This window comes from Aminobacter sp. Y103A (assembly GCF_030294925.1).
GTDB lineage: Bacteria > Pseudomonadota > Alphaproteobacteria > Rhizobiales > Rhizobiaceae > Aminobacter > Aminobacter ciceronei.
In genome coordinates this window covers 113640-228982 of the sequence record NZ_AP017987.1, presented here as the reverse complement: position 1 = coordinate 228982, position 115343 = coordinate 113640, and the positions used below count along the sequence as shown (strand labels likewise).

Genomic DNA, 115343 nt, shown 5'->3' with positions numbered 1-115343 from the left:
CATCGTCTGGGTGCTCGCAGACATGCTGCTGGTCTCCGGCGGCATGACGGCGCTCGTCAAGGCGCAAGGGCTCGTCTATCCGGCGTTCCAGCTCGTCTTCATCCGGGCGATGATCGGCTTGCTGTTCATCCTGCCGCTGATCTGGCGCCATCGTCACCACATCCGTCACACCAGGCATCCCTGGCAGAACGTCTCGCGCATCAGCTGCAACGCCATCGCGCTGACCAGCCAGTTCATGGCCTACACGCTGCTGCCGCTGGCGGTGGTCAACGCGCTGAGCTTTTCCAGGCCGCTCGTCACCATGGCCATGGCGGTCGCCTTCCTCGGCGAGACCGTTTCGCGGTTGCGCTGGGTGGGTGCTGCCTTCGCCTTCGCCGGCGTGCTCGTCATGCTGGCGCCGGGCGGCGTCGAGTGGAATCTCGGCTTGCTTGCAGTGTTTGCTACGATCGTCTTCGGCTCGCTCGCCATCATCCAGACACGCATGCTGCGCGATGAAAACACGACCGTGATGATGGTATTCTACACTGTCGGCCTTGCGGTCATCACCGCTGTTCCGGCCATCTTCGTCTGGCAGCCTGTCAAGACCTTCGACTGGGTGCCCCTGCTCGGCATCGGGCTTCTGGCGCAGGCCGGTCAATACTGCTTCCTGCGCGCCTATCGCCTTGCCGATGCCAGCTTGCTCGCGCCGATCGGCTATCTCTCGATCGTCGTCACGACTGCCGCCGGCTATGTCTTCTTCGCCGAAGTGCCCGACCAGCGCATCGTCATCGGCGCAATCGTCATCCTCGCCGCGTTGCAGACGACCGCCTATCTCGAACGCCGCGCCAACAGGAAGAAGTGACCTTCGCCAAATCCGCGAGCGTCCTGTTCCCGGAAGCGGGGGAAATCAATCCCAGGCAGCTCCGTCAAGCGCGTTGAGCGGGAACTTGAGATAGCGCTGGCCATTAGCTTCGGGTTCGGGGAGCCGGCCACCATTGATGTTGATCTGCAGTGCATGCAGGATCAGCTTCGGCATCGGCAACGTGGCGTCGCGCCCATTGCGGAACGCCACGAAATCCTCTTCCCGCTCATAACGCGTCAGGTGAATGTTCTGACTTTTCTGGGCGGCAACGGTGCTTTCCCACAACGGGGTGCGCCCGCCAGGCTGGTAGTCGTGCCCGACGAAAATGCGGGTGTCATCAGGCAGCGCCATGATGTCCTGGATCGTCGACCATAACGCATTGGCGCTGCCGCCGGGGAAATCCGTACGTGCGGTGCCGCTGTCCGGCATGAAGACGGTGTCGTGGACGAAAGCTGAATCGCCGACGACATAGGTGACGGATGCCAGCGTGTGACCGGGCGAGAACATCACACCCGTCCTGATGTCGCCGATCTCGAAGGTGTCGCCCTTGTCGAACAGGTGGTCCCATTGCGAACCGTCGGTGCGGAGCTCAGGCCAGTTGTAGATACCGGCCCAGAGTTTCTGCACGTCGACGATGCGCGCCCCGATCGCCGTCGGCGCACCGGTCTTTGCCTTCAGATAGGACGCCGCCGAGAAGTGGTCGGCATGCGGATGGGTGTCGAGGATCCACTGGATCTCCAGATCCTGTTCGCGAACATGGTCCAGCAGCTTGTCGGCGTTGGCGGTTGCGGTTGCGCCCGATTTCTCGTCGAAATCGAGGACCGGATCGATGATGGCGCATTTTCGGGTTCGCGGGTCGGAGACGACATACTGCACCGACCAGGTGCGTGGGTCGAAAAAGGCGGCGACGTCTGGTCTTGCCATCGCTCAAGCCTCGGCCATTTCGGCAGCGCGCGGATAGAAAATCGCACGGCTGGCATCGAAATCGTAGCGCTCCTGATACTGCACCGCGTCCGAAGCCAGCTTCAGCACCGCATCGAGGATGAACTGCACTTTCTCTTCCGGCAACAGCACGCTGAAATTGAGCCTGACAAAACCCGGCTTGCTGATCTCGTCGCCGGCCAGGATCGCTTGGCGCATGCGCTCAGATTCCGTCTCGCCGATCGACAGCAGGCGATGGACATAAGGCCCGGCACAGGCGCAGCCGCCACGCGCCTGGATGCCGAAACGATCGCTGAGCATGCGGGTCACCAGTTGCTGGTGAACATAGCCGCCCTTGCCGTCCCTGACCCGGAACGAAAAGATCGGCAGCCTTTGAGGCTCCAGCGCACCGAGCAGCTCGATGTTGCCGGCGCCGTTCCAGGCCGACATGGCGCGGCTGGTCAGTTCGGCATTGCGAGCCCGCATCGCGTCCGCGCCGAGCGCTTCCTTGACCAGGAAGGCTAGGGCCGCGCGGATGTCGCCGACCACATTGGGCGTGCCCGCCTCTTCCCGCGCTTCCAGGCTGGTGCTGTAGTCGTGGCCCGAGGGCGAGACGAACTTGACGGTGCCGCCGCCGGGCCATGACGGCTTGTCAGTCGTAACCGCATCGCGGCGGACGATCAGCACGCCCGAAGCGCCCGGACCGCCAAGGAACTTATGCGGCGAGATGACCACGGCATCGATTTCAGCGCCTGATACGGGCGACATGGCGATCGGCATGTAGGGTCCCGCACCGGCGTAGTCCCAGACGATCTTGGCGCCAGCCGCCTTCGCCTGCCTGGTGATGGCAGCGACATCGGTAATGATGCCGGTGACGTTGGAGGCAGCCGAAAACGCGCAGACGGTGAGGTCAGCCTCCCATTGCAGCACTTCGTCCAGTGCGACGAGATCAGGTCCACCGGCAGCGCATTCGGCGATCTCGATCACCTCCGCCCCGCTTTCGCGCCAGGGCAGGATGTTGGAATGGTGCTCGTAGGGGCCGATGATGACACGGACCTGCTTGCCGGCTGCAACCGCATCGGTAACACCCAGAAGCTTGACCAGCCGATTGATGCCGGCCGTCGCGCCCGATCCGGCGAAGATGACCGCATGCCTGTCGCTCGCGCCGCAGCACGCGGCGATCGCCGCGCGCGCCTCGCGGCGCAGGCGGGTCATCATGCCGCCGCAGTAGGAAGCCTCGGTGTGGCTGTTGGCATAATAGGGCAAGACTTCCTCGAGCACGAAGCGCTCGATCTGCATCAGCGCCCGACCTGATGCGACATAGTCGGCATAGACCATGGGCTTGAGACCGAACGGACCGTCGATCTTCGCGTCCTTGCCGACAAGGCCGCTGCGCAGCTCCGCGACGACGTCACGTACGGCAAGGCACTCCTTGAACTTGTCCAGCAAGCCGGTGCCGCCAGGATTTTCGCAGCGCTCGGTCTTCATCGAATCTCTCCCGCAACCAACTCAAGGCGATTCTAATCGGATGTGGGAGATGAAACCTCATCGTTTTCGCACGACTTTGGCGCCAACTTGGGTCATATGATCTGAATCATGGAAAAAATCGACGAAATCGACAACAAGATTCTGGCGTGCCTGCAAAAGGACGGTGCGATCTCGCAGCGCGACCTGGCCGAGCGTGTCGGGCTGTCGCAAAACGCCTGCTGGCGCCGCCTCCAACGGCTCAACGCATCAGGCTTGATCCGCGGCACCCATGCCGACATCGACCTTGCGGCACTCGGCTACGACCTGACCGTGTTCGTCATGATCCGCACCCGCCACCACTCCAAGGAATGGGCGGACAATTTCCGCAAGCATGTCGAACGCATGCCCGAGGTGACCGACTTCTACCGCATCGGCGGCGACTGGGACTATCTGATCAAGGTGGTGACCAGGGGCATGTCGGGCTACGACGGCTTCTACCAGAAACTGATCACCAACTTCGACCTGGCGACGGTGACCGGTTTCTTTTCCATGGAAGCGATCATCGAGAACCGCGCCGCGGACCTCGCCCGGCTACGCTAAATCCGATCAAGCCAGCGCGTCGATCATCGTCTCCTGGCCGCCCGAGAGCCAGAAGGCCGCAGTTTGTGGCTCGCAATAGGCGAGAATGTCCTCAGGCGCCGCGCCTGTGTAGACCCCGCGCAGCGCCCGCAGGCTGACACTGTGGGCGACCACGACATGCGGCGTCGAGCGGTCGAGACCGACGAGCCAGGACCGCATGCGTGCCATCAGTTCGACATGGCTCTCGCCACCAGGCATCGCATACCCCCAGGGATCGGCGCGGTCGGCCTCGAACTGCTCGGGAAACGCCTGTTCGATTTCTTCGGCTGAGCGTCCCTCCCAGACGCCGAAAGCACGCTCGACAAGCGACGTCTGGTCGACGAAGCAGTCGAAGGAGACACCCCAGACATCGGCGAGTATCGACGCCGTCTGGCGGGCGCGGCCGAGCGGGCTGACCCAGAATCTGGCGTCCTTGCAAGCGGCGACCCGCACCGCGAGATGTGTGCCCACCTCAAGTGTCCGCCGCACGCCATTGGCTGTCAGCGGCGTGTCCTTGTGACCCTGCAGGCGGCCGGCGACATTCCACTGGGTTTCACCGTGGCGGATGACGAGCATATCGGGAAAATGAAAAGGCATGAATTTCTGCGTGCTGAAAATGGGAGGGATGGGCCGCCGAGCGATGCCGGCGGCCATGATGTCATTCGGCGAGCCATTGCGCCGACGAGGGCTGCAGCCCGACCGACGTCCGGGCGCCCGTTTCGAGCAATGCGTCACCGGAATGGAAGGGCACGTCCACCAACACCGATGCGGTGCCAACCTGCACCCCGTAGCGCACGGTTGCGCCGAGAAACTCTCGATGTGTGATGGTTCCTGCCAGCGCCACGGCGTCTGATGCAACGGTGCCGATGGTTGCGTATTGCGGCCGGAAGACGAGCTTGGCGCCGCGTGGCACGGTGGTCCCTGCCGGGATAGGAATACTGCCCGCACCCGGCACTTCGAACAGGCGATCCGCACCGCTTCCGACGACATGGCCGTCAAGGATGTTCGCCGTGCCGAGGAAGTTGGCGACGAACAGGTTCGCCGGCTTCTCATACAGCCCCATCGGCGTGCCGACCTGCTGGATTCGGCCTTCGTTGAACACGGCGATGCGGTCGCAGACGGTGTTGGCCTCTTCCTGGTCGTGGGTAACGAAGATGGTCGTCAGCTGCAGCCGCTGCTGCAATTCACGCAGTTCGCGCCGCACCTCGACACGCATCTTGGCGTCGAGGTTCGACAACGGCTCGTCGAGCAGCAGCACCTTGGGCTCGATGGCGATGGTGCGGGCGAGCGCGACGCGCTGCTGCTGTCCGCCCGACAGCTGGGCGGGACACCGCCCGGCCAGATGCTTGAGCCCAACCAGGTTGAGCGCGGCATCGACACGGCGCTCGACCTCGGCCCGCGGCAACCGGCGCTCTTCCAGTCCGAAGGCGACGTTGCGGGCCACCGTCATGTGCGGCCACAACGCATAGGACTGGAACACCATGCCGATGTCACGTTTCCAGGGCGGCATGTCGAGTACGTCGACGCCGCCGACGACCACGCTGCCCTGGCGGGCGGTGTTGAAGCCGGCGATCAGCCTGAGCAAGGTGGTCTTGCCGCAGCCCGAAGGTCCGAGAAAGGCAAAGAATTCGCCCGGCTGGATTTCAAGATTGATGTCCTTCAGCACCTGCAGGTCGCCGTAGAACAGGTTGACGTCGCGAATGCTGATCGCCTTGGCGGGGCTTGGCGCAAGGCCGGTGGTGCTAGCGTTCATGTTCATTGTTCTCTCCCCAAGTTCCTATTTGGCCGATCCGATGGCCTTTTGCCGGCGTTCGATGACGTAGTGCGAAAGCAAGGTGCAGAGCGCCACCATGATGACGGCGATGACCCCGAGCGCGGCACCGGGCCCACGCCCTGCCGGCGACTGCATGAAGACGTAGATGCCGTAGGCGATCGGTGCGTCCGAGTTGCTCTGGATCAGCATCAGCGTCGCCGAGAGCTCAACCGCCGCTGTCGAGAAGCTGGTGACGAAGCCGGCGAGCAAACCGCCGGTCATCAGCGGCAGCACGATCCGGCGGATCGTACGCTGCTTTGTGGCACCGAGATTTTCGGCAGCCTCCTCGAGCGATTCCGACACCTGCTGCAAGGCGGCGTAGCAGGCGCGCAAGGCATATGGCAGGCGGCGGATCGCCAGCGCCAGAACGACCATCACCCACAACGTCGCCAGTGGCGTGCCATCAGGCAACGTCACGCCATAAAAGGTGCGGAGATAACCAATGCCGAGGACGACGCCGGGAATCGCCAGGGCTGAGGTTGCCGCCCAGTCGAGCCAGCGGCGGCCGACGACCTTGGTGCGCAGCACGAGATAGGCGATGGCGCCACCGATGACGACGTCGATCAGCCCGGCAAGCGAGGCATAGATCAGCGTGTTCTTGATGTAGACAGAGCTTTCGTCGAACACCCTGGCGTAGTGAACCATGGTGAAATCGTCAGGCAGCGGGCTGTAGGACCAGACGGTCGCAAAAGACAGCAGCAGCAGGCCGATATGCGGCGACAGGACGAGCAGCAGGATGAAGCCGACGACGCCATAGGCGACGATGCTCTCGCCACGGCTCAGGCTCCGGCGCATCAGGCCGCCGCCGCCGCGCTGCACGGTCGAATAATCCTTGCCGCGCATCGCAACGGCCGACAGCCACATGGCGAAGATCGAAACGATGATCAGGATCACCGAGATGACGTAGCCCATGGGATCGGTCAGACCGACTGAGGTGACGCGCAGATAGGCCTGCGGCGCCAGCATGTCCTTGACGTTGAGCAGCAGCGGCGTGGCGAGGTCGTCGAAAACCTTGACGAACACCAGAGAAGCGCCGGCCAGATAGCCCGGCATCGACAGTGGAAACACGATGCGGCGGAACAGGCGGAAGCCGGACGAGCCGAGGGTCTGGGCTGCCTCTTCCATCGACCGGTCGATGTTGCGCAGGCTGGTCGAGAGATTGATCAGGATGAACGGAAAATAGTGCAGCGACTGAACGAAGATGACGCCGTTCAACCCTTCCATGAAGGGGATGCGGACGCCGAACCAGTCATTGAGCAGCAGGTTGACGGTGCCGTTGCGGCCGAACAGCAGTTGCATCGCCACCGCGCCGACGAAGGGCGGCATGATCAGCGGCACGAAGCCCAATGTCTGGATGACCATCGAACCGCGAAAATCGAAGCGCGTCGTCAACACGGCGAGCGGCAGCGCAATCAGCGTCGCCCACACGACCGACATGCCGGCGACATAGACCGAGTTGAAGAACGAACGGCGGAACAGGTCGGTGGCGAAGAAATCCAGAAAGTTGACGAAGGTCAGGGCGCCGGTGCCCTTCTCGGTGAAGGCCGTGTAGATCACGGTTCCCGCGGGAATGATCAGGAAGATCGCCAGGAACAGGCCGATCAACGCCACCGCGGCGATCTGGCCGGGCTTGGCGGTAACCCGCCGCGGCGGGAACGAAGTAACAAAAGCCATGAGGCAGACTCCGAAATGATATCGGCTGGCCCGGCCGCATCGATGCGCCAGGATCGCCTGCTATCAAGGATGTGAAGAGGTTGGCCGCCCGCGCCAGGCAGGCGGCCGCTGTTGCCCTGACGTCTCAGTCGACGAGGGACAGTGCCTTCTCCGCCTTGGCCTGGGCCTCGGCGTAGTTCTTGGTCGCAAATGCCGCCCACTGCTGCTCGAGCTCGGCCTGGCGCGCGGTCTTCTGCTCGCCACCGGTGAAGGCGTCGCGGATCTGCGGGCTGGCGGCCTCGTCGGCCGTGACGGGCATTGCCGAGATCAGGGCACGCGCTTCGTCGACCAGCGTGCGCGCTTCCGCCACGTCCTTGGCGGCAAGCGCCTTTTCGGCGGCGTAGATCGCCTTGGTCGCGCCCTTCAGCGGATCGAGCTGGAACGAGATCAACTGGTCGAACAGCGTGTCGACGACATCCGTGCGCTTTTTCGACACATCGGCATCGAAGGTGATCATCGACTGGAAGCGCGGATCCTTGAACGGATTCGGGAAGCCTTCAGGCGCGTTCGCATAGAGCGCGGGGTTGATCGGCAAGCGGCGGATCGACGGCTCGAGCAGGACTGACTGACCCTTCTCCGAGAGCAGGTAGTTGACGAAGGTTTCGGCGCCCTTCTGGTTCGGGGCGTTGGCGACGATGCCGATGTTCGCCGGCACCACCGTCGTCACCGACGGGTAGACGAAGCTGACCGGGAAGCCACCGGCCTGCGCCGAGAAGGCAAAGAAGTCGATGACGATGCCGATGCCGGCCTGGCCAGAGTTGACTGCATCCGGAACGCCGAAGGAGCGCTCGGTCACCTGCTGCAGGTTGCCGCCGATGCCCTTCAGCGTGCCCCAGCCCTTGTCCCAGCCTTCGCCCTGCAGCACGGTCTCGATGGTCAGGTGCGTCGTGCCCGAACGCGAGGGTGCTGCGATGGCGACGTGGTCGTGGAATTCAGGCTTGGTCAGGTCGCTCCACTCAGCCGGCTTGGGCAGGTTGTTGGCCTCGAGATAGCGGTCGTTCCACATGATGCCGTAACCGGACGCGGCGAAGCCGAAGTAGAAGCCGTCCGGATCGTTCACAGGATAGGAGCCGACTTTTTCCGGCAACCCGGTCACCGATGGCGCGAACTTGGCCAGCAGGCTTTTGCCCTTGAGGCTGTCGAAGGCGTCGGGCGCCGATGCCCAGAACAGGTCGACCTGGTTGTTGGCCTTGATTTCATCGAGATACTTCACGCCCGAGCTTGTGCTCTTGTTCTGGACGTCGAGCGTGAAGCCCGGATTGGCCGCCTCGAAGCTGGCCTTGAACGGGTCGGTCACATCCTTGGAAAAGGAGGTGACGACGGTCACCTTGCCGCCATCCTGGGCGTAGGCGGTCGAAATGGCGGCGGCCGAAACCAGCATCGCCGCGGCAATGGTCTTCAACATAGGTACTCCTCCCAATGACACCGCCAAATGCCGGCGGCCACTTCATGGACAGCAAGGCGCGTGCCAATTGGCGAAAGCCCTGATTTCCTGACTTTCGAAATGCGACATGGGAAATAGCGGTAACATCTGATCTGCCCGGCATGGGTCAGACGGGTAACATCGCAAGCGTCGGCTAGTGGACGCCGCAGTCGTGTTGCCAAGGTGGTCTAGAATGAATTCGCCGCTGAAGTCGCGCGTCTTTTCATTTTTCGGGGGGATTCCGCTCAGGCATGTGATGCCCGCCCGACGTTGCGATGATAAACGCCCAAGCGGCTCTGCAACTAAACCAGTAGCTATGCTACATGGCGCATTGGCGTTTCCGCGCGCCTGCGACGTAGGGCGTCTGCCACGAATATCCGTGACATGGCATGATAGAGGGGCTCGCGAGATACCAGTCGGGCTGTCCCGTAACCGAGCATCGAGGTCAACATCAGCGGAATGACATTGTCGTGGTTGCCTGTCATTTCAAGAATGATAACAAATGCGGTCATAGGCGCCTGCACCACGCCGGCGAAATAACCAGCCATTCCAAGCAATGCTGCAAGTCCCACATTGGCACCCAAGAGCACCCCGAGACTGCTGCCCAGTCCAGCGCCAACCGACAGAGACGGGGCAAATATGCCACCGGGAATTCCTGACAACATCGAAAACAAGCCAGTGAGTAGCTTTTCCGCGAAATAAAATGTCGGAAGCGGCACACCTTCGACTGCGCTACGGGCCTGATCATATCCGGTACCGAAGGTCAGCCCGTCTGATGAAATTCCAATCAATGCGACACATAGACCACAAGCCCCTGAAAGGATGAGCGAGCGGCCTAGTGGGTGGGGAGCTAGCCATCGGCGCAATCGCCGGGAAATCCTTAGTGCGGCAAGGCTAAAGCATGCGCCAAGCCCTCCACCGACAATCCCGCAAGCAACAATCAGCGGCCAATCTCCTGGAAAGGCGACTGTGGCGTGGGTTATGCCAAAGTAGGTGTAGTTGCCGAGGACACCAAGCGAAGCCAAGCCGGCAAGGATAACAGCGGCCAATACGACGCCGTTGGTCCGTGCCTGATAGCTGCGCCCCATTTCCTCGATGGCAAAAACGATCCCTGCCAACGGTGTGTTGAAGGCTGCAGCGATACCGGCAGCTGAGCCTGCGAGAATAAGGCCGCGTGCCTGTGCCATCCCGCCCCAGCGTGCAACTTGCAGCATTATTGATGCGCCGACCTGAACCGTTGGGCCTTCGCGGCCGATTGAGGCTCCGACGAAGAGTCCGGCAATAGTCAGAGCGACCTTGCCAACAACCAGGCGCAAAGACAAAAGCCGAGCTCGTTCTTGCCCGTCGCGCAGATGTCGAGCCGCGAGGGCCTGTGGAATGCCGCTCCCCTGCGACCCAGGGAAAAACTTGCCAGCGACATAGGCACAAAAAACAAAACCCGCTGGAGTGACGAACAAAGGCAGCCAAGATCTTCCATTGTCAGAGAAGAATTGCCGAACAGGAATTGCGCCTGATCGGCCATCTTGGCAAAAAGAACACTAATCAGACCAATTGCGATTGCTCCCACCCAGAAGACAACACGGGGGCGCCAAAGGCGCGGCGAAACCCACATTGCGCGCGAGCGCCGAAGCATCGGCACCCTACGAGGCTGCTTGGCAAATCTGGTCATGGATGACTTGTAGGCAAATTGTTTCAATCACGAAAGCTAAGCATGCTCATTGGGTGAAAAACCCGCGCCGCATATACCCTTGCTGCCGCAATTCCGAAGGCAGTGCATGGAATGAAGGTGGAAAATGCAAGGTCCGCGAGGTGCTCCCTGGGCACCGGCTTGCGACCTCATGTCAGTCAAGCTCAATCAGAGGCTTTCCATCCAGCACAGCCGCCACGTCCTGATCATGATTTCCCATCATTGCGGCTACGCGCTCCAGAGAGGCTGTCAACATCGCCTGCTCCCAATCGACCAACTTGTTGAACTCGTTCTGAAACCGCGCCTGAACGCCATCGGGTGAGGCAGCCAGCAAACTACGGCCGGCCTCAGTCAATGAAAGCCAAGATTGACGCCGGTCCTGATCGCCCTTGCGGCGCTTTATCATCCCATGGGATTCGAGCTTCTGGATGAGCGCGGTCGTGGTCGCCTGGGTGATACCCATTCGTCCCGCGACATAACCTGCCGTTTGCTCGTTGGCCTCCTCGAGTAACTGCATGAAGACCAACTGGGAAGGGGTCAGCCCGGTCGCGCGCATCACTGCCCTACCGTTGAGTTCCGTGGTGCGCAGAATCTTGCGCATGGCAGTCAATGCCCGCTTGGTCCGGTCTTCCAACTGTCGCAGCCCGTTCTATTTCTCGGTCGCATTCTAACTTCTGATTACTGCAAACCCAACAGCTGTCCACTGCGTTTGCCGGTATCGTAAATAATTTCGCAAAAGCTAACTAATTTCACGTCCTTCTATCAGAACCAAATTCTGATCATCGAAGTGCCTACGAATTTGCGTCATATAATATGTTGTTTTTATTAGCTAATTTGCGCGGCCCTGCGCCTGAGCAGGAGCTTTCCATCAATTTAAGCGGTTGACATTTATTTCGATCAACCTAAGCTTATGACGTTGTCGAGCAGGGATAATTCCGGCATCAGAAAATTTTGGTGGTAGGTTTGTTGAATGAAATAGGGGCCAGTAAGGCGGGCGGCGCTCCTCTCCCGATCAAGGCGACTCGCGGTCCGGCTTCCATTCGCAAGCCACACAAAGGCGACGGCGTGCGCGTGTGGCAGATGATCCGCCAAACACCAGGGCTGGACGACAACTCGCTCTACTGCAATTTGTTGCAATGCAGCCATTTCGCATCCACCTGCGCCATCGCTGAAAGCGACGACCAGATCCTTGGCTGGATGTCCGGCTACATCCCCCCTCACCAGCAATCCACCTTGTTTGTCTGGCAGATATGCGTGAGCGTTGCGGGGCAGCGACAGGGGTTGGCTAGGAAGCTCATTGCCGATGTTTTGACCAGGCAAGCCAGCAGCCAGATCAAGCATATCGAATGCACCATCACCGAGAGCAATGCCGCGTCGTGGGCCCTCTTCAGATCCATCGCCCGCAAGCTCGACGCGCCGATAGCCCAGCGCATTCATTTCGCGCGGGATAGCCATTTCGAACACCTGCATGACAGCGAATTTGCCGTCACCATCGGCCCGTTTCACCGGGAAAGTGCGGCACGTCTCACCGCCTGACGCTTCTGGCAAGAACGGCATTCAAGCTCGAACTCCCAGGGAGACTACCAATGCCCACCACTGGAACCATCGCCGCAACGACCACTTTCGAGCGGGTCGAAAGTCGCGTTCGATCCTATTCGCGCAACTTTCCCAGACTGTTCGACAAGGCGGTAGGCGCGACTTTGTACGACACCGCAGGCAATACCTATCTCGACTTTCTCAGCGGCTGCTCATCGCTCAATTATGGCCACAACGACCCAGACCTCAAACGGGCGCTCGTCGAATACCTGTCGGCGAACGGCATCACCCACGGGCTGGACATGTTTACCGACGCGAAGCAGAGATTTTTGGCGAGCTTCGAGCGCATCGTACTGAAGCCACGGGCAATGGATCATCGCCTGCAGTTTACCGGACCAACAGGCGCCAATGCTGTCGAAGCGGCGATCAAGCTGGCGCGTAAGGTAACCGGCCGCCATAACGTCGTGGCCTTCACCAATGGCTTTCACGGCGTCACGATGGGCGCGTTGGCTGCGACCGGCAATTCCAAGCATCGGGCCGGTGCCGGCACACCCTTGTCGGGCGTCACGCGCGCCGCATTCGAAGGCTACTTTGGGCCTGACATCGATACCGCCAAAATGCTGGAGCGCCAGCTTACCGATCCATCGAGCGGTATTGATGCGCCCGCCGCGATCATTGTGGAAACAGTGCAGGGAGAAGGCGGTCTCAATGTCGCCTCGCCCGAGTGGCTACGCAAGATCGAGGCCATAGCACGCCAGCATGGCGCGCTCTTCATCATCGATGACATCCAGGCCGGTTGCGGTCGAACAGGCGGGTTCTTTTCGTTCGACGGCATGGGGTTGTCACCCGACATCGTCACGATGGCCAAGTCGCTCTCGGGCCTGGGACTGCCACTGGCGTTGACGCTCATCAAGCCTGAGCACGACATCTGGAAGCCAGCCGAGCACAACGGCACCTTCCGCGGCAACAATCATGCTTTCGTCACCGCAACGGCAGCGCTGGAGAAATTCTGGAACGACGATAGGTTCAAAAATGAGGTCGCCGACAAGGCCGCCTATCTCGCCAAACGCCTCGACGCTGTAGCCGAAACCTATGGCCTGTCCATCAAGGGCCGCGGCATGATGATGGGGATCGACGCTGGCTCCGGCAAAACCGCCGCCACCGTCTGCAAGGCATGTTTTGAGCGTGGGCTGATTATCGAAACCTCGGGAAGCCACGACGAAATTGTCAAAGTCCTGGCCCCGTTGACCATTTCCAACCAGCAATTTGCAGCGGGCCTGGACACGCTGGAAACGGCGTTCGCCGTAACCATGGGCACCATGCGCGCCGCTGCCGAATAGGAGTCACACCATGATAGTCAGACAGTTGGAACAAGCGCGTCAGACAGATCGCCTGGTCAACGCCGACGGCTGGGACAGCACACGCCTGCTGCTGGCCGGCGACGGCATGGGCTTCAGCTTCCACATCACCCGCATCCACGCCAACACGAGCCATGTGTTCCACTACAAGCACCATTTCGAGAGCGTCTACTGTCTCTCTGGTGAGGGAACAATCGAGGATCTGGCCACTGGCCAGGTCCATCAGATTCGGCCCGGTACCGTCTACGCACTCAACCTGCATGACCGGCACCGGCTCACCGCCAACAGCGAGTTGGTCATGGCGTGCTGCTTCAATCCGCCGGTCATCGGACAAGAGGTGCACCGCGAAGACGGCTCGTATGAGCCCATTGCCCAGCTTGCGATTGCTGACTGACCTCACTCAGAAATGAAAGGCTAAGCCATGGCATTACATGCAACCTCCGTCGCCAGCCCCGACGACTACCCCACTCGTCGACCCGGAGAACGCTGGCTCGAACGCAAGGATCCTACCGTATGGGGCCAATGGTCACCGGACGCGCCGCTGACCCATGATCAGGCCCGCGCGTTCGAGCAGGACGGATATCTCGTGCTCGACGACGTATTTTCGGAGTCAGAGATTGCTGCCTTGCAAGGCGAATCTTCGCGGATGCGGTCCGGCGACGCCGAACTTGATCCCAATAACATCATCACCGAACCGGGTTCGAAAGAGGTGCGGACGGTGTTTCGTCTGGACCAGCAGAACGCGCTGTTTGACCGCCTGGCGCGCGACGAACGTATCGCTGGGCGTGCCGGGTTTCTGCTGAACGACGAGGTGTACCTGCATCAGTCGCGGCTGAACTACAAGCCGGGCTTCACCGGAAAGGAATTCTACTGGCATTCCGATTTTGAGACATGGCACGCGGAGGACGGTATGCCGCGGATGCGGGCCATCTCGGCTTCGGTCCTACTGACTGACAACGATGCGCTCAACGGCGCACTGATGCTCATACCCGGCTCGCACAAGACGTTCGTCTCCTGCGCAGGAGTAACGCCTGACAACAACCATGCGACCTCGCTGCAGAAGCAAGAGGTGGGCGTGCCTTCGCAGCAGACCCTGTCGAGAATGGCCGAAGCGTTCGGCATCGAATGTGTTCCCGGCAAGGCCGGCACCGTCATCCTGTTCGACTGCAATACTCTGCATGGATCGAATGGAAATATCACACCATTCCCGCGTTCCAACGCGTTTTTTGTCTACAACGCCTGGAGCAATCGCGTCGGAGCGCCTTTCGCGGCCAAGGCGCCGCGACCCGACTTTCTGAGCTCGCGCAACCCTTCGGGCCCGATAAAGGTCGAGCGCGGCCGGCTGGGATGATCCGCGCCCTCAGACGTGTCCAGACATACGACGCTCCGCCAGATCATGGGGCGTCCGGAGAAATCATGACCACGACCAAATCCCACACGGCAGAAAAGATCGGCGGCACATCGATGTCCCGCTCGAAGGAACTGCTCGATACAGTCCTGATAGGCGACCGCAGCGAAGACACCCTCTACAACCGCATTCTAGTGGTCTCGGCCTATGCAGGGGTGACCGACAGCCTGCTCGAGCACAAGAAGACCGGCGAGCCGGGTGTCTATACGCTGTTTGCCGGCGCTGAAGGCGGCTGGATCTGGGGCGATGCGCTCAATGCGGCAGCCGAGAGGATGCAGACGCACAACGCCACTGTCTTCGCCGCCGACGACAGTGCACGCCAGACCGCCGATCGATTTGTGCGTGAACGCATAGAGGGCGTCCGATCGTGCATGATCGATCTGGCGCGCCTTTGTTCCTTCGGCCACTTCCAGCTCGAACACCACCTGCTGACGGTACGTGAAATGCTGTGTTCGCTGGGCGAGGCTCAGTCGGCCTTTAATACAGTGCTGCTGCTCAACCTGCACGGCGTCAATGCCCGGCTTATCGATCTGACCGGCTGGCGCGAAGGGGTCCAGCACGATCTTGACGAATGTATCCGCCGTGCGTTCGCCGATGTCGACCTGAGCCGAGAACTACCGATCGTGACCGGGTATGCCCAGTGCACCGAAGCGCTTATGCGCAGCTACGACCGCGGCTACAGCGAGGTCACACTGTCGCGCGTGGCCGTGGTAACCCAGGCCAGCGAAGCCATTATTCACAAGGAATTCCACCTGTCATCCGCCGATCCGCGCATCGTTGGGACCGGCGCTGTCCGTGTGATCGGGGCAACCAACTACGACGTTGCCGATCAGTTGTCGAACATGGGCATGGAAGCGATCCATCCGCGCGCCGCCAAGAGCCTGCGCCAGGCCGGCATTCCGTTGCGGGTGCGCAACGCCTTCGAGCCGGACCATGAGGGTACGCTGATACGAGCCGACCTTGCAGCTCAGTCTGCTCAGGTCGAGATCGTCACCGGGTTGAAGAATGTGTTTGCCTTCGAGTTCTACGACCAGAACATGGTTGGGGTTAAGGGCTATGACGCCGAGATACTGGAAGCGCTGACGCGCCATAAGGTCTGGATCCTGTCGAAGACCTCCAACGCCAACACGATCACCCACTTCCTCAAGGGTTCGATGAAGGCAATCAAGAGGGTCGAGTCGGACCTGTCCAAGGCCTACCCTAACGCGGAGATCACACTGCGAAAGGTCGCGCTGATCTCGGCCATCGGGCGCAACATCGCAGACCCCACCATACTCGCGCGCGCCATCGACGCTTTGGCGAAGGCTGAGATCGCGCCGCTAGGCGTCCATGCCCTGGTCCGCAAGGTGGACCTTCAGGTGATCATTGAGGAATCCGACTTCGAGCTGGCCGTCACAAGCCTGCATCGGGAGCTTATCGAAACACGGCAACTGGCGGCTACCGACTACGTGTCCCCGCTGAATGCCGCGGCCTGACTTCGGGAGCGATCGATCGGCGAAGCTGATCCAGGTTCCACAATACCGACGCATATCAAAACAACAGGAGTATGAGAGATGACCGGATTCGGAAGAACTGTACTGATGGCGCTTTCGGGCGTTGCCATGTCCGCACTCGCCCTCACCTTGGCCAATGCCGCGACCCTCGAGCAGATCAAGAAGTCGGGCACGATCCGCATCGCTGTCGCCAATGAGATCCCGTATGGCTATGTCGACCCCAAGGGCGAGGCCCTCGGCGCCGGCCCCACGGTTGCCAAGAAGCTGATGGAAAATCTCGGCATCGAAAAGATCGAATGGGTGACGACCAGCTTCTCTTCGCTTATCCCCGGCCTTCAGGCGGATCGCTTCGACATGGTGGCGGCCGAGATGGCTATCCTGCCCGACCGTTGCAAGACGGTCCTCTTCTCGGAACCCAATACCTCCTATGGCGAAGGACTTCTGGTTGCTGCGGGCAACCCGAAGGATATCAAGACATATGAAGATTTCGCCAAGAATTCCGCGCTCAAGGTTGCGATCATGGCGGGTGCCGACCAGTTGGAGATGATGCAGGCGCTGGGCGTTGCCGAAGGTAATCTGGTGACCATCGCCTCCAACGCCGATGCAATCTCAACGGTTTCAACCGGACGGGCTGATGCCTATGCCGCGACCAGCCTGACGGTGAGCGGACTGGCCAGCCAGAACGACGGCGTGGAAGTGGCGTCCGACTTTGCCGATCCGGTGGTGAACGGCAAAGAGGTTCGCAGTTGGGGCGGGTTCACATTCGCCAGTGGCAACGAAAGCCTGCGTGATGCCGTGAATGACGCGCTGTCCGAGTTCAAGAAAATGCCGGAGTGGAAGGAGATCGTAACCGGTTACGGGTTCACCGAAGCTGACGTTTCGGGATCGACTGCTCACACCACAGCCGATCTTTGCAGCGCCGACTAAGCTGACGGCATAGACGCGATCGAGGCGGGTGCCACGGTACCCGCCTTTTCGGTTCTGATCACCTTTCCCGCAGGATCAACTCATGCACTGGTCTGAATATCTCCTTCCCCTGGCGGAGGGCGCGTGGGTCACGGTCCAACTCACCGTCTATTCCACGATCTTGGGCGGGGTTCTCGCCTTTGTCTTCGGCATCGGCAAGCTGTCGTCCAACATGGCAATCAAGAGCGTCTCGGTCGGCTATATCGAACTCTTCCGCGGTACATCGTTGCTCGTGCAGCTATTCTGGCTGTATTTCGCTCTGCCCTTGGCAGGCATGGCGATCGGTATAGACCTGCGGCTGCCGCCAGTGGTTGCCGGCGTGCTGGCACTTGGCCTCAATATCGGCGCCTACGGTGCCGAAGTCGTGCGCGGCGCCATCCAGTCTGTCCACCAGAACCAGCGCGAAGCGGCGCGTGCCCTTAACTTCACCCCAAGGCAGACACTGTTCAACATCGTCATCCCGCAGGCAATTCCCGAGATGATGCCTTCATTTGGCAATCTGGCTGTACAGAACCTCAAGGATACTGCGCTTGTTTCACTGATAAGCCTCGGCGATCTGACCTTCCGCGCCGAACAGATCCGCAACTTCACCCAAGACAGCACGACAATCTACACGTTGCTGCTGTTGATGTATTTCGGCATGTCTCTGGTGGTCACAGTTGTCATGCACCTTATCGAACGCTTCGCCGGTCGATGGCGCAGGGTGGGGAGCTAGTTCCATGCTTTTCGGCTTCGAATGGGACCTGACGAACCCGTTGAACTTTGCCATCTCCATCCTGCCTATCCTGCTGGTCGGCATGTGGGTGACAATTCAGGCAACCGTACTCGGCTTCTTCGTCGCATTGGTGCTCGGTCTCTTTCTTGCCGTTCTCAAGAGCGCGCGGTCGCGGTTCATTGCCTGGCCGGCACGACTCGTCACCGAATTCATTCGCGACACACCACTGCTGGTACAGTTGTTCTTCCTCTACTACGTGCTGCCCGAATACGGCATCGTGCTGCCGGCTTTCATGACCGGGGCGCTCGCCTTGGGCATCCAGTACAGTGCCTATACTTCGGAAGTCTACCGCGCCGGCATCGAGGCAGTAGGCAGAGACCAGCGCGAGGCGGCCCGTGCGCTCAACCTATCGGCCGCCAACACCTTTACCCACATTGTCGTGCCGCAGGCAGTGCCGCGCATCGTGCCGGCAATGGGCAATTATCTGGTCTCAATCATGAAGGACGTTCCGGTGCTGTCGGTTGTGACTGTTCTCGAAATGCTCAATGTCGCCAAGATCATCGGCGACCGCACCTTCGACTATCTCGTACCGCTGTCGCTGGTTGGCTGCCTTTATCTCGTCATGACTCTTGTGGCCTCGGCCGGCGTCCGCGTTCTCGACACCTACCTTCCCAAGCAAGGACTTCCGCTGAAATGACCGATGCCATCATAAGATTCGACAAGGTGGTCAAACGTTTTGGCGACCTCACCGTGCTCGACGAGCTCGATTTCGAGGTCAAGAAGGGCGAAAAGGTCTCGATCATCGGCCCTTCAGGGTCAGGCAAGTCGACGGTGCTGCGTATCCTGATGACGCTCGAGGGGATTGATGGCGGCGTTGTCCATGTCGACGGCGAACCACTATGGCATGAACTGCGCGAGGGCTCCCTCCTGCCGGCCAGCGAAGCGCATCTGCGCCGAATGCGCTCCAAACTGGGCATGGTGTTTCAACAGTTCAACCTGTTTCCTCACATGACGGTGATGCGCAACATTACCGAAGCTCCTGTAAAAGTACTTGGCCTTGGCAAGAAGGAGGCACAGCTACGCGCCGAGGAACTGCTGGATCTGGTAGGTCTTGCCGATCAGGCGAAGAAATTCCCGCATCAGCTGTCTGGGGGACAGCAGCAACGTGTCGGTATAGCGCGTGCACTTGCGATGAGGCCCAGTATCCTGTTGTTTGATGAACCAACGTCGGCGCTCGACCCTGAATTGGTGGGTGAGGTGCTTACGGTTATCGGCCGGCTTGCTGAAGAACACGACCTGACCATGCTGCTCGTAACCCACGAGATGCGGTTTGCACGCGAGATATCCGACCGTGTCTGCTTCTTCGACCGCGGGCAAATCCGCGAGGAAGGGACGCCGGACGAGCTTTTCACCGATCCAAGTGAAGAGAGAACACGTGAGTTCCTGAAAGCGATCCTAGACTAGGTGTTCAGTCCCGAGGTCAAGTGGACCAGGTCGAACCGGAAGCGATCTGGCTGATAGGCCCAGTCCGTACAGATGGCTTCGAAGGATGCAAGACCGCGAAGGCTCTTGAGGGGTCGGACGAAAATTGCAGCCTTCGAGGAAGGCGGCAAGGTGATCTTCAGAGTTGGCGGTGAGTCTCGTAGTGATACCGCCGAACCGGTTGCCTCCCGCAGCGCATAGAGGAAGTCATCCAGAGGCTGCAGCGTATGCTTACGAAAGGCAACGACCGTCGCCTCTCAATTGGCGGTTTGCACGGTCATCGGCCCCATCGGCGCATCGTGGACAAAAGCCCGCTTGTGCCACGTGGCAACAGATTTCTGATTTAGTCGTGCTGCACGGCTAGCTCGTTGAGCGGAGCGTTCGATCGCTGTATCGCTGCTCGGATGGCGTGCGTGGTCGTGGCACTGCCGCGGAGTATCTGTCCCATAGCTTCTCCCGGAATGAAGGATCAGCTTGACTGCCTCCCGCCACACTCCGGGACCAAACAGCTAGTCTAGTCGCCTTCGCCCTCGCCGGCCACCGAGATGCCGAACTTGCGCATCTTGAGATAAAGCGTCTTGCGCGAAATGCCGAGCGTGTCGGCCGTGGCGCCGATCCGGCCGTCGTGATGAGCCAGGCTGTCGAGTATGACGGCCCGTTCGTGCCGGTCCATCCGCGCCTCGAGGCTGTCGCTGTTGCCGGCTGGCCTGTCGAACATCGCATGATCTTCCAGACCAAGCATGAAACGCTCGGCGACGTTGCGAAGCTCGCGAACGTTTCCCGGCCACGGCCTGCTTTCGAGCTCGGCCAGCCAGGCAGCTTCCACCTTGGGGGCCGTTCGCCCCTGGCGCTTGGCAGCGAGTCCGAGAAAATGGCGAAACAGCAGGCCGACATCGCTCTTGCGGGCGGCAAGCGGCGGAATCTCGACGCGGGCGATATCGAGACGGAAGACAAGATCCTCGCGGAACTTGCCTTGCCGTGCCAGCTGATGCAGGTCCGCCTTGGCCGCCGCGACGACCTTGATATCGACAGGCAGCTCGACATTCGAGCCGAGCCGCTCGATGACCCTCTCCTGGAGCACGCGCAGCAGCCGTACCTGGGCGACGAGCGGCATCGATTCGATCTCGTCGAGAAACAGCGTGCCGCCGCTGGCGTGTTCGATCTTGCCGATCCGGCGCTCGCGGGCGCCGGTGAAGGCGCCGGCCTCGTGGCCGAGAAGCTCGGTTTCCAGCATGGTCTCGGGGATTGCCCCGCAATTGACCGCAACGAAGCGCCCCTTGCGAGCGCTGAAATCGTGGATGGCGCGCGCCGTCACTTCCTTGCCGGTGCCGGTTTCGCCGATGACCAGGACGTCGGTCGCAGCACCTGCGATCCGCTTCAGCTTCTCACGCAAGGCGACCATAGGCGCGGAATGCCCGATCAGCCGCGTCTCCCAGGCGTCCGTCTCCGACGACAGCCGAAGCTGCCGGTTTTCGATGACAAGATGCCGGTGTTCACGGGCCCGGCGCACCGTCTCGATCAGGTGCAGCGGATCGGCGGGCTTTTCGAGAAAGTCCCAGGCACCGTCGCGCATCGCCCGCAGCGCCATCGGAATGTCGCCATGGCCAGACATCAGGATGATGGGAATTTCGCGGTCGATCTTGCGTACCGCCGCCACCAGATCGAAGCCGTCATGATCGGGCATGCGCACGTCCGAAACGATGACGGCCGAGGTGTCTGCCCTCAATCCGGCGAGCGCCGATTTGACCGACCCATGCGCGGCCACGCGCAGCTCTTCGAGCTCCAGCACTTCGCGGCAGGCGTCAAGCACATTGGCGTCGTCATCGATCAGGATGATGTCGGGCGTCATTCAGGTCCTTTCAGGCTAACAAGAAAGCGGGTGCCTTGCGGACCGGTCTCGAGGATCGAAATGTCGCCGCCGAAATCCTTGACGATGTTGTAGGAAATCGACAAGCCGAGCCCGAGGCCGGACCCGACCGGCTTGGTGGTAAAGAACGGATCGAACACCGCACCGACATCGGTTGGCGCGATGCCCATGCCGGTATCGCCGACGATCAGGCGGGCACCCGCCCCGTCTGGTTCCACCAGGACACTGACATGCCTCTCGGGCTGGCCCTTGACGGCGTCGAGCGCATTGGCAACCAGATTGACCGCGACCTGTTCGAGCCGCACCGGCTCGGCCATCACATTGGCCCGACCAGCGTCGGGCAGGCTGACGTCGAGAACGACGCCTTCCTCTTCGAAGCGGTGCTCGAGCAGCGCAAGCGCATCGCGCACGCAGGCGGAGATGTCAGTCGGCCTGAGCTTCGCGTCCGGGCGGCGGGCAAAGCGCCTGATGTGGCTGATATGGTCGGCCATCCGGCCGGTCAGCGCCTTGATCTTGTCCAGGTTGACCAGCGCCTGCTCGCCCTTGCCGCGCGATATCAGCGTCGAGCCGCTGTGGATGTGGGCGCGGATGGCAGCCAGAGGCTGGTTGAGCTCATGGCCGATACCGGCGGCCATCTGGCCGAGGGCGGCGAGCTTTGCCGACTGGACAAGCTCGTCGCGGGTTTGCCGGAACATCGTCAGCGCATGGGCGAGATCGCCGAGTTCGTCGGCGCCTTCGGGCAATGCTGCGGCCGTCGGCCTGCCGCTGCTGATGGCGCCAGCTTCGTCAGCAAGCAAGCGAATGCGGCTGAGCAGGTTGCGCTGGACGTAGAAGATGCCGATCCCCAACGCCAGCACCACGGACAGGACGGCGATCGCCGCCAGCAGCTTGCGCCCGGTGTCGATGGCCGCAGCGGCACGTTTGGCGGCGGCATTGGCACTTGCCTCGATCGCCACGACTTCGGCTGCGATCTTGCGGCCGAGCTCGTCGACCAGCCGACCGTTCTGGCCGGCAAGCTCGGTCAGCCTGGCCGCCTCGATCATCTCCGAGCGCTTGCGGTTCGGGATCCCGGTTTGGGCGTTGGATTGCTCAAGGATGCGGCCGCTCAACTGGCGCACGGTGATGCTGTCCGGCCAGTTGCCAAGCGTTCCCAGCCGGTTGGCCAGTTCGTCGGCGCTGTCGCCGAGGAAGGCGTTGGTTTCCTGCACCTCCTCGGCCGTGGTGGCATTCACCAGCCGACCGATGAGGCCTGTCGCAAGATTGGCCTGCGACACGGCAGTCAGCAGCGCTTCACTCTTGCGCTGTTCGGCCAGCGCTGCCGCTCCCTGGCTGTTACGTGTTTCGGCCTCGATGTTGAAACGGATATCCTCGACCAGCGGCTCGGCTTCGTCGAGCAGGTCGGCCTGCACCCATCTGAGTTCGTCGATATCCGAGCGCATGGCCTCCAGCAGTGTGAAACGCTTGCCGGCGGCGACATCGATCTGACGCAGATTGTCGTTGATCCCGTTGGCAAGCGGCAGCAAGGCGCCGACCGGCGAGTTGGAATCGCTTTCGCCCAGCAATGACTGCAGCAGCTTCAACCGCTCGGCATAGATGGCGCGGATCTCGTTGAACTCGCTGCGCGTCTCCGCCCCCGCCAACACCGCCGTGACCGAGCCGATGTCGGCGCCCGCCGTTGAGAGGCGGGAGGCGTAAGCCAGTTGCGGCATCTGTTCGTTGGCGATCCGTGACAGCTCTCCGGACAGGCGTTCGTAAGACAGCCAGCCGACGACGCAGGCGCCCACGGCAAGGCCGACAATGGCAATGAAGGCCAGAGCGAGGCGGGCGCCGATGCCAAAGCGCCAGTCGCGGGTTGCGGCAGCGCCGGGATGATCGACCGCCATCATTGCCGCCATGGCTGATAACGCAGACTGTCGGGATCACGCGACGCAGTCATGATCAGGCTTTCTGCAGCAGCCAGGTTTTGCTCGATGGTGCTGCGCAAGGCGCGGGCGAATGCCTGCTGCTCGGGCGAGCGCACCGCCCCGCGCGGCCATTCCGTCTTCAGTGGGTCGGCAAGGCTCGTCATCTCCTCTGCCGAGAGCGGCGGCATGCTCAGCAAGGCACGGGCCCTCCCCAGCATCTCTTGCCGTTGCGGATCGTCAATGTTTGCCGTCTCCAGATCGGTAAGCCGCTTCCACAACCGCGCGAGCATTGCCCGGCGGCGCACGATGTAATCGTCGAACATGAGGTTGACGAGTCCATATCGCGCTGCCGAGGCGGATGGGTCGAAGCTGTGGTACTTCAGCAGGCCGTCGCCAGCCTGCTGCGGCAGCAGCCCTCCGTTCAACGACGCCAGCACGGGAATGCGACCGACTGCCGGCGTGAGCAGGATTTTCTGGCCCTCCTCCGAAAGAACGAAATCGACGAAGCGCTCCGCGCCCTCGATGTTGCGCGAACGCGACAGGATGGCGATGCTTGCGGGCACGAAGACCGCATTGCGTGGCGTGATGAAGACATTGTCGGCATTGGCCAGATCCGGTGCCCGCGCCAGGAAGTCGATGGTGATACCGATGCCGAAGCGCCGCTGCGCGACGCCGGAAGCAACACCGAAGCTGCGCGCCGTGACCGTCGACAGGTTGCCGCCCAACTGCGACAGCAGCGCCCAGCCGTGATCCCAGCCGTAGGTCTGCAGCAGCGCTTCGACGATCAGGTGCGTCGTGCCCGAGCGCGACGGCGAGGTGATGCCGATGTGTCCCGAATAGACCGGCTTGATCAGGTCCTGCCAGTCGCGCGGGACCGGCAGGGCGTGCTGCGCGAGATAGGATGGATTGTAGACGAAGCCATAGCCCGACAAGGCGAAGCCGAGATAGTAGCCGCCGGGATCGTCGACCGGATAACCGAGTACCCTGGCAGGTGCGCCGGTTGGCCGCGGCGCGATCGGTCGCAGTTCACCTGTCCGCTTCAGCAGCTCGAAGGCATCGGCGGCGGAAGCCCAGAAGATGTCGGCGGCAACTTCCGTCTTCTCGATGATGAAGCGGCTGGCGCTTGCCGTGTTGCGCTGGATGACGACGAGGCGGATGTCGGCGTTGCGGCGCTCAAAGGCCCTCTGGAACGGCTCGATGAAGGATGGCGGATAGGAAGTGACCACGACGAGGTCACGACGCTCCGCCGCCCAGACAGCGCCGGCAAGCGATGCGAGCGTGCACATGGCCGACAGCACGAGCGCCGACAAGATACCTATCCTGGCCAATCTGCCCTCATCGTCGTGGCCGCCTTCGTGGAAACGCTCAATCTAACGTATGGCCATCCAGAGGCGCCACCCCGGACGGGCACTGCGACGGCAGGCCCCTCTCAGTCGTTCCTGCCGCGCGTTTCCTCGAGGAACGTCACCAGGGCGCGGCCGGCGCCGAGAATGTGGTCGCGGGTGAGCTCGGCAGCCTTGTCGGCATCGCCCGCGATACAGGCATCGAGAATACCCTTGTGCTCGCGCCGTGCCCGGCTCATGCCGTTGGTCAGCGTCAACTGGGCGCGCAAATAGCGGTCGATGCGGTCGAGCGAAGCCCGCACGATCTGCAGGTAGTAGGGCCGTCGCGCCGCCTCGTAGAGGCTGTAGTGGAAGTTGCGGTTGATCTCGCCCCACATCGCCGAATTGGCCTCGCTGTCGAACGCTTGGCAGTGGCGTCGGGCCGCGTCGAGGGTCTTACCGGTCAACCTCGGCACGGCCAGTCGGATGACCTCGGCCTCGATCAGCGCACGGAACTCGAATATCTCCTCGATCTCCTCGATCGACAAGCCTGCAACGACTGCGCCCTTGTAGCGCTGCGTGGTGATCAGGCCGTTCTGCTCGAGCCGCGACAGCGCCTCGCGCACCGGGATGCGGCTGGTGTTGAACATCGAGGCGATCTGGTCCTGCCTCAGGTTTTCGCCTTCGGCGAGGTCACCCTCGATGATCGCCTTGCGCAGCGCCTCGTAGACGATATCGGCCGCCGATGCGGCCTGCCTGATATCGACGGTCTCCAGTTTCATTGCGGTCCAACCTTGCGGGATTGCGGCAAACGGCCAAGCCTCGGTGATAGGTGCTGCAACGGCGCGGGGCAACATGCCCAGCATTTTCTTCCCGCACAATTGCATATTCCAGATTGTATATTGGATCCGATGTTTCTATGGGTGCCAAGGTGCGAGCGGCTAAGGCACGATACGGCAACGCGACCGGTATCGTACCGGAAGCCGACAAGGCGAATTCACGGGGAGGCGAAGGATGCGCACAAGCAAGGTGATCCATATCGTGTCGTGCCACGCCGAGGGCGAGGTCGGCGACGTCATCGTCGGCGGCGTCGCGTCGCCGCCTGGCGAGACGCTATGGGAACAGCGGCGCTTCATCGCCGAGGACAAGACGCTGCGCAATTTCGTGCTCAACGAGCCGCGCGGCGGCGTGTTCCGCCACATCAATCTTTTGGTGCCGCCCAAGGATCCGCGTGCCGCGATGGGCTTCATCATCATGGAGCCGGAAGACACGCCGCCGATGTCTGGGTCCAACTCGATCTGCGTTTCGACTGTGCTGCTCGACAGCGGCATCGTGCCGATGCAGGAGCCGGAGACGCGATTTGTCCTTGAAGCGCCGGGCGGCCTTGTCGACGTCGTGGCCAGCTGCCGCAATGGCAAGGCCGAGCGGATCACGGTCACCAACGTGCCGTCCTTCGCCGACAGGCTGGACGCAAAGCTCGAGGTCGAGGGCCTGGGCACGCTGACCGTCGACACCGCTTACGGCGGCGACAGCTTCGTCATCGCCGATGCGAAGGCGCTGGGATTTTCCGTCACGCCCGACGAGGCGCGCGAGCTGGCCGAAACCGGCATAAGGATCACCCGCGCCGCCAATGAACAGCTCGGCTTCTCGCATCCCGAGAACCACGAATGGGACCACATCTCGTTTTGCCAGTTGGCGCTTCCGGTCGAAGAAAGGGACGGCGTCCTGCATGGCCGCAACACCGTCGTCATCCAGCCCGCCAAGCTCGACCGCTCGCCGACCGGCACCGGCTGCTCGGCACGCATGGCCGTGCTGCACGCACGCGGACTGATGAAGGTCGGCCAGCGTTTCAGCGGCCATTCGATCATCGATTCGACCTTCGATTGCCGCATCGTCGGCGAGACGTCAGTCGCCGGCCGGCCGGCGATCGTTCCGGAAATCTCCGGACGCGCCTGGATCACCGGAACCCACCAGGTGATGCTCGATCCCGACGATCCCTGGCCGGCAGGCTACCGGCTCGCCGACACCTGGCCGCGAAAGCAGTAGGGTCAGGTCTCGGAGATGATGCGCGTGGTGCCGACCCAGAGCTCGCGCGCCGGACCCGGGCCGACGTTGCGGGCACGGTGCGGCAGCGAAGCAGGGAAGTGCAGCGTGTCGCCGGCCTTGAGCAGGTACTCCTTGCCATCGATCTCGTAGAGCATCTCGCCCTCGATCAGATAAAGAAAGTCCTCGCCCTGATGGGTCGTGATTTCCGAGGCATAGCCTTGTGGCATGTGGGTGATGCAGCCATTGAGCTGGGCACCGGGAAAGCCGCGTTCGAGCAGTTCATAGACCCGCTCCTTGGTCTCGACATTGTAGCCGCGGCGCGCACCGGCATGGGAGACCATCGAGTGGGCATGCTCCGGCGGTTGCGACAGGAAGGTGTCGACGCTGGTCTCGAGCGCGTTGGCGACATTGTAGAGCGAAATCAGCGACGGCGTCGAAATCCCGCGCTCGATCTGGCTGATGAAGCCTTCGGTCAGGCCCGCCTCGGCCGCGACCTGCTTCATGGTCTTGCCGATCAGCTTGCGGCGCGCCCGCAACATCTGTCCGATCGAAGCGGCGGCAGGCATGTCCGGATGCGGCGCGTCCCCGGTGCCTGCGGCCGCGTCATCGATATCGAGGGGCATCACTGTCTTTCCGCTTGACTTCACAATTTCGATGAACTTTAGTCCAGCTAAAGTTGGTTGCGCAAGCCAAATGGTCACCGCGCCGCCGCTTTGATGGGGAACTAGACAATGCCTTCGCGGCAATCCGGACGCAAAGAATATTGTCCGGCAAGATTGGATAAAATATCCAAACTGGTCGTCGAGGCGTAGCGCCGGCATTGCCGGCAGGCCAAGAGGAGGAGAAGACATGAAACGCTTTTTGCCGCTTTTGCTCGGCGCAGCTCTGGGATTTGGCGCCGCGACGTCGGCTTTGGCGATCGAGCGCGGCGGCTCGATGACCTTTGCCCGTTATGACGACTCCACCGTCATCGACCCGGTTTGGGCCGACCGCAATCCCGACCTGTGGATGATCACCAGCCTGTATGAGACGCTGCTGCGCAACGGCGCCGACGGCGCGATCGAGCCCGGCCTGGCCGAAAGCTACGCGGTCGCCGGCGACGGCAAATCGATCTCGCTCAAGCTGCGCGACGGCCTGAAATTCTCCGATGGCTCGGCCATCACGGGCGACGACGTTGTCTTTTCGCTCGATCGCGCCCGCAATCCCGACGGGCCATGGGGCGGCCTGCTCGGCTCGGTCGAAAAGGTGACGGCAGAGGGCGGCAAGGTCACGCTGTCGTTGAAGCAACCCGATCCGACGATCCCCTCGATCCTCGCCACCTTCAACACCGGAATTGTCTCCAAGGCGGCGTTTGAAAAGGCATCAGGCAGCAACGACCAGGAAAAGGCCAAGGCCTATTTCGACAACAACCCGGTGACGTCAGGGCCTTTCACGATGAAGAGCCGGGTTGCCGGTTCGAGCATGAGCTTCGCCAGGAACCCGAACTACTGGCGCGCCGGCGAGGACGGCAAGTCGCTGCCCTATCTCGATGGCGTCGATTTCGTCGTCATTCCAGATGACGCCACCCGCATCCTCAAGCTTCAGGCCGGCGAGGTCGACGTCGCCGAATTCATTCCGTTCGCCCGTGTCGGCGAACTCAGCGGCGACGCCAGTCTGAAGATTGAGCTATTTCCCTCGACCCGCATCATCTACGCGCCGATCAATACCCGCGACACCCGCAAGGACGGCTCGAAGAACCCGCTCGCCGACCTCAAGGTGCGCCAGGCGCTGAACTACGCTACCGACAAGAACATGCTGATCAAGCTGGTGACCTTCGACACCGGCAAGCCAATGACCTCGCTGATGTCGGCAGCAACCCAGCTGCACTATGGACCGGAGCCGCTCTATCCCTACAACCCGGAAAAGGCCAAGCAGTTGCTGGCTGAAGCGGGCGCCGATGGCGGCCTCGACATCACCTTCACCACGCTCGCAGGCAGCGCCGACGACGCCACGCTGTTCACCGCGCTGCAGCAGATGTGGGCGCCGCTTGGCGTCAATCTGAAGGTCGAGCAGGTCGACAACCCGACGCGCGGCGCCAAGAACCGCAATGGCGAGTTCGACATCCACACCTATGGCTGGGCCAACGACGTCAACGACCCTGCCCAGGTCACTGGATGGCTCGGCTATTACAAACAGCGCCAGGCCGTCGGCACAGGCTGGAACAACCAGGAATTCAACACGCTGTTCGAGGCGTCGAACTCCGAAGTCGATCCAGCCAAGCGCAAGGACGAATACAAGCGCATGCAGGAAATCTACGCCGCAGAAGCGCCGCTGCTCTTCCTCTATGAGACGCCCTTCGCGGTCGCCGTGTCAAAGTCGGTCGAGAATTACGTCCAGACCCCGCTCGGTGCCAACGACTTCTCGGAAGCCTGGCGCGCCAAGTAACCCAAGCGTGACCGCTGCGCGCCGGACGGGCCATCCGTCCGGCGCGCCTCTTTGCAAGGCGAGTGTTTCGAGGCGAAGCCAATGCCCTCTCTCTCATATCTCGCGGCGCGGCTGCTGCAGATCATCCCGACCTTCCTTTTGGTCATGGTCTTCATCTTTCTGCTCGTGCGCATGCTTCCCGGTGACCCAGCCATCGCCATGGCCGAGGCCAAGGCGACCGATGCGCAGGTCGAGCAAATCCGCCGCAATCTCGGCCTCGACCAGCCGCTACCGGTGCAGTTCATGGTCTTCGTCAAGAACACGCTGTCAGGTGATCTCGGCCGCTCGATCATGATGAAGGCGCCAGTGAGCGAGGTGATCCTCAGCCGATTGCCGACCACCATCTTCCTGTCGCTCTACGCCATTGCACTTGCTGTGCTCCTGGCCGGGCCACTCGCCTTTCTTGCCGCCATGCGTGCCAACACCACGACTGACGTCGTCATCCGCGGCGTCTTCCAGGTCGGGTTGTCGATGCCGGTGTTCTACATCGGGCTGGTGCTTTTGACCGTGCTTGCCGCGCAGTTGCGCTGGTTCCCCGTCGGCGGCTATGGCACGACCTTCCTCGGCAATTTGCACCATCTGATGCTGCCGGCGTTGAGCGTGGCACTCTACACCTCCGCCATCATCGTCAGAAACCTGCGCGCCTCGCTGATCGAGGTGCTCGACGCCGACTATGTCCAGTTCGCCCGCGCCAAGGGGCTTACGCCGCGCATCGTCATGACCCGCCACGTGCTGCGCAATGCGCTGGTCTCGACGGTGACCCTGCTCGGCCTGTCGATCGGCAACCTGATGAGCGGCACGCTGGTGACCGAGACAGTGTTTGCCATTCCCGGCGTCGGCCGGCTGATGCTGGAAGCGATCTTTGCCCGCGACTATCCGCTGATCCAGGGCTTGACCTTGACCTTCGCGGTGATGGTCTCGGTCGTCTTCCTGCTCACCGACGTCGTCCAGTCGCTGCTCGATCCGAGGCTTCGTAAGTCATGAGTGCACTCGGTCACACTTCACAGCGCAGGCCAAACCGCTTGCTGGCCTTCCTCGGCCGTGCCTTCGCCCGGCCGTCCTTTGTCATCGGCTTCGCCATCATCGCCTGTTCGATCCTGCTGGCGCTCTGTCCGCAGGTCTTTGCACCCTACGATCCGCTCGCCTTCGACATGACGGCGATCCAGCAACCACCGAGCCTCGCCCATCCATTCGGCACCGACAATTTCGGCCGCGACGTTCTTTCACGCGTCATCTGGGCCTACCGTGTCGACATGCAGATGGCGCTGCTTGCCACCATCTTCGCGCTGACCATCGGCGTCACGGCGGGCGCCTTCGTCGGCTATTACGGGGGCATCGCCGACACCATCTTCGGGCGCTGCGTCGATGCCATCATCACCTTCCCGTTCCTGGTGCTGGTCATCGCCATCGTCGCCGTGCTCGGGCCGGGCCTGGTCAACATGTACATTGCCATCACCATGGTGAACTGGGTCTATTACGCCCGGCTCACCCGCGCCGAGATCATGACGCAGAAGGCCAACGACTACGCCGCCGCCGGTCGTGTGCTCGGCTTTTCCGACCGCCGCATCATCTTCCGCCACCTTTTGCCCAACGCGATTTCGCCTGTAATCGTCTACTGGATGACCGACATGGCGCTGGCCATCCTGCTCGGCTCGTCGCTCGGCTATCTCGGCCTCGGCGCGCAGCCGCCGGCGGCCGAATGGGGCGTGCTGATCTCGGAGGGGCGCAACTTCCTGCTGACGGCCTGGTGGATGAGCCTGATGCCTGGTGTCGCCATCGTTCTCACCGGCCTCGGCTTCAGCCTGCTCGGCGACGCGCTGGCCGACCTGCTGCGAGCGAAGGGGCGCTGAGATGACCGTACCAAGGCAACATACGGTGCTCGAACTGCGCCACCTCAGAACCGAATTTGGTTCGCGAGAACGGCCGCTGATCGCCGTCGACGACGTCTCCTTCAGCGTCAAGGCCGGCGAGATCCTCGGCCTCGTCGGCGAATCCGGCTCGGGCAAAAGCATCACCTTGCGTTCGATCCTCGGCATCGTCCGTCCGCGTGGCCGCGTCGGCGGCGAAATCCTCTGGAAGGGCCGCGATCTCGCAGCGCTCGACGAAGCGGCGTTGCGCAAGGTGCGCGGCCGCGAGATCGCAATGATCTTCCAGGAGCCGATGTCTTCGCTCAATCCGCTGCTCACGGTGGGGCTGCAGATCTCCGAAAACCTCGCCACCCATACCGACCTCGACGCCCGCGCCCGCAAGACCAAGGCCGTCGAACTGCTTGAGATGGTCGGCATCCCCGCTGCACGCAACCGGCTCTGCGACTATCCGCACGAGTTCTCTGGCGGCATGCGCCAGCGCGTCATGATCGCCATCGCGTTGGCGTCGAACCCGCAGCTGCTGCTCGCCGACGAGCCGACGACGGCGCTGGACGTTACGATCCAGGACCAGATCCTGCGCCTGATTCAGTCTTTGAGCCGCGATCTCGGCATGGCGGTGATCCTCGTCACCCATGACATGGGCGTGGTGGCACAGACCTGCGACCGGGTGGCGGTGATGTATGGCGGCAGGCTGTGCGAACTGGGGACGACGACCCAGGTGATCGGCGACGCCCGCCATCCCTACGCGCTGGGGCTCTTGCGCTCGATCCCGCGCGACGTCGCCCCACGCACGCCGCTCTACTCGATCCCCGGCGCACCGCCGTCACTCAGCGCGCTGCCTCCGGGCTGCGCCTTCACCGCGCGGTGTCCGGTCGCCGGTTTGGAATGCGGCGATGTTCGTCCCCCGCTTGCCGCCGTCGGCCAGCATCACCAGGTGGCCTGTCATCGTCGCGCCGAGGCGCTCGCTCACTTCCGTCAACACGAGGCGGCGTCATGAACATGCTGACCATGGAGCCGGCCAAGCCGCTGCTGTCCATCCGCGACCTCACCATGCGCTTCGCAAAGCCACGCTCGCTATCCGATGCCATCGCCCGCCGCCCGCGCCAGGTCGTGTCGGCGCTCAATGGCGTCGATCTCGACGTCATGGCTGCCGAGACGCTTGGCATCGTCGGCGAGTCCGGCTGCGGCAAGTCGACGCTGGCGCGCTGTATCGCCGGACTGCACCAGCCAAGCGGCGGCGACATTCTGTTCGAGGGTGAGAGCGTCGTCGGGCTCAAGGGACCGAAACGCCGCGCCTACAACAAGCGCGTCCAGATGATGTTCCAGGATCCCTATACCTCGCTCAACCCGCGCATGACGGTGCGCGATACGCTGCGCGAGGCGATCTCGGTGCACAGGATGCGCGAAGGCGCTGCCATCGAGCGGCGCATAGACGAGTTGCTCGATCTCGTGCGCCTGCCCGAGGGTGCCGCCGACAAGTACCCGCACGAAGTCTCCGGCGGGCAGCGCCAGCGCATCGGCATCGCGCGTGCGCTGTCGCTCGAGCCGATCTGTCTCGTCGCCGACGAGCTTGTGTCAGCGCTCGACGTGTCGGTTCAGGCGCAGGTGGTCAACCTTCTGCTCGAGCTGCAGGACAATCTCGGACTGACGGTGCTGTTCGTTGCGCATGATCTCAGGCTGGTGCGCCACGTCTCGCACCGGGTCGCGGTGATCTATCTCGGCGCCATCGTCGAGGTCGGCCCGTCCGAGGCGCTGTTCTCGCGGCCGCGCCATCCGTATTCGCAGGCCCTGCTGGCTGCGGCACCGTCGCTCGATCCGGCCGACCGCAAGCGCGCGCCGGCGCTGTCAGGCGAGTTGCCGAGCCCGCTCGACATCCCTCCGGGCTGCCCGTTCCATGTGCGCTGCCCGCATGCCGCCGAGCGCTGCCGTATCGAAAAGCCGGCGCTGCGACCTGTCGGCGCCGGCATGGCCGCCTGCCACTTCGCCGAAACCATATCAGCGGTGTGACCGCGACCATCTGCAGATCAAGGACAGACGACATGACACCGACCGACAGGCTGGACATGACCGGCCGCGTTGAAGCGCTGCGCCACAAGCTCGCCGAAGAAGGGCTCGACGGCTACGTCGTGCCGCGCTTTGACGAGCACCAGAGCGAGTATTGCGCGCCACATGACTGCCGGCTCGCCTACCTCACCGGCTTCACCGGCTCGGCGGGCGTCGCGATCGTCATGCGCGACAAGGCGGCAATCTTTGTCGACGGCCGCTACCAGGTGCAGGTTCGCGACGAGGTCGATCTCGGCACCTTCACTGTCGAGCATTTCTACGATGCGCCGCTGAAGGATTGGCTGGCGAAGAACATAGATGAAGGCCAGCGCATAGGCTTCAATGCGATGCTTTTGCCCTCGACCTGGGACCAGGATTGCGGTCGCGCCGTGGAATCAGCTGGCGGGAGCTGGGTCGCGACCCCGGGCGATCTCGTCGATGCGATCTGGCCGGACCAGCCGGAAAAGCCGCTGGGGTCGATCATGGCTTTCGGTCGCCAGTATTCCGGCGAGAGCGTTGCAGACAAGAAGCGTCGTATCGTGGAGTTGGTCGCGGCGCAGGGCGCCGACTTCCTCGTCGAGGCCCAACCCGACAACATCTCCTGGCTGCTCAACGTGCGTGGCCGCGACGTGGCGTTCAACCCGATGCCGCATTCCTTCCTGATCCTCGACAAGGACGGCCGCACCGAGTGGCTGGTCGACCACCGCAAGCTGCCCAACGATCTCTCCGATTTGGAGCTCGACGAGGTCGCAATCGCCGAGCCGGCGCGCCTTCTGGAACGCGTCGCGGCCTTCGCCGAGGGGCGAACAGCGCTCGTCGATCCCGGTTTCGCGCCGTCGGCGGTTGTCCATGCGGCGCGTGACAGTGGCGGCGAGATCAAGCTGACCCGCAGCCCGATCACACTCGCCAAGATGGAAAAGAACGACATCGAGCTGCAAGGTTTCCGCGACTGCCATCAGCAGGATGGCGCGGCCTGGGTGCGTTTCCTGGCCTGGCTCGACCGCTACGGCCGCACGCGCGAAAGCCAAGGCATGCCGGTGAGCGAATTGGAGGCCGAAGAGCGCATCCTGACCTATCGCCGCGACAGCAGGCTGTTCGTCGAGCCGAGCTTCCGCACGATCTCGGCCTCCGCCGGCAATGCCGCGATGTGTCACTACAACGCCACCATCGAGACCAACACGCCGATCACCTCGGCCGATGTCTATCTGCTGGACAGCGGCGGGCAGTACCTGACCGGCACCACCGATGCCACGCGTACGACGGCATTGGGCAGCATCAGCCCGGAAATCCGCCGCGCCTATACGGCCGTGCTCAAGGGGCTGATCTCGATGCTGACGTTGAAGTTCCCGACCGGAACCTGCGGGCACCAGATCGACGCCTTCGCCCGGCGCCCGCTCTGGGACCTCGGCCTCGATTACGACCACGGCACCGGGCACGGCGTCGGCCACTTCCTGTCGGTGCACGAGCAGCCGCAGCGTTTCGACAAGCGGGTCAACGAGATTGCCTTGCGGCCCGGCATGGTGACCACAATCGAACCCGGTTACTACAGGGCGGGAAAATACGGCATCCGGCTCGAAAACCAGGTCGAGGTTGTCGCAGCGGGCGACGGCTTCATGGCCTTCAAGAGCCTGACGCTGGTGCCGCTCGACCTGCGCCTTGCCAATATCGAGCTACTGTCGTCGTCGGAAAGACGATGGCTCGACGCCTATCATGACGAAGTAAGGTCGGCGCTGAGCCCCCTGCTTGGCCGAGATGACATGGAGTGGCTGCAGCGCATGTGCACACCGTGTCGGGACGCCATCTGAGCGGATATCACGTCAGTTCATGCGCCGCCTCGACCGACCGCACCCATCTCAGGCCTCCGATCAGAGAGCTGTTGGCGTTTCGGACAGACGCACTCCTGCCACGCGTCGCGGCGGTGTCGTTGCGAATGCCGGCTTCACCGCTCGTCGCCACGGCATCAACTTTAACAATTTTGGCCTGATCCCGGCAGCAAGGCTGGACTGGATCGGCAAGGCGATCGGACGCGGCAGCGCCCGAGCCTCAGCCAATCGCCGCCCCAACAAGCAGATCGCGCAAAAGCCTGACGGCGTTCGGCTTTTGCGGCACACTCGGCGCCAGAAAAGACAACGAACGTTCATGCGCGTGCGCGTGCGGCACGGGAACGATGTTGAACCCGTTGGCAACGAGCCCCGGCCAGTGTGGCACAAGTGAACTGCCGATGCCCTTGCCAACCAGGATCGCGATCGTCTCTAGCGCGTCCATGTCGCAACGCACGTCGGCATAGAGCCCTGCCTTCTCCATGTAGGCGGCGACGATCCGGCCACCCCATGACGACGGGTCGTAGCGGATGAACGGCGTTTCCCGCGCATGTGCGATGATATCAGCAGGCGCAACGGCATCGCGCGTCAAATAGACCAGCGGCTCACGCGAAATGCGCGTGGCGTCCAGCAGCTTGGGCAGCGCGAAAGGCGGCTCGACCAGAACGGCAACGTCAAGCTGGCCGGCGAGCATCTGGTCGTAGAGATGCTCGGACGTTCCGGGTGTCAACCGCAGTTTCAGGGACGGCGCGCACTCCGTCAGCTTGCCCAGCACCACAGGAACAAGCCCGGTCAGGACAGTCGAGATCGCCCCTACCCTGAGATCCCCGGAGAGACCGCTTGCGTCGAGGTCATCGACGAGCAGCGAGGCATCGCGAACCAGCGCGCGGGCACGCGGCAGCAGCGACAGGCAGGCTTCCGTCGGCCGTGCAGTGTGCGCACCTCGCACCAGAAGCGGGCAGCCGAGCGTCCGTTCCAGGGCCTGGATGCGTTGGCTGACAGCCGCCGGGGTCAGCCGTTCCCGCCGCGCGGCGGCAACGATGGAGCCGGTCTCGACCACCGCAACAAGGCTCTGCAGAAACCGGATATCCAATGGAATTCCTTATGCTGAGGAAAACAATTCCGTAGTTTTCCTTTCCTAGCGGACCCATTAGATGTCGGTCAAACACTGGGAGCCACTGGCCATGAAATCACTGTTCCATCTCGCCACCCACGTCACCGACCTCGACGCGGCGCGCGGCTTCTATGGCGGCGTGCTCGGCTGTGTCGAAGGGCGCTCGACCGACAGCTGGGTCGATTTCGACTTTTTCGGCCACCAGCTGTCGCTGCATCTCGGCAAACCGTTCGAGGTTACCCGCACCGGCAAGGTCGGCACGCACCTCGTCATGATGCCGCATTTCGGCATCGTGCTTCCGCTCGACGACTGGTTTGCGCTCGCCGATCGTTTGAAAAAAGGCGGCATCGCATTCGACATTCCGCCTGTCATCCGCTTCGAAGGTGAACCCGGCGAACAGCGCACCATGTTCTTCTTCGACCCCTCCGGCAATCCGATCGAGGTCAAGGGTTTCAAGGATTTCGACAGCGTCTTCGCCGCTTAGACGAGACAGGTCCCGCTCGACAGGTTCTAGGATGAGATCGCGTGCCTGGCTTGATCAGATCGCGATCGTCGCCGAATAGAGCGCAGCTGCAACGTCCGGATCGTCGGCGTCGGTGACTGCCAGAAGGTCGAGGCGATTGCCGTCGAGCTCAGCGTGAATGCCCTCGATCTTGTACGGCCGATCGAGCCGGCGAACGAAACGCAGCCGCCCGTCGTTCCCGACGATGCCGATGGCAGCCCCGACACATGCGCCGTCGTTGAAGGCGTCGTCCGTGTCTTCGGCCACCGCGCTGAACACCATGTCGCCACCGGGCAGCGCCGTGGCGTCCGTAAAGCACAGCGGCACGCCATCGACATGGCCGAGATCGAAGCTGTCGATTGTCATCGGCCTGAGCGCATCGGAACGTCTGCCGGTCAAGACGTCGAAGGCCGCCGCAAGCGGATATCGGATGATGGCATTTTCGGTATGCTGCTTGTTGCCGCGCTGGAACAGGCGCAGTTCATCATTGACGACGACGGCGCCTTCGACATTGACCTCGGCGAAGGCGTCGGTAAGCGGAACCAGCACCGCCGACAGGTCGAGGCTTCGCGGCACGCCTGAAATGCGCCCCACCGGATCGAGCCCGAGCACGGCACCCCGGCGCCGGTTGGGCCGCGAGCCCGACCCGACAGCCAACAGCGCGCCATGGGCGAAACCAGGGAAAGCCGGCAGCAGCGTCAGTGCTTCGAGGTCGGGCTTTTGCCGCTTGCGCACCGCTTTCGCATCCGGCAGCACGCCGTCGAACAGCCGTACCAACTGGCCAGGACGATCGTCCTTCGTGGAAAAGACGCCGAGATGGAGTTCGTCGTCGGCGACGACGTACATCGCCGAACTGAGGCAAACGAGACCGCTTGCGGCGCTCAGATGCAATGGCCGCTCAGTGCTTGCCGCAGCCGTCAGGGTCAGTTCGCGCAGCTTCTTGAGGGCGATCATGCGGAAGTCATAGCCGCTTGTGCGCGAATGGCTCCTACCTGCCGGGACATTGCCGCAGCCGCCTGACCGTCACTTCTTCTCAAGATCGATAAGCCCCTCCAGCAGGTCGAGCAGCTGTTCGTAGCGCTCCTGCCCTATACGCCTTTGGACGTCATCATAGATGGCGCTGCTTTCCGGCGACACTTCCGATATCAGGACCTGCCCTTTCGGCGCGATGGACAGCATCACCCGCCGGCCATCGGCTTCGACCTTGCCGCGCGTGATGAGGCTGCGTTCTTCGAGCGCTTTGATGATCCGCGTCAGGCTCGGCGCCAGGATCGAGGCGCGTTCGGCAAGTTCCGTCGCGTCGAGGGGGCTCTGCTCGCCCAGAACGCGAATGACGCGCCATTGCTGCTCCGAAACGCCATGCTGAGCGAGAATGGGCCGGAACTGGGCCATCACCACTTCACGCGCACGCAACAGTGACATTGGCAACGAACGTCGGGTGCTTTGCAGCAAGGGCGAGCTCCTGATGGCAGGCGACGGCTTGGCCGGCATTCCACTCTACTCCGATAATACCGGCGCCCCGACGGATCAACGCCACGCGACGGCAATCAGCCGAATTCCGTCGCAGCCGCCTTGACACCGACACGCATAACTACTTAACATGTTAAATATCAAAACGCCACATGTGTGGGAAGACACGCCTTGCCTCACCTCACGCTCGAATATTCCGCCAATCTCGACGGTCGCGTCGACATGCCGTTGCTGTGCGAGGAGCTGTCACAGGCAATCCTCGACACCGGCATGTTCGAACATGGCGCCGTCAGGGTGCGGGCGCTGCGCGCCGACGCCTATGCGGTTGCCGACCGCCTGCCGGAAAACGCCTTCATCGACATGAGCTTCAGGATCGGCGCCGGTCGCACCGCCGCCGACAAGAAGCGTGCCGGCACAGCGATCTTCGCTGCAGCGAACGCGTTTCTCGCCCCCCTGTTCGCCACACCTCATTTTGCGCTTTCGCTCGAGATCCGCGAGATCGACGCCGAACTGAGCTGGAAAAACAACGCCATCCACCCGCGTCTGCGGAACAAGTGACGGAAACCTCAATGTCAGATTTCGAAAACAACCTGCGCAAGGCTGAAGCCTATCTCGAACGCTTCAAGACAGGCGGGGTCAGCAACCACATCAATGGCGAGGCGATGCCTGCGCTCGACGGCACGACCTTCGAGACCATCTCGCCGGTCGACCTCAAGCCGCTCGCCCGGGTGGCGCATGGCAAGGCGGCTGACATCGACATGGCGGCAAAGGCAGCCAAGGCAGCCTTTCCGGCATGGGCTGCCCAATCGGGCGATGCCCGCAAGAAGATGCTTCACGCCATCGCCGACGCCATCGTCAAGCGGGCCGAGGAAATCGCCTTCGTCGAATGCATGGATACCGGCCAGTCGCTGAAGTTCATGGCCAAGGCGGCCCTGCGCGGTGCTGAGAACTTCCGCTACTACGCCGACAAGGCACCCGAGGCGCGCGACGGCCGCACGCTGCAGGCGCCCGGCCAGTTGAACATCACGACCCGCGTGCCGATCGGCCCGGTCGGCGTCATCACGCCGTGGAACACGCCGTTCATGCTGTCGACGTGGAAGATCGCCCCGGCGCTCGCCGCAGGTTGCACGATCGTGCACAAGCCGGCCGAGTTCTCGCCGCTGACAGCACGGCTGCTCGTCGAGATCGCCGAAGAGGCGGGCTTGCCGAAGGGTGTCTGGAACCTGGTCAACGGCCTGGGCGAGGATGCCGGCAAGGCGCTGACCGAACACCCTGACATCAAGGCAATCGGCTTCGTCGGCGAGAGCCGCACCGGTTCGATGATCATGCGCCAGGGCGCCGACACGCTGAAGCGCGTGCATTTCGAGCTCGGCGGCAAGAACCCGGTGATCGTGTTTGCCGATGCCGACCTCGAGCGCGCAGCGGACGCCGCCGTGTTCATGATCTACTCGCTCAATGGCGAGCGCTGCACTTCGTCGTCACGCCTGCTGGTCGAAGCCTCGATCCACGACACGTTTGTAGCCATGGTGGCGGAAAAGGCCAAGCGTATCCACGTCGGCCACCCGCTCGATCCGAAGACTGTCGTCGGCCCGCTGATCCACCCGGTGCATGAGACCAAGGTGCTGTCCTACATCGAACTCGCCCGCTCGGAAGGTGCTACCGTCGCCGCCGGCGGCACCAAGGTCGAAGGGCCCGGCGGCGGCTGCTATGTCGCGCCGACATTGTTTACCGGCGCGCGCAACGACATGCGCATCGCCCAGGAAGAGATCTTCGGGCCGGTGCTGACCGCGATCCCGTTCGAGACTGAAGCCGAAGCGCTTTCGATTGCCAACGACACCCAATACGGTCTTGCCGGATATCTGTGGACATCGGATGTGACGCGCGCCCTGCGCTTCACCGAAGGGCTGGCTGCGGGAATGATCTGGGTCAATTCGGAGAACGTCCGCCATCTGCCGGCGCCGTTCGGCGGCGTCAAGAATTCCGGCATCGGCCGCGACGGCGGCGACTGGTCGTTCGACTTCTACATGGAAACAAAGAACATCGCCTTCGCCACGGCGGCCCACAACATCCAGAAGCTCGGCGGCTGAGCGGGAACATTAGACATGCCATTGCCCACACCAAACCTCTATCCCGCCTTCAACATCGTACGGCTGAGCCATGTCGAGCTGGCGGTGACGGACCTTGCCAAGTCCCGCGCCTTCTATGTCGACACGCTCGGCCTGCAGGTCACCGACGAGACCGCCGAAACCATCTATCTGCGCGCCATGGAAGAGCGCGGCCACCATTGCATCGTGCTGAAAAAGAGCGACCGGGCCGAAGCCCGCGACCTCGGCTTCAAGGTGTTTTCGGACGAAGATCTCGACAAGGCCGAGCACTTCTTCAGGGCGAAGGAGTTGCCGGTCGAATGGGTCGAGCGGCCGTACCAGTCGCGCACGTTGCGCACCCGCGACCCGCACGGCATTCCACTGGAGTTCTATTCCAGGATGGACCGGCTGGCGCCGATCCACCAGAAATACGCGCTCTACAAGGGCGTGAAGCCGCTGCGCATCGATCACTTCAACTGCTTCTCGCCCGACGTCGACCAGTCGGTCGCCTTCTACAACGAGCTCGGCTTCCGCGTCACTGAATTCACCGAGGACAACGAGACCGGTCGCCTGTGGGCGGCGTGGACCCACCGCAAGGGCGGCGTGCACGACATCGCCTTCACCAACGGGCTCGGACCGCGCCTGCACCATGTCGCCTTCTGGGTGCCGACGCCGCTCAACATCATCGACCTGCTCGACCTGATGGCGACCACCGGTTACGTCGGCAACATCGAGCGTGGACCCGGCCGCCACGGCATCTCCAACGCATTCTTCCTCTACATCCGCGATCCCGACGGTCACCGCATCGAGATCTATTGCTCGGACTACCAGACGGTTGACCCCGACCTGGAGCCGATCAAGTGGGACCTGAAGGATCCGCAGCGCCAGACGCTGTGGGGCGCCCCTGCCCCGCGCTCGTGGTTCGAGGAAGGCAGCACATTCGCCGGCACCGAGCCGCGCCCGTCGGCGCTTGCCGCCTCGCCGATCATCGCACCGTGAGATCAGACATGACCGAACGGCCGCGTTTCGCCACTTACACCCACGCCGGCAAGACGAGCTACGGCGCGGTGACCGCCAAAGGTGTTGTCGACCTGGCACCACAGTTCCCGCAATGGCCGACGCTGCGCGAGGTTATCGCGGCGAACGGTCTCGCTCGGCTCACGGAAGCCGCTGAACAGCGCGCGGCCGACATTTCGGAAGCCGAGATCACCTACCAGATCCCGATCCCGGCGCCGGAGAAGCTGATCTGCGTCGGAGTCAACTTCCCCGACCGCAACGAAGAGTACAAGGACGGCCAGGCGGCGCCCGGCAATCCGTCGCTGTTCATCCGTTTCCCGCGTTCCTTTGTCGGCCATGGCGCGGCCATCGTCCGGCCACCGGAGTCACCGCAGTTCGACTATGAAGGCGAGATCGTCATCGTCATCGGCAAGGGCGGACGCCGCATTGCCGAGCGCGACGCGCTCAACCATATCGCAGCACTTTCACTCTGCAACGAAGGCACGATCCGCGACTGGGTCCGGCACGCCAAGTTCAACGTGACCCAGGGCAAGAACTTCGACGCCACCGGCGCCATCGGCCCCTGGCTGGTGCCCTATACGGACGAAGCCCAGCTTGCCGACATTCGCCTGACGACGAAGGTCAATGGCGAGCTGCGGCAGGATGACCGCACAAGCCGCATGATCTTCGGCTTCCGCAAGCTGATCAGCTACATCTCGACCTTCACCGCGCTTGTTCCGGGCGACGTCATCGTCACCGGCACACCGACCGGCGCCGGCGCGCGCTTCGATCCGCCGCGCTGGCTGGTCCCGGGCGACACCGTGGAAGTCGAAGCGGAAGGCATCGGCACATTGCGCAACACCGTCATGGACGAACAGCCATGAAGCTCAAGCCAGAGCAGCATCAGACAGCAGCGCAACGCCTCGACCAGGCCGAAAAGCAGCGCAAGCAGATCGGGCTGTTGTCGCTCGATCACCCCGAGATGGAGATGGAGGACGCCTATGCCGTGCAGGCCGCATGGGTCCAGCTCAAGCTCGCCCAGGGTCGGCGCAGGATCGGCTGGAAGATCGGCCTGACATCGAAGGCGATGCAATATGCGCTCAACATCGACATTCCCGATTCAGGCGTCCTGCTTGACGACATGATGTTCGCCGATGCCGCGACCATCCCGACTGACCGCTTCATCCAGCCGCGCATCGAGGCCGAGATCGCTTTCGTCATGAAAGCGCCGCTGCAGGGTCCGAACACGACGGTGTTCGACGTGCTCAACGCCACCGATTTCATTGCGCCGGCCATCGAGATCCTCGACACGCGTATCCTGCGCAGCGACCCGGCAACGGGCCGCACCCGCACCATCGTCGACACCATCTCCGACAACGCCGCCAATGCCGGCATCATCACCGGCGGGCGGCCAATGCGGCCGACCGAGGCCGACATGCGCTGGATCGGCGCCATCGTATCGCGCAATGGCGAAGTCGAGGAAACCGGCCTGGGTGCTGGCGTGCTCAATCATCCTGCAGCCGGCATAGCCTGGCTGGCCAACCGGCTCGCCATGTTCGGCGGTTCGATTGCGGCCGGCGACATCGTGCTCTCGGGCTCGTTCATCCGCCCCGTCGAAGCGCGCCACGGCGACACCATCATGGCCGACTTCGGCCCCTTCGGCACCGTAAGCGCCTACTTCGCCTGAGGACATCGTCATGCCCGCACCACGCAACATTTTTAAAGCCGCCCTGCTGAACGGCGACGCCCAGATCGGCCTCTGGCTCGGTCTTGCCAATGCCTACACCGCCGAGATCTGCGCCGGCGCCGGCTTCGACTGGCTGGTCATCGACGGCGAGCACGCGCCGAACGACCTGCCCGTCATGGCCGCGCAACTACAGGCCATCGCGGCCTCCGGCTCTCATGCCGTCGTGCGCCCGCCGATCGGCGAAACCTGGATCATCAAGCAACTGCTCGACATCGGCGCCCAGACCATCCTGGTACCGATGGTCGAAACCGCCGACCAGGCGAAAGAGCTGGTCAAGGCAATGCGCTACCCGCCGCATGGCGTGCGCGGCGTGGGCGCAGCGCTTGCCCGCGCTTCCGCCTTCAACCGCATCCCCGACTATCTGGCCACCGCAAACGACCAGACCTGTCTGCTGGTCCAGCTGGAAAGCCAGGCCGGACTGGCGCAGCTTGAAGCCATCGCCGCTGTCGACGGCGTCGACGGCGTCTTCATCGGCCCGGCCGACCTCGCCGCCGACATGGGCCATCTCGGCAAGCCCGGCGCACCGGAGGTGCAGGCAGCCGTGGAGGATGCGATCCACCGCATTGGCATGTCAGGCAAGGCTGCCGGTATCCTCACCTCCGACCCCAGTCTGGCCCAGCGTTACCTGAACCTCGGTGCAACCTTCGTCGCAGTTGGCAACGACGTCGGCTTGCTGGCACAAGCAACCAGCGCACTTGCGGCGAAGTTCAGGACCAGCGGCAAAGGCGAGCCGCAGGCAAGTGGCTCCGGCTACTGAGAATGCTCTATCTGAAATGAAGAAAGGGCGGTCCTTGTGCCGCCCTTTCCTTTTGCTGTCCTGCGTCTGCCGGCGCCAGCGGGCGGACTGCTTCGGCAGCACAAACTTGCAGCCACATCACGCTCAGCGCGTGATGTGGACCGTCTGCATCTGCATGTACTCCTCCAGCCCCCAGTGGCCGAACTCGACGCCGATGCCTGACTGTTTGGCGCCGCCAAAGGGTGCCGCCGGCGAGATCGAGCTGTGGTCGTTGACCCAGGCGGTTCCACATTCGAGACGCCGCGCCAGAGCTTCCGCTTTCTTGATGTCGGTCGACCAGATCGAACCACCCAGCCCGTTTTCGCTGGCATTGGCGCGCGCAATCGCATCGTCGACGTCGCTGTAGCGCACGATTGGCAGGATCGGGCCGAACTGCTCTTCGTCGACGATGCGCATGCCGTCCGTCACTTCGGTGACGACGGTCAGCGGGAAGAAATAGCCCGCCTCGTCTGACGCTTCGCCGCCTGCCAGGAAACGTCCGCCATTGGCCCGGGCGTCGTCGGCAAGTGCACGCACCAGATCGAACTGCGCCTTGTTTTGCAGGGGCCCGAATTGGCTGGCCGGATCGCTGGCCGGACCGACCTTGGCGGCACGCGCCAGGACAGCGATCTTTTCGGCGAGCGCGTCATGCAGGCTCTCATGCACGTAAAGGCGCTTGAGCGCGGCACATGTCTGGCCGCTATTGCCGAAGGACTTGGCGAAGATCACCGGCGCGATGGCGTCGATGTCGGCGTCGGGCAAGACGATTGCCGCATCGTTTCCGCCGAGTTCGAGCGTCAGGCGCTTCAGCGTGTCGGCGGCATTCGACATGATGTTGCGGCCGGTCGGCGTCGAGCCGGTGAAGACGATCTTGTCGATGCCGGGGTGGCCGGTGATGGCGCGACCAATGCCGCCTTCGCCGGTGACCGAATTGAGCACGCCGCGCGGAAGATGCACATTGGCAAGCTCGACGAGCCGAAGCGTGCTCAGCGGCGTGTAGGACGACGGCTTGATGACCACGCAATTGCCCGCCATCAGCGCCGGCATGACGTGCCAGGTGGCGATCAGCACCGGATGGTTCCACGGCGTGATCGAGCCGACAACGCCGAGCGGCTTGCGGTGTACCTCGATCCTGTTCTTCTCGTCGTCACGGATCACTTCAACCGGTGGCCTGAGCTTTGCCGTCTCGCGCATCCAGTGAATGGCGGCACCAATCTCGCCATGGGCGCTGGCGCGTGGTTTGCCCTGTTCGGTCGAGAGCAGCACCGCCAAGGCATCTTTGTCGGCTTCAACCGCGTTGGCGATCTCGTTGAGCAGGCGTGCCCTCTCTTCGATCACCGTGTCACGCCATGTCGGGAACGCTTTACGCGCGGCTGCGACGGCTGCGTCGAGATGCTCAGGACTGGCGGCAGGACAGTCGGCGAAGACCTCCGCCCGTGCGGGATCGATGACGCCAAACGTGCCTGCCGCCTCCACCCTTTCGCCATTGATGATCATCGCATGGGACTGCGTCATGGTTGTCTCCCTCGAATTTGAACCACCGCAAATCGCGGCACTGGCCGCACAAGCGGCCACGCTTCCTTCAGGCGGCATCGGCGGAAAAGCCGTCCAGCCAGCCTTCCCGTAGCTGCGGCACCGCGCGGATCAGGCTGCGCGTATAGTCGGACTGCGGCTGTTCGAACACGGTACGCGTATCGCCATGCTCGACGATACGTCCTGCCTGCATCACCGCGGTCTTGTGCGAGAAGCGCAGCGCGAGGCCAAGATTGTGGGTGATGAACAGGATGCTGAGGCCCTCGTCCTTGATCAGGCGGGTGAGCAGCTTGACGATGCTTTCCTCGACCAGCGGATCGAGCGCCGAGGTGATCTCGTCGCAGATCAGGATGTCCGGTTTTGCGGCAAGCGAACGGGCGATGCAGACGCGCTGCTTCTGCCCGCCCGAAAGCGATGCCGGATAGCGGTCGAGATAGGCCGCCGGAAGTTCGATCGCCTCCATCAGTTCGAGCAGCCGCTGCTCGGCGGCGACGCCACGCAATCCGTAGAAAAAGCTGAGCGGACGCCCGATGACATCGCGGACGGTCTGGCGCGGATTGAGCGCGAGGTCCGGCAGCTGGTGGATGTACTGGATCAGCCGCCGCTGATCGAAGCTGCGGCGCTCGACCACAGGCGCCAACACGCTGTCGCGCATGCGGATCTGCCCAGTGCGCGCTGGCTGCAGGCCAGCGATGCTGCGCGCCAAAGTGGTCTTGCCGCTGCCGGACTCGCCGACGAGCGCCAGCACCGAGCCGGCGCCAAGCCTGATCGACGCGTCCTTGACCGCCGTGACGCCGCCATAACCGACATCGACGTTGCGGACGTCGAGCAGGGTTTCGTCGCTGCCATTGGCAGTGGCATAGGTGCCATCGCCCTGGTGCGCGACAAGACGCTGGGCGTATTCCGTCTGCGGGTTGTCGACGAGCTGGCGCGTCGGCCCCTGCTCGACCATCTTGCCGTTGCGCATGACGACGACGCGGTCGGCCATCTGCGACACCACGGCCAGGTCATGCGAGATGTAGAGGGCGCCGCAATTGTGGGTGCTCGCCACCTTCTTGATCAGCCTGAGCACCTCGATCTGCGTCGTCACGTCGAGTGCTGTGGTCGGCTCATCGAAAATGATCAGGTCGGGCTGGTTGATCAGCGCCATGGCGATCATCGCCCGCTGCAACTGGCCGCCCGAGACCTGATGCGGATAGCGCCGGCCGAAACTCCTGGGGTCAGGAAGCTGGAGCTCCTCGAACAGCTCGACTGCCATGCGACGCCGCTGGGCTGAGGTCAGCTTCTGCGCCATCGCAGGGATTTCGGTGACCTGGTCCTCGAGCCGGTAGAACGGGTTGAACGCAGCCGCGGCACTTTGGGCGACGTAGGACGCCCTGGTGCGCCGGATGGTTTCGAGCTCGGTGGTTCCGAGTTCCATCAGCGACTGACCACACAGCTCGATCGAGCCTGATGTCGGCCTGCACCCAGACTTGAACAGCATGATCGAGCTCAGCGCCAGCGTGCTCTTGCCGGCCCCTGACTCACCGATGATGCCAAGAACTTCGCCGCGATCGACATGGATCGAGACGTCGTCGAGCAGCACGCCCGACTTTGTCTCGACGCGCAGATTGTCGATGCTCAGTACCCGATTTCCGCTCATTTCACGTCCGGTTTGTCTGAAAAGCGGCCAACAAGCCAATCAACGATCCCGTTCACGCTCAGGCAGAACAGCGCGATGCAGAATGCCGGGATCAGCGGCGTCAGACGGCCGGTTGAAAGGGCGAGCGCATTCTCGCGGACGAGTCCGCCGAGATCGGCCGCAGGCGGCTGGATGCCGATGCCCAGGAAGCTGAGCGAACTGATGAAGAGTGCCGCGGAGGAAAGCCCCAGTCCGAACTGCGCCAAAAGCGACGGCACCATGTTAGGCAGTATTTCCTTGAACAAATACCAGTGCAGCCGTTCGCCACGCAGGCGCCCGACCTCGACATACTCCATCGCCGCGAGGTCGCCGGCGATCGGCCGGGTCACGCGGTAATAGGTGCTCGACTGCAGCACGGCCATGGTCAGGATCAGCGTCGTCAGCGACACGCCGGCGATAGCCAGGATGATCAGCGCAAAGATGATCTGCGGGATCGACATCAGTATGTCGACGGCACGGCCGATGACGATATCGACCCAACCCTTGCTCAGGCCGGCGATAATGGCCAGCGACACGCCGATCATGCAGGCAAGGGTGGTGGCGATCAGCGTCGCAACGAAGGTGTAGCGCGTGGCGTAGAGAATGCGGGACAGCATGTCCCGGCCGAGGCCGTCGGCACCCAGCAGACCGCCCACGCCGGGCGCATCGAAAGCGGCATGGACCATCTCATTCGGCGGGAACGGCGCCAGCACCGGCGCAAGGATGGCGGCTGCCGCCATCGTTGCGAGGACGGCAAGGGAAACGGTCAGCGTCAACTTGCTCGACACGGTTCAGTTCCCCTTCCTGGGCAGGCGCTGACGCGGATTGACGAGCATGGCCAAAAAGTCGGCGGCAAAATTGAGCGAGATGAAGATGGTCGAGAACAGCACGCCGCAGGCCAGCACCATCGGGATGTCGCGATAGGCGACCGCGTCGACCATCAGCTTGCCCATGCCGGGATAGTTGAACACCGCCTCGATCACCACGACGTCGACGATCAGATACGCCATGGTGATCATGCAGATCGAAACGATCGGCGACAGTGCGTTGGGCAGCGCGTGCTTGAGGATGATCCTGTTGCGCGGAATGCCTTTGGTCTCGGCCATCAGGATATAGTCCGAACTCATCACTCCGAGCACGGCAGCGCGGGTGAGTTTCATCACATGGGCCTGGGCTACCAGCACCAGGGTCAGCACCGGCAATGTCAGCGCCGAAATCCATGTCGGCAGGCTGGCGCTGGAGCGAACCATCGACAGCGGTGGAAACAGCCCCAGCTTGACCGCGAAGATGAAGACCAAGAGGTAGCCGATCAGGAACGACGGCATCGACAGGAAGATCGCGGAGATCGAACCGGTGGCGGTGTCAATCGCCTTGCCGCGGTTGATCGCCGCGAGCAGCCCGACGCCGACGGCCAGCGGCAGGACGATCACCGCCGCCGAAAAGGCAAGGATCAGCGAGTTGATCAGCCGCGGCACCAACAGGTTGATGACCGGCTGCGAATTGGACAGCGATGTCCCGAAATCGCCGTGCAGCGCATTGCCGAGCCAGTGGAAATAGCGCACCGGCAAAGGTTGGTCGAGGCCCAGCTCGGTACGCAGGGCCAGGACCGTTTCAGGGGTGGCATTCTGGCCGAGCAACGCATTGGCTGCGTCGCCCGGCAACATCGACGTTCCCAGGAAAACCAGGAACGAAATGAAAAAGATCGACACGAGCCCGGACGCAACCCTGGCGACTACGAACGATTTCACCGGGGAATTGGCGAACAGAGTCATGCCGTCTTGTCCTGTCAGGCGAACCAGACCTGCTCGATGGCGCGGTAGCCGGCCATCTGCAGAGCCGACGGCACGAAACCGTCGAGGTCGCTGGTCGTGCCTTCAACCGTGCTGGAGAAGAAAGGAATGATGGTGCCGCCATCTTCCCGGCAGATCTTCTGTGCGGTCGCATAGAAGGCCTTGCGCTTCTCGAGGTCAGGCTCGGCGCGCGCGGCGATGACGGCGGCGTCGAAGTCCTTGTTCACCCACTTGCACTCGTTGTTTCCGGATGTGCTGAGGAAGGCGACCGAGAAGATCGCATCGGCAGTCGGCCGGTCGGAACGGGCCGAAACATGGAACGGCGTCTGGCCGACGATGGTTTCCCAATAACCGTCCGACGGCTCGCGCTTGACCTCGATCGGAATACCCGCCTTGGCGGCGTGCTCCTGGAAGATCACCGCCATGTCGACGGCACGCGACGAGATCGCTTCCGAGGTCTGCAGCACCAGCGGACCCTTGAAGCCGGTCTTGTCGAACAGTTCCTTGGCGCGCTTCGGATCGTATTCAGTCTGCGGCAGGTCGGCGGCAAAGACCGGATCGCTCGGTGCAACCGGCGTATCGTTGGCGATGCGGCCGACGCCGACCGAGACACGCTCGAGCATGTCGGGACGGTTGACGGCGAGCTTGAGCGCCATGCGCATGTCGGGATTGTCGAACGGCGCCATGTCGGTGCGCATGTTGAAGCAGATGAAGCCGCGGCCTTCGGTGTTGTAGATCTTCAGGTTCTGCATCTGGCGCATCAGCGGCGCGGTACGGGCGTCGAGCAGCGTGGTCAGATGGATCTGGCCGCTCTGGAACGCGCTGCCAAGCGCCGAGGCATCGTTGATGGCGAGGAATTCGAGGCTGTCGACGAAAGCTGCGTCCGACTTGAAGTAGTTTTCGTTGCGCTCGGCTTCGAGAACCTCGCCCGGCGAAAACCGCTTCAGCTTGTAAGGGCCGGTGCCGACACCGTCGAAGGTCGTCGTCCCGGCCGGAACGATGCCCAGCGAGAACGCCGTCAGCATCGCCGGGAACATGTAGTTGGCTTCGGGCAGGTCGATGATGACGCGGTTCGGCCCATCGGCGCGGATATCGCTCACGCCCTTGATGATGCTGCGCATGTTGGAGCGCGACGCTTCTTCGGCATGGCGCTTCAGCGAGAACACCACGTCCTCGCTGGTAAAGGCCTTGCCATTGTGGAAGGTCGCACCTTCGACCAGATCGAAGATCCAGCTCTTGCCGCCATTGGCCGGCTCCCAGCTCTTGGCGAGGCCGGGCCGCAGTTCCATGTCGAGGCCATGGACCTCGATCAGCGAATTGTAGGTGATGCCGGACATGACCGCGGTATAGGGCGAACCGAACGTGCGCGGATCCAGCGAATCCGCCGTCGAGGCGCCACCGCTGGCCACGACAAGGTGCCCGCCGCGCTTGGGCTCGGCCGCCCATGCGCCACCGCCGGGCAAAGCCGCCATCAGGCCGGAAGCCGCTGAGATCTTGAGCAGGCTTCGGCGCGAAATCGTAAACATCTTCCTCACTCCCTTTTTCGCAAATTGACCCGCAACGCCGCTTCTCTTGCGGCGTTCAGCAGGCATTCCCCTCTGCATTTCGGCTTGGAACCAAAGCGGCAGGACGCAGACCCTGCCGTTCCTCCGTGGTCAGTCGCCGGCTTCTCCTTTCGCCAGGTCGCCCAACTGACGCGACTTGACGAACTGCAGACGTCCGTAAACGAGGTTTCTGGCCGCATCGGGCTCACGCGCCTCGATGCAGGCGATCAGCGCGCGCTGGAACGCCACCGCGCGACGGGCCACGTCAGGCGAAGATCCCCTGACATAGAGCGGCATCAGGACATGGCTCAGCGCCCTGAATTGCGCTGCCAGCACCCGATTGTGTGAGGCGGCGACGACGCAGCCGTGAAAGTTGATCGCCGCCCAGGTGAACTCCTCGGCGTCGTCGACCAGACGCTCGGCCTCGGCCAGCGCATCATGCAGCGCCTTGATGTCGGCACCGGTCGCATTGCTGGCGGCAAGCCCCGCCGCCATCACTTCGATGGCAATCTGCGTGTCGAGCAGTTCCTCGGTGCTTATCCCGATCAGCTTCAGCTGAATGGCGATGGTCTCGGCCAGCCGCTCCGAATTGCCCTCGGCAACGAAGATGCCGCCCTTGATGCCGACCTTGACCTCGATCACGCCCGACGCCTGCAGCGAACGCAAGGCATCGCGCATGGTCATGCGGCTGACGCCGAACTGCAGCGCAAGCGAAGCTTCCGAACCCAGCCGATCACCGGGCGCCAGCCTGCCGGCAAACAGCACGGTCCGGATCTGGTCGATCACACTCGCCGACAGCGTCGTCTGCTTGCCCGAAGACCACAGCCGCTCGGCCGGGCCAACCATCTGGGTAAGACCGCTACCTTCGGCGTCAGGTGCCTTTTGCATGTCGATCCCTTTGATAAGATATTTAGGACAAAAAAGATCATTCCAAGCCAAATATCAAGCGAAAAATGACGATTGCGCGACCAAATTTTTTAAACTATCATATATTTCAAGATTGGCGGTGACGAGCTCCCGCATTCAACAATTTCAATCAGTTGAGTTGGATATGGTCACAGAAGATCAGATAGATCGCTCGTTGCGCATCGGCTGCGAGAGGGTTCGGACGGCCGATCGCGAGATCCTGCCCGTCATCAACCCCGCCAGCGGTGAAACCGTCGGCGAAATCCCAGTTGCGACCACCGTCGACCTGGACAATGCACTGGCTGCGGCCGACACGGCCTTCCGCTCCTGGCGCAAGGTTTCGGCCTTCGAGCGCTACAAGATCCTGCGCCAGGCAGCGGCCCTGCTGCGTGAACGCGCACCTGCCATCGCCCGCTTCATGACGCTCGAACAAGGAAAGCCGGTCGGCGATTCCATGGCCGAGGTGCAAGGTGCTGCCGACATCTTCGACTGGTATGCCGAGGAAGGCCGACGCGCCTATGGACGCATCATCCCGTCGCGCACAGCGGGTGTCCGCAGCCTGGTGTTCCGCGAGCCGATCGGCCCGGTCGCAGCCTTCACGCCGTGGAATTTCCCGGTCACCATCCCGGCGCGCAAGATCGCCGCTGCCCTTGCCGCCGGCTGTTCCTGCATCGCCAAGCCGGCTGAGGAGACACCTTCACCGACGCTGGCGATTGCCCAGGCGCTCGCAGATGCCGGCCTTCCCGACGGCGTGCTCAACATCGTCTTCGGCGTGCCGGACCATATTTCGACGCATCTGATCGCATCGCCGATCATCAAGAAGATTTCGTTCACCGGCTCGACCCGCGTCGGCAAACACCTCGCCAGACTGGCGGCAGACGGCGTCAAGCCGGCGACGCTCGAACTCGGCGGCCACGCTCCCACGATCGTTTTCGCCGACGCCGATATCGAGAAGGCGGCGGAGATGACGGCACGGTCCAAGTATCGCAATGCCGGCCAGATTTGCATCACGCCGACACGCTTTTACCTGCACGAAGCCATTCACGACCGGTTCGTCGCAAAATTCCGCGCCGTCGCTGCGTCACTCAAGCTGGGTGATGGCCTCGATCCTGCAACGCAGATGGGTCCCCTCGCCAATAGCCGCCGCATCGACGCCATGGAAAGCCTGGTTTCGGACGCGCAGCGCGCCGGCGCCCGCATCGAGCTGGGCGGCGAACGCAAGGGCGAGCGCGGCTACTTCTGGCAGCCGACCGTGCTGACCGACGTACCGAACGAGGCGCGGATCATGAATGAGGAGCCGTTCGGCCCGGTCGCTGTGACACGTCGATTCAAGGACTTCGACGACGTCGTTGCCGAGGCCAACAGGCTTCCTTTCGGCTTATCCGCCTATGCCTTCACCCGCGACACGACGACGGCCACCCGCATCGGCGACGAACTCGAATCCGGCATGGTCGGCATCAACAACATGATGCTGACGACGCCCGAGACCCCGTTCGGCGGGGTCAAGGAGAGCGGCTATGGCTCCGAAGGCGGGGCGGAAGGCCTTGATAGCTATCTCGTGACCAAATTCGTGACACAGGGTTGAAGCGTAGCGCAATGACCGAGCATTCCATTCCCAACTTCCGTGAGATCGGCGAAATCACCGGGTCGACGGATTCCCGCGACGTGCTGGCGCACGCCACCAAGCAGGCCGCCAGGAATTTCGACGACTATCTCATCGTCGACGTCGACGCCCATGTTTCGGAAGATCATTTCTGGTCGGAGATCATCGACCTGATCGACAATGACGTGCTGCGTCAGATCGGCCAGCACCAGGTCAAGGGCTTTGGCGGCCAGAACGCGCTGCTCAACATCTCACCGGGCCTGTCGCTGCAAAGCGTCGGCGGCCGCATCGGCCACCAGGGCCGGCGCGAGCCGGTCAGCGACGACAGTGTCCACCGCTTCATCTCGACCGCCCGCCGCAGCATGGATGCGATGGGTCTCGACTACCAAGTGGTGTTCCCGAGCGCCATGCTGCTGCTCGGCATGCACCCGCAGGACGAGATCGAGGTGGCGCTGGCCAAGGCGTTCAACCGCTGGATGATCGAACGCATCCTGCCGATCGACAGCCGCATGAAGGGCCTGCTCTATTTGCCCTTCAACACGCCCGAGGCGTGCGAAGAGCTGGTCGAGCGCTACGGCGACACCGAAGGCATCATCGGCTTCACCGTCTGCTCGACCCGCAACAAGCCGGTCCACCACGACTGCTACATGCGGCTCTATTCGATGATCCAGGATCTGGACAAGCCGCTGGCTTTCCACTCCGGCTATCATTGGGGCGATCCGTCCTTCGCGCAGCTCAACCGCTTCCTGTCGATGCATGCGCTGTCGTTCACCCACTACAACCAGATCCATCTCACCAATTGGATCGTCAACGCGATGCCCGAGCGCTTCCCCAAGCTCAACATGCTGTGGGTGGAGAGTGGCCTCGCCTGGATCCCGTTCCTGATGCAGCGGCTCGACCATGAAGTGCTGATGCGCCCCAGCGAGGCCCCTGGCCTGAAGCGGCTGCCGAGCGAATATATGCGCGAGATGTACTACACGAGCCAGCCGCTCGAGCGCACCAACATGAAGCTTCTCGAAGCGACCATGGAGGCGATGAACGCCGAGACCCAGTTGCTCTACTCCTCGGACTGGCCGCACTGGGACTGGGATTCGCCGGCGACCATCGACTCGCTGCCGTTCCTCTCCGAGCAGGCCAAGCGCAACATCCTCGGCCTCAACGCCGCGCGGCTGTTCAAGCTCGACACGACCCGTCGCAAGCCGCTGGCTGAGGACGTCCTCGCCAATCGCCCCAAAACCGCATCGTAATGGCACAGAACATGACGACATCAGAACATGGCGCTGGTTTCAGCGCGGCCGCCGCAGCGATAGCCGCATCTGCTGAGGAGGCCCTGGCATCCGGAACGCTCGACAGGGTGAGCGAGGCCGATATCGCCGTAGCACTCACCGCGCTCGGCAAGCTCTACGCAACCAAAGTCGAGAAGTCGGACAAGATTTTTCCGCCTGTCGGTCAGGACGCGCTGACCGCCACCGAGACAGCAGTCTTGGTCAGCGAACTGCTGCGCGCCGCCGATCTCAACGTCTTCGACCTCGCAATGTGGTTCCGGAGGGCATCGTGAGCGCCCCTGACATGGCGACGGCAGCGTCGCAACAGATCGTGTTGGGCCGTCACGACGAGCTCAAGAAGCGCCAACGCATGGTCATCGATGTCGACGGCACAGGCATCGGCATCTACTTCGTCGGCGAAGAAGTGCGCGCCTACCTCAACATCTGCCCGCATATGGGCGGACCGGTTTGCCAGGGCAAGATCATGCCGCGCACGCTGGAACTGGTGGCCGACAACGGCAAGAGCCTCGGCCTTGGCTTTTCCAAGGAACAGCTCCACATCGTCTGTCCCTGGCATGGCTTCGAGTTCGACATGTTGACCGGCCGTCACCCGATCGACCCAAAGGTCGGCCTGACTCCTGTTCCCGTGCAGGTAACCGACGGCAACGTCGTGGTGACAGTCGGGAGCCCACGGGCATGACGGCGATGGTGGAAACCGACGTCCTCATCGTCGGCGCCGGGCCGGTCGGGCTGACGCTGGGCATGATCCTGGCGCAGCGCGGCGTCGCCGTGACGATCCTTGAGACACGTCACCATGGCGAACCGCCGAACGTGAAATGCAATCACGTCTCGGCACGTTCGATGGAGATACTGAGGCGGCTGGGCGTCGCCGGCGCGGCACGCAATGCCGGCTTGCCCGAGGATTATGCCAACGACATCGCCTACCGCACCTCGATGACCGGCAAGGCGATCACGCGCATCCCCATCCCCTGCCGACGCGACCGCTTCACGGCAACAGGCGGGCCCGATACCGACTGGCCGACTGCCGAGCCGCCACACCGTATCAACCAGCTGTTCCTGGAGCCGATCCTGTTCGAACACGCAGTGGCAATGCCGGGGCTGACGGTGCTCAACCGCACCGAATATCTGTCGCATGCCGAAACCAAAGATGGCGTTCAGATCAGCGCCCGCAACATAGACAGCGGCGAACAGACGACGATCGCGGCGCGTTATCTCGCCGGCTGCGATGGCGGCCGCTCGCAGGTTCGCCGCGACATCGGCGCCAAGCTCGTCGGCGACGCCGTCGTGCAGCGCGTGCAGTCGACCTACATCCGCGCGCCGCAGTTGCTCGGCATGATGAACGACGCGCCGGCCTGGGCGAGCTTTTCGCTCAATCCACGGCGCAGTGGCAATGTTTATGCCATCGACGGCCGCGAGACCTGGCTGGTGCACAACTATCTGCGTGACGACGAGCCGGATTTCGACAGCGTCGACCGCGACTGGTCGATCCGCGAAATCCTCGGCGTCGGACCGGACTTTTCCTACGAGGTCCTGTCCAACGAAGACTGGTTCGGCCGTCGCCTCGTCGCCGACAGCTTCCACAAAGGCCGGGTCTTCATCTGCGGCGACGCAGCACATCTGTGGGTGCCTTACGCCGGCTACGGCATGAACGCCGGCATCGCCGACGCCGAGTGCCTGGGCTGGCTGCTTGCCGCCAACATCGCCGGATGGGGCAATGCAGGCATGCTCGATGCCTATGCCGCCGAGCGCCAGCCGATCACCGAGCAGGTCTCGGTCTTCGCCATGAACCATGCCCATGCCATGGCCAAGGAACGCAAGGTCGTGCCTGTCGACATCGAAGACGACACGGCAGAAGGTGCCGCCGCGCGCGAGGCGCTGGGACGCAAGATCTACGACCTGAACGTCCAGCAATATTGCTGCGGCGGCCTCAACTTCGGCTACTATTACGACCGTTCGCCGATCATATCCTATGACGAGCAGGCGCAGCCGGCCTACTCGATGGCCGAGTTCACGCCGTCGACGGTGCCCGGCTGTCGCACGCCGCACATCTGGTTGGCGGACAAGCGCTCGCTCTATGACGCGATGGGCCCCGACTACACCTTGCTGCGCTTCGACCCGTCCCGCGACGTCACACCCTTGATGGCGGCGGCAGCCGCGCGTGGGATTCCGGTCCAGCTGCTTGACGTGGTGCCCGGCAGCGATGGCGTGGGGCCTTACGCCGAAGCCCTGGTGCTGTCGCGTCCTGACCGGCACGTCGCCTGGCGCGGCGATGCCTGCCCGACCGACCCCAACGCCCTGCTCGACACCATCACCGGCACCACCGCCTCAATGAACTGAGGCGGGCCAATGCGAAATTTTCTGGAATTCTGGAGTGCCCGATGAAGATCATCGACTGTCACGCACATATGGCGGTGCCGCATCAGCTTCCCGCCTACAAGGCCAGCATCCTGTCGCATCGCGGCGCGCATGGCCGCAAGGCGCCGCCTGTATCCAACGAAGCGCTGGAGCAGGCCTTCAACCGCGTCGAGATGGCACCGATGGGTCACCTCGCCTGTCTCGACCAGGCCGGCGTCGACATCCAGCTTTTGTCGCCGCGCCCGTTCCAGCTCATGCATTCCGAAGAACCCAAGAAGCTGGTGCACTGGTATGTCGAATACGCCAACGACATCATCGCCCAGGAATGCGCACTCTATCCGGAGCGCTTCTATGGCGTCGCCGGCCTGCCGCAGACCGGTGACAGCCCTATCACCGAGGCGCTGCCGGAGCTCGAACGCTGCGTCAAGGAATTCGGCTTCCGCGGCTGCCTGATCAACCCCGATCCGTTCGAAAACAATGGCCGCATGGCGCCGCCGATGGGCGATCGCTACTGGTACCCGCTCTACGAAAAGCTCTGCGAACTCGACGTCGTCGGCCATATCCATTCGGCAAGCTCACGGGCGCCTGAGCGCGAACCCTATTCGCTGCACTTCATCAACGAAGAGACCACCGCGGTCTACGGCCTGTGCAAGTCGACCGTGCTGGAAGACTTTCCCGCGCTCAAGATCCTGGTCAGCCACGGCGGCGGCGCGATCCCCTACCAGCTCGGCCGCTTCGACGCGACCACGGTGCCGCGCAACGGCATGTCGACATCAGGTGTGCGTTTCCGCGACAGGCTGCAGAAGCTCTATTTCGACACCGTGCTCTATTCGCGCGACGCGATCGAACTGCTGGTCAAGGTGGTCGGCGCCTCGCAGTGCCTCTACGGCGCGGAAATGCCCGGCGTCGGATCATCGATCGACCCCGAGACCGGCGAGACCTTCGACACCATCATCCCGCACATCAACGGTCTGTCGTTCATCTCTGATGATGAACGCAAGGCAATCCTGGGCGGCAATGCCGCGCGGCTTTTCAACATCGAAGCCTGAAGCCAGGTCACCTGAAGCGCAGCCTTGGAACAACATGGAGGCTACCTATGGCGAAAATAGTCGGTTTCATCTGCACGGCCCATGGGCCGCAACTGCACACCACGCCTGACAAATGGCTGCTGCGCGTCCAGTCGGACCGAACCCGCATGCACCCGTTCCGGGGCGGCGTCTATTCGTTCGACCAGCTCTGCGAATTGCGCAAGGACGAGAACCTTGCCGAACGCAGCACCATGGCGGCGATGACTGCAAATTATGAGAAGTGCCACATCGCCAGCGAACGACTGGCCGATGCCTTCGATGCCATGAAGGCCGACGTCGCCATCATCTTCGGCAACGACCAGCACGAAATCTACGGCGAGGATTTGAGCCCGCCCTACATGATCTACTACGGCGATAAGATCCGCCATCATCCGGCGACCGAGGAGGGCCGCCGCCTGATGCCGCCTGGTGTCGCCGAGGGCGAGGCCGGGCATGCACCGGAAGAGTATCGCGAATACGATACGGTGCCGGAGCTCGCCAAGCACATCATCGGCAATCTGGTCGAGAACGAGTTCGACATCACCGTCTCGCCAAAACTGCCGACACACAATCCGCGCACGACCGGCATCAGCCACGCCTTCGGCCATATCTACCGCCAGGTGATGCGCGACAAGGTCATCCCCAACGTTCCGATCTACCAGAACACCTTCTTCCCGCCGAACCAGCCGACCGCCCGCCGTTCCTACAAGTTCGGCCAGGTCGTCGGCGAGGCCATCCGCTCCTGGAACAGCGACGCCCGTGTCGTCGTGTTCGGGTCGGGCGGCATGAGCCATTTCACCATCGATGAGGACTGGGACGCCCGCTTCATGCAGGCGATGCGCGAAAAGGATGCCGAGTTCCTCAAGAACATCCCGCTTTCGGAGCTCCAGTCGGGCACTTCGGAGATGAAGAGCTGGATCACCACCGCAGGTGTCATGGAAGCCTACGACACAGAGTTCCATGAAGTGGCCTATGTGCCTTGCTACCGCTCACCGGCCGGTACCGGCACCGCCCAGGGCATGTACTGGTGGGGCGTCAAGTCATGAGCGCAGAGTTGCTTGAACGGCTGCGCCGGCTCGATGCCTGCACGGTCTCGGACGCGCTCGACGCACTCGGCCTGCCTGGTGCCGTCACCGGCATCGCCCGCCGCTCCGGCAGCGGCGTGGTGGCCGGGCGCGTTGTCACTGTCGCCCTCGCCGAAGGCCCGGCGCCGGCAGGCGCACCCAAGGTCCATCTTGGTGCCCGCGCCATCGAAGCCGGCGACGCCAACTCGCTGATCGTCGTTTCCCATCCCGGCATCGATGCCGGCGGCTGGGGCGGAGTGCTGACCCAGGCCGCGCGCCTTGTCGGCATCCAGGGCGTGATCGTCGATGGGCCGTTGCGTGACATGGACGAAGCCAACGGGCTCGACTTTCCGATCTTTGCCCGCGCGACCACCGTGCGCACGGCTCGCGGCCGCGTCCATGAGGTCGCAACCAACGTGCCCGTCACCATCGACGCGGTGATCGTGACGCCCGGCGACTACGTCATTTCAGACGGTTCGGGTGCGGTGTTCATCACCGCCGACAATGCAGAAAAGGTGATCCGGACCGGCGAGCGTATCGCTGCCAAGGAACGCCTGATGATCGAAGCCCTGAAGACCGGCAAGCCGGTCTCCCAGGTGCTCGGCGCCGATTACGAAGACATGCTCGAGGCAATTCAATGACCGACCAGGCCGTAGAACGCGCCGGAAAACACGACTGCGCCACCCTGTCCGACGCCATGGACCGGCTCGGCATCGAAGGCGTCTGCCGGGGCATCAAGCCACGCGACCACAAATTCAGGCTTGTCGGCCGCGCCTTCACCGTCCGCTACGTGCCGGTCGACGTGCTGGCACCGGGCAATGTCGGCGACTTCATCGATGACCTGCCGGCCGGCACCGTCGTTGTGCTCGACAATCGCGGCCGCGAGGACTGCACGGTCTGGGGCGATATCATGACCCAGTTGGCCAACCACAAGGGCCTTGCCGGGACTGTCATCGACGGCGCCTGCCGCGACGTCGATCTTTGCCTCAGGCTCGGCTACCCGATCTATTCGCGCAGCTATTCGATGAAGACCGGCAAGGACCGTGTCCAGGTCGACGCCACCGGCATCACGGTCGAGATCGGCGGCGCGCTGGTTCGCCAGGGCGACATCCTGGTCGGCGATGCCGACGGCGTCGTCATCATTCCGAGCGAGCGGGCCGAGCAGGTTCTCGACCTCGCCGACGAGATCGCCATCGCCGAAAACGCCATCCGGAAAGCCATCACCGAGGGCATGTCGCTGCGCGATGCCCGCGTGAAGTACCGCTACCACTCACTGCAGACCCGCCAGTCATGAACAAGGTCGTCCGCAACATCGAACGCGCCGACAGCGCGGCAATCGCCCGGCTGGCCAAGGCCGGCGTCGCCACCACCCACGAAGCTCTAGGCCGCACCGGCCTGATGAGCTCGCGCATGCGGCCGATCTATCCGGGTGCCGCCATAGCGGGAAGCGCCGTCACCGTCCTGGTGCCGCCCGGCGACAACTGGATGATCCATGTGGCTATCGAGCTGATCAAGCCAGGCGACATCCTTGTCGTGGCACCTTTCTCGCCGTCCGACGCCGGCTATTTCGGCGACCTGCTGGCGACCTCGGTCATGGCGCGCGGCGGCATCGGCCTGGTCATCGACGCAGGCGTCCGCGACATCCGCGACCTCACCCAGATGAAGTTTCCGGTCTGGTCGACAGCGATCTGTGCCCAGGGAACGGTCAAGGAAACAATCGGATCGGTGAACGTTCCGGTCTCGTGTGCCGGTGCGGTGGTCAATCCCGGGGACGTCGTCGTCGCCGATGACGACGGCGTCGTGATCATCCCGCGCCAACTGGCCGATACCGTCGCGCAACTTTCCGAGCGACGCATCGCCGATGAGGAAGCCAAGCGCACAGAACTCGCCAAGGGCGTCCTCAGCCTCGATCTATTCAATCTGCGCGGGCGCCTGAAGGACAAGGGCCTCGAATACTGACGCCAGACACGGCGCCGCAAACCAGTCAGCAGCAATGGGTGAACTCATGAAAACTCAGGTCGGGATCATCGGCGCGGGGCCAGCCGGCCTGCTTGTGGCGCGCATTCTCCAGCTCAACGGTATCGACTCGGTGATCCTCGAACGACGCACGCGGGCCTATGTGCTCGAGCGCGTGCGGGCGGGCGTTCTCGAATCGGGTACTGTCGACACGCTGCGCACCTACGGTATGGGTGAGCGCCTCAACCGTGAGGGCATTCCGATGCGCTCGATGCAGTTGTGCTGGGACAGGCAGAAGGCCGATATCTCGCTCGACGACGGTACCGGTCGGCACCTGACCACCTACGGCCAGCAGAAGATCGTCGAGGACCTGATCCTTCAACGCGAGGCCGACGGCCTGCCGATCGTCTTCGAAGCCGACGTATCGCGGCTCGACGGTATCGAGGACGCTCCGCGCATCCACTATCGCCATAATGGCGAAGATAAGGTGCTGGAGTGCCAGTTCATCGCCGGCTGCGACGGCTACCACGGCGTCAGCCGCAGGCACATTCCGGGCTCGGATGAGCACGTCTTCCTGACCGAATACCCGTTTGCGTGGCTCGGCATCCTGGCCGAGGCGGCGCCGCTTGCCGCCCGCCGCGGCTTTGCCCATTCAACACGCGGCCTGGCTGTTGCCTCCGCCCGATCCGCGTCGGTCGGCCGGCTCTATCTGCAGGTCGAACCCGACGCCGACCCCAATGCGATGAGCGACCAGCAGATCTGGGATGAACTCGACATCCGCATGGACGACGGCACGGCAGCGCAGCTCAATCGCGGCCCGATCATCGAGCGCTCAGTGGCGCGCCTGCGCGGCTATGTCTGCGAGAAGATGCGCCACGGCCGCCTGGCCATTGCCGGCGACGCAGCACATATCGTTCCGCCGAGCGGCGGCAAGGGGCTTAACCTCGCGGTTGGTGATGCGCGCATCATGGCCGAAGCGATCCGCCGTTTGCTGACGACCAACGACACCACCCTGCTCGACAGCTATTCGGAGATGTGCCTGCGGCGGATCTGGCCGACGGTCCATTGGGCCTGCTCGATGTGCGAGGCGCTGCACATCTTCCCCGGCCAGACGAGCTTCCAGACCCGGATGCAGTACCAGACGCTGAACCACTGGGGAAATACCGAGATCGGCCAGCAGCGGCTGCGCAAGGCCCAGCTCGGCCTGCCTTACGAAATCTGATCCGGACCAATTCCGGAACACGGCGACAAGCCGATCCCGGCGATAGGCTTTCAAAGGGAAAGGGCGGCGTTCCGATGGAACGCCGCCCTTCTTTCATTCACGCGGACCAAAGCCCGCCGTCACCGAAGTCAGCCGCAGACCGCGACGATGGCGTTGGCGACATGGCCGACATTGCTGTCGTTCAAGCCGGCGACGTTGACGCGACCCGAGCTGGTGATGTGGACATGGTGCTCGACCTTCATCCGCTCGGCGTCGGCAGGGGTGATGCCGAGCATGGCGAACATGCCGCGCTGTACGCCGAGGAATCCGAAGTCGCGCGTCGTGCGACCTGCAAGCGCTGCCACCAGCTTTTCGCGCATGCCGTTGATGCGTCCGCGCATTTCAGCGACCTCGCCTTCCCAGGTCGTGCGCAGAGCCACATTGCCAAGAATGTGAGCGACGACCGAAGCACCGTGGTCCGGCGGCATCGAATAGTTGGTGCGGACGACCGGCAACAGGTGGCCGTGCGCGCGGCTGGCCGTGGCCTCATCCTTGGCCACCAAGGTCAGCGCGCCAACGCGTTCGCGGTAGAGCGCAAAGTTCTTCGAATAGGAGCTGGCAATCAGCATTTCCGGCAAGCGCTCGGCCAGGAGCCGGACGCCGGCGGCATCCTCGGCCAGCCCGTCGCCGAAACCGAGATAGGCCAGGTCGATCAGCGGGGTGGCGCCGGTCGAGGCGAGCAATTCGGCGATTTCGGCCCACTGCGCCAGGCTCGGGTCGGCGCCGCCGGGGTTGTGGCAGCAGCCGTGGAACAGCACCAGGTCGCCGGGACCCGCGGCGCGCAGCGCCTCGATCATCCGGTCGAACTGCAGCTTGCCCGACGCGACATCGTAATAGGGGTAACGGACCACCTGAAGACCGGCTGCCGCCAACAGCGAGGGATGGTTCGGCCAGGTCGGATCCGGCAGGAAGACCTTGCCGCCAGGCTTCACACTGTGGGCGAAATCGCCTGCGACACGCAACGCACCAGTGCCGCCCGGCGTCTGGATCGCCTGCGACCGCGCAAGCAGGCCGCTATTGGCGCCGAAGATGAGTTCCCGCGTCAGGCGGTTATAGTCCTCGTTGCCGGCCGAAGAGACATAAGCCTTCGACTTCTGGTTCTCCACCAGGAAGGATTCCGCCTGTTTGACCGTTGCCAGCACCGGCGCGTTGCCCTGCCCGTCCTTGTAGATGCCGATGCCGAGGTCGACCTTGTCGGCGCTCGGGTCGTCGCGGAACTGCTGCATCATTCCGAGCAGCGGGTCGGCTGTCGGCGTGGAGAGATTTGAAAACATATCACCCTCTATTGTCTCGTATTATGAGACTTTATCGCGTATTTTGAACATGGTCAACTCGAACTCATCAAGCTGACCTCTTGTGGCGCGCGTCCTCTAGCATTTTTCCTGATGTTACACGACAGCTAGCCCAAGCGGATTCCAACTCGGACCAGCTATCGCGTTTTGTCGTTGACTAGCGAGACGATGTAACGCATTATGAGACGACTTTGCATTTCATGTGACTCTTCGCAGGGTTCTGGGACGCTCCTGGGCCGGCAAAACGGCCTCGGGTCAGAGCCCGCCCTGCAAGCGAAACCAATCGGAGAAAAGCGGCGTGAACGGGAACTACGAACCTATGGAGCTGACCGGAGGACAGGCGTTGGTCGCCCAACTCCTGGAAGAAGGCGTGACCGATATTTTCGGCATTCCCGGTATTCAGCTCGACTGGGCGGTTGACGCCATCCGCAGCCAGCCGGACCGCATTCGCTACATCATGCCCCGCCACGAGCAGGCGACGTCCTACATGGCCGACGGCTATGCCCGCACCACCGGCCGCGAAGGCGTGTTCATGGTCGTGCCAGGCCCCGGCGTGCTCAACGCTCTGTCCGGCCTCGCCACCGCCTATGCCTGCAGCTCGCGCGTGCTCTGCATCTCGGGCCAGATTCCCTCGACCCTGATCGGTCAGAAGCACGGCATGCTGCACGAAATCCCCGACCAGAGCGGCATCCTCAAGTCGCTGACCAAGTGGCACGGCATTGCTCATCGCCCCGAAGACGTTCCCGCGCTTGTCCATGAAGCCTTCGTGCAGCTGCGCTCGGGCCATCCACGCCCGGTCGCCATCGAATTGCCGCCTGACGTGCTGCAGGCCAAGGGCGTGACGAAAGTCTTGCCGCGCGCCGAATTCAGCCGCCTCGAACCGCAGCCCGACACCATCGAGGAAGCGGCCGCCATCCTGGCGCAGGCGAAGTTCCCCGTCATCCAGGTCGGCGGCGGTGCCGCCGCATCAGGTGCCGGCAAGGCCATCCAGGCGCTCGCCGAGCGGTTGCAGGCGCCTGTCGTCATGACTGACGGCGCACGCGGTCTGCTTGATGACAACCACCCGCTTGCCCTGACATCACTTGGCGGACGCGCGGTGTTCCCGCATGCCGATGTCATCGTTGCGGTCGGAACCCGGTTCATCGACGGCATCGCCAAGCCGACCCATGCCAGCGGCGACACCAGATACGTCTATGTCAATGTTGATGCGCGTGCCGCCGGAGCACCCCGCACGCCGGGCTGCCTGGTGCTGTCGGACGCAACCGCCGCCGCCGAAGCCCTGCTCGCAGCTCTGCCGTCCGAAATACGAGCTTCGTCATCAGACAAGATCGGCAAGGTCAAGGCCTGGTCCGCATCGCAGACCGATGCCATCCAGCCGCAAACCGACTATGTCAGGGCCATTCGCTCCAGCATGGCCAAGGACGACATCCTCGTCAGCGAACTGACCCAGGTCGGCTACTTCTCCAACATCGCCTTCCCCGTCCATGCCGCCAATTCTTACGTCACCCCGGGCTACCAGGGCACACTGGGCTACGGCTTCAACACCGCACTCGGTGCCGCCCACGGCAATCCGGACCGGCGCGTCGTTTCGCTCAATGGCGACGGCGGCTTCGGCTGGGGCATGCAGGAACTGGCGACGTTGGCGCGCGACGGCTGCAACATGTCGGTCGTGGTCTTCGTCGACGGCCACTACGGCAATGTCCGCCGCATCCAGCAGCGCACCTTCGGCGACACCTTCGCGGTCGAACTCGCCAACCCGGACTTCGCCCATCTGGCAAGCGCCTTCGGCCTGCCCTTCGAAAAGGTGGACTCACCATCGGGACTTCACGACGCACTTGTGCGGGCAAAAGACAGCAACGGCCCGGCCCTGATTGCCGTCTCGGTCAGCGAGATGCCGAGCCCCTGGGCGCTGATCCACCCCTTCGTACCCTCGCCCGTCACGCCACCAGCCAACCCGCTGGGCTGAACCTCACCGGGCCCGGCATCCCGCGGACGCGCGGCCGGGCCTCCTCGAACGGCTTGGGATGGCCGCAAAAATGAACGACGGTCACCAGCAGACTGCCGACGCGACAATCGAGGTGATCGTCCGTCGGATTTCCTACGAAACGCCGACGGTCCTCTCATACGATCTCAGGCCTACCAACGGCGCGCCCCTGCCTTCCTTCGACGCGGGCGCCCATATCGACGTCCATCTTCCCGATGGTCTGGTGCGGCAATACTCTCTGATCGGTGCGCCCCATGCTTCAGACTACCGCATCGCCGTCGCACTCGACCGGGCAACACGCGGCGGTTCGCGCTGGCTGCATACAAATGCGCGGCCCGGCGATCGGATCAGGATTTCGCAGCCCCGTTCGACCTTCGCGCTTGCGGACTCCAGAGCCACGTCGATCCTGATTGCAGGTGGCATCGGCATCACGCCCCTGCTGGCCATGGCGCGACAGCTGCACGAGGCAGGGGCTGACTGGACGCTACATTATGCTGTGCGTTCGCGAGCCGAATGCGCACTTCTCGACGAGCTCTCGGCGCTCAGCGACAACATCCAGCTTCACGTCGACAGCGAAAAGGATGGTCTTCTCGATATCGCGCGCATCGTCGCTCAGGCAACGCCGGATGCACAGCTCTACTGCTGTGGTCCCGCGCCGATGCTCGCTGCGTTCCTGGACGCCGCCTCGTCGCGCGATCCCTCGACCGTGCATTCCGAATCCTTCACGCCAACCGTACCGGCCGCCGATGATGGCGGCTTCATTGTCGTCCTGAACAAGTCGGGGCTCTCGATCCAGATCGGTGCCGACCAGACAATCCTCGATGCGCTCGAACAGGCCGGGGTGCATGCGCCCTCGTCCTGTCGCAACGGCGTCTGCGGCACATGCGAAACCCGCGTGCTGGAGGGTGTGCCCGACCACCGCGACAAGGTTCTCAGCGACGCGGAACGTGCGGCCGGCAACACGATGATGATCTGCTGCTCACGCGCCACGACAGCACTGTTGCGGCTCGACCGCTAGGGGAGGAATGACAATGACAAAAGACGGATCGGCCTACGCCTTGCCCAAGCCGACATATTTCGCCGAGCTGACCGAAGTCGGGCGTGGAACGCCGATGGGCGAACTGCTGCGGCGCTATTGGCACCCGGTCGGACTGTCGGGAGACGCCACCGCCACGCCCCGAAAAATCATGGCGCTGGGCGAGGAGCTTATCCTGTTTCGCGACGGCACCGGCCGGCCCGGCCTCGTACATCCACGCTGCGCCCATCGCGGCGCATCGCTCTATTATGGCCGGGTCGAGGAGCAGGGCATTCGCTGCTGCTATCACGGCTGGCTGTTCGACGCTGACGGCAACTGCCTGGAACAGCCTTGCGAGCCCGAAATGGGTGCGAAGACCCGCGGACATATCCGCCAGCCGTATTATCCGCTGGAGGAAAAATACGGCCTGATCTTTGCCTATATGGGCCCGCTCGACCGCAAGCCCGTGCTGCCGAGCTATGATGTGCTGGAGACGTTCGAGGTCGGCGAATTCCTCGAAACCGATGACAGCAGCATCGGCAGCGGTGGGCCCGTCATCGTCGATTGCAACTGGCTGCAGCACTATGAAAATGTGCTCGACCCGTTCCATGTGCCGATCCTGCACGGCTCCTTCAGCGGCGACCAGTTCAATTCAAAGATGAGCCTGATGCCGCGCGTGACCTTTCACTACACGCCGCGCGGCGTCTCCAGCCTGCAGCTGCGCGATCTCGAAGCCGGCGAGCATCAGCGCATCACCGAGGCGGTGTTGCCGACCGTGCGCGCGGTGGCAAGTCCGGTCGCAACCGTCGACGGCCCGTGCAGCCTGCTCGGCTGGGTGCTGCCGATGGACGACACGTCGTTCCGCATCTATTCGGTCGGCCGCGTCAGCGAAGCCGGCACTCTGGCCAAGATCCGCTCGAAATATGCCGGCAAGCTGTGGCACGAGCTGACGGAGCAGGAGCATCAGAGGCTGCCGGGAGACTACGAGGCGCAAGTCGGCCAGGGGCCGATCACCTTCCACTCCGAGGAAAACCTGACCTCGACCGACCAGGGCATCGGCATGCTGCGCCGGGTCCTGCGTCAGCAGGTCGACGCCGTTGCCAACGGCAAGGATCCGATCGGGGTCGTCTTCGATCCGACCAGAGCGCTGGTCGAGCTCGAGGCCGGATCGCGAACGATCGCCAAGGGCATCTAACTGGTCGCCGGGGCGCAACCGCCCTGCGGGCCGGCAAAGCTGATCTGGTTTAGCTGGATTGCTTCGGCATCAGGGCCGGGTTGACTCCGTCGGCATAACGCTTCTGGATTTCGCTTGCGACCGATCTCACGGTTGCCAGCAGTTGGACATCGGGCTCAGGCACCAGCAGCGACGACGACAGGATGACGCCGAGCGCGGCACAGACCTGGCCGTCGGCCTCGAAGATCGGGGCGGCGATGCCACCAAGCCCGTTGCCGCGCGTGTCGGTCTCGAAGTCGACGCCATAGGCCGTCAGGTTCTCGACGACCCGCGGCGGCACCGGCTTCTTGTTTTCGAAATAATAGAACAGCCGGGCTGCCGGCGATCCCGGCAAGCTCAGCACCATACCCGGCTGCACCATGATGCCAGGCTCGAAAGGATTGGGCACCGCGTGCACAACCATCGCGCCACCCTTGATCGGCGTTGTCAGCAAGGCCGTATGGCCTGTTTGCGCGCACAGCTCGTTGAGATAGGGCCGCGCGATCTCGACGACATTGCTGCGGTAGACGGCGGCTCTGCCGAATTTGAACAGCTTGCGACCGAAGACATAGCCCTCGCCCTCGCGGGCGTGGTCGACGAGACCGAGCCGCGTCAGCGTCTGCAGGTGCCTGGAAACCCTGGCCTTGGTCATGTCAAGCGAGCGGGCCAGCTCTGTCACGCGCACCGGACCAGGAGCATCAGCCAGCGCATCCAGAATCTGGACCGCGACCTCGACGCTTTTTACTGTTGACGAGGATCCTTGCTCGTCGTCATTGTCCTGGCTCGACCGTCTCATGCTGTTCTTCCGCTGCGCATGGCCCGTTATATGTCACGCATAGCAAGAAGTATTCACGAAATTCGAGACAACCGCCTTGAAAATTCCCTGGGTTCGTCGGCGGAAAAAGACAAACCCGGCGACTGGAAGCCGGGTTTGCCAAGATCAGTTCAGATAGACGCTTAGAACGACGCGTCGAGGCGCAGGAAGCCTGAGAACGAGCCGTCGACCGGATAGCTGTCGCCATCGTTGTAGTTGACGGCCAGCTTGGCGTTCAGGTTCTCGACAATCTTGTAGTCGACGACAGCACCGATTGCCCAGTCGTTGGCGTTCAGGTCGACGGTCTGGCCGGTGACGAAGTCGCCGTAGTGACGGTCGCCGAAGTACTGGCCGCCGGCACCGACCGACAGGCTTTCGTTGACCTGGTACTTCACATAGCCGCCTATCGACCAGTTGTAACCCGAATAGGGGGCCAGCAGACCGAGCCAGGTCGCACCCGACTCGTAGGTGGCGACCGCCTGCAGCGTCAGGGCATCGGTTGCCTTGACGTTGACGATGCCCTTCAGCGCGAACTCGGAGAAGCGATCGTCATAAGCTGCGTACAGGTTGACCGAACCCCAGCCCTGGGCGATCGAGACCTTGCCGGTCACGAGCGGCATGTAGTCGAAGTTGTTGGCTTCTTCTTCCAGGCCGACTGACACGGCGATGCCGTTGCCGGCGTCGAAGGTGTAGCGGATCTGGTTGATGAAGGCACCGCCGCCCTTGTCGAACTCACCGTCGATGCCGCCGTCGAACAGCGTGTCGTTGCGACCGATCATCAGGCCGCCGACTTCGAAGTAGGCATAGCGGATCCACATGTCGGTGGTATCGCTGTAACCGGACGGCCCCTGCGTGCCGCCGTCGTTCTGCCAGTGCAGTTCGATGTAGCGACGGAAGGTGCCGTATTCGGTCTCCGAACGGGCATCAAGCTTGAGGCGGGCAGCCGAATACTTCTTCCAGCCGTCATCGGTGTCCTTCCAGTCGATCTGGTAGCGAACCAGGCCGCCGACCTTGAGGCAGGTCTCGGTGCCGGGGATGTAGTAGAAGCCCGCGCCGTAGACGTCGCAGATGCGGACATATTCCATCGGCTCCGGTTCGGCGACGACGACAGCGTCGGCCGCACGGGCACCAGAAACTGCGAGCAGAGCCGCAGCAGAGCCGAGAAGAATGCTCTTGATATTCATTATCCAACCTCCAGTAGAATTAATTCAAATGGCACAGAGTACCTTCTTATATTGAAAGCAACTTCGGCACCGATCAGACAGAAACGGTTTTTTGATTTTCGTTTCCGGCCAGCTTGAATATCTCTATCCGACAGGATTGATAAACATCAAAATTTGACATTGCGTCACAAAATCGACGAATCATCTAGTTACGTGATATAAAAACAACAACAATACTGTACAAATGAAACGATGAATACATTTGGCACAAATGGAACGTTATTTTTAACACAGTCCTTGCAAGAAAATCTCTCAAGGAGGACGTTCGACAGAGCCTATGACATCAAGGAGTGTTCTTTTGCAGCCGAAACGACGTCGCCGACCAGGTCTTGCTTGAGCAAATCGATCGGGGTCCGGCCGTTGAGCACCGGCGAAGGATGGATCATCCAGTGCCAGGCCTGCCGCGGATGGGTGATATGGGCGAGCACGTCGCGAATACCCGACGCTGGCCTTCCGTCGACAAACTGCGCCAGGGGGAATACGTGGCGCTGCCTCCCCTTTCGCAATGCGATGACCTCGTTGCAGCGGAACCATCGATGCAAAGTGGACCGCGGTATGCGGAGATTTTCTTCCAGATAGGTGGCGCCAGCGACGCGACCCGCCCACTCCTCGATAGTCATGGAGTCGAGGTCACCACCGCGGAGCGTGACTTGCTGCATCGATGGGGCCGACGGCTGCGCCAACATGCCAGGATCGCCACCCTCATTTGCCAGGCACTGGCGGGACGCCTCGACAGCAAGGGCACGGATGAATTGCGAGGCAAGGTCAGGCAGTTCGGGCGATATGCTGCTCGGCGGCTGCGCCGCCGGACGGGCCGTGACATCGAGCAATCTCCGCTGCCGCGCCGGCCAACCAATGGTTTCACTGTCGGCGGCGAATATATTCTTCAGCTCACTGATGAAGAATTCAGTGTACTTGTTGACAAGGCTAATGCCGTGCGCATGAATGTCTTCGACCATTTCCATTAATCCTTGCCAATGCAAAATAAAGCATCAAGCTGGAGATCCGATCGTGGGGCACCGCCGATCCTTGCGAAGCTCGCCCCGTCGATCGACGGGCGGCTAACGAGGCCGGCTCAACGCCGGACAAGGCCTGCAGCAGTACGCCCCAGGCCCGGTCGTCGGCCGCGCATATGCAAGACAGCGTTCATCGATACCCTCCCCTCGATGCGATCCGCGCCACGATCCGCACCCATGAGGCTCCTCCGCGGTCGGGGCTGCTCGGCCAGGCTCCGTCGTCCAATCGATGCTGCTGGCAGATCATGCCTACAATGACTTCTGCACAGTTGGCATAGTCGATCCGGACGATGCCCCTGCCATTCTTTGAGCGCCCGCTAACATTCCCCACGGGCATGGGCGACGCGCCTGGGTGGGGAAGCGACCGGCACACCACGCGGCCACACACGCGGCATGGCGAGCGTGACAAAGACATGGTACGCACGACTCGTCATGAGGAATGGGAGCGCGCGTGATAAGCCCGGAGCAATTTCTGGCCTCGGTGTTCTGGGCGCGCGAACTGCCGGAGGACGAGCGCGAGCGTGCACGACGCGGCATCATGCTGCGCGTCCTTGAGCCGGGCACCTATTTCATCCATCGCGGCGATCGCATAGACAACTGGATAGGTGTGGTCAGCGGCCTGCTGCGGCTGGGTTCGATCACCACCTCGGGCAAGGCGGTGACCTATGCCGGCCTGCCGCCAAGCTGCTGGTTCGGCGAAGGGTCTCTGCTCAAGGACGAGCCTCGCCAGTATGACGTCCTTGCACTGCGCCGCACGCAGGTGGCGCTTCTCAATCGCGCGACATTCTTCTGGCTGTTCGAAAACAGCGTCGCCTTCGACCGGTTGCTGGTGCGGCTCATCAATGAGCGGCTTGGGCAGTTCATTGCGCAGGTGGAGCATGACCGCACGCTCGATTCGACCGGCAAGGTAGCGCGCAGTCTGGCCTCGCTGTTCAACCCGGTGATCAGCCCATTCGTCGGCAAACACATCGATATCAGTCAGGAAGAGATCGGCTTGCTGGCCGGCGTGTCGCGGCCTGTCGCCAACCGAATCCTGCAGGAGCTGGAAAAGGAAGGATTGCTCCGCAGTGAAGGTGGCGGCGTGACGATCCTGGATCTCGACAAGCTGCGCCACTATGGCGAGTAGCACCGCGGCGCTTGGTGTCCGCCAGTGCCGGCAGCACAGCAAAATCAATAATTTAGGGGAATTTTAGCGGCTCGACGACACAAGGCCGGTAGCCAAGACTGAACATTGGCGTCGTGTCTGTCAAGCCAGCCCTTGAAAAAGCCTGCCAAGGTTGCGAGCCTCGATGCAACGACCGGGAATACCCGGCGGCATACGAGGGAACGAAACGGGAGGTGTGCCTTTGGCACAAGGGAGCGAGACGCGCGGACACGACACGTTTGCCAAGCTGTTGTGCGAGCACGCACAAGTGCGGCCAGACCGTCCGGCGATGCGCCACAAGGATCTTGGCATCTGGCGGACGTGGAGCTGGAGCGAACTGGCCGAGACCATCCGCGCCTATGCGACCGGCTTGCAGCAGCTGGGTCTCGAGCGCGGCGCGACGATCGCGGTCATCGGCGAAAACCGGCCGGCCATGTACTGGACCATTCTCGCCGCGCAGTGGCTGGGCGCCATCCCTGTCCCTGTCTACGCCGACGCAGTTGCCGACGAGATGGCCTATGTGCTCGACCATGCCGACGTCGCATTTGCGGCGGTGCAGGACCAGGAGCAGGTCGACAAGCTGATCTCGGTCCAAGATCGTGTTCCTAAGCTCCGCACCGTGCTTTATGACGAGCCGCGCGGCCTGCGCGATTATGATCACAGCCGGCTTCACGCCATCGACACCATCATAGCAAACGGCCGTGCCCTGTTGGCTTCCGACGCCACTGCGCGCGCCGCAATCGACGCCGAGCGCGATCATGGCCAGGCCAGCGACATCTCGATCATCCTCTACACCTCGGGCACGACAGGTCGCTCCAAGGGCGTGCTGCTGACTGCCGGCGGCTCGATTGCGGCGGCGCGCGATACCGTCACCTTCGACAAGCTGACCGACCGCGACGAGGTGCTTGCCTACCTGCCGCTGGCATGGGTCGGCGACCACTATCTCAACTATGCACAGTCGCTGGTCGCCGGCTTCTGCATCGCCTGTCCCGAAAGTCGCGAGACCGCCGAGGCGGATACCCAGGAGATCGGCCCGAGCTTCTATTTCGCGCCGCCACGGGTGTTTGAAACCCTGCTGACCCGCATCACCATCCGCATGGAAGATGCCGGCGCGCTGAAGCGCTCGATGTTCAACTACTTCATCGGCATAGCCAAACGCTGGGGCGAACAGATCCTCGACGGCAAGGACGTCCCGCTTCGTGCTCGCCTCGGCTATGCCATTGGCAACCTGCTGGTCTACGCGCCGCTGAAGAACGTACTCGGCTTTTCTCGCATCCGGGTCGCCTACACTGCCGGCGAGGCGATCGGCCCGGATCTGTTTTCGTTCTATCGCTCGCTCGGCCTCAACCTGAAGCAGCTCTATGGGCAGACCGAAGCATTCCTTTATGTCACCGCGCAGCCGGACGGGCAGATCCGTGCGGGCACTGTCGGGCCGGCAACACCCAATGTCGACATTCGTATCACCGACGACGGGGAGGTGCTCTACCGCTCGCCGGGCCAATTCGTCGGCTATTACAAGGACGCGGAAAAGACGGCCGAGACGGTAACGTCAGATGGCTATGTGAGGACGGGCGACGCCGGCTTCTTCGACCCCGACGGCCACCTCAACATCATCGACCGGGCCAAGGATGTCGGCAAGCTGAGGTCGGGCGCGCTGTTTGCGCCGAAATACATCGAAAACAAGCTGAAATTCTTCCCCAACATCAAGGAAGCCGTGGCCTTCGGCCAGGACCGCGACTTCGTCACCGTGATGCTCAACATCGACCTCACGGCGGTCGGCAACTGGGCCGAGCGCAAGAACATCGCCTACGGCTCGTACCAGGAACTGGCACAGCGGCCCGAGGTCTATGCGATGTTCATCGAGCATGTCGCCGAGGTGAACCGGGCACTCGCGGCCGAGCCGCGCATGGCTGCCGCCCAGATCCATCGCTTCCTGATCCTGCACAAGGAACTCGACGCCGACGACGGCGAGATGACCCGCACCCAGAAGGTGCGGCGCGGCTTCATCGCCGAACGCTACAAGCCGCTGGTCGACGCGCTCTACAACGGTGCCGGCGCTGCCGACATCTCGACCGAAGTGACCTTCGAAGACGGTCGCAAGGGCGTGATCTCGGCCCGGGTCCGCATCGCCGACACCAAGGCGATGCCAACCGCAAAGCTCGAGGCCGCCGCATGACCGCGACATCGGAAACCCTGCTGGCGGTCGATGGCGTATCCTTGTCGTTCGGCGGGGTGAAAGCCATCACCGATGTCTCCTTCGACATCCGCAAGGGCGAGATTCGCGCCATCATCGGCCCCAACGGCGCCGGCAAGACCTCGATGCTGAACGTCGTCAACGGCTTCTATCACCCCCAGCACGGCCGCATCACCTATAAGGGAAAGACCCGTCCGCACATGCGGCCCTACCAGGCAGCGAGCCAGGGCATCGCCCGCACGTTCCAGAACGTGGCGCTGTTCAAGGGCATGACCACGCTCGACAACATCATGGTCGGCCGCACGCTGAAAATGCACCGCGGCCTGTTCTGGCAGATGCTGCGTTACGGGCCGGCGATGCGCGAGGAGATCGAACACCGCCGCGTGGTCGAAGACATCATCGACTTCCTGCAGATCGAGTCGATCCGCAAGACGCCTGTCGGCAAGCTGCCCTACGGCCTGCAGAAGCGCGTCGAGCTCGGCCGGGCGCTTGCGATGGAGCCGGAGCTCCTGCTGCTCGACGAGCCGATGGCCGGCATGAACATCGAGGAGAAGGAGGACATGTGCCGCTACATCCTCGACCTCAACAAGCACTTTGGCACCACCATCGCTCTCATCGAACACGACATGGGCGTGGTGATGGACCTGTCCGATCGCGTGGTGGTGCTCGAATACGGGCACAAGATCGCCGACGGCACGCCCGAGGTGGTCAAGGCCGACCCGAAGGTCATCGAAGCCTATCTCGGCGTGGGGCACTGAGCATGCAGCAGTCTGGTGGAAGAGAGAAATTCCGCATGAACACGAGACGCACGACATGCCGGCCGGCTCGCGCCATCTGCCGGCTCGGCTGAGGGGGGGGGGTAACAGATGCTCTACAACATCTTCATCGACCCCTTCGTCCAGATGGTGCAGATGCCCGACCTGCTGGTGCAGACCCTTTGGGAAGGGCTGGTCTCCGGAGTGCTCTATGCGCTGATCGCGCTTGGCTTCGTGCTCATCTTCAAGGCCTCGGGCGTGTTCAATTTTGCCCAGGGCATCATGGTGGTGTTTTCGGCGCTCACTCTCGTCGGCTTCTACGAGAAGTTCTCGGCAGCAGGTTTCTCGGGTCACGCGGCCGCCTTCGTCGCCCTGATCCTGACCGCAGGGGTGATGTTCGTGCTGGCGATGCTGGTCGAACGTGTCGTGCTCAGGCCGTTGGTCAACCAGCCCGACATCATCCTGTTCATGGCGACCTTCGGCATCACCTATGTGCTGATCGGCCTCGGCGAGATGGTGTTCGGCGGCGACCCCAAGCAGATGATAACAAGCGAACTGTTCCTGCCCAGCGGTTCGGTCGACGTCGAGATGCTCGGCGGCCTCGTCAGTTTCCAGAAGATCGACATCGCCGCCGCGATCATCGCGTCAGCGATGATCGTCGGGCTCGCCCTGTTCTTCCAGAAGACCCGCATCGGCCGGGCGTTGCGTGCCGTGGCCGACAGTCACAAGGCAGCACTTTCGGTCGGCATTTCGCTCAACCAGATCTGGGTCATCGTCTGGTTCGCCGCAGGCCTGGTCGCGCTGGTGACAGGCATCATGTGGGGTGCCCGCTCCGACGTCTCCTTCGCGCTCGAGATCGTGGCCCTCAAGGCGCTGCCCGTTCTGGTGCTGGGCGGACTGACCTCGGTGCCCGGCGCGATCGTCGGCGGCCTGATCATCGGCATCGGCGAGAAACTCGGCGAGTTCTACTGGGGGCCTTTGCTCGGCGGCGGCATCGAAAGCTGGTTCGCCTATGCCATCGCTCTGCTGTTCCTGCTGTACCGGCCGCAAGGCCTGTTCGGCGACAAGATAATCGAGCGGATCTGACACCATGTTCTATCGCGAGACGGGCCAGTTCAAACAAAGCTACGCGGCCGACCAGGCGGTGTTCCCGATCCTGCAGGACAGGCTCGGCCTGGCCGCCATCCTGCTCGTTGCCTTCGTCGTCGTGCCTTTGTTCGGCAACGAGTTCCTGCTCGCCTCGGTCATGGTGCCGTTTCTGATCTTGTCGCTCGGCGCGATCGGGCTCAACATCCTCGTCGGCTACACCGGCCTGTTGTCCCTGGGCTCGGCAGCCTTCATGGGCGTCGGCGCCTATGCCGCCTACAAGCTTTCGACGATCTTTCCGGGCGTCAACATCCTGGTCTGGATTCTCTGCTCGGGCTTCTTCGCAGCCGGCATCGGCGTGCTGTTCGGCCTGCCGTCGCTGCGTATCAAGGGCTTCTATCTCGCGGTCGCGACGCTCGCCGCACAGTTCTTCCTGCAATGGTGCTTCGTCCGCATCAGCTGGCTCTACAACGACAATCCGTCAGGCGCCATCGAGGTGCCGGCGCGCACCTTGTTCGGCCTCGCCATCACCGGCCCGTCGGCCACGCCGGTGACACGCTATCTGGTCGTGCTCGTCATCGTCGTGGTCATGACCCTGCTTGCCTCCAACATCGTTCACGGTCGGATCGGCCGCACCTGGATGGCAGTGCGGGACATGGACATCGCCGCCCAACTGATGGGCATCCGCCTGCTGCCGGCAAAGCTGTTGGCCTTCGCCGTGTCATCCTTCTATTGCGGCGTCTCGGGCGCGCTGATGGTGTTCCTGTGGCTCGGCGCCGCCGAGCCGTCGGCCTTCGACATCAAGCTGTCGTTCCTGCTGTTGTTCATGGTCATCATCGGCGGTCTTGGCTCGATGATCGGCAGCTTCTTCGGCGCCGCGCTCATCCACATCCTGCCGATCGTCATCCGCGGGCTTCCCGAGGCGCTCGGCCTGCCGATCGCAGCCGCGACCGTCGAGCACCTGACCTATCTGATCGTCGGTGCCCTCATCATCTTTTTCCTGATCGTCGAACCGCACGGCCTCGCGCGGCTCTGGCAGATCGCCAAGCAGAAGCTTCGTGTGTGGCCCTTCCCTTACTAGGGGCTGCCCACAAGACGGAAATGCAAACAAGTAGGGAGGAGAACGTCATGTCACTCAAGAACTGGTTATACGCACTTTCCGCAACAGCAGTGCTGACCTTGCCCGCCGTCCACGACGCGCAGGCCGAGGACTCGATCTACGTGCCGCTGTTCACCTACCGCACCGGCCCGTTCGCCGGCTCCGGCACGCCGATCGCCAACGGCATGCACGACCACCTGACGCTACTCAACGAGCGCGACGGTGGCATCGGCGGCGTCAAGCTGATCGTCGAGGAATGCGAGACCGGCTACGACACCAAGAAGGGCCTCGAATGTTATGAATCGGTGAAGCCCAAGAAGCCGGTCATCGTCAATCCGTGGTCGACCGGCATCACCTTGCCGCTGATCCCCAAGGCAGCCGTGGACAAGATTCCCGTGCTGTCGATGGCCTACGGCTTGTCGGCCTCGGCCAAGGGCGACACCTTCCCCTGGATCTTCAACCCGCCGGCGACTTACTGGGACGGCTTCACCCAGATCCTGCAGTACATCGCGACGCAGGAAGGCGGCGGCATAGAGAAGCTCAAGGGCAAGAAGATCGGCTACATCTATCTCGACGCCAGCTTCGGCCGCGAGCCGCTGCCGCTGATCGAGCAGCTGTCGAAGGAACTCGGCTTCGAAGCCAAGCTGTATCCGGTTGCAGCCGCCGACATGCAGAACCAGTCGTCGCAATGGCTGAGCGTCCGCCGCGACAAGCCTGACTACATGATCCTCTATGGCTGGGGCGCGCTCAACGCCACCGCCGTCAAGGAAGCTGTCAAGACCAACTACCCGATGGAGAAGTTCATCTCGATCTGGTGGCCGAGCGAGGATGACGCCAAGGGCGCCGGCGATGGCGCCAAGGGCTTCAAGACGCTGAACTGGCATGCCGTGGGCGCAGACTTCCCGCTGCTTGCCGATATCCAGAAGCACGTCGTCGACGCCGGCAAGAGCCAGGTCTCGGGCAAGGACAAGGTCGGCCAGGTTCTCTACAACCGCGGCATCTACAATTCGATGCTGATTGCCGAGGCGATCCGCAGAGCCCAGGAAATCACCGGCAACAAGGTCGTCACCGGCGAGGACGTACGCCGCGGTCTCGAGGGCCTCAACATCGACGACGCCCGGCTCAAGGAAATCGGCCTCGAGGGCTTCACCGGTGCAGTCAAGCTCTCCTGCACCGATCACAACGGTCACTTCTCGACCTTCGTCCAGAGCTGGAACGGCACGACCTATGAAAAGGTGTCCGACTACATCGCGCCGCTGAGCGACAAGGTCGGTCCGCTGCTCGATGCCGACGCCAAGGCCTATGCCGAGAAGAACGCGCCATGGCCGGCCCGTTCCGAGGCCTGCGACGCCTCCTGAGGCTCACCCTGAACCCAGTCCCTTCCCCACATGGGGAAGGGACGATGACCCGGAGCTTGCTGATGTCTGAACATGCTTCCAAAGCGGTCGAGCCGGCCCGGCCGATGCTGTCGGTCAACAATATCGAGGTGATCTACGATCACGTCATCCTCGTCCTCAAGGGCGTGTCGCTTGATGTGCCGCAAGGCGGCATCGTCGCCATCCTGGGGGCCAACGGCGCCGGCAAGACGACGACGCTCAAGGCGATCTCCAACCTGCTCAGGGCCGAGCGCGGCGAAGTCACCAAGGGCTCGATCGAGTTCGACGGCGACCGCGTCGACCGACTAAGCCCAAACGAACTGGTGCGGCGCGGCTGCATTCAGGTGATGGAGGGACGCCACTGCTTCGGCCATCTGTCGATCGAGGAAAACCTGCTCACCGGCGCCTTCACGCGTCGCGACGGCAACCGTGCCATCCGCGACGATCTCGACATGATCTACGACTATTTCCCCAGGCTGAAGCAGCGCCGCTCATCGATGGCCGGCTACACCTCGGGCGGCGAGCAGCAGATGTGCGCCATCGGCCGCGCGATGATGAGCCGACCCAAGATGATCCTGCTCGACGAGCCGTCGATGGGGCTGGCGCCTCAGGTGGTCGACGAGATCTTCGAGATCGTCAAGGATCTGAACAGCAAGCAGGGCGTGTCGTTCCTGGTGGCCGAGCAGAACACCAACATGGCGCTGAAATACGCCACCTATGGCTACATCATGGAGACCGGGCGCATCGTCATGGATGGCGACGCCGCCTCCCTGCGCGACAATGAGGACGTCAAGGAATTCTATCTCGGCATTGGCGGCGAGGGCCGCAAGTCGTTCCGCGAGGTCAAGAGCTACAAGCGGCGCAAGCGCTGGCTGGCATAATCTGTTCCGGGCAGCGCGGGACTAGCCACGGCAGCGCCCTGCCCCTTGTCCAAACTCCAGGTGAACCATGGTGACGAACGCATATTACGATGCCGGGGAAACCCAGGATCCAGCGGCCCGCGAGGCGGCACTTTTTGCCCAGCTGCGTTCGCTTATCGACGCCGCGCTGTCCGCGACGCCGGCCCTGCGCCGGCAGCTCGAGGGGATTGCGCCTGATAGCCTCATCGACCGCACTGCCCTGCAGCAAGTGCCGGTCATCCGCAAAAGCGAGCTGCTTGCCTTGCAGACCGAGAACCCGCCTTTCGCCGGCCTCACGCCCACCAGGCCCGGCGCACTCAAGCGCCTGCTCGTTTCCCCCGGACCGATCTTCGATCCGGAGGGACGCAGCGACGACTGGTGGGGCTCAGCCCGCGCCCTGTACGCCTCGGGCATGCGTGGAGAAGACGTCGTCCACAACGCCTTCAGCTACCACCTGACCCCAGGCGGACACATGATGGAAGCCGGCGCACACGCGCTCGGCTGCGCAGTGATCCCCGCTGGTGTCGGCAACACCGAACAACAGGTCGAGGCGATCACAGTGCTGAAGCCCACCGGCTACATCGGCACGCCGGATTTTCTCAAGATCCTGCTCGACCGCATGGCGGCATCAGGAGCTGCCAGCCCGTTCCGGCACGCGCTGGTTTCGGGCGCAGCGTTTCCGGCCACGCTGCAGCAGGAGATCGTCAACGCCGGCATCGACGCCTACCAGGCCTACGCCACCGCCGAACTCGGCGTCGCCGCCTATGAAACGGCGGCGCGCTCGGGCCTTGTCGTCAACGAAGGCCTGATCGTCGAGATCGTGCGCCCGGGCACCAACGAGACTGTCCCAGATGGCGAAGTCGGCGAAGTCGTCGTGACACGGCTCAGCCCGGAATACCCGCTGCTGCGTTTCGGCACAGGCGACCTGTCGCGTGTCCTGCCCGGCCCGAGCGCCTGCGGCCGCACCAACATGCGGCTCGCCGGCTGGATGGGTCGCGCCGACCAGCGCACCAAGATCAAGGGCATGTTCGTCGACCCGGCCCAGATCGCCGCCATAGGAAGAAAATTCCCCGCCCTTGGCCGGCTTCGCCTCGTCGTCAGTCGCCAGGCCGAACAGGACGTCATGCTGCTGAAGGCCGAAGCCGGTTCAGCCAACGGCGGGCTGCAAGCAGAACTCGAGGCGGCTTTGCAGGCAGCGACCAAGATGCGCGGCGGCGTCGAAATCGTCGCCCCCGGCACCTTGCCCAATGACGGCAAGGTCATCGCCGACGAGCGGCCGATCGAATAATCCAAGGCAGAAGCTCGCCAGCAAGCACCGTCTGTAGAAAGAAGCCCGGGCGATGCCGGGCTTTTGTTTGTCGGGGTGTGGGCTGATGTGTTGTCTCAGTGATCCATGGCCTTGACGATTTCTTCGGTCATCTTCTTGGCGTCGCCGAGCAGCATCATGGTGCCGTCCTTGTAGAACAGCGTGTTGTCGATGCCGGCATAGCCGGAGCCGAGGCTGCGCTTGACGAACAGGCAGGTGCGGGCCTTGTCGACGTCGAGGATCGGCATGCCATAGATCGGCGAGCTCTTGTCGTCACGTGCCGACGGGTTGGTGACGTCGTTGGCGCCGATGACATAAGCGACGTCGGCCTGCGAGAACTCCGAGTTGATGTCTTCGAGCTCGAAGACCTCGTCATAAGGCACGTTGGCCTCGGCGAGCAGCACGTTCATGTGACCGGGCATGCGGCCGGCGACCGGGTGGATGGCGTATTTGACTTCCACGCCATTGGCCTTGAGCTTGTCGGCCATCTCGCGCAGCGCATGCTGGGCCTGGGCCACAGCCATGCCGTAGCCCGGCACGATGATGACCTTCTGGGCGTTCATCATCAGATAGGCCGCGTCGTCGGCGGCACCTGTCTTGACCGTGCGCTGGATGCCGTCGTCGACAGCTGCCGCCGTCTCGCCGCCGCAGCCCCGCCGTGGTAATCACGATGTCCTGCTTGGCGATGTGCTCGGCGGTCAGCGCCGCCTGCTTGGCCTGGTACTCCTTGGACATCTCCTTGGCGTAGCCGCCGGCGGTCTCCGCTGCCTTGAACTCCTCGTCCTCGACGGCGAGGAACTTGGCGCCGAGCGAGGCGACCTGCTCCTTGACAGCCGGACGCACGTCGGTGGCCGTCACGATCGCGCCCATGCGGCGTGCGGTGGCGATCGCCTGCAGGCCGGCGACGCCGACGCCCATGATGAACACCTTGGCAGCAGGAACCGTGCCGGCTGCCGTCATCATCATCGGCAGCGCCCGATCATATTCGGCAGCACCGTCGATGACCGCCTGATAGCCGGCGAGATTTGCCTGCGACGACAACACGTCCATCACCTGGGCTCGGGTGATGCGCGGCATGAACTCCATGGCAAACGCCGTCACCCCCGCCTTGGCCATCGCCGCCACACCGGCCTCGTTGCCATAAGGATCCATGGTGGCAAGCACGGCAGCACCCGGCTTGTAGCCCTTGACCTCGGCCTCCGAGGGACGGCGCACCTTGAGCACCACATCGGCCTTGGCGGCATCGCCGGCCTTGCCGATGACAGCCCCCACCGCCGCATAATCGGCATCGGGAATGCGCGACAAGGTGCCTGCACCCGTCTCGACAACAACCTCGAAGCCAAGACCCACAAGGCGTTTCACCGTATCCGGTGAAGCACCCACACGGCTCTCAATCGCATCCAACTCTCTGGGTATGAATATCGTCCCGGACATCCGAGGTCTCCGCGCAAATGTTCGCCCGCCGGGAAGCCTCCCGGCGGCGTTGATGCCGTTACTGCCGTATATGCCGATTTTGCGGATCGGCCGAACCGACTAGAGAGCCGCGCGTCCATAAGGAGGCGCCAAGGATGCTGCAGAGCTTAGGCGCCGTGCTGATCCTATCCGAAAATCACTTCCGATTTTCGGACTGCTGGTCTAGTGGGCGACGAGAATGCCCTTGGCCTCGAAGATCGCCCGGATCTGCCGGACATAGGCGTGGTAGTCCTTGTCCTCGTGAGTCTTGCTCCACTGGCGCGGCCTGGGCAGGTCGATCTTGAGGTCGAGGTCGACGCGGCCCGGGCGGGGCGACATCACCAGGACGCGGTCGGCGAGGAACACGGCCTCGTCGATGCCGTGAGTGATGAACAGCACCGTATTGCGCAGGCGCAGCCACATCGACTGCAGGTCCATGATCATCTGTTCACGGGTCAGTGCGTCGAGCGCGCCGAAGGGCTCGTCCATCAGAAGCAGACCCGGCTCCTGGATCAGCGCCCGGCAGATCGCCACGCGCTGGCGCATGCCGCCGGAAAGTTCCGAAGGGTACTTGTTGCCGAAGCCGGCCAGGCCGACCTGGGCCAGCAGTTCCTCGGCGCGCGCGCGGTACTTGGCGACGTCGAGCTTCTTGATCTCGATCGGCAACAGGATGTTGTCGAGCACCGTGCGCCAGTAGAGCAGCAGATCCGACTGGAAGACCACGCCGGTCTTCGGATGCGGCCGGCTGACGCCGTCGCCGTCAATGGCGATGCTGCCCGTCGAGGCAGGCGTCAGGCCGGCGAGAAGCGACAGCAGCGTGCTCTTGCCACAACCGCTGGGACCGACGACGGCAACGAAGCTGCCGGGTTCGATCTTGAGATCGATCTTGTCGAGCGCAAGGACGTCATCGTCCTCGCGTGTCTTGTAGATTTTGGAAAGCCGCGAAATGTCGACCGCCGCGCCCATCTGGGTAGTGGCACTCATGGGATTGCCTCACTGAAGCTGTTGTCGTTGTTCGGCCGCACAGGCGGCCGAACTGATTACTTGCGGCCTGGCTATTTGGCAGCGTCGCGCTTGTAGGTGACGCGGGCTTCGATCGTGTCGATGATGAAGTAGAGCATCACGCCGAGGCCGGAGATCGTCACCACTGTGGCGAAGTTGAGCGTCGTGTCGAACAGCGAGTTGGCTTGCAGCTGCAGATAGCCGAGGCCACGTTCGGCAGCGACATATTCGCCGATGACTGCACCGATGACCGCCAGCGACACCGCAACCTTGAAGCCGCCGAAGATGTTGGGCAGAGCTGCCGGCAGACGGACCTTGAAGAAGGTCTGCCATTCGCTGGCGCCCATCGAGCGGACCAGGTTGACCAGGTTCTTGTCGAGCGACTGCAGGCCGACGACCGTCGAGATGACGATCGGGAAGAACGAGATCAGGAAGGCCAGCGTGATCTTGGGTGCCCAGCCATAGCCGAGATAAAGCACAAGCAGCGGCGCCAGCGCCACCTTGGGCACCGTCTGCAATGCGACCAAGATCGGGTAGATCGCACGCTCGAAGGCCCTGGAATAAAAGATCGCCAGCGCCAGCGGGATGCCGATCATGACGCCCATGGCAAAGCCTGCGACGACTTCGAACAGCGTGACATAGGCGTGGGTGGCGAGCAGAGGGATCTCGTTGCCGATCCGTGTGGCGATTGCCAGCGGCGTCGGCAGAACGAACTCCGAAAGCCCGGAAAGCGGGACCAGCACCTGCCAGGCGCCAAGCAGCACAACCGCCAGGATCAGCGCCGAATAGCGCTCCAGCCATGGCCCACGTGATTTTTTCCTGCTCATGCCCTTGCCTTGCTTCTTCTGCGCCTGCGCGGCGCCTATTACATCCGTGCTCGCCACCGTAGCCTCACTGCGTCAGAAGTTCATTGGTATAAAAGGACGACATCGGCTTGGCGTCGCCGATTTCCTCGACGCTGCCGATCAGCTTGATGGCGTCGGCAATCGCCTTCTCGTCGATGTGGCCGATCGGCGTGCCGGCAGGCGAATGGATCGATGCCGAGGTCGCTTCGATCTGCTGCTGCACCACCTTGTCGGACGGACCCGCCTGCCAGCCGGCCTTGAGCGCGGCGGTGGCGGCGGCCGGATCGGCCTTCGTCATCTCGATCGCCTTGGCGTTGGCAGCGAGGAAGCTCCTGAGCGCCGGGCCCTTCTTGGCGATGCCGTCATCGCTGGCGACAACCGCCATGCCCGGTACGGCCAGGCCGAACTCGGTCAGATCGAGGGTCGGAAACTTGGTTCCGGTCTTGTCCTCGAGCACCGGCAGGTCGTTGGTCTTGTACACGCTGACGACGTCGACCTGCTTCTGCAGGAACTGCGGCACGCGCGACTGCGAGTCCATCTGGACCTTCGAGACCTTGCTGCAGTCGATCTTGTTGATCTCGCAGAAGGCGCCGAGATAGGAAGTGCCGGTCTCGCCGACGGCGTGGGCAATGGTCTTGCCTTCGAGATCCTTCGGGGTCGTCACCGCCTTGTCGGGATGCGAGATCAGCGCGATCGGCGATTCAGGCTGGTAGAGCGCGATGATTTTGACCGGCATGCCCTTCTGGATCGCCGAGATGGCGAAGATGCCGGGCAGGATAACGGCGTCTTCCTGGCCCTGGATCAGCGAACCGAGTGCGGCCTGCGAGCCGGCGCCTTCGCCGAGCTTCAGCGTCACCCCGGCATCCTTGTAGAGGCCCTTCTGCTCGCCGAGATAGAAGAAGCCATATTCGCCCTTCAGCTTCCAGCTGAAGCGGACGTTGACGTCTTCTGCCATGGCGCTGTGGCTGGCAAGAACGGTGGCGACAGCAGCCGTGGCGATGAGCGCCGTGCCGCGAATGAGACCTGTGGCGTACAACATTTCTCTCCTCCCTAACGAGCACCTTGCGGGCGCCCCTATGGCCCGAAGGCCTGCCTCTCTCCCCGGAACGAGGCGCGACAGCTTTCGCTCTCAATCCTCATTCTTGATCTCATAGTGTGATCACATTTCATGATTGTCAAGCGATGAATCGGGTGAAGCGGCGCGCGAATTCGCGTGTTCGATCAATGTCTCGGCGTGAACCTACTGCCTTAGCGGCAAGCATCGGAAATTGCTGGCGGATTCACCACGCGTCGAGACGACGCAACCCCGCCCGTTGCCGGGCGAGCGCGATCACAGACCAATGAACGTCCTGGAACTGCCTGAAAAATGCGAAACGAGCGCAGTCAATTGGCAACGGCGAAGGTGCTCGGCAACGAGCGTACGATGGCGCTTCGGCTCAGGTTGCGGGCAATGAACACCAGCCAGCCGCGCGCCGCATCCTGCGGCCAGCGCGGCAAATATTCGGGCGGGTAGACGACGTGCTGGACACCGTGGATGACAACCGGCCGGGGATCACCCTTGACCGCCAGCAACCCTTTGACCCGCAGGATCGATTGACCGCGGCCGGCCAGCAGCAATTCGAGCCAGTCGACAAAGGCCGGCCAGTCGACCTCCCTGTCGATCTCGACGGCAAAGGTCTCGATGCCATCGCTGTGCCCCGCCATCGGCGTTTCGGCCATCTCGAAGTGGCGCGGTTCCCAGTCCTCGTCGTAACGGAAGATATCGCCGGCGCCGGGCATGGAACTGCGACTGGAACCAAGCTGGCGAACCTGAGGGTTCAACTTGCCGACCTCCTGGCCAAGCGCATCCAGCCGCCATGGTTCGACAAGGTCTGACTTGGTGATCACCACGCAGTCGGCGAGCGCAACCTGCTGGACGGCCTCGGCAAAACTGGCGATGCTGTTGGCGCCGCTGACGCCGTCGACGGTGGCAACGATACTGCCCGTCCGATAGCCGCGGCGGAGCTTGATATCGCTCATGACCGCCTGCATGATCGGCGCGGGATCGGCGAGGCCCGTGGTCTCCACCACGACCCGGCGGAACGGCACCACCTCGCCACGACGGACCATCGCCAGAAGGTCCGCCAGAGTGGATACGAGATCATCGCGCACGGCGCAGCACAGGCAGCCCGAAGACAACAGCACGGCGTCTTCGGAAACCTCGCGCACCAGCAGATGGTCGAGCCCGACTTCGCCGAACTCGTTGATGATCACGGCCGTGTCGGCAAGCTCAGGCTCACCCAGAAGATGCCTGAGGAAGGTCGTCTTGCCGCTGCCCAGGAACCCGGTCAGCACATGAACCGGGATTCTGTCGTCAGTCGTCGCAGCGGCAGGCAACATGGTCAGTTGACCTCGAATATGGCATCCACTTCGACCGGCACATTGCGCGGCAGCGAGTAGCAGCCGACGGCGGCACGGGCATGACGGCCAGCCTCGCCGAACACCTCGACCATCAGGTCGGAGGCACCGTTGATGACCTTGGGATGATCCTTGAAGTCGGGCTCGGCATTGACGAAGCCGCCGAGACGGATGACCCCCACGACGCGGTCGAGATCGCCGTCAAGCGCCTGCTTGAGCTGTGCCAGGATGTTGACTGCGCAGAGCCGCGCGGCTGCCTGGCCCTCCTCGACGGTGAAATCGGAGCCGAGCTTGCCGGTGAACTTGTCCTTGCCGCCTTCGGCGGGAACCTGGCCCGAGACATAGACCTGGTTGCCCAGGCGGCGGGCCGGCACGTAGTTGGCGGCTGGTGCAACGGTCGCCGGCAGGCTGATGCCCAGGCGAGCAAGGTTCTGTTCAACTTTTCCCACCATGGCGGGATCCTCCCAGATCGTGATGTCAGTAATCGAATTGCAGATCCGCCCCTTGCGCGAAGGGCAGCTCGATGCCTTGCGAACCGGCAACGCTGAGCAGCGCCTTGCAGGTGGTACGGATGTCGTGAACGATGCCCTTCTTGGCAGCGGCGGCATTGCCGTCCTTCAGCGCCGCAAGGATGTCCTCATGGTCCGACGCATTCCATGGCATCGAGGGGATCAGCAAGGACATGTACATTGTCGGGCCGAACTGCAGCCACAGCGACTCGATCAGCGGCATCAGCACATCGGACGCGGCCGCCTCATAGAGCGTGAAATGGAATTTCTGGTTGAAGGAAAGGCAGTTGAGAATGTCACGCTTTTCGATCGCCACCAGGAGCTGCTTGTTGATCGCAGCGAGTTCGCTGATCAGCGCCGGCGACGCCCTCTTGGCGGCAAGCTCGGCCGCCATTCCCTCCAGCATCTCGCGCACGGCAAACAGGTCGCTCAGCTTTTCCGGGCTCAGCCTGGGCACGCGCACCGAACCGCCCTTGGTTTCCTCGAGCGCATTGGCTGCAACCAGGCGGCTCAGCACTTCGCGCACCGGCATGGGACTGGTGCCGAAGCCGGCGGCGAGCTTGCGCAGGCTCATCACCTGGCCGGGCAGGAAGGCGCCGACCATCAGGCCGCGGCGCATGTAGCGCAACACATGCCCATGGACGTGGCCGCGCTCCTTCTTGGCCGTTTCGGTGCCGCCGTTGCTGGCGTCCTCAGTCTTGTCTATCCGCATTCTGTTTCTCCGCCGCTCGCAAGGTTCCTCAAGAATTGCGCTGTACGAGGAACGGCGTCAGGCGGCGAGCTTGCCGCAGACAGTCGCCGGCCGGGGGCAGAAGTTGACAGGCCGCAATCTGTGATCTCATATTGTGATCAATAAATGATCTTTGCCGAAACGGCAACCTTTAACTGCCCGACTGGTTCGCCAACAAACATCGCGAGCGCCTGAAACACCCAGGCATCGCATCAGCCCCAGGAAGGGCCGTCCATGACTGCACAGCTTGTATTGCGCGAACAGCTCGCCGACGGCGCAAGAATGAGCCGGTACGCGCTGCGCAACGTGCGTCTCAACAGTGCGGTGACAAACTGGAGTGCCATGGATGCCGCAGGGTTCTTTCTTGCTGACCTGACTGTAGAGCACGGCAGGATATTGGCAACAACTCCCGCGCGCAGCGAACCCACTGAAACAAGTGACAACGGCCTGTTTTCCATAGACGCAGGCGGTCGCGTCGCCCTGCCCACCTTCGTCGACTGCCACACCCATCTCGACAAGGGCCATATCCTGCCGCGCACGCCGGCGGCGAACGGGACCTTCGACGGCGCACTGGCGGCAACACGCGCCGACCGGACCGCCAACTGGTCCGCGGGGGATGTTTTCAAGCGCATGGACTTTGCCTTGCGCTCGGCTTTCCACCACGGCACTTCGGCGATACGCACCCACATCGACTCGCAGCCGCCGCAAGACGCCATTTCCTGGCCGGTGTTCACGGAACTCCGGCAACATTGGCACGGTCGCATCGACCTGCAGGCCTCCTGCCTGTTTCCCATCGACATGGCCCGCGACGACACCTTCCTCGACGGCATGGCCAGGCGGGTGGCTGCCGGCGGCGGCACGCTCGGGGCGGTTGCCTATCCTGCTCCCGACATCGACCACCTGCTCGACCGCATGTTTGCTGCCGCGGCCAGGACTGGCCTGGATCTCGACTTCCACGCCGATGAGACCTCCGACCCAACAGCCAACGCGCTTCGGCGCATCGCCGAGGCCAAGCTCCGCGCATCCTTTGCCGGCAAGGTGCTGGTCGGACATTGCTGTTCGCTGGCGGTGCAGGACCAGGCAGTCGTCGATGCTACGCTGGACACGGTCGCGACCACAAGCCTTGCCGTCGTGGCGCTGCCGACCTGCAACCTCTATCTGCAGGACCGCCGCAACGGCGCGACCCCGAGATGGCGCGGCGTGACCTTGCTGCATGAGATGAAAAAGCGTGGCATCCCTGTGGCGCTCGCCTCCGACAACACGCGCGACCCGTTCCATTCCTACGGCGATCTCGACATGCTCGACACGTTCCGCCTGGGCACGCGCGTGCTGCATCTCGACCACCCGAGCGGCGACTGGATCAGGGCCGTGACCACGACCCCGGCCGAGGTCATGGGTCTCGGAGCCAAGGGCGGCATCGCCGAGGGGCAACCCGCTGATTTCATTCTCTATGAAGGCCGCAGCTGGTCGGAGGTGCTTTCGCGCGCGGAGAACAACCGCATCGTCATCCGCAATGGAACACCGATTTCGACCTTACTGCCTTCATACGCCGAACTCGACGGGCTTGAAGGCCTGGCGCTCGGCTGAGTAGGGACGACGTCAGCGACCAAGAAAGAGGCCGCCGAAATCCGGCGGCCTTTTTACATCACTATACACGAGCGGATCAGGCAGTGGCGCCGACCTGGTAGAGCTCGACCTTGGTGCCGTCGGGGTCGGCGATGTAGATGGTCAGGCCATAGGGTCCATCATGCAGGTCGGTGTAGTACTTCACCCCGGCCTTCTTCAGCCTGGCATCCATGGCGCGCACATCGTTGACCTCAAAGGCGATGTGATCGAGCTGGCGGTGGTCCGAAGCCTTGCCGTGGATCAGCGCAATGCCCTGATGGAAGGCGGTGAACGGACGGCCGTCGGCCAGCGGCTTGGCCGGACGGATCGTGAAGCCGAGCTGGTTGGTGTAGAAGGCCACCGAGGTGTGAATGTCGTTGACCATGATCAGCTGGTGGCCATAGTTGGTGACCCGCGGCTTGATCTGCTCGCCGATCCAGTCGAGGACCTCGGACGAGTGGGCGATCTCGCAGAAATACTGCTTCCACACCTGCTTGGCGGTCGCTTCCCATTCGGCATTGACGCCCGACACGCAGTCATCGACGGCAATCACGTCGAGGTCACGCAGATAGGCCTCGCGGATTGAGGTCTCGACACAGGCGTTGGTGGTCGCACCGGTGACAAACAGGTGCTGGGTGCCGAGCATCTTCAGCATCATTTCGAGGCGCGTCTCGTAGAAGGCGCCGAAGCGGTGCTTGCGGATGACGAAGGCCGGATCGAAATCGGCCAGCGGCTTCAGCTCGTCGATGATCTGCTCGTCCCAGCTGCCGGCCAGCGCGGACACCTGCTTGCGGCGCGCTGTATGGCCAAGCAGCTTCTTCTTGGCGCGGTTCTGGTCGACCGCGAAGTGCTCCTGCATCGTCCAGATGACCGGGATGCCGGTGTCCTGGCAGCGCTTGATCAACTTCGCTAGCGGCGGCACGATCGCCGACAGGCGCTTGGTGTCGACGCCGGAAACACCAAGCGTGCCCTTCTCGTGGATGAAGGCGTTTTGCAGGTCGATGACCAGCAGCGCCGACTTGCGATAATCGAGAACGTCGAGACCCATCACTTGTGCTCCACCATGTCGATGCCGAGCACGCCGCCGCGACCCCAGCTGTCCTTGGGCGTCTCATGGATCACCACATGCAGGTGATCCGGCTTGCAGGCGGCTTCCTCGACCATGGCCTTGGTAATGGCTTTCACGAGGTTGCGCTTCTGCTCGACAGTGCGCCCCTCCCACATCTCTACGACGACGAACGGCATTGTTATTTCTCCTCTCTTTCGCTGGGCATGGCGCCGGAGGCCCAGACAGGCACGGCGGGCGCAAAGCCCGAAACCAGATCGTTGTTGGCCCGGTCGGTGCCCGAGAGCAGCCACAGCGGGCGGTTGGAACAGTTGACCAGCACCTGCTCTTCCATGCAGGCGCGGTTGGCCGCATGGTTTGGATCGCGCTCGAAGCGGCTCGTCGCAGGCATCAGCCTGACGACATAGAGCGGCTCCGAAGCATCAAAGCTCGCGAGCACGTCGGAACCTATTTCCTCCAGCCCGACTGCCCTGACCTCCGGGGTTTTCCTGCCGACGGCCACCAGCACCACGGCGCCAGCCAGCGGCGTCACCGGCCAGTAGCGACCTTCGCGACCCTCGCCGACAAACTCGCCGTAACGGCCTGCCTCGGGAAAAAACTCGCTGTCCCAGAGGATGACATCAGGCCCGATGACCGTCTTCGCGGCATCGATCACGAGAGCGCTCTCGCACAGGTCGAGAAAGCTCCACGGATCAGTCAGGCCGATGCAATGGCCCCATGGATTGTGGATCCCCGACAGCCTCTCCTGGCGGATCGTCGACTTGCGGGCGACGATCCTGTCGACCGCCTCACGCACCGGCAGACGCGCCGGTGTCAGCGAAATGCGACCGGCCAAGTCGAGATGATCGGAGACCCCTTGGGTCATGACGGCACCGTCACGCAGCGGCCGCGACCATAGTGGCTGTCGGCAACCACGCCATTTTCGTAGACCACGTCGCCGCGGGCGATCGTCATCACCGGCCAGCCCTTGAGCTTCCAGCCCTCATAGATGCAGGTGCCCTTGCCGGTGTGCTCGACAGTACGCTCCTCGTCGAGATCAACCAGCACGAGGTCGGCATCGAAGCCGACGTCGATATGGCCCTTGCGCGGCCACAGGCCGAAACGCCGCGCCGGATTGAACGAGTTGAGCTCGACCAGGCGGCTGAGCGGCAGCCCGCGCTGGTGCACGCCGAAATGCAGCATCAGCGACAGCTCCCACGGGAAGCTGACGACGCCGGGGAATTCCGTCCACAAGTCCTCGAGCTTCTTGGGCAGGAACGGCACGTGGTCGGTGCCGAGGCTGTAGACCGAGCCGTTGAGCATGCCGGCCCACAGGCCTTCGAGCTCGTTGCGGTCGCGCAGCGGCGGTGAGATCTTGGCGCGCATGTCCAGATCCTCGTCATAGCAGGTGCGCGTCAGATAGTGCGGGCAGGTCTCGACGGTGACATGCACGCCGCGCGCCTGCGCTTCGGCAGCCAGCACCGGGCCCATGCCGACCGAGGTATGCACCAGATGCAGCGAGCAGCCGGTCTTTTCGGCGAGGAAGATCATGCGTCTGATCGTCTCGACCTCGCAGAAGGCCGGGCGCGATTCCGTGTAGGCGCCGAGGTCCTGACGGCCGGTCGCGGCGATCTCCTTTTTGATCCACGAGGCGATCTGGGTGTTCTCGCAATGGACGTTGATGACGCCGCCGGGGATCTTCGACAGAATGCGCATTGCGGCATAGACCCAGCCGTCCGTCGCCGGCACGATGCCGATCGGATTGTCGGGCTCATAGCCGAAATAGCACTTGAACGACTTCACGCCGGTCTTGGCGACGATCTCAGGGATCTCGGCAATGTGCTCCTCGCGCTGGATGCCGAAGTGAAAGCCGAAATCGATGACCGAGTTCTCCTCGCCCAGCGCCTTCCGCTCCTCGTAGAACGGCAGGTAGGATTCCTTGAGGTTGCGGATGTAGAGCAGCGCCGTGGTGACGCCGCCTGAAGCCGCGGCCGCCGTCTCGGTGCGCATATCCTCTGGATAGGGGAACTTCACGCCCAGATGGCAGTGCGGATCGATCAGGCCGGGCATCAGCACCTTGCCCTCGGCGTCGATGGTGCGGGTCGCGTCCGGCAGCACCTCGTCGGCGCCGGTCAGCACGATCTTGCCGTCCTTGACCGCGACGCCGCCGTGAAATTCGCCGTCGTGGCGAACCACCCGCGCGTTCTTGATGACCAGATCCGCCTTCATCACTTCTGCTCCAGTATGCCTTCGATGCGTCTCGAGATGCCGCTCCACTGACTGCGGCCGACGGTGATCGGCGCGCGCGCGCCCATGCCACGGGCCCAGATCGCCTTCAGCCCGAGCTCGGCGGCAGCCTCCCTGTCGATGGTGCCGGGCGGGGCCGCGACGTCGACCAGCAATGCGTGCTTGGGCAGCAGCTTAAGCTGCTCGCGGTCGAGCAGCCGCTTCGGCACGCTGCCGATGACGATATCCATCTTCGGCAGGAAATCGGGAAGCTGTTCGAGTGTCAGCGATTCCGCGCCCGCCGCATAAGCGGCTGCACGCTGAACCGGGTTGCGCGCCGCGACATGGACGTGGGCGCCGAGCGCTACCAGCGTGTTGGTCAAAAGCGAGCCGATGGTGCCCTGCCCGACCAGGCAGATATTTGACTTGTGGATGGTAATCTCAGTGTTCTCGATGATCACCTTGAGCACGCCCTCGACGATCGCCGGGCCGCGCAGCAGCATCAGGTCGACATCCCATTCATACTCGTGCAGGGTAATGCCGAGCGCTTCGCAATGCCCTTTCAGATTGCCATCGGCCCAGCCGAGGATGATGTGGCCTGACTTGTTCATACCAGCCAGCATGTCGCGAGTCGGGATGATCTTCTCTGGGCACTTCGGCGCAAACAGCGCACCTTCCGCAGTGATGCCGGGGATCGGGAACAGGGCGATGTCGGCCCCCTTCAACGCATCGGCGGCATCCCTGGCGTGGTAGACGCCCTCGATGCCTTCTTCCGGCCAGGGAAAGCCAAAAGCCCGGACGGTGGCACCGGCGCGCACGGCGCAGCGGGCGATTTCCTGTTCGCGGGCGTCACCGGCGACGACGGCGATGACTGTTTCATTCCAGCTCATTTCGCCGTGACCTTCTGAATGACCTGATCCCTGGACATGCCGGCGATGCCCATCGCCTCGGCGGTGCGGCCGCCCTTGCGATAGTCGGTGCCGACAGCGATCTGCGCCAGGCTGTAGAGAGAATGCGCCACGGGCGTGTCGACGCCGGCAATCCTGGCGAATTCGAGGAACGGCAGCAGTCCGTGGCCGAAATCCTCCTTGTAGTAGCGGTATTCCAGCGAGTCCGGGCCCTTGATGCGTTTGTTGGCCTCGCCGCCCGCAATCGCGGCGCGGAAATCGCTGGTGTCGGTTACGTCGGCCTCGACCGTGCCGAGCAGCTTCATCTCTTCGACCAGATTGGGCAGATCATGCCCGAAGGCTTTGGCGACCGCCAGACGCTCGTCGTCGAGCTGCTTCATGACGCGGGCAACGCCAGGTGTCATGGCGTCGACATAGAAGGTGAAGTTGCCATCGGTCGCCTCGACCCAGGCCGCCGCAAGCACGGCACCCGGCGGGTGCAGGATCATGTTGACGTTGGACAGGTCCGAGGCGATCACGTCGGCGACCGGCGTCAGGCCGGGATAAAGCTTGCCGGCGATCTCCAGCACTTCGGAACCACCCTTCAGTGCCGCCGCCTTGAGCTGCTTGGCGCGGCCCGACACGGTGACGCCGTCGGGGCGGTACTTGCGCGCGACATAGGTCAGCGTCGAGAACTCGACGACGGGGGGAGCTGCACGGCCGGTGCGCGAAAACGTCTCGGCGAATTCCAGCGCACCGCCGGTGTGGCCAGGGTTGAGCACGACCGGCCTGGTCGACGACCAGCCGGCAGCGGCCAGCGCCGATGCGATCGCCGAGTGCGAGAAGGTCGGCAGGACGACGACGGCGACATCGACGCCATCGATCGCTGCCTTGAGATCGGTGGTAATCAGCGCCGGCTTCGCCACGCCCTCGCCGAGCTTGCCTTCATAAGCGACGCCGCCCAGCTTGATATGCGGCTCCAGCGTCTCCGCCGACCGCGCCCAGAAATGCACATCGTGCCCCGCCTGGACCAACTCTGCGACCGAGGCTGCACCGCCCGCACCCGCTCCTAATACTGCAACTTTCATTCTCTCCTCCGGGGGCCGAGCTACGGCTTGCCGGCCGCACGACCTCATGCTCGGAACGGGTACTCCTCCCCGTCCCTCGCGCCAATTGATAACCACTAACTAGTTTGATCACACTTTATGATCACACTGAGAATTGTCAAGCGGAAGAATGTGCTTCCCGCTGTTCAAGCTGCCTGATGCCTGAGCCCCGCCGCCTCGATACCTGCGATTGCCGCGAGTTCGTCATTGTCTGACGTATCGCCCGTGGTGCCGACCGCGCCGATGAGTTTGCCCGCCTGGTCGCGGATCAGCACACCGCCGGGCACCGGCACGATGCGGCCGCCGGAGACGGCGTTGAGGCCTTCCATGAAGTGCGGCCGCTCCTTCGCCGTCTGGTCGAGCCAGCGCGAACCCATGCCGACAGCGAGCGCGCCATAGGCCTTGCCGGAAGCGATCTCGTAGCGCAGCATCGAGGCGCCGTCCTGCTTCTGGAATGCCTTGAGATGGCCGCCGGCATCAAGCACGGCGACCGTCAAAGGTTTCATCCTGGCGTCCGCGCCCTTGGCGAGGGCGGCCATGATGATGGTGTTGGCGGCAGCGAGTGTCAGGTCGGTCATGTCTTTCTCCTTTGGGATTCGTGAGGGCGTGCAGGGCCGCTGGCTGATAGCGATCACCTTGGCCCGCAGATTCTGAGTCGGGGCGCTTGCGCGCGCCCGCTGGCCTCGCGGCCATCTCCCCTCAGGGGGGAGCAAGCCATTATGGGCGCCGCAGCCAATCGCCGAGGTAGGGGTGTTGCGCCTTCGACCGGGCAGAATGGGCACTGCCGACGACGAGGCTGATCTCCCCGTCGAACGCAGCAGCCGGCCCTGAGCTCCGCTGAACTTAGTGGGACCTTGCCCTCATCTTCGCCTTGAGTTCGAGCCTGCGCTTGTGGAGGACCGGTTCGGTATAGCCGTTGGGCTGGGCGCGGCCTTCGAAGACGAGGTCGCAGGCAGCGCGGAAGGCGGTCGACTGGTCGAACTCCGGCGCCATCGGCTTGTAGAGCGGATCGCCGACATTCTGCCGGTCGACGATCGCCGCCATGCGCTGCAGCGAATCCATCACCTGGATGTGCGAGCAGACGTCGTGGCGCAGCCAGTTGGCGATGTGCTGGGACGAGATGCGCAAGGTGGCGCGGTCTTCCATCAGCCCGACGTCGTTGATGTCGGGAACCTTGGAACAGCCGACGCCCTGATCGATCCAGCGCACGACATAACCCAGGATGCCCTGCGCATTGTTGTCGAGCTCACGCTGGATCTCGTCGGGCGTCCAGTTGGGACGGACGACCACAGGCACCGACAGGATGTCGTCGAGCCGCGCCTTGGGCCGGCTCTTCAGCTCGGCCTGGACGGCATGCACGTCGACCTTGTGGTAGTGGGTGGCATGCAGCGTCGCCGCCGTCGGCGACGGCACCCAGGCGGTGTTGGCGCCAGCCTTGGGGTGAGCGATCTTCTGCTCCAGCATCGCTGCCATCAGGTCGGGCATCGCCCACATGCCCTTGCCGATCTGGGCATGGCCCGACAGGCCGCATTCGAGACCGGTGTCGACGTTCCAGGCCTCGTAGGCATTGATCCATGGCGCCTGCTTCATGTCGCCCTTGCGCACCATGGGGCCGGCTTCCATCGAGCTGTGGATTTCGTCGCCGGTGCGGTCGAGGAACCCGGTGTTGATGAACACCACACGTTCCTTGGCGGCACGGATGCATTCCCTGAGGTTGATCGTGGTGCGCCGCTCCTCGTCCATGATGCCCATCTTGATGGTCTTTCTGGGCATGCCGACGAGGCGCTCGACGCGGTCGAAGATCTCGACGGCAAAGGCCACTTCCTCGGGGCCATGCATCTTCGGCTTGACCACATACATCGAGCCGGCGCGGGAGTTCATGCGACGGCCCTTGGCTCCAACGTCGTGCAGGGCGATCAAAGCGGTGATTGCCGCATCCATGATGCCTTCGGGCACCTCGTGGCCGTCACGGTCATGGATCGCGGGATTGGTCATCAGGTGGCCGACATTGCGCACCAGCATCAGCGAGCGGCCGGGCAGCGAGACGGTCTTGCCATCGGCACCGGTATAGGCACGGTCGGCATTGAGCTTGCGGGTGACAAGCTTGCCGCCCTTGTCGAAGCTTTCCGCGAGATCGCCCTTCATCAGGCCGAGCCAGTTGCGGTAGACGGCGACCTTGTCTTCGGCGTCGACTGCTGCGACCGAATCCTCGCAGTCCTGGATGGTGGTGAGTGCGGACTCCAGGATCATGTCGGAGATGCCGGCCGGATCGGTCTTGCCGATCGCACTGTCTCTGTCGACCACCACCTCGACATGCAGGCCGTTCTTGACCAGCAGCACCGCATCTGGATTGCCGGCAGCACCACGATAGCCGGCGAATTGTTTGCCGTCGCCCAGCGCAACCGAACCAGACGCGGTCGCAAGCTTCAGCTGCCCGCCTTCGACCGCAAGACCCGTCACGTCAGACCAGTTGCCCGACGCCAACGGCGCGGACTGATCCAAAAAGGCCTTGGCCCAGGCAATGACCTTTTGGCCACGCTTGGGATTGTAGCCCTTGGTCTTCTCGGCGCCGTCGGCATCCGGGATCGCATCGGTGCCGTAAAGCGCGTCATAGAGCGAACCCCAGCGCGCATTGGCGGCGTTCAGCGCATAACGCGCATTCATGACAGGCACGACCAGCTGCGGTCCGGCGACGGTGGCGATCTCGGGATCGACATTCTCCGTCGTGACAGCAAAGGCCGGACCTTCCGGCACAAGATAACCGATCTCGCTCAGGAACGCCTTGTAGGCGGCCATGTCGTGCGGGGCGCCATGCTTGCGGTACCAGGCGTCGAGCTTGAGCTGGAAGTCGTCGCGCTTCTCCAAAAGCGCCCGGTTCTTCGGCGCCAGATCATGCACGATCGCGGCAAAACCCTTCCAGAACGCCTCCGCATCGACACCCGTCCCTGGCAGAGCCTCCGCGACCACGAAGTCGTGGAGCTCGCGCGCAACAGAAAGGCCATGAAGGGAGACGCTGTCGTTTATCCGGTTCATCATGTTCATCGTCATAACTCCCGGGTCAGGCTGCAAGTGCAGCGTCGGTGCGGAACTCGCCCGAAACGGTCTCCGCGACCATCTGGGCTGTAGCGGCCGACAGCGTCCAGCCGAGATGACCATGGCCGGTATTGTAGAACACGCCGGACTGGCGGCCCTTGCCGACCCTTGGCATCATGTTGGGCATCATCGGCCTGAGACCTGCCCAGGGCACGACCCTGTTGGTGTCGACATCCGGGAACAGCATGCGTGTCCAGTCGACCAGCGGTCTGACGCGGTCATCGCGAATGTCTCTGTTCATGCCGTTGAACTCGGCGGTGCCGGCAACCCGGAAGCGCCCGGCGCCAAGGCGGCTGGTGACGATCTTGGCGCGGTCGTCGAGCAGGCTGACCCAGGGCGCGGCAACCTGGCTGCGCTCGTCGTCGAGATGCACTGTGATGGAATAGCCCTTGACCGGGTAGACATTGACCCGGTCGCCGAGCATCGCTGCGAAATGGCGACTGGCGGAACCGGCGCAGATGACGATGCCGTCGGCCTCGACGACCCTGTAGTCGGGCTGGCCGTCGGCACCTGACGTCGTATAGCCGATGCAAAACACGCCATCCCGGGCGATACGCTCGACATTGGCGTCGAAGACGAAGCGCGCACCGCGCCGTTCGCAGGCCTTGGCGAGGCCGAAGGTGAACTTGTGGATGTCGCCGGTCGAGTCCGACGGCGTGTAGAAGCCGCCATGAAAATCGCCATTTAACGTCGGCTCGATCGACTTTACCTCCTCCGCCGTCACCGGCCGGCGGTCGAGACCGCCCTCGACCAGCATCGCATTGACCTTCAGCGCGTGCTGGAAGCTCGGTCTGTCCCAGTAGAAATGCAGGATGCCGCGACGGACATGGTCGAAGTCGATGTTCTCGCGCTCGGCAATCGCAAACAGGTGCTTGCGCGCGGCAATCGCCAGCCGCGTCGTCTCCACCGTGTTGTCGCGGTAATTTGCGATATTTGAGACGAACTCAGCCAGCCAGGCATATTTGTGCCAAGTAGGCCGGGGATTCATCAGCAGCGGCGCATCACTGCGTAGCATCCACTTGATGCCCTTGAGCAAGGTCGACCAGTGGTTCCAGACCTCGGCGTTGCTGGCCGACAGCTGGCCGCCATTGGCGAACGACGTCTCCATCGCGGCATAACGCTGGCGGTCGACGACAGTGACGGTGTAGCCGCGCTCCAGAAGGGCATAGGCAGTGGTGACGCCGGTGATACCGGCGCCGATAACGGCAATATGGGGCATTTCACTCTCCGCGAACAAAGTTGGGTGCGGGCCGAAGCCCGCTGTTTTCCCCAATCTGTCGCTGTACCTGAGAGCTTAACCGCGTCAGCCTTGCCGGTGCGGCTTTCCCCTTCGGTGGACGCTCGAGGCGCCTCTCTCCAGATCGTTCAACTGCATGGTCACTTTTGCCTGAGAGTTTCCTGGGGGGTTGCTCCGTCGGCGTCGGCCGGTGTCATCTCGCAGCGGCCGATCTCTCCCATGCAGCCTCTTGAACGTATGCCTTCATAGCTGGTGCCGCACCCTTCCGCAACGCGAGACGCGGCAAGCTCCAGCCCTCAGTTGCCTTCGTCGTACAGTGTCGTGGTCGTCTCGACGTCTTCCTCGTGCAGGCCAGCGCGCACCACGGCGGCAGCCGCCAGCTCGCGCGCCTTGCGGCGGATGCCCGCTTCGTCGACACCCTGCACCTTGCCGTCGACATAGACCGCCTTGCCGTCGACCCAGGTCTGAGTGATCGAGGCCGTCGAGGCCGAGAACACCAGCGCCTGCAGCGGATCGTAGAACGGCGTCCACTCGACATGGTCGAGATCGAACAGAATGAAATCGGCCTTCTTGCCGATCTCCAGCGAGCCGATCTCGTCGTCCCACATCAGGGCGCGCGCGCCCTCGATGGTGGCGGCGCGCAGCGCATCGCGGGCAGTGAAGATGTCGGGCTTCAGCCGCGCATCCTTGAACATGCCGGCAACGACGAGCATCTGCCGCATCAGGTTCATGTTACCGGCGGCCGAGACACCGTCGGTGCCGAGGCCGACCTTGACGCCGGCCCTGACCATCTCGGGGTACTTGCCGATCGACGTGGCGCCCTTGCCGAGCTTGAACGACGAGCACGGGCAGAAGGCAACGCTGGCGCCGCGCTCGGCCAGAAGCTTGACCTCCTCATCCGACACGGCTGCGCCGTGAGCGATGACCAGGTTCTTGCGGATGCCGCCGGCATTGTCGACGCGGGTGATCGGCCAGCAGCCATACTTGCTCTCGCAGACCTTGGCCTCCTCGATCGAAGTCGCCAGGTGGTAGGTGGTGCCGACGCCCAGCTTCTCGGCCAGCGCCACGGCACCGACATGCAGTTCGAGGCTGCAGGGCTCCTTGCCCTCGATGTTGACCCAGCAGCGGGCACGACCGTCGAGCGTGTTGTTGTAGCGCAGCACGTTTTCCTCGAGCACCTTCAGCGCCGTCTGCGCGTCGGGGAAGAAGTGATGCTCGGCCATTTCCTCGGTCCAGCCGCGCGGCAGCTCCGACGGGCGATTATCGGCGGCGTGGCGGCCGGTGATGCCGCGGATGCCGGTCTTGTCCATGGCGCGGATGACGATGCCGGGATCGTATTGCGAGCCCATGTCGAGGAAGCAGGTGGTGCCGCAGCGCAGCATCTCGGTGATGCCGAGCAGCGCGCCCCAATATTCGTCTTCCTCCGTTATGTGAGCGTAGAACGGCTTGGCCCAGTGGAACACCCAGGCGCGGGTGTTGAGATTATCGGGGAAGACCGCGCGGGAAAGGGTCTCGGACAAATGCACGTGGCTGTCGACGAAGCCCGGGCAGATCCCCAGCATGGTGCCGTCGATGACCTTGTCGAAGCTCTTGCCCTTGTGGCGCGATGCCACATCGTCGGCCGCTCCGATGTCGGCGATGCGGTCGTTCTCGACCACCACGCTCGCATTGCGCAGCACCGTGTCGTTCTTGTCGACGGTGAAAGCGAAGTTCAGATTTTCGATCAGCGTACGCATGCGGCTCCACCCAATGCTTTACCCACGGACCCTCCCGATCGCGTCGCCGGTCCGTGACAGCGGGCGATATCCGAGCATTCGCACACTCTTCCGAGCGGAACGCGACGACCGGGCCAACAACCACCCCGGCCGCCATTTCGCAAGCGGTAGCCCTTAGGCCACCGCCTTGACCTTGCCGCCCTGCTTGGCGGTGCCGCAAAGGATCAGCTTGTCGGTGTCGGCGTAATCGGACAACAGCTCCGATCCCTTCGACGTCACCAGAAGCATGTCCTTGTTCTGCATGCCGTAGCCATAGCCGGTGTCGTAGCAGAGCGGCTCGAAACCAAGCACCATGTTCTCTTCCAGCGGCGCGTCGCTGCCCGGCTTGCCGAGCACCGGCGTCAGGCCGAGATAGGGGTCTTCGTGCAGGTGCAGGCCAATGCCGTGGCCAACGAACGAGATCGGCGGCAGGTTGAGCTTGGCGAGCTTGGCGATGAAGGCGTCGTAGATCTCGCGACAGCTCGCACCGGGCTTCACCTTCTCCATGATCTCATACTTGCACTCGACCAGGTGAGCCCAGATCTTGTCGGCCATGGGCGGCGCCTCGCCGACGATGGCCGTGCGGCAGACGCCCGCCTGGTAGCCGTTGATGACCGAGAAGATCTCGACGCGGCAGACATCGCCACGCTTGAGGATGCGGTCGGACGGGCCGACATTGGGCAGCACCGACCGCTCGCCGGTAGCGACGATCAGCAGCTTGAAGTGTTCGGCGCCAAGCGAATAGACGTTGCGGGTCAAATGACCGGCAATGTCCATCTCGGAGTCGCCGGCATCGACCACCGCCAGCGTGTCGGTGATCGCCTGGTCGGCGATCCGAGAGAGCTTGCTAAGCAATGCGACCTCTTCAGCCGTCTTGATCTGGCGCAGCCGCGCCAGGATCGGCTCGGCATGCTCGAACCGCGCGCCGGGCATCGCCGCGATCAGCCGGGCGAAATCGCCGGCCGGCAGATAGTCCATCTCAAGGCCGATGCGCGCCTTGCCAAGGCCGAGGCCGGCGAGCTGGTCTGCCAGCACCAGCATCGGATCGTCGGAGAATTCGGCCCAGATACGGGCCGGCATGTCAGGCAAGCGGCGCTTGATCGTTGATGCTTCCATGTCGACGCCGAAGATCGCGGTGCGGCCGTCCGCTGTGACGATGGTCATCGCATGGCGGTGGCGGATCAGCGGCTGCGACGGCACGACAAAGCCTGTGGTATAGGCGAAGTTCTCGGGCGACGAGCAGATGATGGCGTCGAGCCCATGCTCGGCCATTGCCCTCACCTGCTTGGCTACGATTTCTGCCCGCATGATTTGGTTCCTCTCCTTGAGTTTCTTGACCGGCGCTCAGTCGCGCACGCGGTATTTTTCGACCTTGGCGAGGTCGACATCGATGCCCATGCCCGGCCCCGACGGCACGACGACCGCACCGTCGACGACCTGCATCGGCTCGACCAAAAGGTCGTCCTTGTAATAGATGCCGCCGACCTGACCATGCTGCGCCTCGGCCGGTGTCGAGATCGGGATGACGCAGGACAACGTCGCTGCCGGCGATGCAGCCGCGACCTGGACGTTGGCGAGGTTGCCGATGCCTGTTTCGATCGAGCCGTTGACGTTGCAGATGATGCCGGCGGCGCGGCAGACCGCGCCGACTTCCATCGCCTTGTACAAGCCACCGGCCTTGGTGGTGTAGATCGAGACGATCTGGATACCGCCATTCTGGATGATCTGGATGGCGTCGTGAGCGTTCCATGCCGACTCGTCGGCCATGACGGGCGCATCGATGCGGCGGCCAACTTCGGCGATGCGCTCGATGCCCATCACCGGCTGCTCGACATATTTGAGCCGGTACTTTTCCATCTGGCGCACGGTCTGCACCGCCTCGCCAGGCGTCTTGTAGCCCTCATTGGCGTCGACGCAGATTTCCATCGCCTCGCCTGCAGCCTCGCGGACTGCCGCGACCATCTTGACGTCGCGCGCCGGGTCGACGCCGATCTTGACCTTGATCGTCTTGATGCCTTCGGCAGCAAGCTTGGCTGCCTCGACCTTGGCCTCTTCGATCGAGATCAGGCCGATCGAATGGGTGATGGCGACCTTGTCGCGCGCCTTGCCGCCGAGCAACGTATGAACGGGAACGTTCAGCCAGCGGCCGGCGAGGTCATAGGCCGCGAACTCGACGGCCGCCTTGGAATAGGGATAGCCGCGGATGATGGCATCCATGCGGGCATGAAGCTCGGCAAAATTGCCGAGTTCGAGACCGATGACGGCAGGCGCCAGGTAGGTCTCGATGACGCTGCGGGTGATCATGGCGGACTCGCCGAAGTAGCGGCCGAACTCACCGCCCCAGTCCTTCAGCGCCGGCGCCTCGCCCCAGCCGACCCGGCCGTCGCTGTCGGTCATCTTGACCATGACATAGCGACCGATGACCTCGGTCAGGCCGGCCCATTTGTGCTCGCGCCGCGTCGGCAGTTGAACAATGAGCGTTTCGATGGACTTGATCGTGGGCACCGGTCTCTACCTTTTCCTTGTCACCGCGGAGGCATCTCTGTACGATGCGATCATCTACTGTGATCACACTTTATGATCATATTTTTGGATGTCAAGCGATCCCGGGATCGATTTTTCATGGCCGACCGAAACGGCCGTGATGCATGGTAGGAAGGCAGCGGAGGAAAAGATGATTGTCGAAGCGACCAATTATTTCGCCAAAGAGGATCAGGCGGATGAGGTTCTGAAGCAGCGCCGCAAGGCGACAGAGATCAGGCGCCAACTCGGCCTGGATCCCGGGCGCATCCTTGTGCGGACGGAAGGAAACGGACCTGACATACGCTGGGAATGCAGCTTCGCCTCAAGGGAAGCTTATGACGCCGACCGGGCTGCACGCGCAACATCGCCCGACTTCGAAGCCGCACGCAAGCGGATGCACACGCTGCTCGAGCGCTTTGAGCGCCACGTCTACGAAGTGGTCGAATAGAGCGGCAGGTCCCGATCTAAGCCTGTGCCAGCAGCCGATTCATCCTTGCCCGCACACGGACAACACCCTCGGCGATATTGTCGCGCGGGATCGACGAATACCCCATGCGGAAGAAGCGGCACGGCCCGTCCGCATCGGGAAAGAACGGCGAGCCGGATTCAATCAGCACGCCGTCCTGCTTGAGTTCGTTCATCAAAAGGTCCGCATCCAGCCCATCGGGCCCCTCGACCCAGAACGAGGTGCCGCCAAAGGCTGACGATCCGGCGATGGTGAAGCCTTCGCGCTTCAGCGCTTCGGCCATGACGATGTGGCGCTTGTGGTATTCGCCACGCATGCGGTGCAGCACCGCATCGTGGTGGCCGAGCGCGAGGAAGTAGGCCGCAGTGCGCTGGAGATGGCCGGGTGGATGACGCAGCATCAGGGCACGCAACGCTCGCGCCTCACGGATGACCGGCGCCGGCGCCACGAGATAGCCCAGCCGCAGGCCCGGAAAAAGCGATTTGGAAAAGCTGCCGATGTAGAACACCCGACCGCTGCGATCGAAGGACTTCAGCGCCGGAGACGGCGGCGCGAGAAAGCTCATCTCGAACTCATAGTCGTCCTCGACGATGATGAAGTCCCTGCTGGCGGCAGCTGCCAGGAGTGCTGCGCGGCGCTCGACGGGCATGGTGGCGCCGGTCGGCGAATGGTGGCTCGGCGTGACGAAGACCGCGTCGACCTTGGCAGGCAGGACCTCGGGCGGCAGGCCTTCCTTGTCCACGTCGATGGCCGTCACGTCTGCACCGCTCAGCTTGAGCGATGCGCTCATGTCAGGGTGGCAGGGGTTCTCGCACACGGCGTGCGCGCCCTGCCGCAGCAGCAGCTGGGTGACGATCCACAGTGCATTCTGCGCTCCCACCGTGACGAGGATTTCATCAGGCGTGGCGCGAATGCCGCGACTGGGCAACGTCCTGGAGCAGATGTAGTTGACAAGCTGCACGTCGTCGGCAGCGGCAAAGTCGCCGGCCATCAGTTCAAAATCCTCGCGCGCCAGCGCACGCCGGGCACAGTCGCGCCAGGCGCCGAGATCGAACAGCGACGGGTCCATCTGGCCGTAGAGGAACGGATAAGGATAGCGGCGCCAGTCGAGCGGCTTGCGCATCTGCTTGGCAACGATGAAACTCGACCGCAGTTTCATCGACCAGTCGATTTCGTCTGCGCCGACGCCGGACACCGCCGCTTCGAGCACGGTCGTCGGCGGGTTGCCGGCAACACGATAGGAGCTTCGGCTGGCGGTTTCGACATAACCCTGAGACGCCAATTCCTGATAGGCAAGCGTCACCGTGATGCGCGAAATGTTCAGATATTCCGCAAGCTTGCGGGTCGAGGGCAGCTGAGCGCCAGGCTGCAGCCGGCCAGACAGCACCGCCGAGACCACGGTCTCGCGGATCTGCGCCTGCAAGCCGATGCGGCTCGCTCGGTCGAGAAAGAAGATCGTCTCCGAAACTGTCGCCTGTGCCATGGTCCCACGCAGGTTCAATCTGGAGTCATTCAACTTCCAATCTGGATATAAGGCAATTCAAAGGTTCCATTTAACCCTATGTCCAGAACCAAGACCGGCATCAAAGCCGGCAAGTTCCCGGAATAACCGGTGGCTAACAAAACAAGAGGGTAACGATGATACACTTTAAGCATTTCAAGCATTTGGCCGGCGCCGCAACCATAGCGGCCGGCGTCTTCACCTCCTGTCTCGCTTATGCCGAAACGACGGTCGTCGTCGGCTATCAGCAGATCGTCGGGCCGTTCGTCACGGCCATCGCCGACGGACGTTTCGACGCCGCCGCCAAGGAAGCGGGCTACACCGTCGACTGGCGCCAGTTCAGCTCGGGCGGCGATATCTCGACGGCTCTCGCCTCCGGCAGCGTGCCGATCGGCGTGATCGGCTCGACCGGCACCACCGCCGCCGCCACGCGCGGCGTCAATCTCGAACTGTTCTGGATCCTCGACAATATCGGCAAGTCGGAGGCGCTCGCCGTCCGCAACGGCTCGGGCATCGAAAAGCCCGAGGATCTGAAGGGCAAGAATGTCGGCGTACCGTTCGTGTCGACCTCGCACTTCCATCTTCTTGTCGGCCTCGAGCAGGTGTGGAAGATCGATCCGCGCGAGGTCAACATCCTCAACATGAAGCCGCCGCAGATCATCGCCGCCTGGCAGCGTGGCGACATCGACGCCGCCTATGTCTGGCCGCCGGCACTGACCGAATTGCTCAAGAACGGCAAGACCATCGCCGATTCAGAGACCATCGGTGCTGCCAGCGTACCGACCTTCGACGGCCTTGTCGCCGACAAGAAGTGGGCCGCCGAGAACCCGAAGTTCATGGCCGCCTTCACCAAGGTGCTGTCTGAATCCTACGCCGACTACAACAAGAACAAGGCAAGCTGGACGGCGGACTCGCCTCAGGTGCAGGGCATCGTCAAGCTGATCGGCGGTGACGGCGCAGGTGCGGTCGAAGCGCTCAACCTGCTGTCGTTCCCCAATGCCGACGAACAGGCATCCGAAACATGGCTCGGCGGCGGCGCCATCAAGGCATTGAATGAAAGCGCCAAGTTCCTCGTTGCCCAGAAGCAGATCGACAAGGCGCTCGACGACTACGCGCCCTTCGTCAACAGTAGCTACGCCAAGGACGCATCCAAGTAACATTGGACGTGCCGCCGGTCGGATGCCGGTCGGCGGCACTTTCTCCACCACTCGATTGCATTTTCTTCGAAAGGCTCGACGCGATGGAAACCCTCAACGTCAGCAATGTCAGCCTGACCTATCCAGGCCTCTACTCCGACCAGGCGGTGATTGCGCTCAAGGGCGTGAACCTCGAGGTCAAGAGCGGCGATTTCGTCGTCGCCCTCGGTGCCTCGGGCTGCGGCAAGACCACACTGCTCAACCTGATGGCCGGCTTCATGACACCAACCGACGGTGATATCACACTTGGCGGACGTCAAGTCGTCGGCCCAGGCGCCGACCGTGGCGTCGTCTTCCAGAAGCACGCGCTGCTGCCCTGGTTGAATGTCATCGACAACACCGAATTCGGGCTCAAGCTGCGTGGCATAGACAAGGCGACCCGGCGCGAGCTGGCGACCAAGAATCTCGCCCTTGTCGGCCTGCAGGATTTTCACCGCCACATGATCTACCACCTGTCCGGCGGCATGCAGCAGCGCGTCGGCATCGCCCGTGCGCTGACCTGCGACCCGGCGATGCTTCTGATGGACGAGCCGATGGCGGCGCTCGACGCGCTCACCCGCGAGACCATCCAGGAGCTGCTGCTCAAGGTCTGGCAGCTGACCAACAAGATGTTCTTCTTCATCACGCACAGCGTCGAAGAAGCACTTTTCCTCGGCTCCCGGCTGATCGTCATGTCGCCGCGTCCGGGCCGCATCACCCACACCTATGAGCTCGATTTCAATCGGCGCTTCCTTGAGGAGGGCAACGCACGTGCAATCAAATCCAGCCGCGATTTCATCGACATGCGCGAGCAGATCCTCGGCATCATCTACGGCGACGAGCGCCAGTCCGGCAATCCGGAACACCTCAATGCTTGAGCGCCTCTCACGGGCCAAGTCCGTACGCCCGGGCAAGATCTATGGCGCGCCGGGCGACGGCATGAGCGGCCATATCAGCCTGATCACGGCACTTGTGCTGTTCGGTCTCTGGCTGCTGATCACCGAGATGGGCTGGGTCAAGCCGCTGTTCCTGCCCTCGCCGCTTGCCGTGTGGGACAAGTTCGTCGTCGCCATGACCGATGGCGTTTCCAACTCGACGCTCATCCAGCACACGCTGGCCAGCCTTGGCCGTGTGCTCGGCGCCTTCTTCCTGGCGCTGGTCACAGCCGTTCCGGTCGGCATCCTGATGGGCGTCAACCGCACGGTGCGCGGCCTGTTCGACCCGATCATCGAGTTCTACCGGCCACTGCCGCCGCTCGCCTATCTGCCCTTGATCATCATCTGGCTCGGCATCGGTGAATTCCCGAAGGTGTTCCTGATCTATCTCGCCATCTTCGCGCCCATGGCGATCGCCGCCCGTGCCGGCGTCCGCTCGGTGTCGACCGAACAGATCCATGCCGCCTATGCCATGGGCGCCACCCGCGCCCAGGTCATCTCCCAGGTGATCCTGAAGGCCGCCCTGCCCGAGATCTTCACCGGCATGCGCATCGGCATCGGCGTCGGCTGGACCACGCTCGTCGCCGCCGAAATGGTCGCCGCCCACCGCGGTCTCGGCTTCATGGTGCTGAACGCCGCCGAGTATCTCGCCAGCGATACGGTCATCATGGGCATCATCGTCATCGGCATCTTCGCCTTCGCCTTCGACCTCATGCTGCGCTACCTGGAAAAGGCGATGATCCCCTGGAAGGGCAAGATCTGATGCCAAAGCTTACACACCCGGCGACGTCGCCACCCGGCTGACGCCAAACCTGATCTTACCAACAGACAGACCAATCCGCCGGCTTGTCCGGCCACGGCGCAGCCATGCCCAAAGGCTCTGCCGTACAGATACGAGGACCACGATATGTCACTCACCGCCGACGGCCTGGCTCGCCTCTTCGACGCCTTCAACCGCCACGACATCGACGGCGTCATGGAGTTCTTCGCCGGCAACTGCGTCTTCAACGGCGTCGCCGGCCCAGAGGCCTACGGCACCCGCTTCGAAGGCACCGAGGCGATCGCCGCTGCTTTCAGCGGCGTCTGGAAAGCGATGCCGGACGCGCACTGGGCCCATCATGGCCACTTCGTCCATGGCGATCGCGCCGTCTCGGAATGGACGTTCACAGGCACCAACGTCGACGGCAGCCGCGTCGAAGCAGAGGGCTGCGATCTGTTCACGCTCGATGACGGCAAGATCGTCCGCAAGCAGGCCTTCCGCAAGAACCGGCCGCTGATTGCGGCTGGTGCCTGAGCGGTCTCGGGAGGACCACGTCAATGGAACATCAACTCTTGAGGTCCGCGGCACAACGTCTGCCGTTCGATCCGGCCTATGACCCGGTCCATGCACCAAACCCGGGCGCCGGCAAGGACTACGCGCCGACCTACTGGATCGCCACCGCCGGCCCGCAGCCGGAAGACGACGGCCCCGTCACGCAGGACATCGACGTCGATGTCGCCATCATCGGCTCGGGCTATACCGGCCTGTCCTGTGCCATTCATCTGGCCCGCGAGCACGGCATCAAGGCGACGGTGCTGGAAGCAAATGGCGTCGCCTGGGGCTGCTCGACCCGCAATGGCGGCCAGGCGCAGATTTCGGCCGGCCGGCTCAAGCGTTCGCAGTGGATCGAGCGCTGGGGCGTCGACGTCGCCAGGAAAATGCATGTCGAGATATCGGAAGCCTTCGACCTGTTTCGCGACCTGATCAGCCAGCCCGAGATCGACTGCGATCCTCAGGATGGCGGCCATCTCTACATCGCCCATCGCGACAAGGTTCTGCCGGCGCTGGAAAAGGAATCGCGCCTGCTCAACGACATCTTCGGCTACCGCGCCCGCATGGTCGGCCGCGACGAGGTCCACAGCGATTTCGTTCGCGACGCAGAAGCCAAGGGCGCGATGTACGAGCCCGACGGCATGGGCATCCATGCCGCCAAGCTCGCCTTCGGCTATCTCAGGCTGGCCCGCAAGCTGGGTGCGAAAGTGCACACCTCAAGCCCGGTCCTCGGCAGCGAAATCAAGGGCGGCATACATCACCTGCGCACGCCGGGCGGCATCGTCAGGGCGCGCGCAGTCTGCATCGCCACCGCCGGCTACACCTCGCCCGGCCTGCACGAGCTGACGCGCCACCGGCTGATGCCGATCCTGTCCAACTCGATCGTGACGCGGCCGCTGACGGACAGCGAGCGCGAGACGCTGAACTTCCAGACCCGAATCCCGCTCACCGACACACGCACGCTGCGCCACTACTACCGGATGCTGCCCGACGGGCGTGTGCAGATCGGCAGCCGCAGCGCCATCACGGGGCGGGACGCAGTCAATGCAAGTCACCTCGACCGTCTGCTCGAAGGGCTCTACCGCAAGTTTCCGATCCTGCGCGGCATCGATGTAGACTACTCCTGGTGGGGCTGGGTCGACGTCAGCCACGACATGATGCCCCGCATCTTCCGGCCCGATCCCAAGCAACAGCTGTTCTACGCCATGGGCTATGGCGGCAACGGCGTCATGTACTCGGCCCAGGCCGGCCGCCGCATGGCCCAGATGGTCGCGGGCAAGGGCGGCGAACTCGACCTGCCGATCTTCACCTCCCCGTTGCCCAGCCACGGGTTGCTGACACCGTTTCGGCGCCTCGGCCAGTGGGGAATGTACCGCTGGTATTACCTCAAGGACGAGATCCTCTAGCGCATCGGCCCAAAAATCGGACCCGACTCCCAAGACCAGACCTGCCCCCATCGAAAGGAACCCAGAAAATGAAAATGACCACCGAAGAAGCTTTCGTCAAAGTCTTGCAGATGCACGGCATCGAGCATGCCTTCGGCATCATCGGCTCGGCCATGATGCCGGTGTCGGACCTGTTCCCCAAGGCCGGCATCAAGTTCTGGGACTGCGCGCATGAGACCAATGCCGGCATGATGGCCGACGGCTTCAGCCGCGCCACCGGCACCATGTCCATGGCCATCGGCCAGAACGGCCCGGGTGTGACGGGCTTCATCACCGCGATGAAAACAGCCTACTGGAACCACACGCCGCTGCTCATGGTCACGCCGCAGGCAGCCAACAAGACCATCGGCCAGGGCGGCTTCCAGGAAGTCGACCAGATGGCGATGTTCGAGGAGATGGTCTGCTACCAGGAAGAGGTGCGGGATCCCTCACGTATTCCCGAGGTGCTGAACCGCGTCATCGAGAAGGCCTGGCGCGGTTGCGCCCCAGCGCAGATCAACATCCCCCGCGACTTCTGGACCCATGTCATCGACGTCGACCTGCCCTCAATCGTGCGTTTCGAGCGCCCCGCCGGTGGCCCGCAGGCGATCACGGAAGCAGCGCGCCTGCTGTCGGAAGCAAAGTTCCCGGTCATCCTGAACGGAGCCGGCGTCGTCATCGGCAACGCCATCAACGAATCCATGGCGCTGGCCGAGCGTCTCGACGCGCCGGTCTGCTGCGGTTACCAGCACAATGACGCCTTCCCCGGCAGCCACCGTCTCGCCGCAGGACCGCTCGGCTACAACGGCTCGAAGGCAGCGATGGAGCTGATCGCCAAGGCAGACGTGGTGTTGGCGCTCGGCACCCGCCTCAACCCGTTCTCGACCTTGCCCGGCTACGGCATCGACTACTGGCCGAAGAATGCCGCGATCATCCAGGTCGACATCAATGCCGATCGCATCGGTCTGACCAAGAAGGTTTCCGTCGGCATCTGCGGCGACGCCAAGCAGGTCGCCCGCCAGATCCTCGAGCAACTGACGCCCTCGGCCGGCAATGAAGGCCGCGAGCAGCGCAAGGCGGCGATCCACCAGAACCGCTCGGCCTGGCTGCAGCAGCTGTCGTCGATGGACCACGAAGAGGACGACGTCGGCACCGAATGGAACGCCACCGCCCGCCTGCGCGAGGCCGACCGCATGTCGCCACGCCAGGCCTGGCGTGCGATCCAGGCGGCCCTGCCCAAGGAAGCGATCATCTCCACCGACATCGGCAACAACTGCGCCATCGGCAACGCCTATCCGAGCTTCGAACAGGGCCGGAAATATCTCGCACCGGGCATGTTCGGCCCTTGCGGCTATGGCTTCCCGTCGATCGTCGGCGCCAAGATCGGCTGCCCCGACGTGCCGGTGGTCGGCTTCGCCGGAGATGGCGCTTTCGGCATCTCGATGAACGAGATGGGTGCGATCGGCCGTGAAGGCTGGCCGGCGATCACCATGGTGATCTTCCGCAACTACCAGTGGGGCGCGGAAAAGCGGAACACCACGCTGTGGTATTCCAACAACTTCGTCGGCACCGAACTCAATCCTAACCTCAGCTACGCGAAGGTGGCGGAGGGCTGCGGCCTGAAGGGTGTCGTCGTCGACACCACGGCCAAGCTGACCGAGGCGCTGGCCAAGGCCATCGACGATCAGGCCAAGGGCATCACCACCTTCGTCGAGGTCGTGCTTAACCAGGAACTCGGCGAGCCCTTCCGCCGCGACGCGATGAAGAAGCCGGTGCCGGTGGCAGGTATCGACCGCGCCGACATGCGCCCCCAGAAGCGCGCCTGACCTCGCTGCAAAAGCGCCCGCCCGGTTCGCCGGGCGGGCGGTCTGCCAACACCTTCTTGACCGGGAATGATTGAATGAACACCGCCGCTGCGACACAACGCTTCAATGGCCTGCCTTCGGTGGTGCAGGTCTACTGGCCCGGCCTTGCCGTCACCGCTGCGGTGGCGATCGCGGCACAGTTCCTCTCCGATCATTACGGCGCACCGGCGATGCTGATGGCACTGCTGCTCGGCATCGCTTTCCACTTCCTGTCCGAGGAAGGACGCTGCGTCGCCGGCATCGACTTCTGCGCCAAGAAAGTATTGCGAATCGGTGTCGCCCTGCTCGGCATGCGCATCAGCGTCGATTTGCTGATCGGGCTTGGCGCCAGCACCATCCTGCTTCTGGTTGCCGCCATCGCCGCGACCATCCTGTTCGGCCTCGCCGCCGCCAAACTTCTCGGCCGCGGCTGGCGCCTTGCCCTCATTACCTCCGGCTCGGTCGCCATCTGCGGCGCCTCGGCCGCCATGGCAATCGCCGCAGTTTTACCCAAGAACGAGTTCTCCGAGCGCAACCTGATCTTCACCGTGCTGTCGGTGACGGTACTGTCGACACTCGCCATGGTCTTCTACCCGATGATCGCCCAGGCCATCGGCCTCGACGCGCGCGCCACCGGCATCTTCTTCGGCGGCACCATCCACGACGTCGCCCAGGTCGTCGGCGCCGGCTTCTCCGTGTCCCCCGAGGCGGGTGAGACGGCGACGCTGGTCAAGCTCATCCGCGTCACCATGCTGGCACCGGTCGTGCTGATCTTCTCGCTCGCCACCCGCAATGTCGGCTCGGTCGGCGAGAGCGGCAAGCGCCCGCCGCTGCTGCCCGGTTTCGTCATCTCCTTCCTCATTCTCGCCGCCATCAACTCCTTCGGCCTCATTCCGGAGGCGGTGTCGAAGGTCGGCATGGAGACGTCGCGCTGGGCCCTGCTCGCCGGCATCGTCGCCGTCGGCATGAAAACCTCATTACGCCGTGTGCTCGACGTCGGCGGCGACGCGGTCGCCCTCATCGTCGCCGAGACCATCTTCATCGGCCTCTTCATCCTCGCCGGCATCTATTATCTGGGGCACGCCTGATGAAACCGCTGGAACGCATCCTCGCCACGGCGAAACAGGCCCCCAAGCGCATCGTTCTCCCCGAAGGCGAGGACCCGCGTATCATCGAGGCTGCGATCCGGGCCAGCCACGAGGGCGTCGCCGAGATCACGCTGGTCGGCAACCGCGGCATCATCAAACAGGCACTTGCGGACGCCGGCGCGAGCCAGCTCGATCTCCGTATTGAAGACCCTGTTTCCTCCGCGCTGGCGTCGCGCCTCGCCAATGCCTATTTCGAGCTCCGCAAGACCAAGGGTGTCGACGAAGCCTCGGCTGTCGAGGCACTGCGCTCACCCCTTGTCTTTGCCGCCATGATGGTGCGCGAAGGCGAGGCCGACGGCACCGTCGGCGGCGCTGTCGCCACCACTGCCGATACCGTGCGGGCGGCATTGCAGACGATCGGCAAGGCGCCGGGCGTCGGGCTGGTGTCGAGCTTCTTCCTGATGATGCTGTGCCAACCCCATCACGCCAAGAAGGGCGCCTTCGTCTTCGCCGACTGCGGCCTGGTGGTCGATCCCGATGCCGCCGACCTCGCCGACATCGCCCGCATGTCCGCCCGCTCCTACCAGGCGCTCGCCAGCGCACCGGCCAAGGTGGCGATGCTGTCGTTCTCGACCAATGGCAGTGCTTCCCACGAGCGCGTCTCCAAGGTGGTCGAGGCAACCCGGCTGGCGCATGCCGCCGATCCCGACCTCGTCATCGACGGCGAGCTGCAGTTCGACACCGCTTTCGTCGAAGCCGTCAGCGCCTCCAAGGCGCCCAATTCGGCGCTGCATGGCGAAGCCAATGTCTTCGTCTTCCCCAATCTCGACGCCGCCAACATCGGCTACAAGATCGCCCAGCGCATCGGCGGCGCCGACGCCATCGGCCCGATCCTGCAGGGCCTGGCCAAGCCGGCCAACGACCTCTCTCGCGGCTGCACGGCAGAGGACGCCTTTCACATGATCGCGGTGACGGTGGTCCAGGCGCAGGTCCGGTAAGGGCACTGCCGACACCGGCCATGTGGCAAGTCAGTCTTCTCCGCCCTGCGGGTAAGAGATGATCGACAGAAACCTTATCGGCAGCTTTGTCAGTTGTTCGGAACCGTGTGGGGTGTCGGCTTCGAAGAACAAGCTGTCGCCGGGCGACATGTGATAGAGCGTTGGGCCGTGGCGATAGGTGATCTCGCCCTCGAGCAGGTAGAGGAATTCCATACCCGCGTGCTGGAACAGCGGGAAGGTGTCGGTGTGGCTGGTCAAGGTGATGAGATAGGGCTCGACGGAGACAGTGCTGGATGACGAGGCGATGTAGCCGAGCAGATTGTAATGGTGGCCGGCGCGGGTGCCGCGCCGCTCCACCTCGACGCCTGTGCCCGCCCGGACGAAGACCGCGCTGCGCTCGTCCTCGAAGCTTCTGAGCAGCGCGGTCATCGGGACGCCAAGCGCCTGGGACAGGGCCTGCAGCGTGGTCAGCGACGCCGAGATGACACCGTTTTCGATTTTCGACATCATACCGACCGAGATGTTTGCCGCCCCCGCAAGCTCGGTTGCCGTCATGCCGCGGCGCTTGCGGCAGGCCCGTACCTCGCGCCCGATCGCGGCCTGCAGTTCGTTCTCGCTGGGTGCCCGGACCGCGTGCGGATCCTGCTGAAGCGCAGCCGGCGCGGCCGTCCTGGCGAATGCCGTAGCTCCGCGCGCAAGGAAGCCCGCGGCGCGAGCCGGACGCGTGAGAACTGAACTGCTCATCCTGGCACCTCGTTGCTTTTAAGTCTGCAGCCGCCGCCCTGTGGGGGCGGCCGCTGAAACTGCCTGTCTCAGACGAGGCCGGTCACCACGCCTATACCGGCGAAAGCGGCGAGCGCGCCAAGCGAACGGACCACGACCGCTCCACGTACGCCGGCCTTGCCGTCGAGAGCCAGGCCGAAGCCAAGTCCGGCCGCGTGCAGCATCGCCGTCGCCAGCACAAAGCCTGCGCCATAGGCCAGACCGCTAGCACTTTCGGGCATCTCGGCGCCGTGGGCATAGCCATGGAAGACCGCGAAGAAGCCGACCAGCGCCATGGCCGCCGCCACTCCGGCGCGCAGGTTGAAGGCGACGACACCACCGAGAACGACGATCGACAGGCCGATGCCGAGTTCGACGAACGGCACGGCAATGCCGGCAAGACCAAGTGCGCCACCCAGGATCATCACGGACACGAAGCTTGCCGGAACGAGCCAGCGGGCCCGGCCGCCCAGCTGGGCGGCAAAGAGCCCAACCATCACCATGGCGAGCACATGGTCGAGCCCGCCGAGCGGATGGGCAAAGCCGTGGGCGAAACCTTCGACATGGCCGATGCCGGTGTGGGCACTGGCGAGACCGGGCGCCAGTAAGAAGGCGGCCAGTGCCGCTGTCCGAATGAGAGATTTGCTGTTCATGATCCTGTTCCTTTCATCATTCACAGATCAGATGCGAATTGGTCGTCATTTGCGCCGCCGCGCAGGTTGCTGGCCGAAGGCCGCAACCACGGCGAGCGCAAAGAGATCGTTGGCGATGCCGCGCGCCGCGATCGCGTCCGCCGCCAGGCAGCGCACGCCCCAGCCTGCTCCATTGGGCAGCGCGGTGATGCCGGCGACCTGGCGTTCCGCTCGACCGAGGCCGGCGAGCTCATCGACAGTTGGCAGCCGGTCAGGCGCGCCAACGAGCATGAAACTGGACACGACTTTCCATGCGCCGACGGGCGAAGTGGGTCCGGCAAGGTCCGCTCCGGCGATGTCAAGATTGTCGCGAACGAGCAGCCGTCCGTCGGCGTCCCGAATCTCGACCTTCGCCTCCAACTTCTCGAACGGACGGTTGCGCGCCTGCGGGTCGTGCAGGGCGAAGGCGTCGGACAGCAACAGCACCGCACCAGGCGCGAGCCGGGCCTGGGTGATGTTCGAACACGCGGCACCGGGAAACAGCACCAGCGGATCGGGGGTCAGCGCCAGGAACGCCCCTTCCTGCAGCACGATCTCGGTCGTCTGGCGGGCCACCTGGCCGTAACAGTCGTGAACGACCGTGGCCGCCTGGGTGGTGACGTGGCCGGCGGCGCCCGTCCCAACATCGAAGCGGCTCGAAAGCCTGTCGTCCCGGTAGAGCCCGCCCGAGGAAGACTGCTGGTAGACGGTGAGCAGGGACGGGATGGCGACATCGAGTGCAAACGGCCGCGTCATGTGGAACGGGTAGGAGACGTACTGGCGCCCGATATGCGTACGCGCGCCATGACGGGACAGCGACAGCTCGAAGCGGCCGTTGCGCGCCCCGGCCTGG

The 115343-nt window shown here is 63.2% G+C and carries 104 protein-coding genes, 4 pseudogenes and 1 riboswitch (1 of these 109 only partly in view); of the genes and pseudogenes, 57 read left to right on the top strand and 51 right to left on the bottom strand.

The features are described 5' to 3' along the window. Positions 1-22: 22 nt before the first annotated feature. Positions 23-841, top strand: coding sequence for a DMT family transporter (locus tag Amn_RS28640; RefSeq protein WP_246340754.1), 819 nt, complete (start codon positions 23-25; stop codon positions 839-841). Between the two features lie 45 nt (positions 842-886). Here the strand turns inward: Amn_RS28640 and Amn_RS28635 are convergent, their stop codons facing one another. Both Amn_RS28635 and Amn_RS28630 read right to left on the bottom strand, forming a co-directional pair. Further along, a complete protein-coding gene (locus Amn_RS28635; RefSeq protein WP_154384292.1) occupies positions 887-1765 on the bottom strand; it encodes an MBL fold metallo-hydrolase in 879 nt (292 codons plus the stop codon). A gap of 3 nt (positions 1766-1768) precedes the next feature. Then, a complete protein-coding gene (locus Amn_RS28630; RefSeq protein ID WP_067967700.1) occupies positions 1769-3250 on the bottom strand; it encodes an aminotransferase class V-fold PLP-dependent enzyme in 1482 nt (493 codons plus the stop codon). Positions 3251-3358: 108 nt separating this feature from the next. On the opposite strand from Amn_RS28630, the gene Amn_RS28625 reads away from it, so the two are divergent. Next, on the top strand, positions 3359-3829 hold the full coding sequence (locus Amn_RS28625; protein ID WP_067967698.1) for an Lrp/AsnC family transcriptional regulator: 471 nt from the start codon (positions 3359-3361) through the stop codon (positions 3827-3829). A 6-nt stretch (positions 3830-3835) separates the two neighbouring features. On the opposite strand, the gene Amn_RS28620 is transcribed toward Amn_RS28625, so the two are convergent. The 6 genes and pseudogenes from Amn_RS28620 to Amn_RS28595 all read right to left on the bottom strand — a co-directional run bounded on the left by Amn_RS28620 (position 3836) and on the right by Amn_RS28595 (position 11084). After that, positions 3836-4444 carry a histidine phosphatase family protein gene (locus tag Amn_RS28620; protein ID WP_083948861.1) on the bottom strand — a complete coding sequence of 203 codons (609 nt, stop codon included), beginning with the start codon at positions 4442-4444 and terminating at the stop codon, positions 3836-3838. 61 nt (positions 4445-4505) lie between these two features. Further along, entirely contained in the window at positions 4506-5600 is a 1095-nt protein-coding gene (locus tag Amn_RS28615) for an ABC transporter ATP-binding protein (RefSeq protein WP_286299045.1), read from the bottom strand. 24 nt (positions 5601-5624) lie between these two features. Then, entirely contained in the window at positions 5625-7334 is a 1710-nt protein-coding gene (locus Amn_RS28610) for an ABC transporter permease (protein WP_286298975.1), read from the bottom strand. 124 nt (positions 7335-7458) lie between these two features. Beyond that, the gene (locus tag Amn_RS28605) at positions 7459-8778 is read right to left on the bottom strand and encodes an ABC transporter substrate-binding protein (RefSeq protein WP_067967686.1); all 1320 of its coding nucleotides are present in this window, start codon (positions 8776-8778) and stop codon (positions 7459-7461) included. A 332-nt stretch (positions 8779-9110) separates the two neighbouring features. Beyond that, positions 9111-10465 (bottom strand): annotated as a pseudogene (locus tag Amn_RS28600) (chloride channel protein). A 172-nt stretch (positions 10466-10637) separates the two neighbouring features. Then, positions 10638-11084: a MarR family winged helix-turn-helix transcriptional regulator gene (locus Amn_RS28595; protein WP_083948821.1), complete on the bottom strand. Its 447-nt coding sequence runs from the start codon at positions 11082-11084 to the stop codon at positions 10638-10640. 362 nt (positions 11085-11446) lie between these two features. On the opposite strand from Amn_RS28595, the gene ectA reads away from it, so the two are divergent. The 9 genes from ectA (at position 11447) to ehuA (ending at position 19423) form a co-directional block, all read left to right on the top strand. Then, positions 11447-12019 carry a diaminobutyrate acetyltransferase gene (gene ectA, locus Amn_RS28590; protein ID WP_246340750.1) on the top strand — a complete coding sequence of 191 codons (573 nt, stop codon included), beginning with the start codon at positions 11447-11449 and terminating at the stop codon, positions 12017-12019. 50 nt (positions 12020-12069) lie between these two features. Further along, the gene (gene ectB / locus Amn_RS28585) at positions 12070-13359 is read left to right on the top strand and encodes a diaminobutyrate--2-oxoglutarate transaminase (RefSeq protein ID WP_067967677.1); all 1290 of its coding nucleotides are present in this window, start codon (positions 12070-12072) and stop codon (positions 13357-13359) included. Between the two features lie 10 nt (positions 13360-13369). Beyond that, a complete protein-coding gene (locus Amn_RS28580; RefSeq protein WP_067967674.1) occupies positions 13370-13771 on the top strand; it encodes an ectoine synthase in 402 nt (133 codons plus the stop codon). A 27-nt stretch (positions 13772-13798) separates the two neighbouring features. Continuing rightward, positions 13799-14728 carry an ectoine hydroxylase gene (gene thpD / locus Amn_RS28575; RefSeq protein WP_067967672.1) on the top strand — a complete coding sequence of 310 codons (930 nt, stop codon included), beginning with the start codon at positions 13799-13801 and terminating at the stop codon, positions 14726-14728. A gap of 65 nt (positions 14729-14793) precedes the next feature. Then, positions 14794-16260 (top strand): aspartate kinase, encoded by a 1467-nt coding sequence (locus Amn_RS28570; protein WP_154384289.1) that lies wholly within the window; start codon positions 14794-14796, stop codon positions 16258-16260. Between the two features lie 78 nt (positions 16261-16338). Further along, a complete protein-coding gene (gene ehuB, locus Amn_RS28565) occupies positions 16339-17205 on the top strand; it encodes an ectoine/hydroxyectoine ABC transporter substrate-binding protein EhuB (protein WP_154384288.1) in 867 nt (288 codons plus the stop codon). Positions 17206-17287: 82 nt separating this feature from the next. Next, positions 17288-17959, top strand: coding sequence for an ectoine/hydroxyectoine ABC transporter permease subunit EhuC (gene ehuC, locus Amn_RS28560; RefSeq protein ID WP_286298966.1), 672 nt, complete (start codon positions 17288-17290; stop codon positions 17957-17959). A gap of 4 nt (positions 17960-17963) precedes the next feature. Then, positions 17964-18656, top strand: coding sequence for an ectoine/hydroxyectoine ABC transporter permease subunit EhuD (ehuD, locus tag Amn_RS28555; RefSeq protein ID WP_067967662.1), 693 nt, complete (start codon positions 17964-17966; stop codon positions 18654-18656). After that, positions 18653-19423, top strand: a complete 771-nt coding sequence (gene ehuA / locus Amn_RS28550) for an ectoine/hydroxyectoine ABC transporter ATP-binding protein EhuA (RefSeq protein ID WP_067967659.1) — start codon at positions 18653-18655, stop codon at positions 19421-19423. Before ehuD ends, ehuA begins: the two co-directional genes overlap by 4 nt. A gap of 200 nt (positions 19424-19623) precedes the next feature. Here ehuA and Amn_RS28545 read toward each other — a convergent pair. The 5 genes and pseudogenes from Amn_RS28545 to Amn_RS28525 all read right to left on the bottom strand — a co-directional run. Then, positions 19624-19889, bottom strand: a pseudogene (locus Amn_RS28545) (IS481 family transposase); the annotation flags it as partial. A 66-nt stretch (positions 19890-19955) separates the two neighbouring features. After that, the gene (locus Amn_RS28540; RefSeq protein ID WP_286298963.1) at positions 19956-21290 is read right to left on the bottom strand and encodes a sigma-54-dependent transcriptional regulator; all 1335 of its coding nucleotides are present in this window, start codon (positions 21288-21290) and stop codon (positions 19956-19958) included. After that, positions 21287-23203: an ATP-binding protein gene (locus Amn_RS28535; protein WP_286298962.1), complete on the bottom strand. Its 1917-nt coding sequence runs from the start codon at positions 23201-23203 to the stop codon at positions 21287-21289. Before Amn_RS28535 ends, Amn_RS28540 begins: the two co-directional genes overlap by 4 nt. Further along, on the bottom strand, positions 23191-24522 hold the full coding sequence (locus Amn_RS28530; protein WP_263005279.1) for an ABC transporter substrate-binding protein: 1332 nt from the start codon (positions 24520-24522) through the stop codon (positions 23191-23193). Before Amn_RS28530 ends, Amn_RS28535 begins: the two co-directional genes overlap by 13 nt. A 119-nt stretch (positions 24523-24641) precedes the next feature. Beyond that, positions 24642-25316 carry a GntR family transcriptional regulator gene (locus Amn_RS28525; RefSeq protein WP_192320642.1) on the bottom strand — a complete coding sequence of 225 codons (675 nt, stop codon included), beginning with the start codon at positions 25314-25316 and terminating at the stop codon, positions 24642-24644. Between the two features lie 232 nt (positions 25317-25548). On the opposite strand from Amn_RS28525, the gene Amn_RS28520 reads away from it, so the two are divergent. Continuing rightward, complete coding sequence (locus Amn_RS28520) at positions 25549-26580, top strand: trans-3-hydroxy-L-proline dehydratase (protein ID WP_067967643.1); 1032 nt, start codon at positions 25549-25551, stop codon at positions 26578-26580. Positions 26581-26582: 2 nt separating this feature from the next. On the opposite strand, the gene Amn_RS28515 is transcribed toward Amn_RS28520, so the two are convergent. Continuing rightward, positions 26583-27203 (bottom strand): helix-turn-helix domain-containing protein, encoded by a 621-nt coding sequence (locus Amn_RS28515; protein ID WP_263005281.1) that lies wholly within the window; start codon positions 27201-27203, stop codon positions 26583-26585. Between the two features lie 226 nt (positions 27204-27429). Here Amn_RS28515 and Amn_RS28510 point away from each other — a divergent pair, with 226 nt between their 5' ends. The 6 genes from Amn_RS28510 (at position 27430) to Amn_RS28485 (ending at position 34759) form a co-directional block, all read left to right on the top strand. After that, positions 27430-29004 carry an ABC transporter substrate-binding protein gene (locus Amn_RS28510; RefSeq protein ID WP_286298955.1) on the top strand — a complete coding sequence of 525 codons (1575 nt, stop codon included), beginning with the start codon at positions 27430-27432 and terminating at the stop codon, positions 29002-29004. 81 nt (positions 29005-29085) lie between these two features. Then, positions 29086-30027 (top strand): ABC transporter permease, encoded by a 942-nt coding sequence (locus tag Amn_RS28505; RefSeq protein ID WP_286298953.1) that lies wholly within the window; start codon positions 29086-29088, stop codon positions 30025-30027. Then, positions 30024-30893 (top strand): ABC transporter permease, encoded by an 870-nt coding sequence (locus Amn_RS28500; RefSeq protein ID WP_083948819.1) that lies wholly within the window; start codon positions 30024-30026, stop codon positions 30891-30893. The genes Amn_RS28505 and Amn_RS28500 overlap by 4 nt, the downstream gene beginning before the upstream one ends. 1 nt (position 30894) lies before the next feature. Beyond that, entirely contained in the window at positions 30895-31908 is a 1014-nt protein-coding gene (locus Amn_RS28495; protein ID WP_067967628.1) for an ABC transporter ATP-binding protein, read from the top strand. Continuing rightward, positions 31905-32918 (top strand): ABC transporter ATP-binding protein, encoded by a 1014-nt coding sequence (locus tag Amn_RS28490; protein ID WP_502874778.1) that lies wholly within the window; start codon positions 31905-31907, stop codon positions 32916-32918. Before Amn_RS28495 ends, Amn_RS28490 begins: the two co-directional genes overlap by 4 nt. Before the next feature lie 32 nt (positions 32919-32950). After that, positions 32951-34759 (top strand): aminopeptidase P family protein, encoded by a 1809-nt coding sequence (locus tag Amn_RS28485; RefSeq protein ID WP_286298948.1) that lies wholly within the window; start codon positions 32951-32953, stop codon positions 34757-34759. A 238-nt stretch (positions 34760-34997) separates the two neighbouring features. Here Amn_RS28485 and Amn_RS28480 read toward each other — a convergent pair whose 3' ends face one another. Next, positions 34998-35867 carry a LysR family transcriptional regulator gene (locus tag Amn_RS28480; protein ID WP_067967622.1) on the bottom strand — a complete coding sequence of 290 codons (870 nt, stop codon included), beginning with the start codon at positions 35865-35867 and terminating at the stop codon, positions 34998-35000. Positions 35868-35958: 91 nt separating this feature from the next. Here Amn_RS28480 and Amn_RS28475 point away from each other — a divergent pair, with 91 nt between their 5' ends. Continuing rightward, positions 35959-36372 carry a VOC family protein gene (locus tag Amn_RS28475; protein WP_286298945.1) on the top strand — a complete coding sequence of 138 codons (414 nt, stop codon included), beginning with the start codon at positions 35959-35961 and terminating at the stop codon, positions 36370-36372. A gap of 54 nt (positions 36373-36426) precedes the next feature. On the opposite strand, the gene Amn_RS28470 is transcribed toward Amn_RS28475, so the two are convergent. Together Amn_RS28470 and hpaR are read right to left on the bottom strand one after the other, a co-directional pair. Then, a complete protein-coding gene (locus tag Amn_RS28470; protein WP_154384281.1) occupies positions 36427-37344 on the bottom strand; it encodes a DUF6929 family protein in 918 nt (305 codons plus the stop codon). A gap of 69 nt (positions 37345-37413) precedes the next feature. Further along, positions 37414-37881 carry a homoprotocatechuate degradation operon regulator HpaR gene (gene hpaR, locus Amn_RS28465; RefSeq protein WP_067967620.1) on the bottom strand — a complete coding sequence of 156 codons (468 nt, stop codon included), beginning with the start codon at positions 37879-37881 and terminating at the stop codon, positions 37414-37416. A 150-nt stretch (positions 37882-38031) separates the two neighbouring features. On the opposite strand from hpaR, the gene Amn_RS28460 reads away from it, so the two are divergent. Genes Amn_RS28460 through hpaI form a run of 6 tightly spaced genes read left to right on the top strand, consistent with a single transcriptional unit; the run spans position 38032 to position 43444 of the window. Further along, complete coding sequence (locus tag Amn_RS28460) at positions 38032-38418, top strand: 5-carboxymethyl-2-hydroxymuconate Delta-isomerase (protein WP_067967617.1); 387 nt, start codon at positions 38032-38034, stop codon at positions 38416-38418. An 11-nt stretch (positions 38419-38429) separates the two neighbouring features. Then, entirely contained in the window at positions 38430-39947 is a 1518-nt protein-coding gene (gene hpaE / locus Amn_RS28455; protein WP_154384280.1) for a 5-carboxymethyl-2-hydroxymuconate semialdehyde dehydrogenase, read from the top strand. Positions 39948-39962: 15 nt separating this feature from the next. Beyond that, on the top strand, positions 39963-40943 hold the full coding sequence (gene hpaD, locus Amn_RS28450) for a 3,4-dihydroxyphenylacetate 2,3-dioxygenase (protein WP_067967614.1): 981 nt from the start codon (positions 39963-39965) through the stop codon (positions 40941-40943). A gap of 8 nt (positions 40944-40951) precedes the next feature. Then, positions 40952-41824, top strand: a complete 873-nt coding sequence (locus Amn_RS28445; RefSeq protein WP_067967611.1) for a fumarylacetoacetate hydrolase family protein — start codon at positions 40952-40954, stop codon at positions 41822-41824. After that, positions 41821-42627 carry a 2-oxo-hept-4-ene-1,7-dioate hydratase gene (gene hpaH, locus Amn_RS28440; RefSeq protein WP_067967609.1) on the top strand — a complete coding sequence of 269 codons (807 nt, stop codon included), beginning with the start codon at positions 41821-41823 and terminating at the stop codon, positions 42625-42627. Before Amn_RS28445 ends, hpaH begins: the two co-directional genes overlap by 4 nt. A 10-nt stretch (positions 42628-42637) precedes the next feature. Beyond that, positions 42638-43444 carry a 4-hydroxy-2-oxoheptanedioate aldolase gene (gene hpaI, locus Amn_RS28435; RefSeq protein ID WP_286298938.1) on the top strand — a complete coding sequence of 269 codons (807 nt, stop codon included), beginning with the start codon at positions 42638-42640 and terminating at the stop codon, positions 43442-43444. Positions 43445-43567: 123 nt separating this feature from the next. Here hpaI and Amn_RS28430 read toward each other — a convergent pair whose 3' ends face one another. From Amn_RS28430 to Amn_RS28405, 6 genes are all read right to left on the bottom strand, one after another. Then, complete coding sequence (locus Amn_RS28430; RefSeq protein WP_154384276.1) at positions 43568-44977, bottom strand: aldehyde dehydrogenase family protein; 1410 nt, start codon at positions 44975-44977, stop codon at positions 43568-43570. A gap of 67 nt (positions 44978-45044) precedes the next feature. Beyond that, positions 45045-46637, bottom strand: a complete 1593-nt coding sequence (locus tag Amn_RS28425; protein ID WP_154384275.1) for an ABC transporter ATP-binding protein — start codon at positions 46635-46637, stop codon at positions 45045-45047. Continuing rightward, positions 46634-47443: an ABC transporter permease gene (locus Amn_RS28420; protein WP_245432197.1), complete on the bottom strand. Its 810-nt coding sequence runs from the start codon at positions 47441-47443 to the stop codon at positions 46634-46636. The genes Amn_RS28425 and Amn_RS28420 overlap by 4 nt, the downstream gene beginning before the upstream one ends. A 3-nt stretch (positions 47444-47446) precedes the next feature. Beyond that, positions 47447-48427, bottom strand: coding sequence for an ABC transporter permease (locus Amn_RS28415; RefSeq protein ID WP_067967595.1), 981 nt, complete (start codon positions 48425-48427; stop codon positions 47447-47449). Positions 48428-48441: 14 nt separating this feature from the next. Beyond that, on the bottom strand, positions 48442-49971 hold the full coding sequence (locus tag Amn_RS28410) for an ABC transporter substrate-binding protein (RefSeq protein WP_067967591.1): 1530 nt from the start codon (positions 49969-49971) through the stop codon (positions 48442-48444). Positions 49972-50100: 129 nt separating this feature from the next. After that, positions 50101-50877 (bottom strand): FadR/GntR family transcriptional regulator, encoded by a 777-nt coding sequence (locus Amn_RS28405; protein ID WP_067967588.1) that lies wholly within the window; start codon positions 50875-50877, stop codon positions 50101-50103. Positions 50878-51040: 163 nt separating this feature from the next. Between Amn_RS28405 and Amn_RS28400 the strand changes: the two genes are divergently transcribed. The 11 genes from Amn_RS28400 to Amn_RS28350 are packed head-to-tail and all read left to right on the top strand — an operon-like array spanning position 51041 to position 61448. Then, positions 51041-52480 (top strand): NAD-dependent succinate-semialdehyde dehydrogenase, encoded by a 1440-nt coding sequence (locus Amn_RS28400; RefSeq protein ID WP_286298935.1) that lies wholly within the window; start codon positions 51041-51043, stop codon positions 52478-52480. 11 nt (positions 52481-52491) lie between these two features. Next, on the top strand, positions 52492-53745 hold the full coding sequence (locus Amn_RS28395; protein ID WP_154384273.1) for an amidohydrolase family protein: 1254 nt from the start codon (positions 52492-52494) through the stop codon (positions 53743-53745). An 11-nt stretch (positions 53746-53756) separates the two neighbouring features. Further along, positions 53757-54056, top strand: coding sequence for a hypothetical protein (locus tag Amn_RS28390; protein ID WP_157097240.1), 300 nt, complete (start codon positions 53757-53759; stop codon positions 54054-54056). After that, positions 54053-54463 carry a Rieske (2Fe-2S) protein gene (locus Amn_RS28385; RefSeq protein ID WP_210252501.1) on the top strand — a complete coding sequence of 137 codons (411 nt, stop codon included), beginning with the start codon at positions 54053-54055 and terminating at the stop codon, positions 54461-54463. Before Amn_RS28390 ends, Amn_RS28385 begins: the two co-directional genes overlap by 4 nt. Continuing rightward, a complete protein-coding gene (locus tag Amn_RS28380; RefSeq protein WP_286298931.1) occupies positions 54460-56121 on the top strand; it encodes an FAD-dependent oxidoreductase in 1662 nt (553 codons plus the stop codon). The genes Amn_RS28385 and Amn_RS28380 overlap by 4 nt, the downstream gene beginning before the upstream one ends. Positions 56122-56162: 41 nt before the next feature. Beyond that, on the top strand, positions 56163-57188 hold the full coding sequence (locus Amn_RS28375) for an amidohydrolase family protein (protein ID WP_067967571.1): 1026 nt from the start codon (positions 56163-56165) through the stop codon (positions 57186-57188). Between the two features lie 47 nt (positions 57189-57235). Next, on the top strand, positions 57236-58252 hold the full coding sequence (locus Amn_RS28370; RefSeq protein WP_067967568.1) for a DODA-type extradiol aromatic ring-opening family dioxygenase: 1017 nt from the start codon (positions 57236-57238) through the stop codon (positions 58250-58252). Continuing rightward, positions 58249-58911, top strand: a complete 663-nt coding sequence (locus tag Amn_RS28365) for an RraA family protein (protein ID WP_154384271.1) — start codon at positions 58249-58251, stop codon at positions 58909-58911. Before Amn_RS28370 ends, Amn_RS28365 begins: the two co-directional genes overlap by 4 nt. After that, positions 58908-59564: an RraA family protein gene (locus tag Amn_RS28360; RefSeq protein WP_067967562.1), complete on the top strand. Its 657-nt coding sequence runs from the start codon at positions 58908-58910 to the stop codon at positions 59562-59564. The genes Amn_RS28365 and Amn_RS28360 overlap by 4 nt, the downstream gene beginning before the upstream one ends. Beyond that, positions 59561-60229, top strand: a complete 669-nt coding sequence (locus Amn_RS28355) for a 4-carboxy-4-hydroxy-2-oxoadipate aldolase/oxaloacetate decarboxylase (protein ID WP_067967559.1) — start codon at positions 59561-59563, stop codon at positions 60227-60229. The genes Amn_RS28360 and Amn_RS28355 overlap by 4 nt, the downstream gene beginning before the upstream one ends. Positions 60230-60275: 46 nt before the next feature. Then, on the top strand, positions 60276-61448 hold the full coding sequence (locus tag Amn_RS28350; protein ID WP_067967557.1) for a 4-hydroxybenzoate 3-monooxygenase: 1173 nt from the start codon (positions 60276-60278) through the stop codon (positions 61446-61448). 128 nt (positions 61449-61576) lie between these two features. On the opposite strand, the gene Amn_RS28345 is transcribed toward Amn_RS28350, so the two are convergent. Next, positions 61577-62761, bottom strand: coding sequence for an amino acid aminotransferase (locus Amn_RS28345; RefSeq protein WP_286298930.1), 1185 nt, complete (start codon positions 62759-62761; stop codon positions 61577-61579). A gap of 316 nt (positions 62762-63077) precedes the next feature. Here Amn_RS28345 and Amn_RS28340 point away from each other — a divergent pair, with 316 nt between their 5' ends. The 3 genes from Amn_RS28340 (at position 63078) to Amn_RS28330 (ending at position 66973) form a co-directional block, all read left to right on the top strand. Next, entirely contained in the window at positions 63078-64745 is a 1668-nt protein-coding gene (locus Amn_RS28340; RefSeq protein WP_210252500.1) for a thiamine pyrophosphate-binding protein, read from the top strand. A 70-nt stretch (positions 64746-64815) separates the two neighbouring features. After that, complete coding sequence (locus tag Amn_RS28335) at positions 64816-65781, top strand: PDR/VanB family oxidoreductase (protein WP_154384270.1); 966 nt, start codon at positions 64816-64818, stop codon at positions 65779-65781. 7 nt (positions 65782-65788) lie between these two features. After that, a complete protein-coding gene (locus Amn_RS28330) occupies positions 65789-66973 on the top strand; it encodes an aromatic ring-hydroxylating dioxygenase subunit alpha (RefSeq protein WP_286298929.1) in 1185 nt (394 codons plus the stop codon). A 49-nt stretch (positions 66974-67022) separates the two neighbouring features. Here the strand turns inward: Amn_RS28330 and Amn_RS28325 are convergent, their stop codons facing one another. The 3 genes from Amn_RS28325 to Amn_RS28315 form a co-directional block, all read right to left on the bottom strand. Continuing rightward, the gene (locus Amn_RS28325; protein ID WP_067967550.1) at positions 67023-67787 is read right to left on the bottom strand and encodes an IclR family transcriptional regulator; all 765 of its coding nucleotides are present in this window, start codon (positions 67785-67787) and stop codon (positions 67023-67025) included. Positions 67788-67948: 161 nt separating this feature from the next. Beyond that, positions 67949-68989, bottom strand: a complete 1041-nt coding sequence (locus Amn_RS28320; RefSeq protein WP_286298928.1) for a porin — start codon at positions 68987-68989, stop codon at positions 67949-67951. A gap of 314 nt (positions 68990-69303) precedes the next feature. Next, entirely contained in the window at positions 69304-69987 is a 684-nt protein-coding gene (locus Amn_RS28315; protein WP_246670704.1) for an antitoxin Xre/MbcA/ParS-like domain-containing protein, read from the bottom strand. A gap of 508 nt (positions 69988-70495) precedes the next feature. On the opposite strand from Amn_RS28315, the gene Amn_RS28310 reads away from it, so the two are divergent. From Amn_RS28310 to Amn_RS28275, 8 genes are all read left to right on the top strand, one after another. Continuing rightward, positions 70496-71170: a Crp/Fnr family transcriptional regulator gene (locus Amn_RS28310; RefSeq protein WP_246765458.1), complete on the top strand. Its 675-nt coding sequence runs from the start codon at positions 70496-70498 to the stop codon at positions 71168-71170. A 307-nt stretch (positions 71171-71477) separates the two neighbouring features. Continuing rightward, on the top strand, positions 71478-73364 hold the full coding sequence (locus tag Amn_RS28305; RefSeq protein WP_246340743.1) for an AMP-binding protein: 1887 nt from the start codon (positions 71478-71480) through the stop codon (positions 73362-73364). Next, positions 73361-74140 (top strand): ABC transporter ATP-binding protein, encoded by a 780-nt coding sequence (locus Amn_RS28300; RefSeq protein WP_192320476.1) that lies wholly within the window; start codon positions 73361-73363, stop codon positions 74138-74140. Before Amn_RS28305 ends, Amn_RS28300 begins: the two co-directional genes overlap by 4 nt. 108 nt (positions 74141-74248) lie before the next feature. Beyond that, a complete protein-coding gene (locus Amn_RS28295) occupies positions 74249-75223 on the top strand; it encodes a branched-chain amino acid ABC transporter permease (protein ID WP_067967535.1) in 975 nt (324 codons plus the stop codon). Between the two features lie 4 nt (positions 75224-75227). Further along, positions 75228-76304 (top strand): branched-chain amino acid ABC transporter permease, encoded by a 1077-nt coding sequence (locus Amn_RS28290; RefSeq protein WP_067967530.1) that lies wholly within the window; start codon positions 75228-75230, stop codon positions 76302-76304. 47 nt (positions 76305-76351) lie between these two features. Beyond that, the gene (locus Amn_RS28285; protein WP_286298927.1) at positions 76352-77680 is read left to right on the top strand and encodes an ABC transporter substrate-binding protein; all 1329 of its coding nucleotides are present in this window, start codon (positions 76352-76354) and stop codon (positions 77678-77680) included. Positions 77681-77742: 62 nt separating this feature from the next. Further along, a complete protein-coding gene (locus Amn_RS28280; protein ID WP_182574300.1) occupies positions 77743-78579 on the top strand; it encodes an ABC transporter ATP-binding protein in 837 nt (278 codons plus the stop codon). Between the two features lie 67 nt (positions 78580-78646). Next, a complete protein-coding gene (locus Amn_RS28275; protein WP_286298926.1) occupies positions 78647-79885 on the top strand; it encodes a phenylacetate--CoA ligase family protein in 1239 nt (412 codons plus the stop codon). Positions 79886-79980: 95 nt separating this feature from the next. Here the strand turns inward: Amn_RS28275 and Amn_RS28270 are convergent. The 8 genes and pseudogenes from Amn_RS28270 to Amn_RS28235 all read right to left on the bottom strand — a co-directional run. Further along, positions 79981-80556 (bottom strand): annotated as a pseudogene (locus Amn_RS28270) (NAD(P)(+) transhydrogenase (Re/Si-specific) subunit beta); the annotation flags it as partial. Position 80557: 1 nt separating this feature from the next. Next, positions 80558-81337 (bottom strand): annotated as a pseudogene (locus Amn_RS28265) (Rossmann-fold NAD(P)-binding domain-containing protein); the annotation flags it as partial. 201 nt (positions 81338-81538) lie between these two features. After that, entirely contained in the window at positions 81539-82339 is an 801-nt protein-coding gene (locus tag Amn_RS28260; RefSeq protein WP_067967511.1) for an ABC transporter ATP-binding protein, read from the bottom strand. 71 nt (positions 82340-82410) lie between these two features. Then, positions 82411-83184: an ABC transporter permease gene (locus tag Amn_RS28255; RefSeq protein ID WP_154387571.1), complete on the bottom strand. Its 774-nt coding sequence runs from the start codon at positions 83182-83184 to the stop codon at positions 82411-82413. Between the two features lie 64 nt (positions 83185-83248). Beyond that, positions 83249-84241, bottom strand: a complete 993-nt coding sequence (locus tag Amn_RS28250) for an ABC transporter substrate-binding protein (protein ID WP_286298925.1) — start codon at positions 84239-84241, stop codon at positions 83249-83251. Between the two features lie 344 nt (positions 84242-84585). Next, positions 84586-85581, bottom strand: coding sequence for a CobW family GTP-binding protein (locus Amn_RS28245; RefSeq protein WP_286298924.1), 996 nt, complete (start codon positions 85579-85581; stop codon positions 84586-84588). A gap of 2 nt (positions 85582-85583) precedes the next feature. Then, positions 85584-86051, bottom strand: coding sequence for a RidA family protein (locus Amn_RS28240; RefSeq protein WP_067967501.1), 468 nt, complete (start codon positions 86049-86051; stop codon positions 85584-85586). A gap of 25 nt (positions 86052-86076) precedes the next feature. Then, complete coding sequence (locus tag Amn_RS28235) at positions 86077-86820, bottom strand: GntR family transcriptional regulator (protein ID WP_067967496.1); 744 nt, start codon at positions 86818-86820, stop codon at positions 86077-86079. Positions 86821-87072: 252 nt separating this feature from the next. Between Amn_RS28235 and Amn_RS28230 the strand changes: the two genes are divergently transcribed. Beyond that, entirely contained in the window at positions 87073-88425 is a 1353-nt protein-coding gene (locus Amn_RS28230) for a cytosine deaminase (RefSeq protein ID WP_286298923.1), read from the top strand. A gap of 76 nt (positions 88426-88501) precedes the next feature. Here Amn_RS28230 and Amn_RS28225 read toward each other — a convergent pair whose 3' ends face one another. The 12 genes from Amn_RS28225 to Amn_RS28170 all read right to left on the bottom strand — a co-directional run bounded on the left by Amn_RS28225 (position 88502) and on the right by Amn_RS28170 (position 102296). Next, entirely contained in the window at positions 88502-89491 is a 990-nt protein-coding gene (locus tag Amn_RS28225; protein WP_286298922.1) for an isochorismatase family protein, read from the bottom strand. Next, positions 89491-89688, bottom strand: a complete 198-nt coding sequence (gene thmT, locus Amn_RS28220; protein ID WP_018431063.1) for a 2-hydroxymuconate tautomerase — start codon at positions 89686-89688, stop codon at positions 89491-89493. The genes Amn_RS28225 and thmT overlap by 1 nt, the downstream gene beginning before the upstream one ends. Positions 89689-89690: 2 nt before the next feature. After that, complete coding sequence (locus Amn_RS28215; protein WP_286298921.1) at positions 89691-90374, bottom strand: resolvase; 684 nt, start codon at positions 90372-90374, stop codon at positions 89691-89693. Next, entirely contained in the window at positions 90371-91717 is a 1347-nt protein-coding gene (locus tag Amn_RS28210; protein ID WP_067967489.1) for a dihydroorotase, read from the bottom strand. Before Amn_RS28210 ends, Amn_RS28215 begins: the two co-directional genes overlap by 4 nt. Next, on the bottom strand, positions 91717-92604 hold the full coding sequence (locus Amn_RS28205; RefSeq protein ID WP_286298918.1) for a dipicolinate synthase subunit DpsA: 888 nt from the start codon (positions 92602-92604) through the stop codon (positions 91717-91719). Before Amn_RS28205 ends, Amn_RS28210 begins: the two co-directional genes overlap by 1 nt. Next, the gene (locus Amn_RS28200; RefSeq protein WP_286298916.1) at positions 92601-93689 is read right to left on the bottom strand and encodes an NAD/NADP octopine/nopaline dehydrogenase family protein; all 1089 of its coding nucleotides are present in this window, start codon (positions 93687-93689) and stop codon (positions 92601-92603) included. Before Amn_RS28200 ends, Amn_RS28205 begins: the two co-directional genes overlap by 4 nt. Before the next feature lie 164 nt (positions 93690-93853). Then, positions 93854-94285, bottom strand: a complete 432-nt coding sequence (locus tag Amn_RS28195; protein WP_286298915.1) for a GlcG/HbpS family heme-binding protein — start codon at positions 94283-94285, stop codon at positions 93854-93856. 265 nt (positions 94286-94550) lie between these two features. Continuing rightward, positions 94551-96755: a malate synthase G gene (locus tag Amn_RS28190; protein WP_502874777.1), complete on the bottom strand. Its 2205-nt coding sequence runs from the start codon at positions 96753-96755 to the stop codon at positions 94551-94553. 10 nt (positions 96756-96765) lie between these two features. Further along, complete coding sequence (locus Amn_RS28185; protein WP_067967483.1) at positions 96766-98019, bottom strand: D-amino acid dehydrogenase; 1254 nt, start codon at positions 98017-98019, stop codon at positions 96766-96768. Positions 98020-98164: 145 nt separating this feature from the next. Then, a riboswitch (glycine riboswitch) is annotated at positions 98165-98267 on the bottom strand. Positions 98268-98333: 66 nt separating this feature from the next. Continuing rightward, positions 98334-99773 (bottom strand): amidohydrolase family protein, encoded by a 1440-nt coding sequence (locus Amn_RS28180; protein ID WP_154384479.1) that lies wholly within the window; start codon positions 99771-99773, stop codon positions 98334-98336. Positions 99774-99926: 153 nt separating this feature from the next. Then, entirely contained in the window at positions 99927-101099 is a 1173-nt protein-coding gene (locus Amn_RS28175) for a M24 family metallopeptidase (protein WP_067967471.1), read from the bottom strand. 36 nt (positions 101100-101135) lie between these two features. After that, on the bottom strand, positions 101136-102296 hold the full coding sequence (locus tag Amn_RS28170; RefSeq protein WP_067967465.1) for a mandelate racemase/muconate lactonizing enzyme family protein: 1161 nt from the start codon (positions 102294-102296) through the stop codon (positions 101136-101138). Between the two features lie 169 nt (positions 102297-102465). Here Amn_RS28170 and Amn_RS28165 point away from each other — a divergent pair, with 169 nt between their 5' ends. Beyond that, positions 102466-102762, top strand: a complete 297-nt coding sequence (locus Amn_RS28165; protein ID WP_067968427.1) for a hypothetical protein — start codon at positions 102466-102468, stop codon at positions 102760-102762. A gap of 16 nt (positions 102763-102778) precedes the next feature. On the opposite strand, the gene pdxR is transcribed toward Amn_RS28165, so the two are convergent. After that, positions 102779-104263 (bottom strand): MocR-like pyridoxine biosynthesis transcription factor PdxR, encoded by a 1485-nt coding sequence (pdxR, locus tag Amn_RS28160; RefSeq protein WP_067967460.1) that lies wholly within the window; start codon positions 104261-104263, stop codon positions 102779-102781. Positions 104264-104418: 155 nt separating this feature from the next. On the opposite strand from pdxR, the gene tauA reads away from it, so the two are divergent. The 8 genes from tauA to pta all read left to right on the top strand — a co-directional run bounded on the left by tauA (position 104419) and on the right by pta (position 113057). Next, the gene (gene tauA / locus Amn_RS28155) at positions 104419-105438 is read left to right on the top strand and encodes a taurine ABC transporter substrate-binding protein (protein ID WP_067967457.1); all 1020 of its coding nucleotides are present in this window, start codon (positions 104419-104421) and stop codon (positions 105436-105438) included. A gap of 83 nt (positions 105439-105521) precedes the next feature. Further along, complete coding sequence (locus Amn_RS28150) at positions 105522-106334, top strand: taurine ABC transporter ATP-binding protein (protein ID WP_286298911.1); 813 nt, start codon at positions 105522-105524, stop codon at positions 106332-106334. Next, positions 106327-107154: an ABC transporter permease subunit gene (locus Amn_RS28145; RefSeq protein ID WP_192320502.1), complete on the top strand. Its 828-nt coding sequence runs from the start codon at positions 106327-106329 to the stop codon at positions 107152-107154. Before Amn_RS28150 ends, Amn_RS28145 begins: the two co-directional genes overlap by 8 nt. A gap of 144 nt (positions 107155-107298) precedes the next feature. Continuing rightward, positions 107299-107685: a nuclear transport factor 2 family protein gene (locus Amn_RS28140; RefSeq protein ID WP_154384476.1), complete on the top strand. Its 387-nt coding sequence runs from the start codon at positions 107299-107301 to the stop codon at positions 107683-107685. A 23-nt stretch (positions 107686-107708) separates the two neighbouring features. After that, entirely contained in the window at positions 107709-109109 is a 1401-nt protein-coding gene (locus tag Amn_RS28135; RefSeq protein WP_286298908.1) for an NAD(P)/FAD-dependent oxidoreductase, read from the top strand. Between the two features lie 68 nt (positions 109110-109177). Continuing rightward, complete coding sequence (gene xsc / locus Amn_RS28130; protein WP_067967446.1) at positions 109178-110953, top strand: sulfoacetaldehyde acetyltransferase; 1776 nt, start codon at positions 109178-109180, stop codon at positions 110951-110953. A 74-nt stretch (positions 110954-111027) separates the two neighbouring features. Beyond that, entirely contained in the window at positions 111028-112059 is a 1032-nt protein-coding gene (locus tag Amn_RS28125) for a YeiH family protein (protein ID WP_286298907.1), read from the top strand. Next, on the top strand, positions 112059-113057 hold the full coding sequence (gene pta, locus Amn_RS28120; protein WP_286298906.1) for a phosphate acetyltransferase: 999 nt from the start codon (positions 112059-112061) through the stop codon (positions 113055-113057). The genes Amn_RS28125 and pta overlap by 1 nt, the downstream gene beginning before the upstream one ends. Before the next feature lie 30 nt (positions 113058-113087). On the opposite strand, the gene Amn_RS28115 is transcribed toward pta, so the two are convergent. The 3 genes from Amn_RS28115 to Amn_RS28105 form a co-directional block, all read right to left on the bottom strand. Beyond that, positions 113088-113801, bottom strand: coding sequence for a helix-turn-helix domain-containing protein (locus tag Amn_RS28115; RefSeq protein ID WP_286298905.1), 714 nt, complete (start codon positions 113799-113801; stop codon positions 113088-113090). Between the two features lie 68 nt (positions 113802-113869). Then, positions 113870-114472, bottom strand: a complete 603-nt coding sequence (locus tag Amn_RS28110; protein ID WP_067967433.1) for a HupE/UreJ family protein — start codon at positions 114470-114472, stop codon at positions 113870-113872. A gap of 45 nt (positions 114473-114517) precedes the next feature. Continuing rightward, a protein-coding gene (locus Amn_RS28105; protein WP_286298904.1) for an urease accessory protein UreD crosses the window boundary here: on the bottom strand, positions 114518-115343 show its 3' portion. Its footprint extends 53 nt past the window's final position; only the last 826 of its 879 coding nucleotides appear in the window; the start codon falls outside the window, past its right edge; its stop codon occupies positions 114518-114520.

Bases quoted from the DNA above. Each gene is read 5' to 3' on its own strand.
- Amn_RS28640 (WP_246340754.1), top strand. From the start codon at position 23: ATGCTGCTGGTCTCCGGCGGCATGACGGCGCTCGTCAAGGCGCAAGGG.
- Amn_RS28635 (WP_154384292.1), bottom strand. From the start codon at position 1,765: ATGGCAAGACCAGACGTCGCCGCCTTTTTCGACCCACGCACCTGGTCG.
- Amn_RS28630 (WP_067967700.1), bottom strand. From the start codon at position 3,250: ATGAAGACCGAGCGCTGCGAAAATCCTGGCGGCACCGGCTTGCTGGAC.
- Amn_RS28625 (WP_067967698.1), top strand. From the start codon at position 3,359: ATGGAAAAAATCGACGAAATCGACAACAAGATTCTGGCGTGCCTGCAA.
- Amn_RS28620 (WP_083948861.1), bottom strand. From the start codon at position 4,444: ATGCCTTTTCATTTTCCCGATATGCTCGTCATCCGCCACGGTGAAACC.
- Amn_RS28615 (WP_286299045.1), bottom strand. From the start codon at position 5,600: ATGAACGCTAGCACCACCGGCCTTGCGCCAAGCCCCGCCAAGGCGATC.
- Amn_RS28610 (WP_286298975.1), bottom strand. From the start codon at position 7,334: ATGGCTTTTGTTACTTCGTTCCCGCCGCGGCGGGTTACCGCCAAGCCC.
- Amn_RS28605 (WP_067967686.1), bottom strand. From the start codon at position 8,778: ATGTTGAAGACCATTGCCGCGGCGATGCTGGTTTCGGCCGCCGCCATT.
- Amn_RS28595 (WP_083948821.1), bottom strand. From the start codon at position 11,084: ATGCGCAAGATTCTGCGCACCACGGAACTCAACGGTAGGGCAGTGATG.
- ectB (WP_067967677.1), top strand. From the start codon at position 12,070: ATGCCCACCACTGGAACCATCGCCGCAACGACCACTTTCGAGCGGGTC.
- Amn_RS28580 (WP_067967674.1), top strand. From the start codon at position 13,370: ATGATAGTCAGACAGTTGGAACAAGCGCGTCAGACAGATCGCCTGGTC.
- thpD (WP_067967672.1), top strand. From the start codon at position 13,799: ATGGCATTACATGCAACCTCCGTCGCCAGCCCCGACGACTACCCCACT.
- Amn_RS28570 (WP_154384289.1), top strand. From the start codon at position 14,794: ATGACCACGACCAAATCCCACACGGCAGAAAAGATCGGCGGCACATCG.
- ehuB (WP_154384288.1), top strand. From the start codon at position 16,339: ATGACCGGATTCGGAAGAACTGTACTGATGGCGCTTTCGGGCGTTGCC.
- ehuC (WP_286298966.1), top strand. From the start codon at position 17,288: ATGCACTGGTCTGAATATCTCCTTCCCCTGGCGGAGGGCGCGTGGGTC.
- ehuD (WP_067967662.1), top strand. From the start codon at position 17,964: ATGCTTTTCGGCTTCGAATGGGACCTGACGAACCCGTTGAACTTTGCC.
- ehuA (WP_067967659.1), top strand. From the start codon at position 18,653: ATGACCGATGCCATCATAAGATTCGACAAGGTGGTCAAACGTTTTGGC.
- Amn_RS28540 (WP_286298963.1), bottom strand. From the start codon at position 21,290: ATGACGCCCGACATCATCCTGATCGATGACGACGCCAATGTGCTTGAC.
- Amn_RS28535 (WP_286298962.1), bottom strand. From the start codon at position 23,203: ATGGCGGCAATGATGGCGGTCGATCATCCCGGCGCTGCCGCAACCCGC.
- Amn_RS28525 (WP_192320642.1), bottom strand. From the start codon at position 25,316: ATGAAACTGGAGACCGTCGATATCAGGCAGGCCGCATCGGCGGCCGAT.
- Amn_RS28520 (WP_067967643.1), top strand. From the start codon at position 25,549: ATGCGCACAAGCAAGGTGATCCATATCGTGTCGTGCCACGCCGAGGGC.
- Amn_RS28515 (WP_263005281.1), bottom strand. From the start codon at position 27,203: ATGCCCCTCGATATCGATGACGCGGCCGCAGGCACCGGGGACGCGCCG.
- Amn_RS28510 (WP_286298955.1), top strand. From the start codon at position 27,430: ATGAAACGCTTTTTGCCGCTTTTGCTCGGCGCAGCTCTGGGATTTGGC.
- Amn_RS28505 (WP_286298953.1), top strand. From the start codon at position 29,086: ATGCCCTCTCTCTCATATCTCGCGGCGCGGCTGCTGCAGATCATCCCG.
- Amn_RS28500 (WP_083948819.1), top strand. From the start codon at position 30,024: ATGAGTGCACTCGGTCACACTTCACAGCGCAGGCCAAACCGCTTGCTG.
- Amn_RS28495 (WP_067967628.1), top strand. From the start codon at position 30,895: ATGACCGTACCAAGGCAACATACGGTGCTCGAACTGCGCCACCTCAGA.
- Amn_RS28490 (WP_502874778.1), top strand. From the start codon at position 31,905: ATGAACATGCTGACCATGGAGCCGGCCAAGCCGCTGCTGTCCATCCGC.
- Amn_RS28485 (WP_286298948.1), top strand. From the start codon at position 32,951: ATGACACCGACCGACAGGCTGGACATGACCGGCCGCGTTGAAGCGCTG.
- Amn_RS28475 (WP_286298945.1), top strand. From the start codon at position 35,959: ATGAAATCACTGTTCCATCTCGCCACCCACGTCACCGACCTCGACGCG.
- Amn_RS28470 (WP_154384281.1), bottom strand. From the start codon at position 37,344: ATGATCGCCCTCAAGAAGCTGCGCGAACTGACCCTGACGGCTGCGGCA.
- hpaR (WP_067967620.1), bottom strand. From the start codon at position 37,881: ATGCCGGCCAAGCCGTCGCCTGCCATCAGGAGCTCGCCCTTGCTGCAA.
- hpaE (WP_154384280.1), top strand. From the start codon at position 38,430: ATGTCAGATTTCGAAAACAACCTGCGCAAGGCTGAAGCCTATCTCGAA.
- hpaD (WP_067967614.1), top strand. From the start codon at position 39,963: ATGCCATTGCCCACACCAAACCTCTATCCCGCCTTCAACATCGTACGG.
- Amn_RS28445 (WP_067967611.1), top strand. From the start codon at position 40,952: ATGACCGAACGGCCGCGTTTCGCCACTTACACCCACGCCGGCAAGACG.
- hpaH (WP_067967609.1), top strand. From the start codon at position 41,821: ATGAAGCTCAAGCCAGAGCAGCATCAGACAGCAGCGCAACGCCTCGAC.
- hpaI (WP_286298938.1), top strand. From the start codon at position 42,638: ATGCCCGCACCACGCAACATTTTTAAAGCCGCCCTGCTGAACGGCGAC.
- Amn_RS28430 (WP_154384276.1), bottom strand. From the start codon at position 44,977: ATGACGCAGTCCCATGCGATGATCATCAATGGCGAAAGGGTGGAGGCG.
- Amn_RS28425 (WP_154384275.1), bottom strand. From the start codon at position 46,637: ATGAGCGGAAATCGGGTACTGAGCATCGACAATCTGCGCGTCGAGACA.
- Amn_RS28415 (WP_067967595.1), bottom strand. From the start codon at position 48,427: ATGACTCTGTTCGCCAATTCCCCGGTGAAATCGTTCGTAGTCGCCAGG.
- Amn_RS28410 (WP_067967591.1), bottom strand. From the start codon at position 49,971: ATGTTTACGATTTCGCGCCGAAGCCTGCTCAAGATCTCAGCGGCTTCC.
- Amn_RS28405 (WP_067967588.1), bottom strand. From the start codon at position 50,877: ATGCAAAAGGCACCTGACGCCGAAGGTAGCGGTCTTACCCAGATGGTT.
- Amn_RS28400 (WP_286298935.1), top strand. From the start codon at position 51,041: ATGGTCACAGAAGATCAGATAGATCGCTCGTTGCGCATCGGCTGCGAG.
- Amn_RS28395 (WP_154384273.1), top strand. From the start codon at position 52,492: ATGACCGAGCATTCCATTCCCAACTTCCGTGAGATCGGCGAAATCACC.
- Amn_RS28390 (WP_157097240.1), top strand. From the start codon at position 53,757: ATGACGACATCAGAACATGGCGCTGGTTTCAGCGCGGCCGCCGCAGCG.
- Amn_RS28380 (WP_286298931.1), top strand. From the start codon at position 54,460: ATGACGGCGATGGTGGAAACCGACGTCCTCATCGTCGGCGCCGGGCCG.
- Amn_RS28375 (WP_067967571.1), top strand. From the start codon at position 56,163: ATGAAGATCATCGACTGTCACGCACATATGGCGGTGCCGCATCAGCTT.
- Amn_RS28370 (WP_067967568.1), top strand. From the start codon at position 57,236: ATGGCGAAAATAGTCGGTTTCATCTGCACGGCCCATGGGCCGCAACTG.
- Amn_RS28365 (WP_154384271.1), top strand. From the start codon at position 58,249: ATGAGCGCAGAGTTGCTTGAACGGCTGCGCCGGCTCGATGCCTGCACG.
- Amn_RS28360 (WP_067967562.1), top strand. From the start codon at position 58,908: ATGACCGACCAGGCCGTAGAACGCGCCGGAAAACACGACTGCGCCACC.
- Amn_RS28355 (WP_067967559.1), top strand. From the start codon at position 59,561: ATGAACAAGGTCGTCCGCAACATCGAACGCGCCGACAGCGCGGCAATC.
- Amn_RS28350 (WP_067967557.1), top strand. From the start codon at position 60,276: ATGAAAACTCAGGTCGGGATCATCGGCGCGGGGCCAGCCGGCCTGCTT.
- Amn_RS28345 (WP_286298930.1), bottom strand. From the start codon at position 62,761: ATGTTTTCAAATCTCTCCACGCCGACAGCCGACCCGCTGCTCGGAATG.
- Amn_RS28335 (WP_154384270.1), top strand. From the start codon at position 64,816: ATGAACGACGGTCACCAGCAGACTGCCGACGCGACAATCGAGGTGATC.
- Amn_RS28330 (WP_286298929.1), top strand. From the start codon at position 65,789: ATGACAATGACAAAAGACGGATCGGCCTACGCCTTGCCCAAGCCGACA.
- Amn_RS28325 (WP_067967550.1), bottom strand. From the start codon at position 67,787: ATGAGACGGTCGAGCCAGGACAATGACGACGAGCAAGGATCCTCGTCA.
- Amn_RS28320 (WP_286298928.1), bottom strand. From the start codon at position 68,989: ATGAATATCAAGAGCATTCTTCTCGGCTCTGCTGCGGCTCTGCTCGCA.
- Amn_RS28315 (WP_246670704.1), bottom strand. From the start codon at position 69,987: ATGGTCGAAGACATTCATGCGCACGGCATTAGCCTTGTCAACAAGTAC.
- Amn_RS28305 (WP_246340743.1), top strand. From the start codon at position 71,478: ATGCGCCACAAGGATCTTGGCATCTGGCGGACGTGGAGCTGGAGCGAA.
- Amn_RS28300 (WP_192320476.1), top strand. From the start codon at position 73,361: ATGACCGCGACATCGGAAACCCTGCTGGCGGTCGATGGCGTATCCTTG.
- Amn_RS28295 (WP_067967535.1), top strand. From the start codon at position 74,249: ATGCTCTACAACATCTTCATCGACCCCTTCGTCCAGATGGTGCAGATG.
- Amn_RS28290 (WP_067967530.1), top strand. From the start codon at position 75,228: ATGTTCTATCGCGAGACGGGCCAGTTCAAACAAAGCTACGCGGCCGAC.
- Amn_RS28285 (WP_286298927.1), top strand. From the start codon at position 76,352: ATGTCACTCAAGAACTGGTTATACGCACTTTCCGCAACAGCAGTGCTG.
- Amn_RS28280 (WP_182574300.1), top strand. From the start codon at position 77,743: ATGTCTGAACATGCTTCCAAAGCGGTCGAGCCGGCCCGGCCGATGCTG.
- Amn_RS28275 (WP_286298926.1), top strand. From the start codon at position 78,647: ATGGTGACGAACGCATATTACGATGCCGGGGAAACCCAGGATCCAGCG.
- Amn_RS28260 (WP_067967511.1), bottom strand. From the start codon at position 82,339: ATGAGTGCCACTACCCAGATGGGCGCGGCGGTCGACATTTCGCGGCTT.
- Amn_RS28255 (WP_154387571.1), bottom strand. From the start codon at position 83,184: ATGAGCAGGAAAAAATCACGTGGGCCATGGCTGGAGCGCTATTCGGCG.
- Amn_RS28250 (WP_286298925.1), bottom strand. From the start codon at position 84,241: ATGTTGTACGCCACAGGTCTCATTCGCGGCACGGCGCTCATCGCCACG.
- Amn_RS28245 (WP_286298924.1), bottom strand. From the start codon at position 85,581: ATGTTGCCTGCCGCTGCGACGACTGACGACAGAATCCCGGTTCATGTG.
- Amn_RS28240 (WP_067967501.1), bottom strand. From the start codon at position 86,051: ATGGTGGGAAAAGTTGAACAGAACCTTGCTCGCCTGGGCATCAGCCTG.
- Amn_RS28235 (WP_067967496.1), bottom strand. From the start codon at position 86,820: ATGCGGATAGACAAGACTGAGGACGCCAGCAACGGCGGCACCGAAACG.
- Amn_RS28230 (WP_286298923.1), top strand. From the start codon at position 87,073: ATGACTGCACAGCTTGTATTGCGCGAACAGCTCGCCGACGGCGCAAGA.
- Amn_RS28225 (WP_286298922.1), bottom strand. From the start codon at position 89,491: ATGGGTCTCGACGTTCTCGATTATCGCAAGTCGGCGCTGCTGGTCATC.
- thmT (WP_018431063.1), bottom strand. From the start codon at position 89,688: ATGCCGTTCGTCGTCGTAGAGATGTGGGAGGGGCGCACTGTCGAGCAG.
- Amn_RS28215 (WP_286298921.1), bottom strand. From the start codon at position 90,374: ATGACCCAAGGGGTCTCCGATCATCTCGACTTGGCCGGTCGCATTTCG.
- Amn_RS28210 (WP_067967489.1), bottom strand. From the start codon at position 91,717: ATGAAGGCGGATCTGGTCATCAAGAACGCGCGGGTGGTTCGCCACGAC.
- Amn_RS28205 (WP_286298918.1), bottom strand. From the start codon at position 92,604: ATGAGCTGGAATGAAACAGTCATCGCCGTCGTCGCCGGTGACGCCCGC.
- Amn_RS28200 (WP_286298916.1), bottom strand. From the start codon at position 93,689: ATGAAAGTTGCAGTATTAGGAGCGGGTGCGGGCGGTGCAGCCTCGGTC.
- Amn_RS28195 (WP_286298915.1), bottom strand. From the start codon at position 94,285: ATGACCGACCTGACACTCGCTGCCGCCAACACCATCATCATGGCCGCC.
- Amn_RS28190 (WP_502874777.1), bottom strand. From the start codon at position 96,755: ATGACGATGAACATGATGAACCGGATAAACGACAGCGTCTCCCTTCAT.
- Amn_RS28185 (WP_067967483.1), bottom strand. From the start codon at position 98,019: ATGCCCCATATTGCCGTTATCGGCGCCGGTATCACCGGCGTCACCACT.
- Amn_RS28180 (WP_154384479.1), bottom strand. From the start codon at position 99,773: ATGCGTACGCTGATCGAAAATCTGAACTTCGCTTTCACCGTCGACAAG.
- Amn_RS28175 (WP_067967471.1), bottom strand. From the start codon at position 101,099: ATGCGGGCAGAAATCGTAGCCAAGCAGGTGAGGGCAATGGCCGAGCAT.
- Amn_RS28165 (WP_067968427.1), top strand. From the start codon at position 102,466: ATGATTGTCGAAGCGACCAATTATTTCGCCAAAGAGGATCAGGCGGAT.
- pdxR (WP_067967460.1), bottom strand. From the start codon at position 104,263: ATGGCACAGGCGACAGTTTCGGAGACGATCTTCTTTCTCGACCGAGCG.
- tauA (WP_067967457.1), top strand. From the start codon at position 104,419: ATGATACACTTTAAGCATTTCAAGCATTTGGCCGGCGCCGCAACCATA.
- Amn_RS28150 (WP_286298911.1), top strand. From the start codon at position 105,522: ATGGAAACCCTCAACGTCAGCAATGTCAGCCTGACCTATCCAGGCCTC.
- Amn_RS28145 (WP_192320502.1), top strand. From the start codon at position 106,327: ATGCTTGAGCGCCTCTCACGGGCCAAGTCCGTACGCCCGGGCAAGATC.
- Amn_RS28140 (WP_154384476.1), top strand. From the start codon at position 107,299: ATGTCACTCACCGCCGACGGCCTGGCTCGCCTCTTCGACGCCTTCAAC.
- Amn_RS28135 (WP_286298908.1), top strand. From the start codon at position 107,709: ATGGAACATCAACTCTTGAGGTCCGCGGCACAACGTCTGCCGTTCGAT.
- xsc (WP_067967446.1), top strand. From the start codon at position 109,178: ATGAAAATGACCACCGAAGAAGCTTTCGTCAAAGTCTTGCAGATGCAC.
- Amn_RS28125 (WP_286298907.1), top strand. From the start codon at position 111,028: ATGAACACCGCCGCTGCGACACAACGCTTCAATGGCCTGCCTTCGGTG.
- pta (WP_286298906.1), top strand. From the start codon at position 112,059: ATGAAACCGCTGGAACGCATCCTCGCCACGGCGAAACAGGCCCCCAAG.
- Amn_RS28115 (WP_286298905.1), bottom strand. From the start codon at position 113,801: ATGAGCAGTTCAGTTCTCACGCGTCCGGCTCGCGCCGCGGGCTTCCTT.
- Amn_RS28110 (WP_067967433.1), bottom strand. From the start codon at position 114,472: ATGAACAGCAAATCTCTCATTCGGACAGCGGCACTGGCCGCCTTCTTA.